This is a genomic window from Vibrio hepatarius, assembly GCF_001274785.1.
In the GTDB taxonomy this organism is placed as follows: Bacteria; Pseudomonadota; Gammaproteobacteria; order Enterobacterales; family Vibrionaceae; genus Vibrio; species Vibrio hepatarius.
This window is the reverse complement of sequence record NZ_LHPI01000001.1, coordinates 461,372-576,714: the sequence shown is the minus strand read 5'-3', so window position 1 is coordinate 576,714 and position 115,343 is coordinate 461,372. Positions and strand designations below refer to the sequence as shown.

Genomic DNA, 115,343 nt, shown 5'->3' with positions numbered 1-115,343 from the left:
AGTTACACTCCAGATACAACATTCTGATGAATACCACTACTCGAGTTTGGCTCTCAACCTTCCTTATCTTACCCCTGAGAACCAGCCAACCCGGTAGAGATAACAACAATAAATGCTGCAAATACAACGGACATGAACTTCGGTTCTTTCACATTTGATATGCGGAGAATAAAGATGAAAACTTGGTCTGTAACTTTTTTAGCCAGCGCAGTGGCTGTTGCGCTAAGCGGAAACGCACTCGCTTGTACCGGAATCATCGTCGGTAAAGGCGCGTCAACCGACGGCAGTATTATGATTGCCCGCAACGAAGACTTTGGTATCAATAACTGGAACAAGTATCTAGAGTATCGCTCAGCGCAAGATAATGAAGAAGGAGAATGGAAGCTAGGTAACGGACTTGTTGTCCCTATGCCTAAACACTTCTTCGCCTACTCAGCCATACCAGATTGGGATGCCAAAACTGTCGATAGTGACGGTAAGTTTTACGAAGAGCGCGGCATCAATGAACACAACGTTGCTATTTCGGCGACAACCAGCGCAGAGATCAACGAGAAAGTCGCAAAAGTCGATCCTCTAGTAGAGAACGGTGTGATTGAAGCAATCATTCCTACTCTACTTCTCCCTCAAGCCACCAGCGCTAAGCAAGCGGTTGAACTACTTGGCAACTACATTGAAACCTATGGCGCTGGTGAAGGAAACAGCTTGTACATTGCCGATATTAATGAAGCTTGGCTGTTTGAGATCGGTTCAGGCCATCATTGGATTGCGGTAAAAGTGCCTGATGATAGCTACGCAATGATTGCCAACGGTTTACGAGTTCATGGCGTGGATTTATCAAGCAAAGACGTTCTGCACTCAAAAGGCATGTTCGAGTTTGTTACTGATAACAAGTTACTCGACAAAGCTGACAACAAGTCATTTAACTTCGCAAAGGCGTTTGGTGTCATTGGCGATGAGTACAATATCGACCGAGAATGGTTAGGACAAAAGATGCTTACGCCTTCAAAACATCAGCAAAGTCGTATGGCTCAATACCCACTGTTTATGAAGCCGGACGAAAAAATCTCAGTTGAGGATGTCGCAGAGTTGTTAAGCGCAACCTACGAAGGCACCGCTTTGGAAGGAAAGAGCAAGCGCCCAATCCGTGTAGAACGTCAGTTAGAATCGCATATTATCCAGCTAAGAGAGCAAATGCCAAAAGAGCTTCAAGGCGTTATCTGGCAAAGCTTTGGCGTACTCCCTGAGTCAGTACTCGTACCGCTTTACTCTACGTTGACCGACTATCCAAAAGCGTATCAAATTGGCGATGACACCTACAGCGATGACTCTGCATACTGGCAGTTCCGAAGCTTAACCGCATTGGCAGCGTCGAATCCAGACAAGTATCTACCTCTACTTAAAGAAACTTGGGATAAGGAAGAAACTCGCTTGTATAAGCAAGTCGCGAATTTAGATAAGACACTAGCGACGATGTACAATGAGGACAAACAAGCCGCACTAGATATGGCCGCTGACTATTCTTACGGACAGCTTAAACGCACGTTAAACATAGCAACGGACATCCGTTACAAAATGATGACAGACTTAACTAAGAGCACTGAGAAAAAGTACTCTGCAGAAGAGTTCAAAAAGATCATGAGTTTGTGAGCGTAAGATTCTAGCAAATACATTTTAGATGAAATCCGCCTGTCTAGGGCGGATTTCTACTTAAAAAATAATGTATCGCGACTTAGTTTGCACTTAACTCAACATTATCCGTTTGCTTAACACTTTGACCTGTATAAGATTTAAAAAAGCGTTGACCTTCCTGAAGTTCATATACGTTTTGCTTTATATCAACGAACATAAATTCTTTCTGTCCCCCTTTGCTCAACATATTAATTATGTTTGCATGAGCTTGATCTTTAGCAGAAAAATCCATATTGAAAAAGTGATTTGCACTCACGATCACGCCAGAAATATTGGTATCACTTCCTATTAATTCACCTGCTATATCTGAAAGGAACCTCAATCCTCCCTTTGCGTTTGATACATTATTTTTTATAAAATGGATATCATCCCAATCTATAGGTTCATTTACGCTAGTAAGACTATTAGGATACGCATTTAATACTAACCCATTTAAATTTGAAAAGCTGTTCCCTTTAATATAAACCTTGGAATAATAATTTAACTCTATAGCCGCATTACCGTGCATATCAGAAAATATATTATTCTGTATTAATGCCTTTGATACTGGTTTTCTAGAAGACAGTTTTAGAGAACCTTTTATATTTTTGAACAAGTTTCTCGTAAACGTGATGTTTTCAGTACCGCCAAAATCAGAGCTCCAAACATGCGTAGTGGTAACTTGTGTTACGTTGTAGAAGACATTACTATCCGCGATAAAATTCTTCGAGTTAATTGGCAGTTGAGACGGGTGCGAGCGAGAAGAAGTAACACGAAGTGCGGCATCACCAAAATTAAAAAACTTACTATTTAATACCGAAGAATTTGAAGTACCAGCAAACAATACACCTTGTTCGCCCCACGCATAATGATGGTTGCCTGGTTCATATTGTTGAGTAGTCAACCCATAAAACTCAATACTATCAATCACAAAATTATCAGAGTTGTATATATACATCAAATACTCATCTGAATAGGATGGGCACTTTCTAAAAACAACCTTTCCATTACCCTTTAAAGTAACGTTATTAATCTCTCTAACATAAATAGATGAACATATATCATATACCCCTTCACCTAATAAAACTTCACCTCCCCCTAAATTGGATTTATCAACAATTAACTGTTTAATATCTGGTGCATCATTTAGTCCATCATCGGGAACAGGAGCCGAAAAAGATTTAAATGGCAGTACTGTTGCGAATATAAGTATAAATTTGGTAATTTGTTCTTTCATAAAATCGTCCATACAATGTAAAAGTTATTCCTACTTTACTTAAGCACGTAAGTAGTAACATGCACCAATACACATATAAAGACTCGTTATTGAGATTAGCCTAATAACACCAAACTCTCCACTTTGCTTAAACAGCCACTAAACCCAAAAGCCCCAACACTAGGTGCTGGGGCTTTATTTAGTATATGTAATCAAACAACAGCTACTGCGCTTTACTCTTACAGAACTCAATCGCTGTATTAAGTAGCTCTAGTGCGGTTTGTTCACACTCTGGAAGTTCAGCGTCACTTTTTGCGATAGGCGTGACACGTTCCCCCCATTTGATGTGACCTGCGCCCCACGTTAAACCTGCACCGAATGCGGCAAGTAATAAGTTGTCACCTGGTTTTACAAAACCTTGTTCCAATGACTCGCACAAAGCAATTGGTACTGTCGCGGCAGAGGTATTACCGTAGTTCTGAATATTGACGAACGCTTTCTCTTGCTCAATGCCAGACAAGTCACACAGAGTTTGAATAATGCGGATATTCGCTTGGTGTGGGATAACCACATCTACTTTATCAGTCGTTAGCTCACTGCGTGCCAATACATTTTGAGCTGCAGCACCCATGCCTTTCACCGCACGTTTGAAAATTTCTTTACCGACAAAATCAAAATCCCAGTAGCCGTTATCCGCAGCAAAACGGTCCATGGACGTACCGAACTTCGGCACGGCTAGAATATCGCGACCCGCAGAATCACAACCAAGTTGCGCATTTTGCAGACCAACAGGTTGCTCAGTACGGCTTAGTACAACTGCACCTGAGCCATCACCAAATAACACAGCGGTGTCACGTTTTGTCCAGTCGATGAAGAAAGACAGACGTTCTGCACCGATCACAATCGCGTTACGGTAGTTGCCTGATTGAATCAAACGAGTCGCCGTTTCTAAACCGTAAACAAAACCCGTACAGGCAGCATTTAAATCAAACGCTGCAGCGGCTTTAATACCGAGGTTTTGCGACACTTTAGACGCCGTATTAGGAATCAAGGAGTCTGGCGAACACGTTGCAACGATTAACACATCAACATCATCTGCAGTAATGCCAGCGCACGCCATTGCGTGTTTTGCCGCTACCGTTGCCATATCGGAGGTATTTACATGACTGATACGACGGTTCTGGATACCCGTACGCGATTGAATCCATTCATCTGAAGTATCGAGAAAAGTACTTAAATCATCATTGGAGAGCGTGGCTGGTGGTAGGCATTTACCCCAACCGGTAATTTCTGCATAAAAAGTGGACATTCTGAGCCTTTTACTTCTAATTTGTTATTTGAGTCACTCGACCTAACAGAGTATAACTACCCTTTATCCGTGGTGTCATCTAAATGAAAATATCGACATCACACTTGAATACAAAAAGCAGAGAAAAAGTCATGTCTACATTCAACACTCGCTGTCCATCTTGCTCAGGTGTCAATCGCGTCCCTGCTGAACGTGTCTCAGAAAGCCCAAAATGCGGCAAATGCCAATCCCCACTTTTGGACGGTGCGCCTGTAGAAGGAACCGAGTTAAACCTCGACACTATTTTGCAAAGCGAACAACCAGTCGTAGTTGATTTTTGGGCACCTTGGTGCAACCCATGTGTCGGTTTTGCTCCCGTGTTTTCTGATGTTTCCAATGAGCGTTCAGGAAACGTGCGATTTGTAAAAGTTGATACCGAAGCCCAGCAAAACATAGCGGCTAAGTATCAAATTAGAAGCATTCCAACCATTATGGTATTCAAGCAAGGGAAAAGAGTGGATGTTATTAATGGTGCATTACCAAAAGGTCAGTTTGATCAATGGTTAAATCAGGCTTTGACCAAATAATACGTCATTTTTAAGTTGCAATTTAATAAGCCGAAGTAGCCTAATTCTTCGGCTTTTTTATGCTCTTTTAGCACATAAACAACGATAAACAATTTTAATCGTCAAGAAAAAAACATTTCGTTTTACCTCACCTCTTTTTCACCCCATATTCGCCGCGATAACCTAGACATATTTAGCATTAAATTCAGTACACAGTTGTTTTAAGGTAAGCAGGAAATCGCTTAAACAGGCACGGAGAAACGCCAAGATATTTCGCAACAAAACGCAGCAATTCATACCTCATATTGTTACGTTCGTTGTTGTTTGCGATTAGCCATAAAACAACCCCGTCCAACTGAGTTTAGTGTATTTCAACCTATCGAGGCGAAGACGTTGGACAACACACTAGCTCCTGCACCTAAAGCGCGTATTTCTGTGCCTGTTATAGCGCTAGCTTTATATGCTGTGGCTTCAGGCTACTTAATGAGCCTAATCCCATTGATGCTGCCGCACTACGGTTTGGACAACTCTCTTGCAAGTTGGCTAGCAAGTGCTTTTTACGCTGGCTTATTGGTCGGTGCCATTGGCATTGAGCCGCTAGTGACTAGAGTCGGTCATAAGAATGCGTTCGCCCTATGCCTAGCAGGCTTCATTGCAACCATTATGGTGTTGCCAGCGTTTAGTGTGTCTAGCGTTTGGTTAGCAGCTCGCTTTGTGGCTGGTATTGCTGTTGCAGGTGTGTTTGTGATTGTCGAATCTTGGTTGCTACACGGTGATGAATCTGCGCGCGCAAAACGCTTGGGTTTATACATGGGGGCGCTTTATGGCGGTACCTCAATCGGTCAACTTGGTATCGGCATTTTAGGCGTTTCTGGTGGTGTGCCATTCATCGCAATTTCAACCGTGCTGTTAATTGCGATTGCTGTGTTGCTATTTGGTGAATCTGACCAACCTGAAAGCGCGCAAAGTACACCGCTATCTCTAAAACAGATCACTAAGCTTAACCATGCGGCGATCATTGGTTGCGTTGTATCTGGTCTGACTCTAGGTGCGATTTATGGTCTGATGCCATTAGAGCTATCTGAGCGCGGTATCTCAAACGACAACCTAGGCAGCTTAATGGCTTTGATCATTCTAGGGGGTATGGCAGTGCAACCTTTAGTACCTATCATGTCAAAGTACTTTGGCCGCATTTTCTTAATGGCGATTTATTGTTTGCTTGGCGTTGCAGCGATTGCAATTACAACCACCAGCAATGACATGAACGTACTTGGCGCTGGCTTATTTGTTTTGGGTATGGCGGTGTTTGCCCTTTACCCTGTCGCGATCAACCTTGGTTGCGACAAGCTAGACGCAAGCTACATTGTCTCTGCGACACAGGTGATGCTATTTAGCTACAGTGTCGGTTCAGTTGCGGGTCCTGTCTTGGCTGACTGGTTTATGCTAGGTTCACAAGGCTTGATGGGTTACCTATTCGCGACCTTACTTGCGACATGCATTTACATGTTACTCGCGAGTGTAAAGACGAAACGTCAAGCAGTGGCTGGCGAGTAACACCCATCACTAAGTTCAATAAAGGAGAGCTTTGGCTCTCCTTTTTGTTATCTATTGCTCACTTTCTCCAATCTCTTAGCGCGATTGGTTGCATTCTTTGGCGGCATCTCAGGCGCGGGCTTACGCTCAAGGAACAAATGTCTTATTGAAAGAATTGGATGCGGTAACAGCATTCTGGGTCCAGAAAATCGCATCACTGCTTTCATGTTTTGCTTAGGCTCTGGTTTGTAGCAGTGAATCGGACACTTATTGCATGTGGGCTTCTCTTGTCCATACGGACAACGGTCAAGGCGAGTCTCCGCATAAGCCAACAGCTCTTGGCACTCGTTGCACAACTTCCCCTTAGTATCATGGTGACTACGGCAATAGATATACATCATTGCACACACGGTTTTGTGCTCTGTCAGCAACTTGCCTTCTAAAATTTCAGTATGGATGTGTTTCATTTCTTAACAGTAATCGATAGTTCAGCAATAGAACTCCGAGTGTAACAACTTTCCTAGTGACAACTTTGACGTAAGTAAAGTCCGTTTCGATTAGCAGACCTTGAGGCAGAATCCTATCAATACTGATCGAAACACCTACACTTAACTATAAAGGTTAAAAACAAACTCGCTAAGGATTTGGAGGCAAACAATGCGTTACTTTCTTGGCATGATGCTTCTAGTCATCAGCACACATTACTCGTTGGCTTACCCTGTTCATTCGGGACAGTGGACACATCGTAGTGTTATATATTTCGCACCAAGTAATGACGAACACGTTAAACAGTTCTTACTGGAATCCATTATCAACGACTGCAACCTGGAAGAACGTGACATTGTCACTCTAGTTATTACTGAAGACGGCTACACTGCTCCAAGCTGGATCAAAGAGATATTTGACCTGCGACAAATGTTTCTGATTTATGGCGTAACACCCGGAAAACACACTGCGATTTTAATTGGCAAAGATGGGGCTGAGAAACTTCGCTGGGGAAAAGAAACCAACTGGGAAAGCGTAATGAAGACTGTTGACCTAATGCCAATGAGGCAGAAAGAGATGGAAAAGAGAACGAGTCCGTGTTTGGCTTAACCTGAAAATGGAGGCGCGTCCCGGAGTCGAACCGAGGTCCACGGATTTGCAATCCGCTGCATAGCCACTCTGCCAACGCGCCCCTTAAACATGTTTTGATGGTGCCCCGGGCCGGACTTGAACCGGCATAACGCGAACGTCGAGAGATTTTAAATCTCTTGTGTCTACCAATTCCACCACCAGGGCAACGCAATACTGCGATGGCAACACCATCTCGATACCTATAGGGGGAAGTATCGAGCTCTCACGACTTACGCCGTAAAAGCGATGCCTACTTTATCGAATCAGGATGATAGATCAATAAAAAATCCATATTTATCAATCAACTGGATAATAAACATACCGTACTGTTGAAAAGACAAACATAAAGATTAAAAGCTATACACCTGCATGCTTATAAGATTGGAATAAATTATCGAACAGTAGAGGTTTAGCCAGCCACATAAGCGATAAGTTGGTTACTCAAATTACGCAACACACCCGGTTCAGGGTTAGTATGAGACATTGTCCTCATGCCATAGATGCCCATAACCAAAAACTCTGCCAGTTGGCGTGCGTCTCTGTTTGGCGCAATTTCATTCTTGTCTAACATCAGTTGGATCTTTTCAGTCAGCATGTGGTGCCAGTTGTTGAGCATGTCACTGATCATGCTCTCGACTTCATCATCTTGTCGAGACAACTCGTTCATCGCTTTTTGTAATAAGCAGTCTTGGATTTCTTCGCGCTCACACTCTTCAAGCACGTGTTCCATATAGTCTTTAAGACCTTCAAACACTGTCTCATGCTTATCAAATACTTGGTGAAACCAGTCGGTTTGATCCAGTTGATATTGCTCTAGCGCTGCAATCAACAAACCACGTTTGTTCTCAAATGCACAGTAAATGGAACCCGGATGCAGACCTGTCGCGCGCTTAAGATCTTGCATACTGGTTTTGCCATAACCTTTTTCAACAAACATTGTCATCGCTGACCTCAGTACATACTGACGATCAAATTCCGCACTTCGCATAGTTTCACTCACATAACTAACAACAGCAGGATTTTACACAATTTTGAATGATTGTTCAAAAAACAACTTGAATGAACATTCAAAAAAGTCTAACTTGAATAGGAATTCAAGAATAACTTATCGAGAGAGAATTATGGAAAATCTATTTCAGCCTTTTAAACTCAACGATACCATCACGCTTAATAACCGCGTTGCAATGGCGCCACTGACACGCTGTATGGCGGATGAAAACCTTGTACCAACTGATGCGATGGTCGAATATTACGGACGTCGTGCCGATGCAGGTTTGATCATTACTGAAGCGACACAAATCAGCGCTGATGCACAAGGCTATCCAAACACACCAGGGCTGTATACCGCTGAACAAATCCAAGGATGGCGTAAAGTCACCGAGCGCGTTCATCAAAATGGTGGCAAAATCTTTGCTCAGATCTGGCATACAGGTCGCGTAGCCCACCCTTCTTTCTTTGGTGGTGACTCTGTACTTGCTCCTTCTGCCTTAGGCGTAGAAGGTACTGTGCCACGTATGCGTCATCTCAACTACATTACGCCGACCCCTGCGACAAAATCAGACATCAAACGCTTGGTTGCTGACTTTCAACAAGCAGCGATTAACGCAATTGAAGCAGGATTTGATGGCATTGAGATTCATGGCGCGAACGGCTATTTAGTAGACCAGTTCCTTCACTACAGCAGTAACCAACGTGATGACGAATATGGCCAAACTCCAGAAAACATGTCTCGTTTTGCACTAGAAGTGGTTGATGCGATTTCAGAGGTGATTGGTGCTGACCGCACTGGTTTACGTCTATCTCCGGGTGGCTATTTTAATATTGAGCCAGACGCTCGTGACCGCCAAGTGTTTGATTATCTGTTAGCAGAATTAGAAACACGTGATTTAGCTTATCTGCACGTAGGCATTTTTGATGACGCACAAGTGTTTGAACACCTTGATGGCACGGCGTCACAGTACATGCGTAATCACTATGGTAAAACTCTCATGGGTGTTGGCGGCTTTAGTGCAGAGACTGGCGCGCAGGCAATCCAAGACGGTAAGTTTGATTTGCTTGCAATCGGTAGACCATTCATCGCAAACCCTGATTACATCCAGAAAGTGAAGGATCAACAGCCATTAGTTGAGTACAGCGAAGAGATGCTAACCACGCTTGTTTAAGCTTTGGATATAACAAACTAAACCTAAAATGCCTCGACAAATAAGTTGGGGCATTTTGTTAGCTCTATCTCACAACCATTTGATTATTCAATAATCTTGACCTAGTACATTCACAGCGTTTTTCTCACCATCTATACTAGCGTTAAATCTATCTTGTCTGGAAAAACGCAGCTATGGCGAGCACCACCGAAACTTCCCTCAAGAGAACAACCGTTGTTCTCGTTAGCCTAATTGTCTTTGCACTTCTCTTTCATATCATTGGCGACAGAAAAATTCCGTCCACTGAGCTAAGTCGTGTCCGTAGCTACGTTGTACCGATTACACCTCAAGTCAGCGGTTCAATTAAGCAAGTGATCATCCAACCGAACCAAGAAGTGCAACCTGGGGATGTGTTGTTGCAGATTGACCCAACGGATTACCAACTTCAACTAGAGAAAGCGCAGTACAACTTGCAATTGGCGGGTCAAGAAGTCGGTGCCCAAACCGCCACAATAGACGCTGCTCAAGCACGTTTGAGCGAAGCACAAGCGAATTTAGATAACGTACGTCAGCAGACAAATCGCGTACTTGCTTTGGTAGAGAGAAACCTACTCCCAGTCGCGGAGAAAGATCAAGCTCAGAGCCAACTTTCCAGCGCACAAGCCAACGTCAGACGAGCAACAGCCGATTTAAACCAAGCTAAACAAGCGTTAGGTAAAGCGGGACAAGAAAACGCCAAAGTGCAAGCCGCGCTTAGAGCCTTGCAGATTGCTCAACTCAACCTTGAACGCACGACTCTGCGCGCACCGGCTCACGGAGGCGTATCAAATTTCCGCTTAGAAGAAGGGTTTTACGCCAACGCCGGTCAGCCGATTATGTCTTTTCTCTCTATCGACGACATCTGGGTTGAAGCCTACTTTAGAGAAAACAGCCTCGAACATATCCACCCTGGAGACAAAGTTGAAATGACCCTCGATTTTGCACCAGGCCGAGTGTTTAAAGGCGAAGTGGTCTCAACCGATTACGGCGTAAACTGGGGACAAAGCGAACAACTTGGGCAACTGGCGAATATCAATCCTCAGGTTGGTTGGCTTCGCGACGTTCAGTATTTCCCTGTGACGATAAAGTTCGCTGATGATGAAGCATTTGGCTTACGCCGAGTGGGTGGACAAGCTGATGTAATCGTTTATTCAGACAACAGCAACTTCTTGTTTGATTTGCTTGGCAAAGCATGGATTAGAATTGTTAGCGTGATGTCGTATGTTCGATAAATTCAGTAGCTCAGGAAGAGCAACGCTGCGCTTTACCCTCGCAATGACATTTGCCATTGCACTGACAGCAATGTTCGACTGGACACTTGACTACATAATGCCCGTACTGCTGGCGAAATTTTTAGTCGGCAAACAAGCGCCAACTTGGCACACAGTCTATGAACTGATGCTTGGGATGCTATGCTTAGTCGCAATTGCTGGCGTAGCGTCGCTAGGGCTAAATCAATATCCATTTCCGATGCTGCTCACCATTGCGCTTGTGATGTTTTGGAGTTACTACGCGTTTATCGACCCGAAATGGAACTTCCTCGCCACTTTAACGCTATTTGGCATCGTGGTGATTCCATTTTTCGGCGAAGGTTACTCCAACCAATCCCTATTGGTCGCTTTGAGCATTGCAGCATCAGGAGCCATTGCAATCTTATTGTTTGTTCTGATTAATATCTTGATACCCCACCAAAGCAAACATTCCGAGGAAAAAGCGGAACTGCTACCCACTCAGGAGAGAATTAAAGAAAGTGCTCGAGCATTAGTGATTGCATTTCCGATTGTATGCATCATCTATTGGTTTGGAACCAAAGATCATTTGCTCTTCATGATTTTTGTCACGCTTTTATCTTTACAAGCTACCGTCGAAAAAAGTACCAAAGTTAGTATTTATCTTATATTTACCAATAGCTTAGGAGGATTATTTGCTTTAGCTGCGCTGACGCTGGTAAGTTTAAATCCGAGTATCGAGTTCTATGTGCTACTGACCGGCACTTTGTGCTTTATCGCCGCCCAAAAGATTTTTTCTCCTAGCGCTAAAGTGGCAATTTATACTGGTGTATTCGACGCCTTTCTCGTCATCCTTTTATCTGTCGCTCAATCACCAGAAGGTGATTTTGCCGCCAGCTTCTATCAGCGCATCATACAGATTTTTGTCGTCAGCATTTATATGATCGTTGCGGCGGCTGTAATGGATTTATACATGGCAAAGAAATCACTGACAGAAGGCAAACCACTCACTTTTGAGAATAATTAGAATCCGCGCAGATTTTGTAAAAAGCCATTGAGTGGCTCACAAACTCTGCGCAACAATTTCAAAAGGATTTTGTCTTTTTCACTTCATTTTCCATACTTATAAGTGTCTACACTTCGCCATAATCGACTGATTCACTGAAAATTTTCCCTCTCGATGCCGCGACAAGACGATTTTCATGCATAGATTGAAATGGAGTTACTTCAATGCTTGAGCAAATCATCGCCGTTCTTGAAATGACGTTGTTTACCTTTAATGAACGCCCTATCACCGTGTGGGCTGTATTAATGATACCAACATGGATAATCCTCAGCCTTTGGTTATCTAGAGTGGTGATCAAAACCATCTCTTCACGCCTTTCAAAAGCAGGTAAAGACCCGAACCTGATCCATTTAGTAGAGCGAATTTTGTTCGTGCTATCGCTAGCGGTTATTTTTCTTACCTCACTATCCATGATCAACATACCTATTACCGCCTTTGCTTTTCTCTCGGGTGCAATCGCGATTGGTTTTGGTTTTGGCGCACAGAACATCATCAACAATTTTATTAGTGGTTGGATTCTTATTGGGGAGAAACCCATTCGTCTGGGCGATTTTCTGGAAATTGACGGTGCAAAAGGCACAGTTGAGCAAATTAATACGCGCTCAACCCGAATCCGGCGCGTTGACGGCGTTCATATGCTGATACCAAACAGCAAACTACTCGAAAACACTGTCGTCAACTGGACACTAAGAGATAAGTTAGTCAGAGGCTCAGTCAGCGTTGGCGTCGCTTATGGCAGTGACGTAAAGCTAGTTGCTAAACTGATGCAAGAGATAACCGCTAAGCAAGAGCAAGTGCTCCCTAGCCCGGCGGCTGAAGTGTTCTTTCAAGACTTCGGTGACAATGCGTTGGTGTTCGAGTCCTATTTTTGGATTAACTCAAAGGCAGATGGTGGAATACGTAAAGTAAGCAGTCTAATCCGATTTGAGATTGACGAAGTATTCAAACAACACGGCATCGAAATCGCCTTTCCACAGCGTGATGTGCATTTGGATGGCGCGATTCATATCGTTCGCAGCAAGTCCTAAATTACTCTATGCAAAAACACAGGAACCGCGAGTGATCACGGCTCCTGTGCTTTAACTTTAACAGCTTCAGCAGTTGTTATTTGCTCGCAATCTTGCTGTCTAGAGAGAACTTACCAGCACCAGAGATAGCCAGTGACACACTCGCAGCTAGCAAGGCTAAACCAAACTCATAACCGTTGTTTGCCATGAACAAACCGTTAGCAAAATGCACCGAGAAAATCGCCACTAACATAGTGAATGACAACGCAACTGCGGCTGGACGAGTCAGTAAACCAAGAAGAATAAACAAACCACCAAAGAACTCAGCACTGCCCGCTAAGAATGCCATCACAACACCAGGACCTAAGCCGATTGACGCCATCCATTGACCTGTACCTTCCAAGCCATAGCCGCCAAACCAACCAAACAACTTCTGTGCACCGTGCGCCATAAAAATAATGCCAATTGGAAAACGTAGTGCAAGTGTTTCGTATCCTGCTTTTGATTCTGCTAATTTCTTGATTAATGCGTTCATGTCTATATCCTCAAAATTTTCAAACAAGCAATGAAAAGTCTAATTTGTTGCCTCTCATGCGTTGAAATAAAGTTTAGGTGGTTTGGCCAAGATTAAAAATCGACAAAACCCGATATAGACATTCAAAATTTTCGAACAAGATAACATCCGCCGTTAAGATCAAAAACTAGTGATAATGAAAAGCCATCATCTCGCCCTAAAATTAACCAAGAGAAACAAATGCTTGTTGTAAAGTCACTTCACTCTGCTCTTCTTCTCCTTGGTTATTAAAGCGCACTACTTTGTGACAGTAAGCCTGAAGTTCATCTTCGTTATGACTAATCAAAACCAGAGCACAGCCTACGGATTTTGCGCTATTGATGATCAGATTTAGAGTGTCTCTCGCGATGTGTGGGTCCAAGCGCGTGGTTGGCTCATCCGCAACTAACAGCTTTGGCTTTAATAACAACACTCGCAAAATCGCAACGCGTTGCAACTCACCGCCAGATACGTGTTCCGCTGAACGCTCTAAGACCTCAGGCGAGATTTTTAGCTCATCTGCCAAGCGGTCAATTTGCCAAGGTTCAATACTATGAAGCTGACATACATCATTAAGCTGCTTTCTTAACGACACACTCGACGCAAACGACTGTGGAGGGTCTTGGTATAGCTTAAGTCGCTCTGCAGAACCAAATGCCACATAAGAACGTACTTCGCCACTTTGAGGACGTTTTAGACCGAGCAACACGTCAGCGAGCGTAGATTTTCCACAACCACTTGGCCCAGCAAAGCCGACGACTTCACCTTGCCGGATTGAGAATGAAAGCGGTTTAAATAGCGATTTACCACCATAACCAACTTCAAGCTTGTTTAGCTCCAACAGCACTTCTGAATCACAATTGGCAACGGATCGTTCCCAGTAACGACTTGAACGAATCAATGATTGCGAATAGTCATCACTGTGATCATTTTCCCATTCATCGAACGTTTTATTGCATGCCACCCAGCGACCTTTCAACAACACGTACACTTTGCCGCCTAATGCACGGGCAACATCCAGATCGTGTGTAATTGTAATTAGCGCGTGCCGCTGTTTATGTTCCTGCAGCGCGTCAATAACTTGTTGCTTGCTCTGTTTGTCCAATCCTTTCGTCGGCTCATCCGCGATTAATAACTCTCCACCCGCAGCTTGCGCGCACGCAAACGCGCTACGCTGCGCCATACCGCCAGATATCTCAACTGGATATTTGACTGCAGCTTGCTCAAGTGAAAGATTGGCAAGTGTTTTATGAGTATTGTTTAACGCCGTCTGTTTGTTTAGTCCGACAACCCAGCGAAACACTTCATTGACCTGTTCACCTACTTTCATTAACGGACTCAACGCCAGCATTGGTTCTTGTGGCAATACCGCAATGTGCTTGCCCCATAAACTTTGTCGTTGATTGCAATTTAAGTTATCGATGCGTCGCCCGTTCAGCAGGATAGCGCCTTCCGAACGAAACCCTGCCGGTAGATCGCCGAGTATCGCTTTAGCAAACAAGCTTTTGCCTGACCCAGTCTCACCAAGAATTGTGATCGACTCACCTTTATCTAATGACAGCGAAAGTGGCTCGACAACGCACTGCGTACCTTTGTTTACCTGCAATGCACCAAGGTTTAATACCGTCATTTTAATTCCCTTCCTTTGGCTAACGAGTAAAAGCTAAATATCAGCAACATCAGGGTAATAACGGGCTGGACTAAAACCCAAGGAGCCACTTGGTAATACCTGAACAGCTCCACCATCATCATTCCGAGCTCCGCTTGCGGTGGACGCAACCCAACATAAAGGAAACCCAATGAAGCCAGAGCTAGGATGGCGTTTCCTGCGCCAAAACAAGCCAAGGTAAACACATCAGCTTTTAGGTATGGCCACAAATGCATGCGAAAGCGATAAATGCGCCCAAAACCAAGCAGACGTGAATTTTCAAACTCAGGCGATTTGCATAGCTTTTGCGTTCTGCTGCGAATCACGCGAAACAACTCAGCCCACATGGTTAAAGCGATGCCGAGTAACAAAAACGAAAACGAACCGGGAATCAGCGCACCAAACAACAGCACCAGCACCAAACCCGGTAATGCCATCACCATATTGACGAGTACCGAACAGATGCGATCAAACCAACCACCAAACCAGCCCGCGTAGACACCACTGACCAATGCGACCGACACCGCGATCACAACGCTGGAAACGGCGATTAGTAGCGAGTTGCTAATCGCATCGGCCAAACGAGCGGCATTGCTGCGACCGTATTGATCGGTACCAAGTGGCTCAATGAAAGATGGTGTTGCAAAAGCGTTGTCTAAATTCTGTGTCGCGGGATCAGCATTCAATCCCAATTTCACAAACAACGAGAAGCAGACTAATAAAGCGATAATCGAGGTGCTAACAAAATAGCGTTTGGAAAAGCTCATAAAACCACCCTCTCTTGTCTGACTCTTGGGTCAAACACGTAATGGCACACATCCACTGCGGTATTGATAAAAACAAACATCAATCCCATCATGAGCGCCGCACCTTGAATCACAGGTATATCGCGGGCAAATATCGCGTGCGTGAGTGCGTGACCAATTCCAGGCCAAGAGAACAGTGACTCTATCATCACAATCCCTTCAATCAGCCCGACGGTTTGTACGCCTAAAAAGGCAATGATCGGCAAAGCGATGTTTAAACGTGCATGTCTTTCATACGCACGCGACTCACTCAGTCCTTTATAGCGAGCGAAACGATAATAAGTCGAACGAAATACGCCGTAAGCTTCGTTTTTAATCATCCGATTAGAAAGTGCAGCTAAGGTCAATGCGAGTGCGATACTTGGCAACACAATATGTTCTGGTCGGCCAAATCCCGAAACTGGAAACCAGCCTAGATGCAGCGCAAACAAAATGATCAGTACCAGACCAACCACAAATACGGGCGCCGAACGCAGAAATACAGATAGCGACACAGACAATCGGTCAAGCCAACCACCGGGGTACTTACCACAATGAACGCCAACCGGAAACGCAATGAGTAACGAAATCGCTATCGCGCACAGTGCCAAAGCGACGGAGTAACCTAAATGGTGTACCACCGATTCAACTACGGGTTCGCCACTCACCAGAGAGTTGCCCAAGTTGAGATGCAGTAAGTCCCACATCCACGCGATATATTGTTCAAACGGCGAGCGATCAAACCCTAACTCTGATGAAACTAACTGAGCTGCGTCTAAATCGACAAAATCGTAACCATAGCGACCTGCAGCGATACGATAAGCGATATCGCCGGGGAGTAGTCTCATCATCAAAAAGGTAAGACTGCCCACCGCCCAAGCCACAAAGCCGGCTTGCAATAATCGCTTGAGGAGCATGTTAATCATTGAAAGAGAGCTCCGACAATCGGTAATCAATTTCAAACGGGTCGACAACCAAACCTGTTAGTGATTTGTTGTACGCAACATGCTGACTGCTATAAACAATCGGAATAACTGGCAGCTCTTGAGCAAGCACCGTAGCGATACTCTGAGTTAATTGATGCTGCTGCGCAGGATCTGATACTGACACTAACTTGGTTAGGTCGTTCTGCAGTTGTTCAGAGTGCCAGTTCATATGGCCCCAATCGCTACCTTTCTTATTGGTAAAGTCTTTGTATAACACTGGAAGCGGACTGCCTGTCATACCAAAATTTCGCGCGATTAAAGCAAGCTCTAGTGTATTGTCGTGATGGCCCGCAGGAATCACACTTGAATTATCGATACTCACCTCGATCTGAACGCCGATATCCAACAATTGATTTTGCAGTGCTGTCGCGATCATCGGTAATTCTGGTCGGTCAGAGTAGGTTACCAAAGTGAGTTTGAACGGCTTACCTTCACGTTGCAATATACCATTATCGCCTTTTCTCCAGCCCAGTTCGGTAAGTAGCTGGCGAGATAACTCAAGATTTCGTTTCGGCTTATGTTGGTCAACATGCCATTCGTTCTGAGACGAACTAAACAACTGATACGCTTCACTACCCGGCGCATACAACACATTGCTTGCGATCCCTTCACGGTTTATCGCTAAACTAATGGCTTGCCTTGCTTTCGAATCAGAAAGATAAGGGTGGTGATTATTGACTTTCAGCAGCACCGTTCTCGGTAGGTTGACGCTTTGCACTGCAACGTTGTCGGTATTCTCAAGATTCTGCTTACTGATCGCATCAATGGTATAAGCAATGTCGGTTTGGCCACTTTGCACTTGCAACGCTCGGCTTTCAGAGCGGTGTCCCGCTAAGTATTCCACTTTCTCAATGCTGGCTTTATTGCCCCAGTAATCATTGAATCGCGTCAAAGAGACTTTGTGCGGTGCGACTAGCTCTACGACTTGATACGGGCCAGTAGCATTAAATTGGACAATATTACCTTCGCTATCAAAAGAGTCTGCAGAAAGCACACCCAAGCTAAAGTGAGCGAGCGTGTTAAGCAGCGGCAAGTAAGGTGTCTCAAGTACAATCTCCAAATTTTGCCCTTGGGCATTGATTGCTTTTACTGGCACTTTGGCAAACACGCCCGGCATGATCTTAGCGCGCAGTAACGACGCGGCCACATCTTTCGCGCTCAACGATTGTCCATCATGGAATTTGACACCTTGACGGATCTCGAACTGCCAACGCGTGCCGTTTTCGTCGACACTCCAACGCTCTGCCAGCAGCGGGACGACTTCGCCAGTTGTTTTAAGTTGCGTAAGAGACTGAGTGACCCCTAATCGACTGTAGATATGACCATCTTTAGCCATGTCCGTACCGTGAAACTCAAACGGGCCAGAAATAGTAAGCGTGTTATTTGTTGGTTTGGCGGAGTTAATACTCCAAACAAGATAAACGGCGATCATCGCGATCGCCGCAAAAATGATTTTCTTCATGAAATGTAGTAGTCCTGACTTGAATAACGGTTATGTTATAACATAACAATTACTCCAGTCACAACCAAAGTTAAACAAGAATTGTTATTGTTTATTGATCGTGTTTGTCTTTATGTTGTTCGTGCCTCTCTACGGTTTTAAACAGCCCTTCCATCATTGACGTTGGCATTGGGAATAGTATCGTCGAGCTTTTTTCTGCCGCAATTTCCGTTAACGTTTGTAGATAGCGCAGCATGATTGCGTTTGGTTCTTCGGCTAATCGATTTGCCGCCTCGACCAGTTTTTCTGATGCTTCCATCTCACCCGAAGCGTGAATCACTTTCGCTCGACGTGACCTTTCCGCTTCCGCTTGGCGTGCGATCGCTCGTACCATCGATTCATTTAGGTCGACATGTTTAATCTCGACATTCGACACCTTTATTCCCCAACCGTCGGTTCTGGAATCCAAAATTTCTTGGATATCGGTGTTAAGCATTTCTCGGTTTGCGAGCATTTCGTCAAGTTCATGCTGACCAAGAACCGAACGCAATGTCGTCTGGGCGAGCTGTGACGTCGCTTGTAAATAGTTTTCCACGTTAATGATTGCCTTTTGAGCATCAATAACACGAAAGTAAATCACTGCGTTGACTCTGACAGATACGTTGTCACGGCTTATCACATCTTGGCTTGGTACATCCATCACTACGGTACGTAAATCAACACGCACCATTTGTTGAATCAGCGGGATAACGATGATCAGACCCGGACCTTTTACCTTTTGAAATCGACCCAAGAAGAAAATCACGCCGCGTTCATACTCACGTAAAATGCGAAACAAACGAACAGCGACGACCACCACCAACACCACGATTAATATCGGTGTTAGCAGTTCTGTGTTTACTGGAATTTCAGGCATTGTCTTCACTCCTTGGTGCTTTTTTTACCTTTAGTGTTAGCCCATCAATCTCTTCAATACTGACTTTTTCACCTTTACTTACCGGAGCATCACATCTCGCTTCCCAGCGTTCTCCGTCAACATGAACAAAACCGCGATGATTGAAATCATTCAACACCACAGCTTCAGTGCCAATTAGGGCTTCTTCGCCACTTACCACTTGTTTGTGACGCAACTTCATCAGCGTTTTGAGTACAAACAGAATTAACGCAGCCGATGCAAAGGCAATGGCGTAAATCAGCGACATTGAAACTCTCAACTCAGGGAGTTCACTATCAATTAAAAACACCGAGCCGAGCACAAAGGCAACGATCCCACCCGCGCCAAGAATGCCGAAGCTGGGGATCAAGGATTCAGCGATAAACAGTGCGATTCCGAGCAACATCAAACCGAGCCCAACGTAATTAACAGGTAATAACTGGAACGCATATAAAGCGATCAGTAGAGAAATCGCCCCAGTGACGCCCGCAACACCAAAACTTGGGCTGTAGAACTCAAGCAACAGTCCGTACACGCCAATCATCATTAGGATGTAGGCCACATTGGGATCCGTAATGGTCGCGAGAAACTTATTGCGCAGGTCTGGCTCGCGTGGCTCTAACTGAGCGCTGGCGAGATTCAATACCACATCTTGGTTTTCAACTTTGGTAACAAAACCATCGAGTTGATTCAGCAAATCTTGGGGAGATTCCGCCATTACGTTGATCACATTGAGCGCCAAGGCTTCGTTGGCTGACAACGTAGCCGCTTCACGAACCGCTTCTTCTGCCCATTCAACATTGCGCCCACGTAATTGCGCCAAAGAGCGAATATAGGCAATGGAATCGTTGAGGATTTTCTTTTCCATTGCACTAGGCTCACTTGGTTTATCCTCTTTCTCACTACTGGGTGCCACACCACCGCCACCAATCTGAACAGGTGTTGCTGCTCCTAATGTAGTCGCGGTCGACATTGCAGCGACATGACAGGCATAAAGAATGTATGTCCCGGCGCTAGCTGCGCGCGCTCCGGGCGGATAGACCAAACACAAAACGGGAATTTTAGAAACAAGAATGTGTTGATTGATGTCACGCAGGCTTGAACTTAAACCACCTGGGGTATCAATAGAAATAATGAGTGCCGGAGAATGGCCGATGGAGTTGGCACGTTGCAGTTCTTTAATCACATAATCCCCTACAGCAGGACCAATAGCCCCACTGATGGAGATAACTGGAACGGTTGGGGAAGACGCCTTATTTACATCTATCGGCTCAGCCGTCGCCAGTGCAAGATAGCTCAGTAGGCTGAAGATCAGCCCTACCATCACCCGACGATACATAACTTGTTCCGGCTTAGGATCTAGTTATAAGTGTAGTTGAATTTGAGGTTTGCGGATTGAAGTAATAGAAATGAAGTTAGACGCTAGAAACGAAAAAACCAGCCGTAGAGGCTGGTTCTTTGTAAAGAATGGAGGCGCGTCCCGGAGTCGAACCGAGGTCCACGGATTTGCAATCCGCTGCATAGCCACTCTGCCAACGCGCCGTACCAAATTGTTTTCTCGTATGAGATGGTGCCCCGGGCCGGACTTGAACCGGCACAGCGCGAACGCCGAGGGATTTTAAATCCCTTGTGTCTACCAATTCCACCACCAGGGCACACAAATTTCTTTGTGATGCCGTTTAATGCGATAAACACCATCTAAAATTTTGAGGAAAGAATGGAGGCGCGTCCCGGAGTCGAACCGAGGTCCACGGATTTGCAATCCGCTGCATAGCCACTCTGCCAACGCGCCTTTCCTTTCAACGCTTTAGGTTACCCACCGCTGCGTTCGCTGCATACTTTACGGATTGAGCGGTGAGAGTCAAACAAAAAACTTAAATATTTATTCGTTTGCTGAGAATTAGACCAATTAGACGTTTGTTTGATCTAAATTGCCAATTTTTGTACATGCAAAGCGTTATGCAAGCCCCAACGAAACGCGTTCATACTTGGGCAACTTACTCGCCACCAGCTTGTAAGATTGCTCAGAAAGGTCACGAACAAGGCTGTCATCAACATCACCTGGGTAGTACACCGTGATCCAATGACGTTTGTTGGTGTGATAACCAGGAGTGATATCCGCAAATTGAGAAGTCAGCACTTCGCCGTCTTCCGGCTTCACTTTTAACGTCACGTACTCGCGCCCGTCTCTCTGAGCCAAAATGGCGAACATCTTCCCTTTGACCTTAAACACCAACGCTTCTGGTCCAAAAGGAAAGCCAGACTCCGCACCTAAAAATGTCTCTAGATATTCTTCCAGTTCTTTGTTCGTCATTTTGAGCTCCCAGCTTATCGAGATTTTTGGCGATTCACGTACTCTTATTTAACCGCTAATGCCTGACCTTCAAACTTAACTCCGTCCCAGCCAAACTGGATGAAATTACGAATGTTGGCGTGGTCGTCTCCTTGAGGGTTGCCTAACACATCATCACGATAAAAAGCACCGAAGCATGCCAATGTTTCCTGCGGCGTTAGTTCGTTCAGCTTAGCAAACGCGAAGATCTTGCACGAACCGTTATTTTGATTTGCTTCATTGGCGGTTTCACCATTGGTAAAAGCCGTTGGCGTGAAATCGTAGTTAGCGTCGATTGTTGCGATAGTTTGAGCAAATTCGATCGCTTGAGGGTTAGATTTAAGTTGCTGAAGAAAAGTGTTCAATTCCATTTGTCGTGGTCTCTGTTCAAATTAGTGGAATCAGTCTATGACATTGATTCTCTGATCAAAAGACCTACTAACAGAAAAGTACGCTAAAAATGAATCCCACCATCAACTTCAAAGACGCGTGCGGTGATGTAGTCGTTTTCAAAAATGAACTTCGCGGTATCGGCAATTTCAGACGCTTTACCTAATCTTCCTAATGGAATCATCTTCTGTAAGCGTTCGATGGCTTCGGGTTTCATTTGATCGGCCATCGCGGTTTTGATCACTCCCGGCGCAATAGCAGCCGCACGAATACCATAACGGGCGAGCTCTTTGCCCCAAGTCGCCGCTAATGTCGCTACCGCAGCTTTAGACGCTGCGTAATTGGTCTGACCGATATTACCTGCGCGCGCGACACTGGAAATATTGATGATAACCCCTTTACGTTTGGTGTTGATCATTTGGACGGCAGCTTCTCGGCCGCAGAGAAACGTGCCGGTTAGGTTAACGTTAATCACAGCGTTAAACTGCTCAAGCGACATCTTGCTGACTAATCCGCCATCGACTTTAACCAGCAGTCCGTCGCGCAAGATCCCAGCGTTGTTGATTAGTCCATCTAATTGGCCGAAGTCAGCAACGACATCCGCAAAAACTTGCTCCACTTGCTGCTCGTCAGTAACATCGACTGCATAGCAAAGCGCTTTCACCCCCATCATATGGCACTGCTTTTGGGTGTCTTGCAACGCTTGCTCGTTCACGTCGAGCAACGCGAGCTCAGCGCCTTCATGCGCTAAAGTGATCGCCATCATTTGGCCTAAACCCTGAGCCGCGCCAGTTATCGCAATCACGCTTTGTTTTAAGTCCATCGCTTTGCTCCTAGGCTAATTATTTCTTCGATTGATAGAATTCAAACAGACTAGAGAAATCGAGTTCCTCATTCCCGTTCGCGTTATGGAATGCATAAAGATTGCGAGCTAATGCGCCCATCGGTACCGAGGATTGACTTTTCGCCGCGGCATCCAGCCCCAAGCCTAAATCTTTCAGCATTAGTTTACTCATAAAACCCGGCTGAAATTGGTTACTGGCAGGCGCATTGTCCATCACGCCTGGACATGGGTTGTATAACTCCAACGCCCAGTTTCTACCGGAGCTTTGCAACATGATGTTTGAGAGCACTTTCGGATCCAGCCCGTTATCAATACCCAGATTGAGCGCTTCACACGTACCGGACATCAAAATACCCAACATCAGGTTATTGCAGATTTTGCCCATCTGCCCATCGCCTGCTTTTCCCGCGTGGAAAATGTTTTTGCCCATGTGTTTGAGGATCTGCTCTGCTTTGCTGAACGCACTGTCTGTCCCACCCACGATAAAAGTTAACGTCCCGGCTTTCGCACCCGCTACACCGCCTGACACTGGCGAGTCTACAAACTCAAACCCTTTGCTCGCGGCTTGCGCTGCAACAATGCGGGCAGATTCTGGGTCGATAGTTGAAGAATCAATCAGAAACGTATTCTCTTCTATCAGGTTAAGCAGTCCAACGCCGCCACTATGGTCGCCCAGATAAACCGCTCTGACGTGCTCTCCCGCCGGTAGCATGGTAATCACAGTTTGCGCACCCTTGACGGCTTGCTCGATAGAATCGCTTGCAACGGCGCCTTTATCCGCTAACTGGTCGACGGCTTCTTTGACTAAATCAAACACTTGAACACTAAAACCCGCTTTCAAAAGGTTTTCCGCCATTGGCGCGCCCATGTTTCCTAACCCAATAAATGCAATTGTACTCATCGTGATGCTTCCCTTGTCGATCAGTGCTAGTAATGCCCTAGCTGTGATAGCGGATGTTTATCTTCGCTCCAGAACGAAGTAAACAGCTCGTCGATTAACGTTTCATCTACGTCTGCTACCGTGGCAAACTTCCAACGTGCGTTGCCGTCCTTATCGACTAGCTTCGCTCGCACACCTTCTTGAAACTCACCCAATAGCGCACATTTCACCGACAAGGACAGTTCAAGCCTGAAGCAGTCCGCCAGCGAAATATCGTGATAGTCCCTAATCTGGCGATAACAGATATGAGCGGTGATTGGACTGCCTGTTTTGAGATTGTGTTTAGCGCTGTCTAACCATTGGCTCTGCGCTTCGATTGCTAAGATGTTGTCTACGACTTGGATAACACTGTCACCCTCACAAGCTTGCTGGATACGGTCAAATAATGGCAGCAGTTGCGGCTCTGGTTTGGCGCCGCTTTCCACTTCTTCGGCAAAACCTTCCAGAAGCTCGGTGACGACCTCATAAGCGTCTTCAACGCTTTCCCACTCCGCTATTTGTAACTGCTCTAGCAACGTAGGCTTATGTTCCGGCAAAACCATGTGATCAGCGAGATGTGTCGCTATCGCATCACTCGCATTTACGATCACGCCCGTAATACCAAGGAATAGCCCTATGCCTTGGTCAAGTCGGTTCATAAACCAAGTACCGCCGACGTCGGGGTACAATCCGATACCAATTTCGGGCATCGCTAGGCGCGAAGAAGGCGTAACGACTTTGTGGCTAGAACCCATATAAAGTCCCATACCCCCGCCCATAACGATCCCTTCACCCCAGGCAATAATCGGTTTGTAGTAGGTATGGATGAGGTAATCGCACTCGTACTCAACAGCAAAGAAGTGTCTACAGTATTCGACGGTTTCCGACTCAGATTTATCGCGCATTACATCGTGCATGGTTCGAACGTCACCACCCGCGCAAAAGGCTTTTTGCCCTTCCCCTTCCAGCAACACACAAACGATATTGTCATCGTCTTGCCACTGTTCTAGTTTGTCCTTCAGCAGTTGGAGCATGTTGACGGTTAACGCGTTCAATGACGAAGCATTATCTAATCGTGCCACGCCAATTTTGTGTTCGCTGTCGCTACAGGGTAGCTCTGAAAAATGAACGGTCCCCATGATGATCTCTCCTTATGCCTATTGATTCTTCCATTGCGGTTGGCGCTTTTCGAGAAAGGCGTTAACCCCCTCTTTTTGGTCTTCGGTATCAAACAGCTGAACAAACAGTTCACGCTCTTTCACTAACCCGAAGGCAATTGGATGGGTGCGAGCGTTTTGGATCAGCGTCTTACACGCACTCACAGAGCTCGGTGATTGATTGGCGACAGACTCTGCTAATGTGATTGCACTTTGCAATGCGCTACCTTGTTCAACGACCTCTTCAACCAAGCCGATATCCCGCGCTCGCTCTGCACTCATCTGTTCGCCGCATAGGATGATGCGCTTCGCCCAGCCTTCGCCAACTAACGCGGTCAGATTTTGCGTACCGCCAGCACATGGCAATAAACCCACTTTCGCTTCCGGCAGTGCCATTATTGCTTGCTGCTCTGCAATTCGGATATCACACGCCAAAGCGACTTCCAGCCCGCCGCCCATCGCATAGCCATTAATGGCGGCTATCGATACCCCTCTAAAACCGGACAATGCCTCAAAGGCTTCGCCGAAAATACGCGCCATATCGACCGCAACTTGTTTATCGCCTGAAGCAAATAGCTTTAACTCAGCACCAGCGGAGAAAAACTTGTCGCCTTGGCCTGTAATGACCAACGCGTAAACTTCTTTGTTGGCGTTCAACTCGCCGATAAGCTGTTTAAGATACCGTAAGCTTTCTGCTGTCCATGTATTGGCTGGCGGGTTATTCATAGTGAGCGTCGCAACATGGTTTTCTATCACGTAGTCAATGCCACAACTGACAGTTTGATTACTCGACATAGTGCATTCCTTTAGAGTAGTTCTGATCCTTCGGCCAAGAGTCGGCGTGCAATAATTAAACGCATGATTTCATTAGTGCCTTCCAATATTTGATGAACGCGCACATCACGGAAATACCGCTCCAACGGATACTCCTTGATATAACCATAGCCGCCATAAAGCTGGAGCGCTTGGTCACAAACGGCAAAGCCCACATCGGTGGCAAATCGTTTCGCCATCGCGCAATACGCGGTCGCATCCGGTGATTGCTTATCAAGTTTACTGGCAGCTAATCGCACTAACTGCCTTGCTGCAACCAGTTCAGTGGCCATGTCCGCTAACTTAAACTGCAGCGCTTGAAACTGCGCGAGTGGCTGACCAAACTGCTTGCGCTCTTGAACATACTGTGTGGCTTGGTTTAACGCTTGCTGCGCCGTTCCGACTGAGCAAGTCGCGATATTGATTCGCCCACCATCGAGCCCTTTCATCGCAAAGGTAAACCCTTGGCCTTCTACACCAAGTAAATGATTGGCAGGGATTTCGACATTTTCAAAGGTAATTGAGCGGGTTGGTTGGCTGTTCCAGCCCAGCTTGGGTTCTTTGCGCCCATAACTGATACCTTGAGTATCGGCTGGGACAACGAAAGCAGAAATGCCTTTTGCACCGTCGTCTTGGGTACGTGCCATCACTACTAAAACTTGCGTATCACCGGCACCCGAGATGAATGTTTTAGATCCGTTTAAAAGGTACTTATCACCTTGTTTTACCGCTGTGGTCGTCAAAGATGCCGCGTCTGAACCTGCGTTTGGCTCAGTCAAACAATACGAACCTAACCACTCTCCACAAGTCAACTTAGGGCAGTATTGTTGTTTCACATCTTCGGTTGCAAAGCTGGCAATCATCCATGTCACCATATTGTGGATAGTCATAAACGCCGTGGTAGAAGTGCACCCCATCGCCAACTGCTCAAATACGATGGAAGCGTCTAAGCGTCCTAATCCCAGTCCGCCCCGCTCTTGAGGCGTATACAGACTGAGAAAGCCCATCTCTCCCGCTTGTTGAAGCACTTGGGTAGGAAAGATTTGCTTTTCATCCCATTCTGCTGCCATTGGCGCAAGCTGCTCTTTGGCAAACTGGCTAGCAGCTTCCGCAAAGGCGCGTTGGTCTTCGGTCAATTCAAAGTCCATACAACCTCCTATCGCAAATGGATACTCAGGTTTGGTCCGGTTGGAATGTCATCTTCAAACCAGCGAGCGGTGACGGTTTTAGTTTCGGTGTAAAAGCGCACAGCCTGCTTACCATAGGCGTGTAAATCGCCGTAGAAACTGCCTCGCCAACCCGTAAATGAAAAGAATGGTAAAGGCACCGGAATCGGCACATTAATCCCCACTTGCCCTACCTGAATTTCATGTTGATATTTACGCGCTGCTGCCCCATTCGCGGTAAAAATGGAGGTTCCGTTGCCATAAGGATTGTTATTGATAAGCGCGATCGCTTCCTCAAGTGTCTCCACTTCCAAACATACCAAGACAGGGCCAAAGATCTCTTGTTGGTAAATCGACATATCCGTCGTTACCCCGCTAAACAGTGTCGGGCCAACCCAGTTACCATCTGGCAGTCCATCGACCTGACATTGGCTACCATCAAGCTCACATACTGCTCCTTGTGCTTTACCCTCTTCAATCAAGCTAAGCACTCGCTCTTTGGCTTGCTGGCTGATCAGCGGACCATACGCCGCGCCTTCGTCGTTCCACGCTCCAGGCTTCATTTTGGCCATTTCAACTTGGAGATCACTGATCCACTCTTTCGCGCTACCGACAAACACCGCAACAGAAATTGCCATACAGCGTTGGCCTGCAGCACCAACCGATGAGCCAACCAGATTACTTATGACTTGATTTTTGTTGGCATCTGGCATGACAACCATATGATTTTTTGCCCCGGCAAACGCCTGAACTCGCTTGTTGTAACTAGTGCCACGATGATAGATGTACTGCGCGACAGGTACAGAGCCGACAAATGAGACGGCGCGAATCGCAGAATGCTCGAGAAGAAAATCCACCTGCGACTTACCACCATGCACTACCTGTAACACTCCTTTAGGTGCGCCTGCTTGCTCAAATAGCTCCGCTAAACGCATCGAGGTCAGCGGCACTTGCTCCGATGGTTTCAGTACAAAGGTATTGCCCGCGGCAATCGCGAGTGGGAACATCCACAAAGGAATCATCGCAGGAAAGTTAAACGGTGTAATACCACAGCACACACCCAGCGGCTGAATCAGTGAGTAAGTATCGATATCGGATGCGACGTTTTCGACCGTCTCTCCCATCATGTTTGAGGCGATATTGGCCGCTTGTTCTACTACTTCGATTCCACGCCAAACGTCCCCTTTGGCGTCCAAAGTGATTTTACCTGTCTCTTGAGACAGTAACTGCGCCAATTCATCATGGTGCTCTTTGAGTAAATGCTGATACTTGAACATCACACGCGCTCGGTCAGAAACTGCAACCTGCTTCCAACTGACAAATGCCTGCGTTGCACTGTTTATCGCTCGCTCCATTTCCTCGTCCGTTGCACACGGCAATTGAGCAATAGATTGGTTGGTCGCAGGATTGGTCACTTCAATCCATTGGTCGCTTTTCGACTGACAGAACTCGCCATCGATATACAGTGGAACTGACTGCGTCATAGTGATTTCCTTCTTTCTTCTCATACCGGAATTTCAATACCCATTGCGGTTGCCTCACCGCCACCAATACACAGTGAAGCAATGCCTCGCACTCTGCGTTTGTTCTCAGCCACGCCATCCACACCTAACGCCTGCAGTTGCCTTAAACTGTGAATCAATGTGACCAATATTCTCGCGCCACTTGCCCCAATCGGGTGACCTAGCGCACAAGCGCCACCTTTGACGTTGACCTTTTCACTCTCCAGCCCCAGATGTTTCACCGCAATTTGTGCAACAACAGCGAAGGCTTCGTTGATCTCCCAAAGATCAATCTCATCCAGCGTCCAATCTAAGTCCGAAAGCAGCTGCTCCACGGCATAAACCGGGGCGAGCGTAAATTCAGCGGGCGTTCGGGCGTGAGTAGTATGGCCTTTGATGATAGCTAGTGGCTTCAAACCGTGGTGCTGAGCGTATTCTGCAGACATGAGTAACAGCGCAGCCGCACCATCAGCGATAGCACTGGAGTTTGCCGCGGTCACAGAGCCGTCTTTGGCGAATGCGGCTCGTAAGTGGGGAATTTTGTTGATATCGACTGAGCGCGGGATCTCATCGTAATCGAGTGATTCGCCGTTTGATAACTCAAGTGAGGCCAATTCTTCGGCAAATAGATTGCGGTTTTGCGCTTCTAATGCTCGTTGCACCGACATACTCGCCCATTCATCCATTTGCTCACGGGTAAAACCGAGTTTGTCGGCAATCTGCTGACCATAAACGCCCATCAACTCGCCTTCATAAGCGTCTTGCAAGCCATCAAGAAACATATGGTCATACGTCGTTTTATGGCCCATACGCATTCCGCTGCGGGCTTCTTTAAGCAGGTATGGCGCGTTGGTCATACTTTCCATGCCACCAGCAATCGCGCACTGAAAGGTTCCGGCTTGGATTAAATCACTCACCAACATCACCGACTTCATGCCCGAGCCACACACCTTGTTTACCGTTGTACACCCAACAAAGTCGGGTAGCCCTGCACCTAACGAGGCTTGGCGTGCAGGTGCTTGCCCGCACCCTGCTGGCAACACGCAACCCATGTACACTTCGTCGACACATTTTGCAGAAAGGCCGGACGCTTCTAAGGTCGCTTTAATCGCCGCTGAACCCAATTGCGGCGCAGAAAGCTCAGACAATAATCCTTGAAAACGCCCGATTGGCGTACGTTTCGCGGCAACAATCCAGATATCTTTGTCTTGCATGACATAAACCTCATACAGAATGACAACAGCTCTTTTGTTCTGCTCTCCTACTGATGTCAGGCGATGACATCGACCACTACGACTTAGACGCTGCTGTTCACTCCACGGCTAATTTCTTGACGTTTACGTAAGCATAGCACTAACATTTACGTAAACGTAAAGAAACAGATTGTTTACATCCTTTTTATTGAAGCCTTAGCGATAAGTTGGAGAATGTTAGCGAGTGGAAACCTTCAAGATTAGTGACTTAGCCAAAGAGTTTGACATTACGACCCGCAGCATTCGCTTTTACGAGGACGTAGGTCTGATTCAACCCGAGCGCAAAGGCAGCATGCGTATTTATCAACGCCGTGACAAAGTGCGTTTGAAGCTGATCCTACGCGGTAAAAGACTGGGCTTCTCACTGGCAGAAATTAAAGAATTGTTTGCTCTGTACGACACTCACCAAGGTGAAACTCAGCTAATTAAAATGCTTAACATCATTGATGAAAAAGAAGCGGTACTGAAACGTCAACTGGAAGATATCCGCGTTGTGTTGGATGAGCTAGCAGCGGCTCGTGAACGTTGTGAAGAAGCTCTAAAACACGCCAAAGCCAGTTAAACAACACGCTTCGTTTCCCAACGTTAAGCATCACAGAATTTGTTACGCATACCGATTGCAACGACTTAACGACACTGATGTGGTTATGAGGGAAGCACTATGCTGGCTCACTATACTCAACTCAACTTCGGGCTTGGAGAATCGATTGATCTACTAAGAGATCACGTAAACGCGTTTGCTCGTGACACCATTGCGCCCATTGCCGATCAAATCGACCAAGACAACCTTTTCCCCTACCATTTGTGGTCAACGCTCGGCGAAATGGGCATGTTGGGCGTGACCATTGACGAGCAATATGGTGGCGCGGGCATGGGTTATTTGGCCCACGTGATCGCGATGGAAGAGATCAGCCGAGCATCAGCATCGATTGGTCTCAGCTACGGTGCTCACTCTAACTTGTGCGCAAGCCAAATCGCCAGAAATGGCAATGAAGAACAAAAAACCAAGTACTTGCCGAAATTAGTCGATGGTTCTTGGGTAGGCGCACTGGCGATGAGCGAAGCCAACGCGGGCTCAGACGTAATTAGCATGCAATTAAAAGCCACCCAAAACGGCGATCATTACCTGCTCAACGGTTCAAAAATGTGGATTACCAATGGTCCAGACGCGGATGTGGTGGTTGTGTACGCCAAAACAGAGCCAGATGACGGTGCGCACGGCATTACGGCCTTTATCGTCGATAAGTCCGAAGCGTGTTTCTCCTGCGCGCAAAAGCTCGACAAGTTGGGAATGCGTGGCTCAAACACCTGTGAGCTGGTGTTCAAAGACTGCCCCGTCTCCAAAGATAATGTTCTCGGCAAAGTCAACCAAGGCGTCGCGGTGTTAATGAGTGGCCTCGATTATGAGCGCGTTGTGCTTGCTGGTGGACCGCTTGGCATTATGCAGGCGTGCTTAGATCTGGTGGTGCCTTATGTGCATAGCCGCAAACAGTTTGGTCGTGCGATTGGCGAGTTCCAACTAGTTCAAGCAAAAGTCGCCGATATGTACACCAAAAGTAACGCAGCGCGGGCGTATGTCTACGCGGTTGCAGCGGCTTGCGATCGCGGCGAAGCCAACCGTAAAGACGCAGCAGGCGCGATTCTTTATTCGGCTGAGTTAGCAACCCAATTGGCGTTGGATGCCATTCAGCTGCTTGGTGGTAACGGCTATACCAACGAGTACCCAGCCGGACGTTTGCTGCGTGACGCTAAGTTGTACGAGATTGGCGCTGGTACTTCTGAAATTCGCCGTATGCTTATCGGCCGTGAACTGTTTGATGAGTCTCGTTAACGAGGTGTCTATGGCGATCATACAAACAAAAATCAACACCGACTCCCCGCTATACCATAAGAATCATCAACATATGTCTGAGCTGGTCAAAAACCTGCACAGTGACATTGCGACGATCAAGCAAGGCGGCGGTGAAAAAGCGATTGCAAGACAGCGCGCAAAGGGCAAATTGCCCGTCAGGGAACGTATTGCGGCGTTACTGGATAGCGATTCAGATTTCCTTGAAATTGGCCAGTTTGCAGCGTGGCAAGTGTATGACGAATCTATCCCGTGTGCAGGCGTTGTCGCGGGCATAGGCAAAGTCAACGGTATCGACTGTATGGTGCTCGCCAACGATCCTTCGGTCAAAGGTGGAACCTATTACCCGCTTACCGTCAAAAAGCATCTGCGAGCACAGGAAATTGCCCAACGTTGTCACCTGCCATGTATCTATTTGGTTGATTCCGGCGGCGCTAATCTGCCCCACCAATCCGAAGTTTTTCCAGACAAAGACCATTTTGGCCGCATCTTTTTTAATCAGGCACGCATGTCTGCGCAAGGTATTCCACAAATTGCGGTGGTACTTGGTTTGTGTACCGCTGGCGGAGCGTATATCCCCGCTATGGCTGACGTATCAATCATCGTAAAACAGCAAGGCACTATCTTTCTCGCCGGTCCACCATTGGTAAAAGCCGCTACTGGTGAAGTCGTGACCGAAGAAGAGTTAGGCGGCGCAGATGTTCACTGCAAAAAGTCAGGCGTTGCAGATTACTATGCTCAGGATGAACGCCACGCGCTGGAACTGGCAAGACAAGCCATCACCAATACTAACACTGCAAATATTGGTGAGACGCCCGCAAAGTTCGACAAACCGCAATATGACGCCGACGAGTTATACGGCATCGTCAACGCCGATCTTCGGCTCTCATTTGATGTGCGTGAGATTATCGCAAGGTTGGTCGATGGTTCAGATTTTGATGAATTTAAGGCCTTGTATGGGTCCACTTTAGTCTGCGGTTTTGCACGATTGGAAGGACAATTGATCGGTATTGTCGCCAACAACGGCATCTTGTTTTCGGAATCTGCACAAAAAGGCGCGCACTTTATTGAGTTATGCGCGAAACGAAAAATCCCACTACTCTTTCTACAAAACATCACCGGATTTATGGTCGGTAAAAAGTACGAAGAAGGCGGGATTGCAAAACACGGCGCGAAGCTTGTTATGGCAGTTGCGTGTGCGGATGTGCCAAAGTTCACCATCATCATTGGTGGCTCGTATGGTGCAGGAAACTACGGCATGTGTGGTCGGGCTTACGACCCAACCATGATGTGGATGTGGCCAAACGCGCGGATATCGGTCATGGGTGGCGAACAAGCCGCGGGGGTACTCACTCAAGTTAAAGGCGAGGTATTGCAACGCAGTGGGAACCGTTGGAATGACGAAGAGCAGCAAGCATTTAAGCAATCTATCGTTGAACTGTATAACCGACAAGGCCACCCTTATTACGCTAGCGCTCGGCTATGGGATGACGGCATCCTCGACCCGAAAGACACGAGAAAGGTGCTTTCACAAGCGTTGAAGGCCGCACTCAACGCACCGATCCAAACCAGCGAATTCGGCATCTTCCGAATGTGAGGAGTAAAGCAATGGAAGGACAAATTCACCACGGAGATTTGCTCAGTTCAGTCGATAAGAACGGGGTGGCAACATTGACGCTCAATCGAAGCGATAAGCATAATGCGTTCGACGCCGACTTAATTCAGCAGTTGATTTCTGAGTTGGAAAGGCTGTCAAACGCAGCGAACGTGCGTTGTTTATTGTTACGTGGTAACGGAAAGCATTTCTCCGCTGGCGCTGATCTCAACTGGATGCGCTCCATGGCGCAGCAAGATCAACAGCACAACGTTGATGATGCTGCACAGCTCGCGCATTTAATGAAACTCCTCGATACCTTCCCTCACCCAACCATCGTTTATGTCCACGGCTGCGCGTTTGGTGGCGCACTTGGGTTAATTTGTTGTTGTGACATTGCCCTTGCCGATATCGAAGCCAGTTTTTGTTTGAGTGAAGTCAAACTAGGCTTGGTCCCTGCTACTATTGCGCCTTATGTCTGTCGAACGATGGGGGCTCGTTTAGCGCGGCGCTATATGTTGACCGCAGAATCTTTTGATGCCGAACAAGCTCAGCAAATGGGCATTGTTCATCACCTTACCACTACCAACACCGCAGAGGCAACGCTGTCCAAATTCGTTGGTTTGGTGTTGGCCAATAGTCCTGCGGCGATGAGCAGCGCCAAAGAGCTGATTCACCACTGTAGCGAGCAACCCATCAACGCCAAACTCATTGACTACACCAGCGAGCTTATTGCCCAAGTCCGTGTTTCGGAACAAGGGCAAGAAGGCTTAAACGCGTTCTTGGAAAAACGTACGCCTGTGTGGCAGAAAGGACATCCAGACAATGGCTAATCAAGCATTGCCTGACTCGGTCACCATTGTTGAAGTCGGTGCTCGCGATGGTCTCCAAAATGAAAACTCCGTCTCGACGCAGGCAAAAGTTGAGTTGATAAACAACTTGTCCGCATCGGGTTTAAAACACATCGAAGCGGGTTCGTTTGTCTCTGCCAAGTGGGTGCCTCAAATGGCGGATTCGTATGAAGTAATGTCGGCAATCAACCGTGAACCCAATGTCATCTATTCTGCTCTGACCCCGAATCTCGTTGGATTTGAGAAAGCTCTGAAAGCGAATGCGAACCAAGTCGCCGTGTTTACGTCCGCCTCGCAAGGGTTTTGCCACCACAATATTAATTGCTCGATTGAAGAAAGCATCGAGCGGTTTGCTCCTGTGATTGAACAAGCTAAAGCAAAGAATATCCCAGTGCGTGGCTATCTCTCTTGTGTGATTGACTGCCCTTATGAAGGCCCCACTCATCCTGACAATGTCGCCAAAGTAGCAAGAGCATTGCTCGACTTAGGCTGCTATGAAATTTCGCTCGGCGACACCATAGGCACAGGCACACCAGTTAAAGTCGCGCGCATGCTAGAAGCATTGATGACTCAAGTGCCAGCAAGTCAGCTCGCGGTGCACTTTCATGATACCTGGGGACAGGCTCTTGCTAACATTTATCAAGCGCTACAGATGGGGATCAGCGTGGTGGATAGCAGTGTCGCTGGCCTAGGTGGCTGCCCTTACGCTCACGGTTCATCGGGAAACGTAGCCACCGAAGATGTGCTCTACTTGTGTCAAGGGTTAAATATCCATACTGGTGTCGATTTACAACAAGTGGCTCGTTCGGGTTGGCAGATCAGCGATGAACTCAAGCGCCAACCAACCTCTAAAGTCTCGCTGGCGCTACGCGCACTTAACAAGTAACCTCATTGGCCTCTGATTTATTGGGAGCTGGTTTATATGCTTGAAGAAACAAGCACCCCATGATCAGCAACACACCTACCCAGCCAGAAACCGCAATATGCTCACCGACCACAATCACCGCAAACACTGCTGCTACCGCTGGTTCAAACAAAGTCAGCAAGCTCGCCTTACTGGCAGCAACCACTCTTAAACCGTAACCAAAACACACGTAACCAATAAACATCGGGATCAGTGCCATATAGAGCACCACTGCAGTATTGGTGGCGGTTGCAAATAAGTTCTCACCCGTAAATAACAATGTCGGCAGCAATAACATCGCACCGCAGCCAAAAATACTGCCCATCGCAGAGGTTGAGCTGACGCCATGAGTAATCAACTCCTTCGCTGCCCAAGCATAAAGCGCGTATGACAACCCAGCAATCAAACCAAGAGCAATGCCTAGATAGTGATAATTCGTCTCTTCAGCGACTTGGCTCACTGGCTCGGCGAACGTGAGTAAAGCTATACCAACCGTACCTAATAACAAGCTATAAACCCAGCGTCGGTCAATTTGATTATTTTTGCTAAAAAGGTGCTCTAGAGCAGCGACAAAAAATGGTGCACTTGCGATGGAAACGACCGTACCAATCGCTACACCAGATAACCGCATCGAGCTATAAAATGCCATTGGATAAACCGCTAATGCCAGTGCTCCAAACAGTAGAATTTTAAAGTTTGCGGCTATCAGCCTGCGTTCTCTTGCAAGGTTTCGAAAAGCAACGACAGCCAGCAACAGCCCGCCGACTCCCATTGAAAAAGCACCGACAGCGAGTGGACTAATTGACGGAGCAAACGAAGCTGCCGTCCCTGTTGTTCCCCACAACAAAGACGCAAACAAAATTGCACTGATTCCATAAGCTTCTGCTTTGTGATTGGTTATTTGATGCTTCATTTTGATCCCTGAGCTCGTCAATTTCTAACGTCAAGGTTAATCAAATTTCAACTTAAATACTTTGCAGATAAGACGCCATGTTTGTTTAAGCAGACTCAATTAACTGCGAATTTGACGAGGAGAGCGACCAAAAAAGGCGGAAAAACGTCGGCTAAACGCAGACATATCGTTGTAGCCAACCTGCTCCGCAATTAACTGAACAGGCATATCAGTGTGTGTTAACAGCGCTTTGGCTTTTTCCATTCTCTGCTTGGTCACATACTGGAGTACACTTGTTCCGCAAGCTTGGCGAAATAGCTTTTTAAACTGGGTCGGACTCAAACACGCCAATTTGGCTAAGTCTTCAATCACAAAATGAAGAGAAAGGTCATTTTGAATATGCTGGATAGCGGCACGAATACGCGGGTCAAGTTGTTCGTCTGCTTGCTGCTGTGCCAACAACATGGAAAACATCACCACCATCGCATTCTCTATAGAGCGGTCAACTCGGTGTTCCAATTGTTGTTCAATAAAAGAAAGGTAACTTCTCAGTGGGCTAGAAATCGGAAAAACCAAAGACTCCATGCTCAATAGGTTTTCAGGCAAAGTGTTTAAGTCGGAGACAATAAATCGCGCCGCTTCATTCGCTCTGAAATGATGAAACTGACCAGACTGAATCACCACGCACTCACCTACCGACACTTTGCCTTGATAGCCTTCAAGCTCGATATTGATTGAACCAAGAATTGGCAATACCAATTGATGATGTGAATGCGCATGCCCACGACGCTGTTTGCTGTAGGCTCTGATGGTTAAACTGTCTTCCATGACGATGATTCGATTCAGTGACTGAGTTAGCCCGTTATACAATATTTCCGCGTCACCGTCATTGAGCGCTGGTTAACACTTCTCAGCAGTAAAAGTTTCTACTAACTCAATAAATATCTTTTGCTGGCAAACGTGTTGCATAAGAACTAGAATCAAAACTTTGGTTTGTATGACACAAATTTGTCATGCAATTTATACATTGATACAGATATGAAGCCGTCCCATTTTATGAGGCGGCCTTTTATTTGGGAGTTTCAAAATGTCTGATAACAACTCGATCTACATTTCTAGTCTAGACATGAACAGAATTACCGCGTTGCTAGATAAGATGCCTAACCTAGCAAGCGATCTTGTCCAACTGGATGCGGAGCTGGATCGTGCTACGGTGCTTGAGCCGAATGAAATGCCACCAAACGTGGTCACCATGAATTCAACGGTAGTGTTTAAGTTTACCGACAGCGACAAGACCATGACAAAAACATTGGTCTATCCTTCAGAGCTAAAAAGCAGTGATGATGTGTCTATCTTTGCTCCTGTTGGTAGTGCGCTTATTGGGCTATCTGTTGGTCAACAGCTCGCTTGGCCGATGCCGAACAAACAAACTAAAACGATCGAAATTGTCGATGTCGTTTATCAGCCTGAGCGTTGTGGTGCTCTAAACCGCTAACCCTCAGTGTTCCAGGTGCAAAGGCAGAGCACTTTGCACCAGGAGAGCCCCTTAAATCCCAGTCTATTCCTCTACTTCTTCCCCGTTTTTCAAGACAAAACATACTCATTGCACCACTGTAGCACGAATAATTTTGAAATTGCTATTGATTCGTAGATACTGATACGACATACATATCAACGACTCGTATAAACGAGCTCAATATTCAATTCGCTTCAAATACTAGGACACTACATGCAAAGTAATGCAGCAAATGGAGGAGCTGAATTAGACCAGCTTCATCTGTTTACTCGAAAAGACGTCTGGCAAGGCTTCACGCAATTGGTACCTCTTTCATTTTTCGTCGTCATTTTTGGTATCGCCTTTGGTGTCGCGGCCGTACAAACAGGCTTAGAACCTTTCCCTATCATGTTGATGAGTACGCTGGTGTTTGCTGGTGCATCTCAGTTTGCAACACTAGAAATGTGGGGCGAACAGGTTCCGCTCGTCCCCGTTTTGATTACTGTATTTGCCATTAATGCGCGCCACTTATTGATGGGCGCCACGCTCTACCCTTGGCTGCGTCACCTATCGCCAGCAAAACGATACGGCGTGATGTTGTTTGCGTCTGACGCCAATTGGGCGTTGTCGATGAACGCATTTGGACGCAAAGAACCTGGGCTAGGTTTACTGCTGGGTGGGGGGATCGCGCTATGGTCTTTTTGGATAGTCGGAACCTGGCTCGGTTTCTATTTTGGTAACGCAATCAAAGACCCTGTCAGTCTTGGCTTAGACATGGTCATGGGTTGTTTCCTACTCTCTATGATTGCAGTCGGGCCTAAGAACTTACGTATTTTCGTCATTTGGGCGGTCGCCGCGGGATCTTCTCTCATGGCGTATTGGTACTTACCTGAAAATACTCACGTGGTTGTCGGCGCTCTAGCAGGCGGGACCCTTGGCGCGTTCTGGACGGAGAAGAAAAAATGAATATTGAAACCACAGACGGCGGCACGATCTTAATCATTCTCGCCATGGCGTTAGTGACATTAATCACGCGCTGGGGCGGCGTCTTTGTGATGTCATTTATCCCGATTGGATACCGCGTTCAGCAATTTATCACCGCGATGTCTGGCTCTGTGTTAGTCGCTCTCCTTGCCCCCTTAGCGGTTGAAGGTGACGCTGGCGCTAGAATGGCATTGCTTTCCACAGCAGTAGTCATGCTGGTTTGGAAAAAACCACTACCAGCCATTTCAGCTGGTCTGATCGCGGCAGCGTTAGTTAGGGCAATGTAACGTCCTAACCACATAAAACCATTTAACTCCCATCTTGATGTGGCTTTGCGTAACCGTTGAGCCACTCTCTTCTCAGAGTGTATCTACCACTATCTTTAGTTATCTTCGCACCATAGGATGCTCTGGAACGTATTGTATGAGATCCCATAAATTTCCATATAAATCTTCGAATACCGCGACAGTGCCATATTCTTGAACTTTAGGTTCGCGAATAAAATGAATCCCGATTGACGTCATAAATTCATAGTCGCGCCAAAAATCATCGGTACTAAGAAACAAAAACACGCGACCACCGGCTTGATTACCAATAAAATCATGTTGTTCAGGTTTAGAGGCTTTAGCCAACAACAAGGTCACACCGTGCGAGTTAGGCGGCGCCACCACTACCCAGCGCTTGTCTTGTTCGGGCTGATATGTATCGTCGATTAACTCAAATTTAAGTTTGTTCACGTAAAAGTCTATCGCTTCGTCATAATCGTTAACGACCAATGCGATATGGACAATATTCTGTTTCATAACTGGCCTATTTTTGTGGCTGAACATGATTAGATGTGAAGGTAATTGTCGCAACTGTACCCACATCTTCTTGGCTTTGTATTGTAAATTGCCAACAAAAGCGCTGGCATAAGTCTTCAATCAAAATCAGCCCTAAGCCGTGGCCATCTTCGAACGGCTGATCGATAAAACCAATGCCTTCATCCATGACTGAAATTGAATCTTGGCTCATTTTGACTGTGATTTTGCCACTCTCACAGGCAGACACCGCATTACGGATCAAGTTGCCAATCACCATATTGAGTACAGCATGACTCGCATTGATTGATGGTTGCCCACTCACTTCAAGCTCGATACTGACTTCGTCTAACGGCCCCTTACGGAAATTGCTGCTAACAATCTTTTCTAACTCTTCCTCTGTCACGAGCCTGAATTCAGCGGATTCTTTGTCTCGTTCATAGCGGACAAGGCTGAGTAAGGCATCCACTATCGACATCATTTGGTTTGCAGATTCATCGATCAAAGTCAGCTGTTTGATTTGGAATGGGCTGTTTTCTTGGCGCTGCAACAAGCTGCTAGCGCCTTTAATGACGGTCAACGGCGTTCTAAGTTCGTGGCTGGTATAGCGGGAAAACGCTCGTTCACGGCGGATTAGCGAAACTAACTCTTGGTTGTGGCGATTGAGTTGTTCGGTCAATTGAGTGAATTCCAACGCCGCATGCGGACTAACAGAGAAGCGACGATTTTTGTCTTCACCATTTTGTCTAAGCTGCTTGGTTAAGCTATTAAATGGCGAGATGAGGCTATTTGATAAAAGAATAAGCAGGATGGTAAAGATGGTCATCAAACAGGCAAACACACCCACCGCAATTTTAAGGATAAAGTCGAACTCAGAGTCGCTCAATTCGATATCGTCTATTTTGCTGAGCAAGATAATTGGCTTAGCGACGCCGTTGTCTTGGTATTCACCGATATATAACATTCTTGACGCTTCACCTTCTCCACCCACTTCACCGTGAAACGAACGTTTGCCTTGCGCGTACTGCAAATAATGCGGTGGGACGAGGTCAAAGTCATTGTAGGCATCGGTTAAAAAGTCGATGGTCAACTTCCCTTCCTCACCATTTAAATAACGTTCAATAGCGACTTTGGAGTCTAACGCGATTCTTTTCACGCCAACTTCATCTTCCGCCCAATAAATGGTGAAGACGAACATAAAGTAAAACGCCAGCCCAATAAATAAAGACACGCCGACAAAGAACAATGCCAGGCGTGTCGTAAGACTTTTCGTCGTATTGCTGATGATGTTAATAGCGTTATACCTCTAGTTTGAATCCTTGCTTTGGCACCGTTTTAAGCATCTGGGAAGAAAAAGGTTTATCGAGTTGATTGCGCAGATGATAGATATGGACTCTGAGCGCTTCCGTGTTGATCTCCTCGTCTTCCCACAGCAAGCTAGCGATTTCTTGTTTTGACACCACTTGCGGCGCTTTTCGGCACAATAACTCGAGAATCGAATAACTGGTTGGGTTGAGCTTTAGAGGGATCCCTTCACGAAACGCTTCTTTCTCTTTGCGGTTAATGCACAATTCACCAAATGAGAGTGTACTTGATGCCACCTGCCCTTTATAGCGTCTAATTAGTGCACGCAGTCGTGCTTCTAGCACCTCAAGGTCGAATGGCTTGGTTAAGTAGTCATCGGCACCTAACTCATACCCTTTGAGCAAGTCTTCACGACTGTCCATGGCCGTTAACATCAGAACGGGCGTATCCACGCCTTGACTTCTTAACGCCTTACACAGATCTAAGCCGTTCATTCTCGGTAGCATTAAATCGAGCACAATCGCGTCAAAGTGTCCTTCGGCTGCCAGTTGAAAGCCGAGCTTACCGTTCGATGCGTAGTCAAACTCCACCTGCAAAGACTCAAAAAAATCACACAGTACGCTGGCGACATTCTTATCGTCTTCGATGATGAGTATCTTCTTCATTGTGCTCGTTTCCCTACTTTCTAATACTGGTCTTTCTGCGCGTATAAACCATTTTTATAAGCGAAACTTCCCCACAACGCGTAAGCGTTTGCTGTTGAAAGCTTATCAGAGTTTACCTTAATTGGAGTCAACTCTTGAGTCGCTTTTTCGTATTGATAAGATTTTGGCTCATCTTGTGGTTCAAAGACAATCACCTCACGGTTTGCATCCATCCAAGCAAAGGTTTTTCCGCGTTGCATCAATGCGCGTTGCTTGTTGACCGGAACTTCTTTTGTCAGGTCAAAGCCGACCATCGGGTGCTCTGCACTGATGCCTGCTAATGACAGCAATGTTGGCGGAATATCTAACTGGCTAACCAGTCGCTCATCCTGCTTTTGTTCAACGCCACCGCCAAAAATGACCGCGGGAATATGGAAGTTTTCAACTGGCACTGCTTGAGTTCCATACACGCGTGCGTCGTGGTCGGCAATCGCAACGAAGACTGTATTATCCCAGTAATCCGATTTCTTAGCCTTTTCGATAAACTCACCCAACGCGAAGTCAGCGTATTTCACGGCGTTTTCTACGGTTTGCTTAGGCTCGTTGTACTGCTCAATCACATTGTCAGGGTACTCAAACGGCGTGTGATTCGACGAGCTAAACACTAAGCTAAAGAATGGTTTACCTTGCTTGTTCATTTCGGTAAAACCTTTGTGCGCATGGTCATACAAGTCTTGGTCTGAAGCGCCCCAAGAACCGATAAACTTCGGCTGGTCAAAGGTTGGTAAATCTTGGATATCGTTAAATCCATTTCCCAAAAAGAACGACTTCATATTATCGAAGTGACTTTCTCCGCCGTAAACAAATTGTGTAATGTAACCACGTGATTGCAACAGATCCGCGATAGTGAAAAAGTTCTGCTGACTCTTTGCGAGTTTGACGGTTGAGCGTGACGGTGTAGGAACAAAACCGGTCGTTACCGCTTCAATCCCGCGCACCGAACGCGTGCCCGTTGCATAAAGATTGGTGAATCCCCAGCCCTCTTTGTAAAGTTTATCTAAGGTTGGCGACAGATTCTTACCACCTAACTCACTGACGTAGCGCGCTCCGTGGCTCTCTAGCAATAGGATCACAATGTTTTTTGGCTGTTGCTTGAAGCTTGACTCATGGTAAGCATACGTTGGCAACGTGCTATCAAACTTGGCACTCTTCTCCGCTTCAATGCTTGCTTGAACTCGTTTCACAATTTCATCCGCAGTCAGTTTAGGGTAGTAATCAAACGCATCGTTTTCAGACGCCATCTGTTTGGCTGCAAATAGTACTGAATATACAGAGTTCAGCGTCAAATCGTTCACTAATGGGTCCGTCGAGTAAGCCACCATCGCCGGATTGAGTGGTCGGTGTCCCAATGTCGAACGCGCGCCCATCACACCAACAGCGAGAACAAGCAGCGCAATCACTGGTCGCCAATACCATTTTGGGTATCGTAGATTGCTGACCATATACTTACTCGCCTTCCAACCGAAGATCAAAGCGATTGCGCTCACCACTAAGCCGACGAAAAGTTCTAACTTGTATCCATTCCACAGCATGCTGGAAACCTCTTTTGGATACACAAGATACTCAATGAACAAACGATTCGGTCTAAGATCGTATTCTTGAATGAATGGAAACGTGGCAACTTCCAGATAAATAAGTAGCCAAATTCCAGCCGTAATCCACACTCTAAATAGCGTTTTAAATCCTCGGCCTAACTTGTTCTCCGAAAGGAAAAAGCACGCGAGAAATGAAGGTAAAATCAACAAGTAGCTGACCGTCGCTAAATCGATTCGTAATCCACCAAGCAATGTTGAGCCCATATCGCCAAACTCAGCGAATCGCCCCCATTGCCAACCGATTAAGGCCAAGCGAGAGAGTAAAAAGATTGCTACGCAACACACTGCACTCGCGGCAATCGGAAATAGAATCCCGAGCCTGAATTTGATTCGATCTAACATGACTAACCCACCCAACACTTACAAAAATAAAATCGTTACCCACACACCAAAGGTGAGGCATAAACTTAGAAATACTGCTGCCGAGCCCATGTCTTTCGCTCTACCACTGAGCTCGTGATGCTCCATACCGACGCGGTCTACTACAGCCTCAATAGCCGAGTTCAACAGCTCGACAACCATGACGAATACAACGCAAGCGATCAGCGCGACTTTTTCTGTACTGGAAATGGGTAAAATTAACGCAACGAAAGTTAAGAGCACCGCGAGCACGGCTTCCTGGCGAAATGCAGCTTCGTACTTCCAAGCCGCTGTTAAACCTTTAAATGAATACCCTGTTGCGTTAATGACACGCTTCATCCCTTTAACTTGAGTCTTTTCTACACCTGCAGTCATCACTGTTAACTCTTTGATTGATTTGAAAATGGTTTATGACCAAACAATGAGAACACGAGCAACGTAAAAAAAGCGTGAAAGATAAACTAACGAATTAGGGCTTTTGGGAATGGCGCCTTAGCGGAAGCGATTTGACGAATGTGAACGAAACACAAGGAAGTAACAGCCAAGCCGTTTAGCTTAGCAACAAAAAATCCTGACAGAAAATTTACATTGGAGAATAAATTAAACGTTGGATGCTAACTTTACGTCAGTCAGATGCGATAGTTTTTACCCTCCGGTTCATTAAGGGCTTAATAAGGAGACAACGATGACGGAATACCGCGAAATGGCAGATGCGGCAGCAAGAATGGAACGAGAAAAAAACTACAGTGGAGCTAGGGTAATGTGGCAAGAAGCGGCAGAGTGCGCAAAAAGTCGCGATAATTCAAAATGGGCGCAATCAAGATTTGCTTTCTGCTGTGCTCGCTTGAGTGAGACCAGACGATACCTATATCGATAAGTTTCTAGAAGCTATCTAAGCAGTAACTTCTTCTTTCATTCATTGTTAGCAACAACACCTTTCCCCCTGACAGAAGAAGTTACTCTCAATATCAGAACGGATAACAAACTCGTGAAAAATAGCACTGTGACATCTGCAGTCTTTTCTGCGTTGGTGTGTTTGGCGTCGCCGTATACAGCCAGGGCAAGCTCCACAATAGAAAATGCTGTGGATTTATGGGCATTGAATGGGCAGAACTTCACCAGCTTAAAAACGTGCTCTATGCAAAATGAATTAAAAAGAGAGCAATTGTTTGTTTACGCCGACTCTTCATGTGTGATCAGCGATTTAGCCACCTATACGCTTTTAAAAGAGTGCGTTAGCGCCTCTAGCAGAAAGCAGGTGAATATTTTGAACGCTGTCAGTGAAAAACCGTATTTGAGCTTTGATGTTAATCCCACGACGTGCGAATACTTAACAGCGCAACTGGATGGCGCGCAGCCAAAACTGGAAGCCACTTATACATCAGCAAAGAAGCACTACGTAATCCAGTTTTACGCGGGGAATAGAGAACCCGCGTCCAAACTTGGAAGGTGTGCGGACATTCCCTTGTACCGGCACATTGAAGACAACACGTTCTATTTGATGAGCGAAGCCTATGAAAGATATTCAGAGGCGAAACAGCTCATGAACTCAATAAATGAAAAATGTCAGAATATCGATCTTTGGATTCGACCTGTTTCTATCATTCAATATTGATTTTTTGCGTGTTGCTTTCTCTAAGTTCGATTTCTTTTAGATTGCACAACTGACAATTCTTAGGATCGCATGTCGCAAGACAATTTAATTTCTTCTGCACTTTTGTCAAAAGAGTAGGATTGGCAATCGACTTAATGATATTGAATTTAAGTAGATAAACCCCCATCTTGTCTTTGTCATCTAACGGCGGGTAATATTTCATTTCTTCCGCGTTAAAGATGAACTTACAAAACTCGACTAATGGTCTGCAATCGACAATATAGAAATAAACAAAGTCTTTTGTTTTAGAATAAGCCATTAAATACAAACAAATAGCTTGAACAATCAACTCAAAATAATGCTCTGAGTTAACGTAATAGCCCAAAGAGACTAAACAGCTTCTATCCACTTCATTTTGAGGAATGGTGATAAATGATGGGATGCCGTTCAGCTTTTCTATATCGATAATCCCCGACCAATGGCCGATGATCTCACCGTCTTCATTTTTAAGCACAATGCTTTTGTAATCGATGCTGCTTTTCATCTCATACAGAGCACGCTTAAAGTTCTTTAACGGCGAGACATTACCGTAAAACTCACCAAAACGCTCTAGATGTTCGTTGTAAGTGTCACGAGAAATCTCTGATTTGACATACTTAGGCACATAACGATAAGAGAGTACTGAAATTGAAAAATCAAGTGCCTTGGTTAAATTGTAAAGAATTGCGTCATACTTCGTAGGATATTTAATTTTGGACAAATCCAAAGAGCTAATATGCTCCTTTAAATTAACATCCAGACACTTCGCAATATAAAACTGCTTGTATAAAGGTGGTGTGCTTTTTCCATTTAACCAACGGCTTAATGTAATTGCATCTAACCCTTTGAATTCTTCGTAGTATTTATTTTGAAGAAGAGCAATCAGTTCTTTTCTTGAGACCCCTTTGGTTTCTATCCAGAGGGACAAGCTATCTTTAAATTCTAGAGTCACGACTAAACTCCTATAATACTTAATATTTATTATTATGATTTCATATAGTACCTTTGTATGATAAATCCATCAATTCAGATCAAAACAATCGGATTGTTCTTACAAAGCCCCAATAAAAAGAGCCCATCAATTGATGGGCTCTTTATTATATTAACCACAGTAGGTATTAATTATTGAGCCCACCACTGCGCCACATATCCTTCGCCATTATTTACGGATGAGTGGTATGTTTTCGCTCCGGCACTATCACCGTTACATCCATAAGCGGCTACGCCACCCAAAGACATCAAAGTAGGATTAGTGCAGACACCGAACAGGTCGAGCTGGTGATCGTTTTCCCCCCAGAATCCCCAGAAGTTGTTCAGGTATTGACCATAGATGACTTCGTCAACGGTGTAGTGGAAACCATATCCACCACCGTAGATGGTCATATCTCCGAGACTTGCACCTTTATCATCTGATAAATCAACCACACGAGAGGTCCTGTACTTACCTGAGAAGTGGCTTCCGTTAAGTTTTCCATAAACACCAGACTGAACACTTCCACTCGCAAAGCTGATATCACCCTTGTAGAAAGTCACCGGATGGGTAGTTTGCATGTACCAGTTTTGTACTGTGTTATCTGGGTCTTTGTTAATCGTCTTGATTGATGTATCTGAGGTATAAGAGACCCGCGAATACGACAGACCGTATTTATTACTCATCTCAGAGTTCGTTACGCGGAAATCGTTATAGTTGACTGTTCCACCCTCTGATATCACCAGTCCTCGACCGTTAGTAAACAAAGATCCGTTAAACGCCACATTCTTACCACGTTGAGAGAACACGTTGGTATTGCCACCAAAACGCTGTAAGTTCGTTTTCTCGGAGTAAGACCACACTAGCGTGTAGCCACCCACAGTTTTGTCAGATGCGTCAGCTTCTGCTTGAGAAACCATGTCACACTGGGTTTTGTAGGTATAAGTATTGTCAGCACTTCTTAACCAATATTCTCCGTCGTTAGCTCTTAGAGCATATGGAGAGTTATAGGTTGAGAAGATGTCCTGACAATCTTTCGCTGGTTGGTCGAACGAACCGACAACAATCTTAAAGAAATCAAATGAACCTAGCTCGTAGGTCACCTGGCCGAAGACGTCGTAACCAATCACCAAAAGCGTCACATTGTAGATACGTTGCTCAGGCGTAATGGTAAATGACTTCTCTCTTGAGACTGTTTCACCATTGATCACCCATTCGTATTCATATTTGCTCACGTCACAATATTCACAAGTGACTGACGCCGTAATAAGGTCATTTTGCCCTTCTGTTGCGTCAATCGCTGCAATCGCCAATGCAGGCGGATTACCGACATGAACGATCACATTGCCAGCAATTTCAGCCCCTGAGTTCGTCTTAACTTCAAATATAAAGTCATCCACGCCTATCGCGTTGCTATTAGGCGTATAGATAACTTTGGACTTACTCGTATCAGAGACTTTAACCGTACCCAACAACGCACCTGATGTATTTGTGACTTCAACAGATGCCTGCTCCCCAGTACGATATCCTTCAATTAAAGAAGAAATATCGATCGTGATTGGCGTGTTTACATTCACACTGAATGTTCTTTCCAACTCGCTTTTCAACGATAAATGCGTATTTGAGTTAACAATGACGACCCAATGTTGAGTGACATCGGCTTTACCGTCAGTCAGCACGACATCGAAGAAGTGAGTGCCTTCTGAGTCAACTTGAGCATCGACCTGTATCTTTGACTTATCGGTTGAGATTTCAGCTTTTACTTTTCCTGAAGTCGGCTGAGTCACTGATTTGAACGTAACCGTGTCACCATCAATGTCAGTTGCAAGAGCAGAAGCATTGATTGACATGCCGCTATATTCACTTGCGTACCAAATATATGGATTGTTTTGTAATATTGGGGCACTGTTTTCTTTTACATACACACGAACAATACCTGTCGCAAAACCGCCATAGTGGTCGCTGACTTGGTAGGAAATATCGTGCAAGCCAGTGCGGCTAAACGTCACATCGAACTTAGTATTATCCAACTGGGTTAAGCTTGTTGGCGCAACGGTGGCGTCATACGCATAAACACCGACAATTTGTAATGAGTCGCTATCTGCATCATAAATACAGCTACCTTTTGTATCTTGTGGTTCTCGTCCATAAGTACATTCGGCACTGATATCACTCGCAACATCAATCGTGTATTTCTGGCCAACTTTGATATCCGAACCATTATTGGTCCACTGAAAATACTTAGTTTCAGGGTTACTGTTACTTCCTGAAGAGCTTACGCTGATATCTATCGCACCAACTTTAAAGTCCCCTACGCCGTCACCGTCAAAATCGTCAGATAATGAGTATATTAAACGCGTAATACCGCCTAGGTCGTAGGCGTCACTGGTGTATTCTACGATGCTCTTTTTTAGGTCATCCGTTGTCGCTTTCGCGCTGCCTGAACCAAGCACCAATACCGTGCTAGATAAAACGTAGTTGTTACCTTCACTGTCCTTTGGATATAAGCTCGCTAGCTGAGCATTCAAATCGATATTTGCGACACTTCCAGGCACAGAAATAGAGGCCTGAATAGGTGGAAGTGTTGTAGACGGCAAAGAGCGTAGACTAGAACGGCTATTTGGCATGATCGTTGTCCGCTTTTCAACCAGTACGTTTGTCACCATTCTTGGATTCGAAAAGGTGGCTCCAGACTCAACGCTACGCAGTGAATATTGGTACTGACACATCGTCGGATTTTCAAAAGCCTCCAACTCAAATGTCATACCTGATACCGCAACAGGGTCACACTGGCTGCTACCGGTGATATTAGTGATGTCATCGATCGATAAGACTTCGCTATTTGAGATAGAGTTTCGCTCGCTCAAATCTACCGACAGCTTTTGTTCGGTATAAGTACGCACAATACCATCTTGGGTATAAACCACTGGCTCTTGCTCTACAGAACTGTTATTACTCGATGTTGAACTTCCCGATCCTTCTCCACCGCAACCCAATAGTGCAAAAGGCACTGTTATTAAGGCTAAATATAATTTCTTCATTATTATTCTCACATATTCAGTAACTGAATCAATACGAAGGCTCAATTATTAAAACCACCAATAACTTGCCTTGTGAGTATTCTTATTTATTTGGATTTTTTACTTTTACAACTTCACCTGGATAAACATAATCCAAGTCTCGACCGGCAAAATATGCTTTGTTCATGTTTACAAATTCATCTAAAGACATATTAAACTTGCGGCATATTTGATAAATGTAATCACCTTCTTTAAGAACGTAATTAAGCGTAGGTTTTACTTCTTGTTTAATAACCGGCTTTGGTTCCGGTGCCTGCTCAATAATAGGTTCAACTACTTTTGGTTCTTCCGGAACAGGCTGTAAGACTTCTTCTACTTTCTTTTCAGTGAAAATACAGTCACAAACCGGCTGTGGTTCAACGGTTGGTTTCTCTTTATAGAATTTATATTTCACACCCAGGCTGTATGCGTATTGATCTAAGTAATCCGAGCTGAAAGACTGGTTAAAACCTAAAACAACCGCCCAGTTATTATTGATGTTGTAATCCACGTCCAATTTAACGTAAGGGTTCACTTCTTTGTCTCTAGCTTCGTTCCCTACATCGAGGTCTGCCAAGAAACCACCTGAAAGTGCAAAATTGGTTTTCTCAGTGAATGGGTAGTTCAGCTTCAACAAAGTGCCATATTGGAGAAAGTTGCTTTCAAACTGATCTGAGTTCCAATCGATGTACCTAATGGTGTTCTCGATAGAAACAAACTTATATACAGGCACACCAATATCTAGAACGTAACCTAAACCAAAATCAGAGCTATCTTCTGAATCCAGTTGATTCACAAAATCTAACTTCGGCGTAATGTAAAACGATTCATCGTATTCCGTTGCGTGACCAGCGATAGAGTAGATGACAGTCGCCACTGCAATGAGTTTTTTAAACATATTAAAAGTCCAATCCAAATATCACGACAAAGGAGTCTGAGTAACCGCCAGTAACGACTTCATTGACCGTTTTATCGCTGTAACCAACCGTTAGGTTGTAGTTAATTCTCGTTTTATCGCTTCCAACAGGCGCCAATACCACGCCAGCATTATTCAATACAGACGTGGTGACCTTGCCGTTATCGCCGACAATAACTTTGTCTTCACAGGTATCACAGTGAACGTAATACGGGATTTTTTTCTCAGTTTGAGAGTCATGGGTTAAGGAATAATCTTTTGAAGTATCAAACTTCATTTTGATTCCGGTATTAAAGTAACCAAGCGTTTCGATATTGAAGCGTGTCTCGCCTTTCACAGTCCCGGAGCCATATTGAGGAGGCATTACGCCGCCGTTTTCGGGAGTCACCACCAATGAAGTAAACGCCTCTGGGAGGTAGTTGACTTGAAAGGTCAAGTTAAGCGACAGATTCCGATAGGTAAAAATCGACATACTGTTGTAGAAGTAATAACGAACCGGAACTTTTAAGCTGCCGACATAGACCCCTTCTGGTTTTCCTTTTAACGCTGTCAATAGATCTGGCAGTCGGAACATCGGCCTAACAAAGTAAAAAGGAATATTCTCTTTTGAGTTCACTACCGGATAATTGGATATACACGTGTAGTTATGCGCGTTATTAACTAGCAAAACACCTGACGAAGTTTGTTCTGGGCTGCATCGTCCTTTTTCTAAACCTGATCCATGTGAAGAGTCGCTCGTATCGATGGAAGAATTAAGCCCGCCCCAGTCGAACTCAAGTCCATAAATCGCGACGTTAACCTCAGCTTGGCTCGTTCCATTGGTAAACGTCACCAACTTGGTTCCCTTTTCGACAGCCGGAATCCATTTCTTTGTTGGCTCCAAACCCGAGTAGATTTCTGAGACTGTAGTTAAATAAAACGAACCTACATACGGTCGCGCATTCTCGTATCGAATGTCTTCACCTTTAACCGTCACGTTCACCGTCAGCGCATAGCTTGATGCACTGAATATCAAAGAGAGAGCGAATAGAATTAAATGTCTCATAAGCGACCCATACACCCGTTAGCGCCCTTTAGCAGGGACGACGATCTTCTTTCGATAACTTTCGTCATGGTTTAACACCGTGACGTTGAGGTCTTTGTTGACTAAACCTTTTGGTAAATCAAAGCTCTTTTTTCGACCTTTGATCAGGGTGTAGAAAACGCGACACGAGCTTTCTTTCACGCCTTGGCAGTTGTCCACCAACACTCGAATCATGGTGTTGCCTTTGTTGTGAATAGAAAGGCTCTTGCCCGCAACATCAATGTTGTAATCAACCTTTGGCTCTTTAGCCGGAACAATTAATACCGGCGCGTAACCAACGAAAATGTTGACCGATTGTTCGCCTGATTCTGTGTCGTTAGCGTACGGCTTTGGCACAAAGACGATTTCGTAAGTACGGTCTTCATTCCAAGAGCAGCTGTCCCCACAGATGGCTCGGATACCAAGACTTTTTGTTCGACCTGGCTCGATAATGAATCTCGGGTTACTAACCGCGACCGTCCATTCTGCCAAGTTTTCTCGTGTATAAGGTTTGCGAATTAATCCGCCTTCTTCCGTGGTCGCAATTTCATTGATTTTCGTTTCAACGAAATAAACCATCTCTTTATCGTTGGTAACAATGAACGATGCATTGCCGTTTTCATCGGAAACCTGCAGCATTTTGTCGAGATACACAGCGCTGGATAATGTCGAGAAAAGACACAAAAACGCTCCAACTATTAATCTCATTTTCATATTACTTTCTTACCTCACCAATATTGATTGGAGTATTTGTTCTAGCAAATTTAAGTAGCATATCCATCTCTTCTAACTGTTTATTTGAGAGAAGGAGTTCATCTTCATAAGAAACATAGACAGCAACTCGCTCGCGCTTATCTAGCATGTAAACTTGCATATCCTTGTTTTCAATATTGGATATGAAATCGAATATATTGGAATCCTTGTAATACTCACCCAAGTATTTAACCAACTTATCGTTCTCAGGATGGCCGGATATTAGAATCGATTCACCTAGCCTTAATTCAGGGAAGCAATAGTTTGTGCCGTAGTTGGTTTTGTCTTGATAAATTTCCAATTCACACACCAAGCCATCCGCTTTTAATGTGAACGGCAGTTCATCAAATACCGTAATATCGAAAACACCGTCGTAAAGCTCATAAATATCTAAACAGCCCGCGCCATCACACGTTAGGTTCGCAATCGGTGTATCAAAAATATCTTTAAAGCCTGAGATAACTTTTTTGGTGATACCGACACTGGTAGTTAACTGAATCACACCCGATGGGTACGAATACCCCGAGGTATAATCTCGACCACTGTTTTGTAGGTCACCGACATCGGTATTCAGCTCAATCGCGTACTGTCGATAGTCATTCATTGGAATAACCGTCTGGTAGTTATAGACCGAGACTTTCTTCAATTGACCGTCGTTATCTTTAACGGTTAAGTACGCTTTCAGCTTGTTGCCGTCATCAGAGCGCTGTCGACCACCGTTGCGTTGCAGGTCAACAATGCCATAACTGCTGCTTTTGTTTGCGGTCACGTAGCCTTTACCGTTAGCAAAGATCTGTGATGAATCAAAGCCCAGCGAAGCCCCTCTCTTACCTTCTGTATCAGCAGTGACTAGCCCGTTAGCACGCAAGTAGTCGTTTCTATAGTTGCCCGAGTAAGAAGCATCGACTCTGGTCGAAGACTCAGAAACATTGTTATAGACGTGACTGACTTCGCCGTAATCACTGTAGTTTTCTCCATCGATGATCGACGACGCTGACAAGGTATTTCTGATCGATGATACCTGTCGGTTGTAACCATGAACCGTTGAACGATAAGAGATAGAATCTTGCGGATTCAAATTGATCGTTACCGACAACGTTCCATCAAGATTGTCTAGCTCAAAGTCTTCTTCCAAAGAATTGGTTGTGTAACCCAGATTGACGTCCATGCGAACATAGTTGTTAATCTGACGCCCTAAGCCGAATGAGAAGTTGTAGTTTTCATAGTCAATCGACGTCACATCACTTTGGTTAAAGTTATACGCACCACTTAGTCTTGCCTGGCCTAAGTTAAACAACTTAAATGAGCTGCCTATGTAAGCGCGCTTAAAATGGCCGTAACCGTACAGCGTAGACGCCAAATTACTGTTGCTACCACCTTTATATTCTTGGAAAGAAGTGGTTAAAAAGCCCAAGTTCAACGTCGTATTAAAATAGGTTTCGCCGCTGTTGGCGTAGTTATACGTTGACTGGAGCGACAGATCCCAAGGTAAATCAAACGCCAAACCAGCGGTTGCGATCGCACCTAAGTCACTGCCTGTAACACCTAGCCCTAAAAGTGTTGAGTTGTGTACTTTCAAGCTCGTCAGTCCGCGCGCAAACATCAAGTCATCTTCTTGCTCTTTATCGACGATGTTTTTGCCTTCAAGCTGCCCGACAGAAAGTAAAAAGTCGTAATCGTTCAGCGCCAAGTTGTCAGAACGTTTGTTATAAATAGTGTGCGCTTCTTGTAACAGCAGGTTGTCGTTATTACGGATTTCTAGAATGACATCGTAAATACCGTATGGCAGCTCAGAGTAAGATACAAACTGCTGACCAGGCGCGGTGTTTCGGTTTAATAATATCCGGCCATTGTCGGCATCTTTAACGATCAAACGTCCCACTGATGGGGAGAAGAAATAGAGTTGTTTGTTTTCGTTCTTCTTACCCAATAACAGATTGTCTGATGAACCGAAATCTATGGTTCGCTCGGTAACGCCATTCAGCGTTGAGCCTTCACGTAAAAAATCTGTACTGTTCATTGATTCATGACCAATGAACTGCCCGACTCGTAAACTGTATCGGTCAAAATCGAGATGGTACGCAAGCTTGTACACGTCGAACTCGTCGCTGTAACTCTGGTACTGCACCTCACTTTGGATGTAGCCGTAATTCAACCCAACCATCAACTCATCGTTGATGCTGTAGTTGAAATCCGAGTCATCATATTTGTCGAAATCAATCGAAAAATGGTTAATAGTCGCTGGGTTATCTTTCTTGGTTTGTTGGTACTTCCCATCGACTTTAGATTCGACTTGATTGACTAAGTTAGGGCTAACAAAAAGCAGTAAGCGTTTATTGTCATAGTCCAACACCAACGCATAATCTTCACCCGTAGGAACGAGCACGCAGTTGGACAGTTCTTTCTCTTTACACTCGTTATTTCTAACCTTGACGCTACTTTTTAGTTCAACCAGAATTTTTTCTACGTACTGAGGCTTCACATTGTTGTCCAACAACATGCGGCTTAGTTTTGCGTTTTCGTTGGAATCGCTGGTTAGCTTTACGCTATCGTAGGCAACCTGCAGAACCACATCACGATAGTCACCATTTAGTTGCTTTAACTTAAGGGTTTGCTTTTGGTATGCAAAAAAGTCTTCAAAACCTTCGGGAACATTCACTCCCATTGAAAAAGCACTAGATGAGGTGATCAAAGAAATGCAGATTAATAAGTTGTATACACCTTTCATAAATCATACCTAAAGCCCACCACAAACGAGCCATTACAACTTCTAACGCTCTCATTCCTTATGGCCTTGAACTTAAGCATCAGATCATGGGTAAGAACGCTACTTGCCGAATCAAATTTTGTATCTGAATACGTAATTGCTTCACCAATCTTCATTGGCTCTACTTTGTTATCGATATGGACGTTGGCGATACTGTCATAACCATCCAGTTTATTTTCAGTCTCTGGTCGTAGTGACGAGTAGCAACTCGAGACGTTATTTATCAGGAATAACTGGTAGCCTGTTACTTCTAGTTTTGAATCGAATGCATAGACATCAGATTCAATCGTGAGCTTGACGGGCTTATCTGCAAACGTGCTGATAGCCGGGTCATAAGCCAACGTGATTGAACTAGGATCGAGTTTTAAACTGACCGTATCCGTCAACATGTTTGAACGGTCAATATTGGTCGACACCTGAAACGTATGACTTTTGTAATCCGCTGCGGCACTCGGGACCATCAGAGCCGCCAGCAATGCAGTGCTACAGACAATAACTCTCACGTGATACTTCCTAACTCAGTAATGAGGGGCAACCTTGATAGCATTGCCCCAGATCGACTTCTAAATTAAAGCTCTGAAGCCACTACCGTTACTGATAGTGCTGCATCTTGACCAGCGTATGCATCAATCGCACTTGTGTCAGAAGTAGAAACTGCATTTAGACGCAGGATATCGCCATTGTGAGACGCAACTTGAGTCACACCCGTTGAAGTTACTGTTGCTAGTTGAGTGCCGTCGTTCTGTACTGACCACTCGATACCAGTAACTGGAGTACCGTCTGCGTAGAAAGCAACGTCAGCCACTGTCCATTGAATAGCACGCGCTTCTGTACCACCAGCGCCGTCATCGCGTTCAGTCGTAGAAACCAGTTCACCAACAACTGGAGCTGCGGCTGTACCAGTGTTGTCACGCGCTTCAAGCTGAATAACTGGAGCTACAATTGCGCCATCTCGAGAACGCATTAACTGACCGATTGGGGTCTCAAGTGAACCACCCTCTCGAGTAATTACAAAACCGTTAGCCTGGATAACACCAGGGATTTGACCTTGCCAGTTTGCAGTCGCAGTCGCTGTTTCACCTTTTGCTGCGTATGCGCCTTGAGCTACTAGTGCGATTGCACAAGCTGAGAAAATCTTGCTTAATTTCATAAACTTACCTTATGTATTTTGATTTATTATAAATAAGAACATTTATTTTCATGTCCTATCGAGGCTTAATGTTAGTTATCTTGTGCAGTCATTTGTTAGCAAACTGATTTAAATATAAATAAGAATGCTATTTCCACATCGACACTCATTTGCCCTAAAAATACAAAACAAGGTAAGTAAATAGAATATATCAAAGGTGGGTTCGGACTATTCCTACAAGCATATTAAACCTTTCCGTCACGATCTAAAAAACTAGTTTTCTAGTACATTAGAACGCTATACCCAAAAGGTATTAGAAGAATAAAACTGTCTTTTAAAAATAGCGCTATTTTAGTGTAAGTGTATTCTTAAAGGGCGAGACAATGTCACACTGGAGACCGACTCGTTTTCAGTCAGAGAAGACGTCATCTCATAGCTGACAACGGATGCGTTGTACAAGCAGTAAACCAAATCAATCTTAATACTGCTTAGTTCCAGCTCTATTCCGCTACCTAGCTTCTCGTATTCTGAAACATTTATTAACGAAAAAGATTTGTGTAAAGAAACGACTAAAAGTCGGCATTCTGAATCATAGGTAAATAACTTAATTACGAAATCATCCAATGAGATGTCGTAGTTATTATTATCATCAGTTTCAAAGAACATGCCTTTTATATATTTATTAAACTTTATTGATACTTTACCATCGAGAGTAAATGGATATTTAACCTTTTGCATAACATGTACCCAGTAATAATAGACATGCATTTTATACAAAATATCAATGGTGATTATTTAGCATGCAGATTTACATTATGCTTTAGACGCCAATAACCAACGCAATCACGGAAAAAATCAATCGTACCATTAGCATTCGTCGTTATTTTTTTATTTACCTGCCTACAATAGCCTTGGGAGTTTATTCAAAATAATTATGAGTTGTTCGTTATAGCAACTTAAATCGTGTAACTATGGCAATAGTTTTCTCCTAAGAGTAGCGGCCTCCCCTTTCAGTCATTGCTCTTAGGAGTTTTTTTATAGAGGACGTGTATTACCTCAACCAGAAAGGAATCCAAACATGTGTTTTCTGTTAGACAAATATTTATCAGATCGCAACATGGCGAGCAAACATAACCTGAGCTACAAGATACAAGAAATCAATGACTTAAAAGGAGAAAACATTGGTTACGAAGTACTCATCAATGCTGAAGGGTTATCTGTTAGACAGGCCGATGAAATATACAACAAAAGCCTGATGTTCCCCCACGCCACACAAAGACTAATAAGACGTTTGGAACACTACGTCGAAGAAAACAGCCAGGAACTGACAGGAAAAAATCTATTTATTAATTTAGAGAGAAGCCATCTATGCGACAAATTTCTTCTCTGTGACATTGTTATTCTTTCTCGCAAAGCTACGCATAAGAATGTGAATGTGATCATCGAGATAACAGAGCGGGACACTTGCGGAAAGTGCTCAGAAATTGGAAGCGGGATCGAATTTTTAAATAAGAACAATGTGCTTCTTGCTTTAGATGATTACGAAGTGAATAAAAAAGACTTCAGATGCAGAGAACTAGACGCCAATGTTTACAGTTTTATTAAAGTTGACTTTATTTCGTTATCTAATCATCAAGAACAGCTTGAAGAGTTACTAGAAAAGTACAATTTAAAATTAATTGTGGAGTACATTGAAAGCGAGAGCGATAGAGACTGGGTGTCTCAACACGTTCCTGAAACTTGGGCTCTACAAGGCTATCTCTACAACACATTTCCGGTGAAAATCTAACCCTGTACTTGTGTTCTCATACGCTGGCCGCAGTGGCTTCGACCGGTACATAGAAGTTAGCAGCCAACTCGAAATTTTCGACAGAATGCATACTTTGACAACGTTATTGAAGGCTATGATGTGACTGTATTGGGTGTCTACACCAGCCAATACTCTAAGATCATCTATGTTGTAATATTTACTCTCACCTTCCCCTAAAGGTGAGAGTTTTTTTCTTTCATAGCCCTCCCCCGCGTTGGCAGGGCTACACCGCACAGCAACGAACACAAATTGGCTTAACCCATTAGCATTATACAAAAAACTAAACTCCAGATGCTCTCTCTAAAAATGAACAGATAGTTATATTGGCTATGAACTTTAAGCCCTCCAACAATCTCCAACTCCTGTTTAAAGTTCTCATGGATGATAAGTAAATGTGTTGTTGTAACTCCCTCTCATCGGCCCATAGCGATGAGAGGGCTTTTTGATCACACACGCCTCTAACCAGTCTTTGGCTTACTATTTATCTCTTGCGGCTTAACGCCACTCTTTGTGAACTCGCCAACTCTGCTCACTCGCTGCTTATAAAACACTTAGTACGTTAAATAGGCATCTAAGTAAAAATTAAAGTTTAGGTGCTGCCAATATTGAGTTTTATATCGTTAATCTACATTCCTTTTAATACATAAGGGAACTCAACTATGAAAGTCAGGCCTTCTATAAGGGCAATATTAGTCTCATTGGTAGCCTTAATTGGACTGAGTGGCTGTAACCACAAAGTTCAAGAGCTTGTGGTTACACCAAAACAAAGTACGGTGCCAATTGGTTTCCAGCAGCAGCTCAAAGCAGAAAAAGTTTATAAGAAAGGCAAAGTGATTGACGCCACTCGCACTGGCGAAGTGAAATGGAGTAGTTCTGATGAGTCAATTGCAACCGTAGACGCTAAAGGGCTCGTATCCACTTATGACAAAGCAGGTATCGTAGAAATTACTGCTGTCGGCAACTTTAAAAAACGCGAGTTCACAGACACCGTTACGTTAGAAGTCACTGGCGCAGTTCTGACATCACTTACTGTTACGCCGAAAGATGAGTCAACGCCTGTTGGTTTAACAAAACCATATACCGCCACAGTATTCTTCTCTAACGGGCAAGCAATTGATATAACTAACGATCGTTCTACCCAATGGAGTAGCAGTGATACTGACGTAGCAACGATCTCAAACACGAATGGAAGTAAGGGTGTCGCAACAGGAAAATCGGTCGGCTCATCAACAATCACCGCTTCTTTTGAGTTTAATGGAAACGTATTGAGTGACACCGCTACTCTCAATGTCACTGAAGCGATTGTCACAGACTTTAGCGTTACGCCAACAAAACAAAGCGTGCCAGTCGGTTTAAACAAGCAGTTTTCTGCCATTGCCCAACTGTCTGACGGCAAAGCAGTCGATGTGACGGGTTATGACTCAATCAACTGGTCTAGCAGTAATGAAGACATCGCGGAAGTCTCAAATGACCAAGGTTCTAAGGGACTCGCCACGGGTATTGATGTGGGTTCGGCTAACGTTTCTGTCTCTGGTTTGGTGAACGGTCAGTTTGTCTACGGGACGGCAAAAATCAAAGTAACCGAGGCGGTGGTAGAATCTTTAGAAGTCACCCCAGAAACCGAGTCAGTTCCTGTCGGGTTAACGAAATCATTCAAAGTGTTCGCTAACATGTCTGATGGGCAAAAGATTGATGTCACCAACGACAAAGCGATCAGTTGGAGCAGTAGTAACTCTGATATTGCCTCTATATCCAACTCAAACAGTGACAAAGGCACAGCAACTGGTGTGTCGATTGGCAACGTGACTATCACTGCGTTTGTCGAAGCTAATGGCCGCGAGATTAAAAGTAGCGCGACTCTAAACGTCACTCCAGCGATTGCAATGAGTTTGAACGTCTCTCCAAAACCACAGCAGAGCCTAGATACACCTCAAATTCCGACCGGTTGGGATAAGCAGTTTAAAGCCGAAGTAACCATGTCAGATGGTTCTATCATTGATGTTTCTAAAGCTAGCAATCTATATTGGAGCAGCGAAGACCCTAACATCGCAACCGTATCCAACAATGCAGAAGATAAAGGGTTGTCAACTGGTGTAGCCGTTGGAGAAGTGCTTATCACAGCGAAGCTTTTAGCGAATGATACTGCGCTTGAAGACAGCGTAACGTTAACCATTACTCCTCCACATACATTGTCTGTTTCTGTGTTTACAGAGAAATACACAAACGTAGTTCATGGAACGACGATCTATTACTTAGGTTACTTTAGAAGCTTGATGGGACGCTACACTACGCTATCAGGAGACGAGTACTTGGATAGCCCGATGCATTCTGCTTACATTGGCGGAACAGAAGGCAGAACCATGGAAGAGAGCAATTTCATTTTCGGCCAAACCAGCGATACGCCCATTTCTGGTGCACTAAAGTACAAAGCGACGTTTGATTGGCCTGACGGTACAAGCTCAAAAGGCATCTTAGAGTGGCAATTTGATAAAAAACACTACATTTTGACCAACATTGAGCCAGTTAAAAACTTGTTCGACAACCATTGGGACTTCACGGTCACCGTCTCGAACGAAGAAAAGTTCTAGGCACTTTTGAGCTTGTTACTTAGCCGTTTACAGCCCTCTCGTCACGCATGATGAGAGGGCTTTTTTACAACCGTTTCACTTCACCAGATTTAATACGCTCGCGTAGTACGGATAAATGGCACGCCGTGTTCGTCTTCAATTACTTGAGCCTGAACGTCATAAATGCTCTGCACAAGGTCAGACGTTAAGATCGCTTTCGGATGACCACTTGCCACCAGGTGCCCATTTTTTAGAACTAACAAGTTATCTGCATATTGCGCAGCCAAGTTGAGGTCGTGCAACACCATGATCGTTACATACTCACGCTCTCGAGTCTGGGTTACTAAATGTTCAAGCAGTACGTGTTGATAGTGAAGATCGAGCGCACTTACTGGTTCATCCAACATCATGATTTTTGGCTCACGCATTAGTGCTTGTGCGAAGAGAATCATTTGTCGTTGGCCACCACTGAGCTTACTCACATCTTTGTTTGCTAAATGCGAAAGTCCAATCTGGTCTAATATTCCCAGCGCTTTGTGCAGCGTTTCGTTGCCCACTCTCAAGCTCAGCGCGTCTAACTGCCCAAGCAACACAACTTCAATCGCTGTTAGATTCACGTCTAGATTGATGTCTTGCGGCATATAACCAAACTGGCTTCGCCACTGTGAAAGCGAATTATGCGTTAGTGAATTATCACCGTAGCTAAACTCACCGGACTCTAACTTGATGTCACCGAACAACGCTTTAAGCAGCGTACTTTTTCCCGTTCCGTTTGGTCCTAGAATTGCCGTTACTTGACCGGGTTTCAGTTCAAAGTCGATATTTTTAGCTAGGCTCAATGAGCCAATTTGGATGTTGATTTGGTTAGCTGTCAGCATCGTTACCCTCGCTTAGCGATAATCAGCCAAAAGAAGAACGGTACGCCAATAATCGCGGTCACTATCCCAATTGGGAACAGCGCGCCGGGCACGATCACTTTTGAAAGAACAGACGCAGTCGAAAGAAGAAACGCGCCGATTAAGAATGAAAGAGGTAAGAAGAATCGCTGGTCTTCACCAACCAACATTTTGGCAATGTTAGGCGCGACAATACCAACAAACCCAATGATGCCAACAAAGCTGGTCACCGTTGCAGTCATCAAAGCAACGATAAATAACGTCTTCAAGCGTAACTTAGCAACATTAACACCGACACTTTTTGCTCGCTCCTCACCTAAACGCAGAGCGGTTAATTTCCAAGAGTCTTTGAGTAACAAGGCAACGCCAACAACCACAACCAATGAGGTAACAAACAAGTTACCCCAAGTCGCCTTCGACAAGCTACCGAACAACCAGAACAGAATTTGCTGACTTAATTCTGGAGACGAGACAAACTGCACTAACGACAATAATGACTGGAACAGAAACAGTAACGCGATGCCCGCCAATATTAACTGACCCGAGCTGATATGGCGCATTGAGGCCAAAGCAAACAGGAAACACGCAGAAAGCATGCAGCAAATGAATGCACCGAGCGGGACAGCGTAATTGCTATCTAAGCCCAATGAACCGAAATAGAGCGTAATTGCAGCGCCAAAGCCCGCAGCGGCAGCCATACCCAGAGTGTAAGGGCTGGCCATCGAGTTGTTTAACAAAGTCTGCATCTCTGCCCCACCAACCCCGAGCGAACCGCCGACAATAATCGCCATAAGTGCAATCGGCAAACGTAAGTTAGTCACAATGACTTGTGTGGAGGCGTCAACTTGAAACGGTAAGCCGATAAACTCAAAAATTGCATACAGAACTCGGCTCGCATCCAACATTGATGGTCCTGTCATGATGTCGAGCACAAAAGAGATGACTAAAATGAGACAAAAAACACTCAGTACAACAAAGCGTTTCCGCTCATACTTTCTCTGATTTTCAATGGCTTGTAACACTGCTTCGGATTGCATCTAACGCTACCTGATTTCCTAAAGGGTTGATTTTCTTTTCTAACGCGCCGCCGCTTGTTCAATACAAACTGTGACACGCATTAAATCGAGCCAGCATACTAACAAAAATGATAATAGTTTGCATAACGATTAACAAACAGATTATTATCGACAACCAAGCTAAGGGATCCAGTGAACACTGGCATATAGAAAAGAGTCTAAGTCACCATGTATAAAACACTACTCAGTTTTGCTGCGCTTACTGTCAGCACTTCGGCATTTGCAGAAATCACCACCGTAACCGACGTACTAGGTCGAGAAGTCACCTTTGACGCACCAGCTAAGCGCGCGATTGTCGGTTTCTATCCAGAAGACTATATGGCCATTGGTACAGAAGCTGCGTATGACAACGTAGTTGGTATGTCTAAGTACATATGGCAGGCACGCTCTGCAAACTGGGATCTTTACGTTAAACACCGCCCTTCTCTCGACAAAATTCCTGAAATTGGTCGCGTCGATACCAATACGTTTTCTGCGGAAAAAGTCATTAGCCTAAACCCAGACATCCTGATGCTCGCTGACTGGCAATACAAAGGCCTTGGCTCAGAAATCGAACGTATCCAAGATGCGGGGATTTCTGTGGTTGTTGTCGATTACAACGCACAAACTTTGGAACGTCATATTAAAAGTACACAGCTGATTGGCGTGATCACAGGCCAAGAAGAGCGTGCAGAAAAAATCGCCAATGAATACAAACAAAACCTAGAGATGATCAGTCAGCGACTTGAGTCTGCCAACCTAGAAAAGCCGAAAGTCTATACCGAATATGGCGCTGCTGGCGTGAATGAAGTCGGGTATACCTTTGGCAAAAACATGTGGGGCGCGATTGCTACCATGGCGGGTGGCGACAATATTTCAGCGCCGTTTGTTGAATGGTGGGGGAAACTCAATCCAGAACAAATTATCGTTGCTAACCCTGATGTGATTGTCATGACAGGTTATGAATCAGGCAGCTCTGATGATGCAATGGTGATGGGACAAGGCGTCGATGAGGAACTTGCAAAGCAGCGTTTAGCCGGGTTTAAACAGCGCATTGGCTGGTCATCTATTGCAGCAGTTAAGAACAATCGCATGTATGCGGCTTACCACGGCGCTTGTCGTACTATTCTCGATGGCGCAATGCTGCAGTTCTACGCTAAAGCCATGTACCCAGAACAGTTTAAAGACTTAGACCCAAAGCAAGCCTACTTAGACTTCTACGCGAAATACTTGCCTGTCACACCGAGTGGCTCGTTTGTCACGCAGTTGTAGTCTGTTTTGAGATATGTCAGGTTGAACTCATATCAACCTGACATACATATCGAGCTTTCAAACTCAATCAGCGATAGCTTACGCTTCTATACGCTCGACAGACTCTGGCCAGCCTTCGTAATAAATGTGGTCCGCTTGCCAAAGAATATGGTCGGGGTCATCCGTACGAAGAGTTTGAGCAACCGTAAGTGCGAAATCAAAGCTCACGCCCAACCCTTTGCCAGTAATAAAGTTACCGTCCACCACCACTTTACGGTCTAAATACTCCCCTTTCTCGACAAGCGTTTCCAAACCACTACCGGTAGTGAAGTGTTTCCCTTCAAGTAAGCCGTGTTTACCCAATACTTTCGCTGGCGATGAACAAAGCGCGCAAATGTACTTTCCAGCGTCAATGTGACGTTTTAGAAACTCAATCACCATTGGATTGCTAGTTAGGTTGTCGGTCCCTTCTGGTCCACCTGGCATCATGACTGCGTCGTAATCCTGTTCGAATTTATCTGCCAGAGTAAAGTCCGTGCTGATCCGAGTGCCGAAGTAGGTTTTCATTACCACATCGTCTTTACAAGCCAATACATCAACCTGCATGCCACTACGGCGAACCACGTCGATAAACACCACCGCTTCACCTTCTTCAAAGCCATCTGCTAGCAACACAGCCACTGTTTTTTGCATGGGAATCCCTCTTCAATTCAATAAAGTAAAGTTTGGCTTTATATTAGCACAAAAATAAAACATCATTTCAATTTTAATTTATCAAGTTGAAATCTATAGCACGTAGACTTCACACTTCCTTTAAGTCCGGGCTGGCGAGACAAAGAAAGCCCCAAACTGTTAGAGTCTGGGGCTTGAGTTTCACCAAGAAAACTATGCCGTTGTTTAACGGTAACCAGCGGCTGCTTATAGCGTGCTGAGGAACGTTAGGATTTTATCCTCATGGCGCTTAATGGTTTCTTGGCTTGGTGTGACAGCATCTTTATGCGTGAAGTAAACCAGAATCGCCATTTGTGCGGTCAAACGGTTTTCTGCTTCATCAGATCTAGCTATTGACTGATCGCGAGCTACATCAGTTTTGCCTATCAACCAAAATCGGATTTACCTATCAATAGGATAGCTACAAGCGATTTTATTTAGCCTACGCTAGATGACAATATACTTTCCGACAGCAAGATTTGCTCATCCAAAACAACTGAAAGGAAAGTAAAGAAATGATCAACACCAAAATCAAACCATTTAGCGCAACTGCATTCAAACAAGGCGAATTCGTTGAAGTAACAGAACAAGACGTTCTAGGTAAATGGGCTGTATTCTTCTTCTACCCAGCTGACTTCACATTCGTATGTCCTACAGAGCTTGGTGACCTAGCAGACCACTACGAAGAGCTACAAAAGCGCGGTGTTGAAGTGTACTCAGTATCAACTGACACTCATTTCACTCACAAAGCATGGCACGATAGCTCTGAGACTATCGGCAAAATCAACTACTACATGCTTGGTGACCAAACTGGCAACATCACAAACAACTTCGGTGTAATGCGTGAAGGTCAAGGTCTTGCAGACCGTGCAACTTTCCTAATCGACCCAGAAGGTACTATTCAAGCAATGGAAATCACTGCTGAAGGTATCGGTCGTGACGCAGAAGACCTACTACGCAAAGTGAAAGCAGCTCAGTACGTTGCCGCTCACCCAGGCGAAGTTTGCCCAGCTAAATGGAAAGAAGGCGAAGAGACGCTAGCTCCTTCTCTAGACCTAGTAGGCAAAATCTAATCCAAGATTAGCCAACACGGTTCACTGATAGAACCATAACCTAATTAAGAGAGCATTCTAGGTCTGATACCTTGACGACCTTCAGCCTAGTTTGCTCTCTACTCAATTGTTTTTATCCAGCATAATCATTAAAAGGTATGGAACACATGCTAGACCAAGCTATTCAACAACAACTAAAACAATATCTAGCCAACGTAAAAGAAGATGTTCGTCTAGTGGTTAGCCTAGATGAAAGCAAAGCGTCAAATGACATCCTATCGCTTGCCAATCAAATTGCGGAGCTGAGTGACTTTATTACCGTGGTTCGTGATGACTCAGCGAGTGAGCGCAAACCAGTAATGACGGTGTCTAACCCAAGTAAGAGCACAGCGCTTAGATTTGCTGGCTTGCCAATGGGACACGAGTTTACTTCGTTGGTTCTTGCACTCCTCCACTCAGGCGGTCACCCAATCAAGCTTGAGCCAGAAGTTATTGAGCAAATCGCAGCACTAGACAAAGAACTAGACGTCGAGATCTTTATTTCTCTGTCATGTCAAAACTGTCCTGACGTTGTACAAGCGTTCAATATGATGGCAGCGATCAACCCGAAAATTAAAGCGACCATGATCGACGGCGCACTGTTCCAAGACGAAGTGAAACAGCGCGATATTATGGCGGTACCAAGCGTGTTTGTTAATGGTGAATTATTCGGCCAAGGCCGTGTGTCGTTAACCGAAATCCTTAACAAAGTCGACGACAGCGCAAGCGAGAAAGCAGCGAAAGCACTGGACGAAAAAGACCCATACGACGTACTTGTTGTGGGTGGTGGTCCCGGTGGTAGCGCAGCGGCTCTATATGCAGCACGTAAAGGCATTCGCACAGGTGTGGTGGCAAAGCGCTTTGGTGGTCAAGTGATGGACACTATGGCTATCGAAAACTTTATTTCAGTCAAACGCACCGAAGGTCCTAAGCTAGCAGCAGACCTAGGCGAGCACCTGAAAGAGTACGACGTTGACGTTGTCACAGAGCAGCAAGCAGAAAAAATCATGGGCGCAGCGCACACTGAAGATGGACTAATCCACGTTCAACTTGCAAGCGGCGCAACATTGAAGAGCCAAAGCGTTATCTTGAGCCCAGGTGCTCGCTGGCGTGAAATGAACGTCCCAGGTGAACAGGAATATCGCAACAAAGGCGTGGCGTACTGCCCTCACTGTGACGGTCCATTGTTTAAAGGCAAGAAAACCGCGGTGATCGGTGGTGGTAACTCAGGTATCGAAGCAGCCATCGACCTAGCCGGTATTGTTGAGCACGTAACGGTACTGGAGTTTGCAGACGTATTGCGCGCAGACCAAGTGCTGATCAACAAAGCAAACTCGTTACCAAACATCGACATCATTACCATGGCGCAAACCACAGAAGTTGTGGGCGATGGCAAACGTGTAACCGGTCTGAAATACAAAGACCGCAATACCGATGAAATCAAACAGCTTGAACTGTCAGGTATCTTTGTTCAGATTGGTTTGGTACCAAACACTGAGTGGTTAAAAGATTCAGAAGTGAACTTATCACCACGTGGCGAGATTGAAGTAGGTAGCCACGGTGAAACTAGCCTTGAAGGTGTATTTGCAGCAGGTGACGCGACAACCGTTCCTTACAAACAGATCATCATCGCAATGGGTGAAGGTGCAAAAGCAAGCTTAGGCGCGTTTGATTACCTCATCCGTAAGCAAGGATAACGGTGCATTCATCTGGTACACGAAGCAAACGGCGTAACCGCGACAGTAAGCGGTTATCGGGACGCCGCAATAGAACTTCGTGACTAGAGAGGCACTTACACTAGAAGCCCAAGAGAGCAAGCCAGCAGCATCAAACCTGCTGGCTTTTTTTATAACTCATTCGCAATCGTACTCAGCCCTTAACTCGAAAATGACGCACAGATCCCGCAACACTAAGAGGTAGTGATCAATACCGAGACTCACTACGTAATAGCACAACAAAACGTCAATTTATCGATTGAAGCACATTTTCAACATCTTAATAGGATGATAATGAGAACCATTGGATCAGACTGGTCCAGTAAGCCCAAAACATAAAATGGAGAAAGTGATATGTCTTTACGTTTATTAGCAGCAACGTTTGCTCTGGTTGGAGTGAGTTTCGGCGCGCAAGCAAATGCAGAGTGTGAAGTGTCGATTGATGCCAACGACATGATGCAGTTTTCTAAACAAACGTTAAGCGTGCCAGCAACCTGTAAAGAAGTGACTCTGACGCTTAACCACACAGGTAAGTTGCCTGCACAATCAATGGGTCACAACGTTGTCATCGCAGATACCGCAAACCTGCAAGCTGTCGGCACTGAAGGTATGTCTGCTGGTGTAGAAAACAACTACGTAAAACCGGGTGACGAGCGAGTTTACGCGCACACTAAAGTGATCGGCGGTGGCGAGAGTACCAGCGTGACTTTCAGCACTGAAAACATGACGGCTGGCGGTGATTACTCATTCTTCTGTTCATTCCCAGGCCACTGGGCGGTGATGAAAGGCAAATTTGAGTTCATGTAAATGAGCTGACTTAGATTGACGAAAAAGAGCCGCACTAGCGGCTCTTTTTATACTTGAATATATTCTGCTACCCGCTCAATGAATCTTCTTTGAATGCAGTAGCGCAGCGGCGTTAAACATCGCGTCTTTAGTGCTCACGTCGAGTACTTTGATCTTTCTAAAACGTTCTGGCTCTTTAATCGCGACATCGTGAGCGAAAATAACAAATCGCGCTTTTTCGATGTCCTTGTCTGTGATTCGGTTGATCACTCCGTTCGCTCCTTGCGTTTCAACCTTAATCTTAATACCGAGAGCGCACGCGGCTTTCTCTAACGACTTCGCCGCCAAGAAGGTGTGCGCGACACCCGATGGACATGAGGTGACTGCCAATATGTCTGCCTCTCCTTCCCCGACTACAGAGCCGTAGCCTTGAGAGTGACGAGGATAGTTGTCGTCTTCGGTGACGGTTTTCTTTAGCGCGATAGCAATGAGTGCCGTGGTGAGAGAGCCGGCAATCGTACCGACGATATAACCGATTTTGCCATCGACCACAGGTAGCACAATCCAACCGCCCCAAGGCGCATGGTTCATTACGTGGAACATAAACCCAATCACATTTCCGACAATGCCGCCTGCGACAATAGCAGGTAATACCCGAGCAGGGTCTCCGGTTGCAAAAGGGATTGCCCCTTCGCTGATTCCTATCATTCCCATAATGCCCGCTGCTTTACCCGCTTCACGTTCATCTCGTTTAAATTTGCTCGGCGCTAAGAACGTCGCCAACGCCATACCCAACGGCGGCGTACATATTGCGATTCCGACACCGCCCATTAACCACGGCTGAGTATTGACTTGCGTTTGTGCAAACAAAGTCGCCACTTTGTTGATTGGACCGCCCATATCGAAAGCTGTCATCGCGCCAAGCACGGTACCAAGCATCACTTTACCCGAGCCCGCCATGCCTGTTAGCACCTCGTTCATGGTTGTCATTGCACTGGCAATTGGCGCGCCAATCACCCACATTACCGCTCCGCAAGTCACAAACGTACCCACTAGCGGGTAAATGAAGATTGAGCCAAGTGAACTCATGCTGTCTGGCAATTGAATCTTCTTTAAAAGCCACACCACAAAACCCGCAAAGAAGCCCACCACAATCGCCCCGAGGAAGCCGGTATTGTAATGGCTGACCGCAATCCAAGAACCTATCATGCCAGGTGCAAGCCCAGGTTTGTCTGCGATCGAATAAGCAATATAGCCACCAAGAACCGCCGTAAATAGCGTCAGCCCCGCGATACCCATTTGTGCGATATCTGCAAGTACCCCATCTTGTGGAACACCACCATGGCCAGAAATCATCACCGACAACGACAGCAACACGCCACCCGCGACGATAAAGGGAATCATATGGGAGGTGCCAAACAACAGGTGTTCTTTGATTCTACTAAGCTTTTGTGCCCAAGGGCTTAATGGCTCAGCGGAGAATTCTAACGAGGTGGATAGAAACTCATCTGGCTGGGACTGAATATCGGTTAGCATTTCAAGCGCATCTTCGCGTGATTGCGCTGCTTTTAGCTTTTCAACAAAGCCGTCTTCGATGATTTTAGTGGAGATTTGTGCCAAGACTTCAATGTGCTGGTTGTCGTCCCCATCGGGTGATGCCAACATAAAGAAGACATCAGACAACTCACCGTCCTCAGCGCCATAATCGATCCCGTTACGGCTAATCCCGACCGCGACAGCAGGTTTGGCAACTGCATCACTTTTGGCATGTGGAATGGCAATACCATCATCAAAACCGGTGTTACCTATCTCTTCACGTTTCCAGATATCGACCAAGAACTGGCTGGGATTGTTGAGCTTACCCGCCGCGTCTAACATTTGGGTCAGTTCTTCGAGCGCTTCTTGTTTGGTTTGAGCTTTCAAATCTAGGCAGATCGTATCTAACTCAATCAGGTTTGTGATGTCCATTGTTTTACCTTCCAATATTCACGCTCGAATATATACCCAAGTGAGTTTGAGATACAGAATCCCCTGACTCGAATGCGTTCCTGCTCATTCTAAGTGGACATAGATTAACCAGTGGTCACTCTACGAGATATAGGACTAAAAGTGCATTAACTGGATTAATGTAACATGAGATTTAAACTGTGATAGAGCTCTTGCGTTAATTCGAGCTCGGTTAGATTCAATTGGCGAGCGCTGTGCTAATATCCACAAAAAAACAATGTGGATAGAAGATGAGAATCGTAGCGGTGACAGCGTGCCCTACAGGCATCGCGCATACTTATATGGCTGCAGATGCGTTAATTAAAGCTGCACCAAAATATAACGTACAAATCAAAGTGGAAACACAAGGTGCAATGGGGATTGAAAATCAACTCACGCCCCACGATATTGCCCAAGCTGACCGTGTGTTAATTGTATCGGATATTGAGATCGAACAACCTGCCCGATTCGAAGGCACGGCTAAAATTCAAATCTCAATTGAAGACGTGTTGCTGAATGTCGACAAAGTGTTTATCGTCCACTGCCGCAACTAACATTGCCGTCACTGAACTCGCTGATGAACGAATACCAAATCACCTTTTTTGTCGAAGATGCTAACGCGAGCGCGCATATTGCTCAGCCGTTGAATCGCGTCGCCAAAAAGTTCAAAAGCACGTTGCATATCATAAACGTCACGCAAAATCGTATTGCGGAACTGACGAAGTCCGTAGCGATTTTTCAGGCCGGGCTACGCCAAGGCGACCTATGCCAGATTACTGCGATTGGTATCGACGCAGAACTGGCGTGTTTTGTGATTAAAGACATTATCGCCGAGCACTTTACTGTGGTTGGTTCTCATATCAACTACGAGTTTTCGAGCCAATTAGCAGAGCGTTTGCCACAAATCTGCCCGCCTTGTGAGATCAAATGGCATTACGCCAAAGCCCATACCGAACTGACCAAATTTGAATGTTTAAAAGGGCTCGCTCAACTCATCCATCCAATTTACCCCGACGAACTCATCTTGGCTTTCATCAAAAGAGAGGAACGTTCCTCTACCTGCGTGGCTCCGGGCATTGCCCTACCTCACGTGATGTTTGCGGGAGTGGACCACATTTCTGTTGCCGTCATTGCTAACGAACAGCCCGTCGATTGGGCGTCAAAGATGGGAGACGTTCACCTGGCAATAGCACTGGTGATGCCAGATAAACCAACACGTGAACAAATCATCGCGGCAACTAACCTGACTAGAAATCTACTTACGGATCAAATGGCCGAGCGATTACTGCTAACAAAAAGCAGCGTCGACTTACAAGCACTGCTGATGTACGCCATGTCAAGACTGCTCGCCTAACAACTCCCTCGTAGCAATCTACTTAGATTGAACCACGGTACTCTGTTGGCGTTCTGCCAGTGCGACTTTTAAATACGCGACAGAAGTAGTTCACATCCTTAAAACCGCATCGTACTGACACGTCATTGAGTTTGAAGTTGTACTTCTTCAACATAAACTTGGCGCGGTCGACTCTTACCCAAGTGATGTAGTCCGCCAACGTCATATGCCCTTGCTGGCGGAAAAGGCGTGACAAATGATTAGACGAAATGCTAAACCGTGACGCGATGCTGTCGCGGGTAATTGGTCGGTGAAAGTTCTCTTGAATATAAATACAAATCCCCTGATACAGGTCTTGAACGCGGTTCTGTGATTGCTGCTCGACAGGCGCATCCAACATGGTTTTTGCGTACTGCAACAAGGCTTGTAGTAGCAACTCATCCATCGGCTTTTTGGTATTTTCGCGCGCTAACGAGCTGAGCGCTTCCAAAATGTTATCAATAGCAAAACCTGAACGAGTCTGAATGCTGTGCTTTTGGATGTCGTAGAAGTTTGCTTCACCTTTGCGTTTGCTGACAAAGCTCAAACCAAGCTGACGACGCCCAAACAGAATGCTTAACACAGAGCAGTCGCTATCCCAGTCTGGTTTATTCCAACAGTTTGGTGGAATAAATATCGCATCCCCTTTTTTAGCGACAATATTCGTGACTTTTCGGTCATGACTTTCCATCTCATTAATATATTCCCCATAAAGCACCAACTCTAAACGAGGGAAATTAACCTGATAACTAAATTCAGGCGGTGTATGAAAATCTCCAGCAAACCAAATATTATGAAATGGTTCGCGTTCATTTAATACTGCGGAAATTAAATCATGGAAAATCATTCTCTCACACTCTATATATGCATCAATGATGCTATTGACTATAGATATACACCCGAAAGCCGCATATCGCTATTGAGCAAAATCACACTTCCATTTTAAGGTTACAAAAATCCAGTTAACGCATCAATTATCCAGTTCTCACTTTAACGAACAAAAGCCCATAAACACCCGTATATCTAGTGACTAGCGCAGAGGATCTATGAATGACAAGGTTCATCATAATGCATCAGATATGCAGTTAGTTTTACCCAGCAGACGATCTAAATCACATTGCGATTAGGCAGTTACAATCCTCCAGTAAATGCATTTTTTCTTCACTACAGTCTGCTTCTGATTAATTCAAGAATATCCCTGAAATAAAAATTATATTTATAGGGGTTCGACAATGATCACCAAACTAATAAACGAAGAATTAATTAAGCTTGATCTTCAAGCGACTTCGAAAGAAGAGGTTTTTCAAGAACTGGTTTCTGTTCTTCATGCGCAAGGTCGTATTTCTGACCAAACACAATTTCTGACCGATATTAAAGCGCGCGAAGAATTAGGTAATACGGGCTTTGAAGATGGTGTTGCTATTCCGCACGCGAAAAGTGCCGCCGTTCTTGAGCCAGCGGTTGTTATCGGCGTGAGCCAATCAGGTATCGACTACGGCGCAGAAGACGGTTTGCCATCAAAACTGTTCTTTATGATCGCCTCTCCAGATGGTGGTGATAACCACCACATTGAAGTGCTAGCCGAGCTTTCTTCAAAACTGATTGAAGAAGGCTTTATCGACGCTTTCCTAAACGCTTCAAACACTGAAGAAGCGCTAGCGCTGCTGCTGGCGAAACAAGAGCCACAGCCTGTGGTAAACGCTGAAGAGAGTAAAGGCTTCATCATCGGCGTGACGGGGTGTCCTGCTGGTGTTGCACACACCTACCTTGCAGCTGAAGCGTTAGAAAAAGGCGCGGCGGCGATGGGTTACGAAGTTAAGGTTGAAACCAATGGCTCGATTGGTGTGAAAAATAGCCCGACAGAAGAAGAAATCGAGCGTGCTGATGCAATCATTGTCGCGTGTGACAAACAAGTCGACATGAATCGCTTTGCGGGTAAGCGCGTAGTGAAAACCAATGTAAAAGCGCCGATTCGTGATGCACAAGCACTGATTAACGAGGCGTTAAACGCGCCAACATACCAAGCAGATGCCAATGCTAACAGCCAGTCTTCGGTGGCTGACAAAGCTTCTCAAGCTCGTTCTGATCTATACCGTTACTTGATGAATGGCGTATCACACATGATCCCATTTGTGGTCACAGGCGGTCTTTTGATTGCTCTCGCGCTAGCGATTGGTGGTCAACCTAGTGAAGCAGGCATGGCAATCCCAGAAGGCAGTATGTGGAACCAAATCCTAAACGTAGGTGTGGTTGCCTTTACATTGATGATTCCAATCCTTGCAGGCTACATTGCTTACGCGATTGCTGATCGCCCTGCATTAACACCTGGCCTAATCGGCGGTTGGATTGCTAACAACGGTTCTTTCTACGGCGCAGATGCAGGCACAGGCTTTATCGGCGCGATTATCGCTGGTCTGCTTGTGGGTTACTTCGTGAAGTGGATTACCTCGATCAACTACCACAAGTTCATCCAACCTTTGGTGCCAATCATGATCGCGCCAATCACCGGTTCACTGTTCATTGCAGGTCTGTTCATTTTCGTTATTGGTGCGCCAATCGCAAGCTTAATGGATGGACTAACTGCGCTACTTACCAGCATGAGCACAGGTAACGTTGTTCTTCTCGGTATCGTGCTTGGTGGTATGGCTGGCTTCGATATGGGTGGCCCTTTCAACAAAGTCGCCTTCCTATTCTCTGTCGGCATGATTGCCAGCGGTCAAACGCAATTTATGGGCGCGATGGCGTGTGCAATCCCAGTTGCTCCACTAGGCATGGCATTAGCAACCGTATTGGGCCGTAAGTTTGACCTGTTTGAAGAGTCAGAAACCGAAGCTGGTAAGGCAGCAGGCGCGATGGGTCTGGTCGGTATCTCTGAAGGTGCTATCCCATTCGCAGCGCAAGATCCAATGTCAGTAATTCCGGCAAACGTACTTGGTTCAATGGTTGCGGCAGTCATGGCGTTCTCGTTCGGCATCACCAACAGCGTAGCGCACGGCGGTCCTGTTGTAGCCCTACTTGGCGCGATGAACTACCCACTGCTGGCGCTAATTTGTATGGCAGCAGGCGCAGTAGTTACCGCAGTTACGTGTGTAACGCTGAAGAAAGTTCGCAAAGCAAAAATGATTGAAGCGATCGCTTAACCCCTCCCATTATCGACTCCAATGGCTTGGACAATATCCAAGCCATGATTACCTCCTATGGTGACACTCTATGTCTGACTTAACGATGTTCGAGACACAAACGCCCCACACCACAACGGCTCATCCGATGTTCTTTGTGATGAACAATACGATTCAAAACTACGCTTGGGGCAGCACAACTTCTATCAATCAACTGTTTGGTATTGATAACCCAACAGGCGAACCTCAAGCTGAACTTTGGATGGGCGCACACCCAAATGGTTGCTCAACGGTCTTGTCTAACGGCGAGGAAACTAAGCTTTCCACCTTGATTGCCAACGATATGAATGCTTTTTTAAGTAAAGAAGTCGCCACTCGCTTTGGCGAACTTCCATACCTTTTCAAAGTGTTAGCAGCGGAAAAAGCGCTTTCGATTCAGGTTCACCCCAACAAGCAACAGGCAGAACTGGGTTTCGTGGCGGAAGAACAACAAGGTATCCCATTATCGGCTGCAAATCGTAACTATAAAGATCCCAACCACAAGCCAGAGCTCGTTTACGCCTTAACGGAATACAAAGCGATGAATGGCTTTCGTCCAATCAGCGAAATCATTAACTTCTTCTCAGAGCTTGCGATTCTAGAACTGCAAGACTTGGTCGACGATCTTATCGCCGAGCAAACACCAACTGGTTTAGCGAGCTTCTTCTCTGGATTACTTTCACTAGAAGGTGAACAAAAAGAGATGGCGTTGACCTTGCTATTGGCGCAGGCTCGCATTATCGATATGCCGTTGTTCGACCTGATCTTAGAACTTGAGACGCAGTACCCAGGAGACATTGGTTTGTTTGCGCCATTAATCCTCAACGTAATCACCCTTCAGCCAGGGCAAGCGATGTTTTTGGATGCAGAAACACCACACGCCTACTTAAAAGGGACCGGACTTGAGATCATGGCAAACTCAGACAACGTTCTGCGCGCTGGTCTGACGCCAAAATACATTGACGTTAAAGAGCTTGTTGCGTGTACTCGTTTCAGTGAGAAACCGTTTGATCATCTATTGTTAGCGCCTATTGAAAATAACGGCGTGCTCGAGTACCCAATCCCGGTCGACGATTTCAAGTTTGCCATAATTCCGAGCGCTAACGATCTCTCTTTAGATGCACACAGTGCTGAAATATTGTTGCCATTAGATTCTGCGTTAGTGGTGACACACGCAAACGGTGAAATCTGCGTAATAGAGAAAGGACAATCTGTTTTCATCCCTGCTTACACGCAACAATACACGATTCGCAGTCAAGGCAGAGTCGCTCGCGCCTACTGCTAACAGCACACCGCAAACTTCCAGCACATTTTGCGTCTTACTATTCAGCCAATAACCAAGGTTATTGGCTTTTTTATATTCATCTCCCTAATTTTATTGTTATATCTTGGAGAGCTAAATCACACTTAACTATTGGTGATACAAAAGTATAGTTATTGTATTTTTTTTACTATTTCGCCAAGTCACTTCATTAATTACATTGGGTTTATTACTTCATAGATAATAAACCTAAACATGATTAATGAATTAATAACTACCAAACTAATCAATAACAATATTCAAGCTACCAGTAAGAAAGAACTCTTCGAAGAATTGGCACAAATGTTATTCGATAACAACCGAATCAACAGCAAAGAAGCTTTCTTAACCGACATTGAAACGCGTGAAGCTTTGAGTGTCACTTCCATGGATGGCATCGCTTACCCACACTCGAAAAGCCAAGCGGTTACGGAGCCGGCAATCGCAGTAGGAGTAAAGCGTGAAGGCATCGATTACGGCGACGAAGACGGCATCAAACCAACTCTGTTTTTTATGATTGCTTCACCCGATAACGGGGCTGATCACCATATTTATGTTCTTCAAGAACTATTCGGAAAATTTAATGAAGAGTTTATTGAAGATATCCATAACGCAAAAGACGAAAACCAAATACTTAATATTCTAATTAATTCATAAGGCGTGAAATTATGAGTACCCTAACAGCTCAAACTACTAATAACGGTAGTGATTTCAAAAAACTACTCAGTACCATGAAAGGTCACCTTTTATTTGGTACTTCACACATGTTGCCATTTATTGTTGCTGGTGGCGTATTACTGGCATTGGCGGTGATGGCATCAGGTAAAGGTGCGGTCCCTGCAGATGGCATATTGGCTGATATTTCAAACATCGGTATCAAAGGTTTGGTGTTGTTCCCAATTATTCTGGGCGGCTTTATCGGCTACTCGATTGCGGACAAACCAGCACTCGCACCTGCGATGATCTCTTCTGGCATCATGGCAGATATGGGCGGTGGTTTCCTCGGCTGTATCGTAGCGGGCTTCATCGCTGGTGGTGTGGTATTCCAACTTAAGAAGATCCCTCTTTCTGCCAACATGACTGCGCTGGGCGCCTACTTTATCTACCCTCTTGTCGGTACGATTATCTCTGCCGGCATTGTGTTGTGGGGTATCGGTGAGCCAATCAAGATCTTCATGGCATCAATGAACGAATTCCTTGCTTCGATGGCTGGTGCTTCTAAAGTGGTGCTAGGTACGATTCTTGGTGGTATGACTGCGTTCGATATGGGCGGTCCAATCAACAAAGTCGCTACGTTGTTCGCTCAAACTCAGGTTGATACTCAGCCATGGCTAATGGGTGGTGTGGGTATCGCTATCTGTACGCCGCCTTTGGGTATGGCACTTGCAACTTTCCTATTCAAGAAGAAGTTCACTAAACAAGAGCAAGAAGCAGGTAAAGCAGCCGCAATCATGGGCTCTATCGGTATCTCTGAAGGCGCAATCCCATTTGCCGCAAACGATCCTGTACGCGTTTTACCTTCAATCGTTGCTGGCGGTATCGTTGGCTGTGTGTTCGGCTTCCTAACCAACGTTCTGCTGCACGCACCTTGGGGCGGTTTAATTACAGCGCCAGTATCGAGCAACATCCCAATGTACGTCGTTGGTATCGCATTAGGCTCTTTAACAACCGCACTGATTGTCGGCTTCTGGAAACCAGTTGTAGAAGAGGATCCTGAAGCAGAAATGGAACAAGCGGAACCTGCACAAGCTCAAGCGGCTCCAGTTGCTGGCGAAGGCGAATACGACATCGTCGCTGTCACTTGTTGCCCATCTGGCGTAGCGCACACCTTTATGGCGGCAAAAGCGCTAGAGAAAGCAGGCGCAGCAGCTGGCATCAAAATCAAAGTAGAAACTCAAGGACAAAACGGCATCCAGAATCGCATCACAGACCTAGATGTCGCCAACGCCAAGCTGGTTATCTTGGCTCACGACATCCAAGTGAAAGATGCCCACCGCTTTACCAACGCCAACATTGTCGAGTGTTCAACCAAAGAAGCGATGCGCAACGCCACAACTCTGATTCAAGCTTAAACCTTAAACTCCTACCCCAAAGAGCCCTCCCCCAGGGCTCTTTTTTTTCGATGCTTTAACGCTTAGTTAAGGTGTTTTAATTTCCTTTGCGACATTACCTTAGATGCAAAAAAAGCCGCTAAATCGCGGCTCTTTATAAATCGAGTTTTCCGAATAATCGTCAGATTACTCTCTACCAAACACGTTGTTCTCTTGCTCTTGTACACGGATGAAAGTCGTACGTTTAGTTAACTCTTTAAGCTTTGCTGCGCCTACATAGGTACAGGTTGAGCGTACACCACCAAGGATGTCAGAAATAGTGCCGTGAACGGAGCCGCGAAATGGCAATAGTACGGTTTTACCCTCTGCTGCGCGGTACTTAGCCACACCACCTGAGTGCTTGTCCATGGCTGACTGTGAAGACATACCGTAGAACTTCATGTACGTTTTGCCGTCTTTCTCGACTTGCTCACCGCCCGATTCTTCGTGACCTGCTAACATACCGCCGAGCATGACGAAATCAGCGCCACCGCCGAAGGCTTTAGACACGTCACCAGCACAAGTACAGCCGCCGTCACCGATGATCATACCGCCAAGTCCATGTGCTGCGTCGCCACATTCGATGATTGCAGACAGTTGCGGATAACCAACGCCAGTTTTAACGCGTGTGGTGCATACTGAGCCTGGGCCAATACCTACTTTGACTATGTCTGCACCCGCTAGGATGAGCTCTTCACACATATCACCTGTGACAACGTTACCGGCAGAGATCACTTTGTCTGGGAATGCTGCTCGCACGCGCTCAACGTACTCAACCAAATGCTCAGAGTAACCATTGGCGATGTCTATACAGATGAAAATCAGCTCATCTGACATCGCCATAATGTCTTGAGTTTTCTTGAAGTCGGCATCCGATGTGCCAGTAGAAACCATGACATTGTTTAGAACAGACGCATCCGCGCCTTTTACAAACTCTGCCCAGTCTTCAACAGTGTAGTGTTTGTGAACCGCTGTCATGACACCATGTTCAGACAGCGCTTTTGCCATTTCGAAACTACCCACTGAGTCCATATTCGCAGCAATAACAGGCGTTCCAGACCATTGACGACCACTATGCTTGAAGGTAAACTCGCGGGTTAATTCAACTTGAGAGCGGCTTTTAAGCGTTGATCGCTTTGGGCGAAATAGTACATCTTTAAAACCTAACTTAAGTTCTTGTTCGATACGCATTGATTACAGTTCCTTTCTCTTAAAGTCGGAGTGTCGGTGCGTTTTCGGTAAGCGTTGGCAGACGCTTTACTGAGTTTCGGACACAAAAAAACCGGAGCGTTGGCAGACGCTCCGGTTTTCAGCATTATAGGTCGCGATTTATTTCTAGCAAGACTGATAATTTCAAAATTATTGTGATACAGTTCGGTTAAGTTGCATACCTAAGTCCCTATCCTCGCAGCGTTTATTTCACTTTCTCACACAAAAACAGTCACTTAAACCACCTTAAGAAAAACGGTTGCGCAAACCTTTTCGTTTCTCTCTTGGTCACTATTGATACTTTCTATCGCGGAACAGCAGCTTTCGCTCACAAAACCAAGACTTTTCGTCAGTTTTCGCATTGTAAAAAATACATTTATTTTTGATTTTGTGCGAAAAAAAGCAGCCATTGAGGCTGCTTAATGAATATCGGTGCGTTTAGAACTAAAGCGAGAAGAACGCGAGCTGCGCTTTTTGCTTCTCGGCTAGCTTAGATAGCTCTTCACTTGCGCTTGCACTTTGACAGATACCCGCCACATTTTGGTTCACCAACTCAGACATATTGACCACGTTGCGGTTGATGTCTTGAGTCACTTGCGATTGCTGCTCCGCCGCGGTGGCGACTTGAGTGTTGGCGTCATTGATGTTGACGACGGACTCAGTGATTCCGGTTAATGCATCGTTAGCCTGAGCAGTCAGCTCGTTGGTTTTAGACAACATATCCAAGCTGATTTGCATGCTGTCATTCGCCAAACCAGATTGCTTTTGCAGCTCTTCAATGATGGTTTGAATCTCAACCGTAGACTCTTGTGTGCGTGCCGCCAGTAGACGAACTTCGTCCGCAACGACCGCAAAACCACGACCAGATTCACCTGCACGCGCCGCTTCAATCGCCGCGTTAAGCGCTAACAAGTTAGTTTGCTCAGATACACCGCGAATCACTTCTACAACGTCGCTGATCTGCTCAGATTGAACTTTCAACGTTTGTACCACGTGTGCCGCATCATTTAGCGCTTGGCTCATCTGTAAGCTTGCTTGATTGCTCTCGCTGAATACATCCAAGCCCGATTTGGCTAGCTGGTCCGCTTCACGAGCCGTGGAGTCAGCCAGCTGCGCGTTATCACTTACATTATCAGCAGTACTAGACAGCTCATTCACAGCAGACGCAACCTGTTCGATTTCCGCCAACTCTTGTTGAGCGTTTGCTTGCGCTTGGTTCATCACAGCCGCCAGCTCAGTAGATGCCGATGCCACTTCTTCACTGATACCAATCAGGTGGTGAACGGTTGTACGTAGTTGCTGAGCGGTTTGATTAACATCTTGACCTAACTGAGCAATCTCGTTTTTACCATCAATGTTCGCTGTAGCAGACAAGTCGCCTCGCGCCAGTTTACGCATTACGTCTTGCAGGCTCGCAATTGGGCTCACAATGACGTTGGCAAGAACCCAAGCCACAACCAGAGAGAACACCAATACTGCGGCCACCAGCACTTTCGCCATGTTTAGTACATTTCGGTTCTGCTCTGCGCTTAGATCCATTTGATAAGCCGCGAATTCGTTTGCAGCTACAGAAAGTTGGTTAATCGACTCAACCATTTCTTCACCGTAGGTTTTGTATTCGCTGATAAAGCGGTTGTACTCCGCAGCAGAGATACTGCCCTCATCCTTGCGCGTAAACACATCGACCGATTGGCGAGAGTAGTTGATGTAGTTATCGATCGCGACGCGTGCCGCTTTGGCTTCATTACGAAACGCTTTTTGTTGCTGCATCACATCAAGATCTTTGTTGATCTGAACTGCGCTCTTCTCCAGTTCGTTAAGCAGCGTATCACGACGATTCGCATCATAGATTGCGTATACCGCACTAATGCGTAGTGGATAAACCTGATCGTCTATCTTTGCCAATGTGTCTTTGTAGGTAACAAACGCATTGGTATGTTCAGTGACTTGCTGCTGCTCATGCTCGAGCTGATTATTGGTAAACCAGAGGGCGATAGCGAGGGCGAAAGCAATGAAAAATACAGGTAGAAGCACCTGCGTCTTTATCGATAAGTTCTTTAAAGAAAATTGCATATAACTAGCTCAAAAATTCTGAATGGCATTGAAATTATTATCGCACGCAGAATAGCGTGCTTTTAAAGCAGCAGATTTTAACGGTACCAAATCGGTAACTGCTTTGACCGCGGACAATAATACGTGATCTAAGTCACGTATAAAGCGGAATTTGACTTTTCTTACAACAATATACAACCATGCGCGTTCATTGATGACTTATTGCACGGACATCGATGAACAATTCATCAACTGTTATCAAGTTGTTTAACGGGAACAAAAAAGGCAGCTCTGATTTGAGCTGCCTTCGTGCCAATTATTAACTAGGGGTTAGAGTTTAAAAAACGCCAACTGTTCTTTCTGCTTTTCTGCCAATTCAGAGAGTTCTTCACTGGCACTGGCACTCTGGCAAATGCCCGTTACGTTTTGGTTGACCAACTCCGACATATTTACCACGTTGCGGTTAATGTCTTGCGTTACTTGCGACTGCTGCTCTGCGGCCGTCGCGACTTGAGTATTGGCGTCATTGATATTGACTACTGACTCGGTAATACCTTTTAACGCATCATTCGCACGAGCACTCAGTTCATTGGTTTTTGTCAGCATCTCTAAGCTAACTTGCATGCTGTCGTTCGCCAATCCAGATTGCTTTTGTAGCTCTTCGATGATGGTTTGGATTTCACCAGTCGATTCTTGAGTACGCGCCGCGAGCAAACGTACTTCGTCCGCGACGACCGCAAAACCACGTCCAGATTCCCCTGCTCGCGCGGCTTCAATTGCTGCGTTAAGCGCTAACAAGTTAGTTTGCTCAGATACACCGCGAATCACTTCGATAACATCGTTGATCTGCTCTGATTGTGTTTTCAGCGTCAGAACCACTTCCGCCGCATCATTTAATGCTTGGTTCATTTGTTCGCTAGCTTGAGAGCTTTCAGCAAATACCGCCAAACCAGACTGCGCCAATTGGTCAGCGTCACGCGCCGTGGTATCTGCCACTTGAGCATTGCCACTGACGTTTTCTGCCGTGCTCGACAGCTCATTAACGGCCGAGGCGACCTGTTCGATCTCTGCCAGTTCTTGCTGCGAGTTTGCTTGGGCTTGCGTCATCACTGCGGCTAGTTCGGTTGAGGCTGACGCGACTTCTTCGCTGATACCAATCAATTGCTGTACCGTAGCGCGAAGCTGTGCGGCAGTTTGGTTGACATCTTGTCCTAACTGGGCAATCTCATTTTTGCCTTCGATGTTTGCAGAAGCGGATAAATCACCCTGCGCCAATTTACGCATTACCTGTTGCAGCGCGGTAATTGGGTTGACGATCACTCTCGAAAGCGCAATCGCAACGATCAAAGAGATGGCAAAAACAGAGGCCACAGTAATCGCAGCAATTTCCAACGCGTAATCGCTTTGTTCTTCACTGCTCTTAGTCGATTGCATCACGTATCGGTTAACAGAGTTAGACAACAGGTTAATAGACTCAACCATTTCTTCACCAAGTTGTCTGTATTTCTCAGAGAACAGTTCATATTCAGAGTTAGTAATCAACCCTTGTTCTCTGCGCGAGAAAACCTCTACAGCCTGACGTGAGAAAGCGATGTAGTTTGCAGTTGCTTTCGCAGCAACATCCGCTTCTTGCTTAAAAGCTTGTTCACGTTGCATGATTTCTAGATATTGCTCGATTTGAGCTTTACTGCTGTCGAGTTCCTCAAGCAGCGCACCTCGGCGATCTGCATCGTAAATCGCGTACACCGCACTTATGCGCAATGGATAAATTCTGTCATCAATACCTGCAACGGCATCTTGAAAAGTAATGTAAGCATCTGTGTGTTCTGCAGCTCTCTCTTGTTCATGTTGAAGCTGGTCATAAGTAAACCAGAGAGCAATCGCAAGGGAAACCGCCATAAAGAAGACAGGTAAAAGTACCTGAACCTTCACCGATAAGTTATTTAAGAATAAACGCATAATATGGCTCACAATATAATTATTAGATATCAAAGGACTACATAGCCGTAACTAATTACGCATTAAACTTTAACAGCATCCTCCCACTGCCCACTTTGACACCGGTAGTAAGCTGGGCTGAAAGTGAACCTTCTCTCAACAACACGAGAAAGTTCCTACATACTCAGCGTTTTATCGTTCATCTTTCGGCGAATCCATCACAACCATGGTGGTGATCGATTGCACGTGGACACATTCTCCTAGCACGTCCGCATGGAATTTTTTGTAGCTCGGTAAGTCTTTGGTTTCGACCCGGAGCAGGTATTCGTTCGCTCCTGTGATGTTGTGGCATTCGACCACTTCATTGACATAACGCACGTGCTCTTCAAACGCTTTCTGTGCTTGCTTGCTGTGGCTCGACAAGCCTATTGAAACGTAAGCAATAAATCCGATTCCCAACTCAACGCTGTTGAGCATCGCACGATAACCTTTGATCACGCCTTTTTTCTCGAGCTCTTGAACCCGTCTTAACGTCGCCGAGGCAGACAGACCAATCCTTTCAGCCAACTCAACATTGGAGATCCTGCCGTCTGTTTTTAGTTCATGCAATATTCTTTCGTCAAACCTATCCATCACGCACCCTTGTTGCAAAAATAACCTTGTTCATTCGAATAAAAGCACATAATTGTGTGTGAATCTACTTATTATGAACATGACCGGTCAGACAAACTTTTTATTATTCGCATTATCGAACTTCAGGAGAGAAGTATGGAATTTCAGCAGCTAAGCGCACTTGCTCTATTTGCGTTTGTCTCGACCTTTACCCCCGGACCAAACAACTTAATGTTGATGACGTCTGGCGCCAACGTCGGATTTAATCGCACACTGCCGCACATGCTCGGCATTACATTTGGTTTTGGATTTATGGTGCTGTTGGTCGGCTTGGGTTTAATCGGGGTGTTCAATAGTTACCCGATGACACACGATATTCTAAAATGGCTAAGCTTGGCGTACCTTGGCTACCTTGCGTTTAAGATAGCGCTGTCTGGCAAAGCCGAGTCGGATGATGACTACAAGCCAATGACGTTTCTTGGCGCAGCTTCGTTTCAGTGGGTGAACCCTAAAGGCTGGTCAATGGCACTCAGCTCTGTCGCTATCTACAGCAGTAACGGCAGCTGGCAAGAACTCTCTTTGATTGCAGCAATGTTTATGCTGACCAACCTACCTTCATGCAGCTTTTGGGTCATTGCGGGCCAACAATTGCAGAAATGGTTAACCTCGCAAACTCGCGTAAGAGCATTCAACATTAGTATGGCAGTACTGCTAATCGCCTCGACTCTACCAATGATCTAATTCGTAAGCATGAAACCGTTAGCGATCACTTAACCACACAAAAACAATGGTTATAATTACTAGATAAATTTGGATTGGCTAAATTTATCTAAGTAAGGCTTAAGCATCATGGATAAGATTATCAGCAGCCCAAGCAAATATGTGCAGGGCGAAAACAGCTTAGACTCACTCGCAGCCTACGCTAAAATCTACGGCAATAACCCTTTAGTGATCGCAGACGAGTTCGTTACCAAACTTGTTGGGAAATCGGTATCTCGAAGCTTTGAAGCAGAAGCGCTTCAATTTACGATGGAGCTATTTAAAGGCGAATGCTCTCAAAATGAGATCGATCGGCTAATAAAAGTTTGCGAATCAAAGCTTAGTAACGTTGTGGTTGGTATTGGTGGCGGGAAAACGCTGGATACTGCGAAAGCCGTTGCCCATTACGCCAAGCTCCCTGTCGTCATTGTTCCAACTATTGCTTCGAGTGACGCGCCATGTAGCGCCTTAGCGGTGATTTATACCCCTACTGGCGAGTTTGAAGCTTACCTACCCTTGCCTAAAAACCCTGACATGGTGCTAATGGACACGGCTATCATCGCCCGAGCCCCAGTAAGGTTACTTGTTGCGGGCATGGGAGATGCACTCGCGACATATTTCGAAGCTCGCGCGAATAGCACATCTGGCAACGCGACTATGGCTGGAGGCGCGCCAACTCGTTCAGCTCAGGCATTGGCTAAGCTTTGTTATGAAACGCTACTATCGGACGGCTTTAAAGCCAAAGTGGCAGTGGAGCAAGGCGTGTGCACAAAAGCAGTAGAGAATATCATTGAAGCCAATACTTACCTGAGTGGTATCGGTTTTGAAAGTAGCGGGCTTGCGGCCGCTCATGCGATACACAATGGCCTGACCAAGTTGGAAGATTGCCACCATTTATACCACGGTGAAAAAGTCGCATTTGGCACTCTAGTACAGTTAGTTCTGGAAAACGCACCACTGGATGAAATTAACACGGTATTGGCATTTTGCGATTCTGTTGGCCTACCTACCAACCTGTTTGCAATGGGTGTAGAGCAAATCGATCACGATAAGCTTCACGAAGTAGCACAAAGTGCTTCTGTTGAAGGGGAAACTATTCACAACATGCCTTTCTCTGTGAGTGCGGACAACGTGTATGCGGCTATCTTGGCAGCCCATCAACTTGGTCTACGATAACCAATCACCAGCTAAGCATTGCCTTAGCTGGTATTCATTACAAACATCAACGCTAAACGTAAATAAAGTTAAAGACGCTTTTTCATCTGGATTGTAGCTGATAATCTAAGTTGTAAATACGAATAATTATCGAGTGCAATAATAATGAAAAAACCAGCGCCTAAACAAGTCACCGTCGCCTCAACACAAACAGTTACTCCAAATATGCAACGCATCGTTTTAGAAGGCGACGAACTTGCTGCTTTCCCACCTGAGTGCGAAGGCAGCTACATCAAACTGCTTTTCAGCCCATCGGGTGACACCGAACTTTCTGAGCTATCAGAGCAAGACCGTCCTGTGATGCGCACTTACACCATTCGCCGTTTTTCACCGCAAAAACGCCAGATTGAAGTGGATTTTGTCCGTCATACGACCAACGATTTAAGCTGTGGATTTGCTGCGCGTTGGGCAATGTCTGCACAAGTCGGCGATATCATTAATATCGTTGGCCCTGGCACAATTCAAGACATGAACGTAGAAGCAGATTGGTTCTTGCTGATTGCTGATATGACCGCCCTACCAGCACTTTCAGCAAAGATTCAAAAGTTACCTGAAAACGCGACCGGTTACGCCGTTATCAAAGTGGCAAGTGAAGCCGACATACAGCCGCTTAACGCCCCGAAAGGCGTCACGGTACACTGGATTTTTGCAAACGCTGACTTAGCTGAGACGGTCAAAACACTACCTTGGCTAGCGGGCGAAGCCAGTGTTTGGTGCGCGTGCGAATTTGATGCGATGCGTACACTGCGCCAGTACTTACGCAATAACAAACAAGTAGAGCGCGAAAACATCTACATCAGCAGTTATTGGAAACAAGGCGTCACTGAAGATGGTCACAAAGTCATCAAGCAGCAGGATGCCAAGCAACACACCGCTTAATCTAAATTCTCGGCTAAAAAGTCGATAAGCAAACGCACTTTGGGCGACATATTTCTGTTCTGCGGATACAACGCCCAAATACCTTCGCGTTCATCGCGATAATCGCTTAACACCTCCATCAACTCTCCGCTATCGAGTGACTCTTGCACATAGTAGTCCGGCAATTGGGCAAGCCCAAGACCTCGCTTGGCCGCATCTAACAATGCTAAGCCAGAGTTACAATGAATACGGCCATGAACGCGCAGCGATTTTTCGCGCTTACCCACGTTGAAACGCCAATAATCGACAGAGCCCACCAAGCACTGATGGCTCGCGAGTTCAGATAAGGTATGTGGTTCACCGTAGTGTTCTAAGTATTTAGGGCTGGCGCAAACATAGAGCTGACGGCTCGAGAGCTTTTTCGCCACTAGGCTTGAGTCTTTCAATCGCCCGAGACGAATCGCCACATCCACACCCAGCTCGATCAAATCCAATTTTTGGTTGGTGAGCATCAAATCAAGATCTAGCTGCGGATGACGTTCCAAAAACTGGTGCAATAAAGGGGCGATACGCTGCTCTCCGTAAGTCACTGGAGCGGTCACACGCAATAACCCTTTGGGTGTTGATTGCATTTGCGTGACAGCCAGTTCAGCCAGCTCAAGCCCTTCTACCAAGTGTTTACACTGCGTGAAATAGAGCTGTCCGGCTTCGGTTAACGTGACTTTTCGTGTGGTGCGATTAAACAGCTTTACTGCCAAACGCTCTTCTAGCATCGCCACCCTGCGACTGATTTGAGCAACCGATGTGTCTAGTTTCTTTGCCGCAGCAGTAAATGAATGCAGCTCCGCCACAGCAACAAATTCACTGACCCCTTCCCAATTTGCCATTACCCAATCTCTAATAATGCTGGTTGTTAACCGAGGTATTTTTGCATATTCGTAATAACAAAAGGAGCGATTTCACCAACAAAACTGGCTTTCTGCGCAGTGAATCATGGTAAAATCTCGGCTCAATTTGTTAGCTCGCTTGATCCTTATGTCTAAAATAAAAACTACTTTAATCCTGCTGTTAGTGTTGGTCGCTGCACTGCTGGCGTATGTTTTCATCCCTACTCACGTTCGTCTTGGCAGTGAAATCATCAATCAGCCGCTCAATGACCAATACACTTTGGTCGGCTATAAAGCGATATCCACTGAACCTAAAGACGGTAAGTTGAATCACTACTTTATTGTCGCAACAAATCAGAGCGTAGAAGGTACAGAGCCGTTTTTGATTAGCTCCGACCCATTTATCAAAGTCACTAACGTTGAAGACAACAAACTGACACTGAGCATTCAAGGCCGCGTAAAACACTTTGATAACGATCTATGGGTCGAAAAGCCGAACGGTAGCGTTGAGCACTGGTTGATCAGCGCAAACATCGGTTACATCCGCTAACCTCTAGCATTCCCAACACAAACAGGTAAAATCACGCCCCTGTGACTTTACCTGTAGTGAAAAACCATGCACCAACCTGAAAACTTGTTCACCCGCTTTAACTCGGATATCAGTCATTATTCACTACCTGATAAGTTCACCTATCCGTTTTATTACCAACCGCACCCTTTATGTGTGGTGGCCGCTGAGCAGTTACAACAGCATTTAGAGACACAAACCGAATGGAAGCACGATTTCGGTGTCGACGGTAACCCACAAGGCACTGGCAAAATGTTTGGTGTACTACTGGTGCAATCCCCAGGTGGAGAGCTGGGTTACTTTAGTGCGTTTTCTGGCAAGATTGCCGATCAAAACTTACTGGCAGGCTTTGTTCCGCCGGTATTCGACATGCTTGCGGAAGAGAGTTTCTTTCGTAGCGATCTTGCGCAGATCACCGCTATCAACGAGCAAGTCACGCAACGTAAAGCCAATCCAAAACTACTGCAGCTTAAACAGACGTTAAACCAGTACCAAACTGACTATGATCATGCAGAACAAACGCAGCGTAAGGTGATGATTCAAGGCCGTGCGGCGCGCAAAGCAAAGCGTAAGCAAGCAGAGCAACAACTGTCAGAAGCAGAGTTGCACTCCCTGCTCGATCAGCTTGGCAAAGAAAGCGTGGCAGAAAAGAACGTACTCAAGTACTTAAAACTTGAATGGGACGCCAAAATTGCTGAGGTACAAGCAGAGTTAAATCAGTTAACCAGTGAACTGGACGCACTTAAAGAACAGCGCAAGCAACTATCTAACGCCCTGCAAAACAAACTGTTTGAACAATACCGTTTTCTTAACATCAACGGCGAGCAGAAGTCGCTGAAAACCATTTTCTCAGACACCACCAATCCTGTTCCACCAGCCGGAGCGGGTGAATGTGCGGCACCAAAGCTGCTTCATTTCGCTTTTAAACATGGCTATACCCCGTTGGCGCTGGCTGAGTTCTGGTGGGGCGTGTCACCTAAGTCTGAAGTTCGCCAACATAAGCAGTTCTATCCATCGTGTAACAGCAAGTGCCAGCCGATTCTTAGCCACATGCTTGATGGCATGCGAGTGGATGACAATCCGCTAGCGGAGAGTTGGGCGTTAGACAAAGAACTGGAGATCTTGTTCGAAGATGAAGCGATGGTCATCGTCAACAAGCCTTCAGGACTGCTTTCGGTTCCCGGTAAAACCATCAAAGACTCTGCCTACACTCGGTTACAAGAAAGATACCCAGATGTAGAAGGACCATTTGTCATACATCGCCTCGATATGGCGACATCGGGTTTATTGGTGTTTGCCCTGACAAAACGCGCCAATAAGAGCCTGCAAAAGCAATTTATCTCTCGCAGCGTACAAAAGCGTTACGTCGCCTTGATTGAAGGCACATTGGATGCACAATGCGGTGACATCACCTTACCGATGCGCGGCGATCCAGACGATCGCCCACGCCAGTTGGTTTGCTTTGAACACGGTAAACCAGCAGAGACACACTGGGAGTTGATCGAAGTAAAAGACGGTCGTTCAAAGCTCTATCTCTACCCGAAAACCGGACGCACCCACCAGCTTCGTGTTCATTGCGCACACCATTTAGGGCTGAACATGCCAATGGTGGGCGATGGTCTGTATGGTGATAAAGCCAACCGCTTGCACTTACATGCGGAAAGACTTGAACTTGAACACCCATACAGCAAAGAGCCGATGCAGTTTCAGGTCGAGGCGGATTTTTAAACCAATCTTTATTGATACTGAGATCTTCAGTCAATCACCTGCTAGCACATCTCAATTTTTCCGCTCTCAGCGAGTAGACTGAGAGCGGAGCTTTGACTTGTTTGTCAGTCACACCCAAGACTTATAATAAATAACTCAATAACAATTATATTTAGGAGAAATCATGAACAAGCTACTAACTACTTCGCTTATCTGCACACTGGGCGCACTTGCAACTTACGCAAACGCGAATGAAGAAAAACAACTTGAAGCAGCTAAGTTTGTTGATGGCATTCAACAAGCGGAAGCAAAGAACAAAGATGAACTGGCTCAAGAGTTCAAAAAGCAACAAGCCGAACTTGGACGTGAAATGAAGAAAGACGACCAACAATGGCTGCTTGAACAACAGAAAGAGCAAGAAGAGACTTTCCGTGAAGCGAGCAAAGAAGCTCGTAAGAATCAAAAAGACGCAGAAAAAGCTGCACGTAAGCACCAAGAAAAGGCGAAGAAACACGCTGAAGACAAACGCGATAAAGGCATGAAAAAAGCGGAAGAAGCAAAGGGCAAAGCAAAAGGCAATAAAGAGCAAGCGATGCAACTAAAAGAGTGTCTGAAGTCTGGCAAGTCTCAGCAAGAGTGTTCTTCTAACTAACAGTCCAAATCGATTGGGTTGCCTTACTCTGGGCAACCCAACCGTAGCTTTCCTACCCCACCGTTTTAGACTGTCGATAACCTTTCCAACACAACTTTGTTCTCGAATTAACTTAATGCACCGCGCCGCTTTTATCTGCTTATCCTTTCCGAGTTTGTGCTACACTCTGCGCCAGCAAACTAGGCTTAGAGCCTACCCATATTAGAGATTCAGAGTGCCACCATGCCTTTTTCAAAACTTGGTTTAAGCCAGCCAATTACAGATGCGATTCACGAACTTGGATACGACAAGCCAACGACCATCCAATCCAAAGCCATTCCCGCGATTTTAAAAGGTGAAGACCTGCTAGCCGCCGCTCAAACAGGTACGGGTAAAACCGCAAGTTTTGTGCTGCCGATTCTGGAAAAGCTTGCACAAGGTGAAACCCAGCGTAAAAAGCGCATTCGCGCGCTGATCCTAACGCCAACACGTGAGCTGGCCGAGCAAGTAGAGCAAAAGGTTCGTGACTACAGTAAGCACTTAAACCTGACTTCTCTTGCGATGTATGGTGGTGTCGATGAGCAACCACAAAAGCAAGCGCTGATTGAAGGTGTTGATATTTTGGTTGCAACGCCGGGTCGTCTGCTCGACATGTACGGCAAGCGCGCGGTTTACTTTGAAGAAGTGGAAATGCTGGTGCTTGATGAAGCAGACCGCATGTTGGATATGGGCTTTATCGAAGACATCAATAAGATTCTCGACCGCTTGCCAACCGACATTCAACACCTACTATTCTCGGCGACCTTGTCTAACAAGGTACGTGACTTGGCGAAAACCGCGGTACATGACCCGTTTGAAATCTCAATCGCAGCGAACCAAGCTTCGAAGAAGAACATCGAGCAGTGGCTAATCACCGTCGATAAAGACAAAAAATCCGCCCTACTTAGCCACTTAATCAAAGAGAATGATTGGAACCAAGCATTGATCTTCATCGAGACCAAACACGGCGCGGCTAAGTTGGCTCAACAGCTAGAAAAACGCGGTATCGAGGCAGAAGCGTTCCACAGCGGTCGCAGCCAGGCGATTCGTCAGCGCTTACTGGAAGATTTCAAAGCGGGCAAAATCAAATACATGATTGCAACGGGCGTGGGTGCACGTGGTATCGATATTGAAGGACTAGAGCGAGTGATTAACTACGACTTGCCTTTCCCAGCAGATGAATACGTTCACCGCATCGGTCGAACCGGCCGTGCAGACGCGCAAGGCGAAGCGATTTCGTTTGTCTCCAAAGACAACTTCAAAAACCTATGTATGATCGAAAGCCGTTTAGGTCATTTGATTGAGCGCCGCGAAGTGGAAGGTTTTGAGCCACGTAAGCCAGTGCCTATTTCAATCTTAAATTACGTACCTAAACATAAGCGTCAACAGAAGGAAGGTTAATGTCTAGCGCACCTACTAAGATCACCTTTTTTGAGTTTCTGACACCACTGGTCGCGTCGGGCAATAAGACGATTACCATCCGTGATGAGTCAGAATCGCATTACGTGCCGGGCAGCATTGTCGAAGTGTTTACCCTTGAGACAGACAAAAAGGTGTGCGAGGTTAAAATCCTCTCGGTAGAGCCGCTGCACTTTGATGATATCAACGAATTCCACGCCGAGCAGGAATACATTGAGCTACCAAAGCTCAAGCAGTTGATTCGCGAAATCTATCCGGATACTGACACCTTATTTGTCATCAGTTACGAACTCGTCTAATTGAAAAGCCGCCTTACCTTAAGGCGGCTTTTTATCACGTTTGACGGAGGTTATTCTACCTTTGACGCGCGCTCAGCAAAAAATTGATTTCTCTTGCCGATGAACTCCGCGTAACTTTCACCAGTAATTCGATGTTTACACCATGATAGGAAACTTTGTAAATACCCGACGACTCCGTAAAAAATAACAATGTATCCCAACATTTCTAAGCTTTCTTCTGCCGTTAGCTTAACGATACGTATATATTCAGGCCCCATAATTCCCTTCCAGAATTCCCCCATACCGAACAGACGGGAAAAGACCAACAATAAAGCCATACCTAAGCATAACGAAACAAAGTGACGACTCTGGGTAAAATGAGCAAACGTATGAATGGTTTGTTTTAAGTTACGGGAAGAAAACGCGATGCAACTCACCGCAACAAATAGCGCCGGATAAACCCAGAAGCCGTGTACGATAACATCTAAATACTCATCAAATTCTCGAATGAGCATGCAGGTAAAGAATCCAGCGACCAAAACACAGAAGTGACGAGTAGACGGCTCTTTGTAAGCAATAAAATAAAACGAAGAGGCACTTAGAAATAGGACTGAAGCTTGAAGAATCTCAGTCATCGAAGACTCAGACAAACCATTGTCTAAGTAAATCAAATCATAACCAATCGTAAGAACTGGCAACGTTACAAGTAAAGCCAAGAAGAAAAATTGACCAAAACCACTGAGGATAAGACGTATATCTGTATACATGATAACTCCGAGAGCAGAATAGAACGAAGCCTTTGCACGACACGTTAAGATTCCATTCTTTTTCACCGAGGTTTTCAATGACCACATAGCATATGTGCTTCAACGCCATTTTCAGGTGTTGCAAAGGCTGATGTCTGTATTCTAAGTCCACTCTCTGTCTGAAAAGTACGACATACAGATGAAACACTTAGTTAGAGCAATGTCTTTTGTAAGTTCCAATATTTGATACAGTTTTCTACAAGTAGCTTGTTTCTCATCGTAAACAGATTGCGTGTTACGAGTCTTTCTTTGGTCCCGATATCTGATAGAGCTTTTTCTCTGAGCATGACGTTTCACAGTTGCACACTTTGTCAACACCAACCTTACCCAGTCCGCCACAACTGCCCTGAATACGTTTGTTGTGAAAGATCACACCCAAAGCCATTAGCAATATCACCAATAGAAAGCCTAAAAAGGTCAATAACCACGTCATTTTCGCCTCCTTACTTTGCTATAAGCTTAGCAGTTGTTACCCGCAGGAAGGCGCTTGGCTTGGTAATCGAAGACATTACCTGACGTTGCTGTTTGTCACCGCAGCAAGCCCCTTCACAAGCGGCCTTATTCCGGTTGTTGATAGAAGCCTTTCCCTGCTCACTGGAAGTCAGTTCGGTTCGTTCAACTTGAAGGATCTGCTCTAAGTCCGCACGTTTGGCAGCGCGAAATACTCGTACTTGCTGTTTAAGCAGTTTGGCCAGTGAACGTTCGCCAATATTGCGGGTGATCACCGCATCTATGCCTTGAGCGACCAGCGCCTTCAATAGCTGGGATTTGTTTTGGCAACCGCCGCCACACGCGGGGTTTTTAATATTTTCCACCATACCTTGCTGGTTATAAATCGCGATGTATGGCGCTTTCATAAAGTGATTGGTGATGTGATGACCGTCATTTGGGATAGCGTACAACATAAATTCACTCCTCTGTTGGGAACAACAATGCCTGACCTTCAACTAAGCTTTTGGCGATCTTCCAACGCGCTTTTTTGACCGTGTTGCCAAAGGTTTGGCGAGACACACCCATTTGTTCGGCAGCTTGCAACTGGCTTAACCCTTCTAAATCAGCCAGACGAATCGCTTCGAGTTCTTCAGGTAATATCTCTATCTTGTCTAACTGACTGAGAGGTATTCCGTTGGGCTTAAAACACGAATGTGCTGCTCTTCCACACACACGGCGATGAATTTTAGGTCTTGGCATCGTTTGAATCCTCTCACAGCATTCTGACTGAACGACTTAAGCATAGTCCTTGTTATGTTTTTGGCATATGCTAAAAAAATAAGATTGCAGAATTGCACACTAACCCACTCTATTTAGAGTTACGCACTTAAAATTTAGGCACAAAAAAGGCGCTGTTGCGCCTCTTGGAATGGTTGAGTTTGTTAGCGAAACATTCTGAACTAGCGCTGCTTCGCCACCGATTTAAACAATACCGATGTATCCATGCGCCCTAGTCCTTCTTTTTGTAGCTGCGCGTATTGTTCATCGACGTTCTTGGTTAACGGCAGTTCGATACCAACGCGCTCCGCTTCTTTTAGGCAGAAACCTAAGTCTTTGCGCATCCAATCAATCGCAAAGCCAAAATCGAACTTATCTTGTGACATTGTCACGGCGCGATTCTCCATCTGCCATGAACCAGCGGCGCCGTGCTTGAGGGTATCGACCACTTGTTCGATATCTAAGCCAGACTTTTGTGCCAGTAATAGTGCTTCACTCAAGCCTTGCAAGATGCCACCGATACAGATTTGGTTGACCATTTTGCAACGTTGACCCTGACCATTTTCTCCCAACAACGTAATCTGCTTGGCGTAAGCGTCCATCACTTCAACAACGGAATCAAAAATTGCCTGATCGCCGCCACACATGATCGTCAATACGCCATTTTCTGCGCCGGCTTGGCCACCAGACACAGGAGCATCAATAAAGCTGTTGCCGTATTCTTTAGCGGCTTGCGCCAGCTCGACAGCCAGTTCAGCGGACGTTGTCGTGTGGTCGACTAACACAGCACCCGGTTTAAGCCCAACCAGAATACCTTCCTCGCCGTAAACAACGCTGCGTACATCGTCGTCATTGCCGACACAAACGAACACAATATCTGCGCCTTCAGCCGCTTGCTTTGGCGTATCACAAGCCTGACCTTGATACTCACTCGCCCATGCATCTGCTTTGGCTTTTGTGCGGTTGTACACCTTGGTCTCGTGGCCAGCTTTACTCAAGTATCCAGCCATTGGGTAACCCATGACACCTAAACCGATAAACGCAACTTTCTTGTTACTCATCACTCTCTCCGCTGATAGATAATTATGAAAATCAGTGTACTAAACAATCCCCTTACAATTCACTAACCAATTCGAACTTTATTGAAATTGCATTGTTTACTTGCTGCTCTTTTACTCGCGGCATTAACTATGACAGAATGAATTCCTGTCGTCATGTTGTATGAATTAGTTGTTCCATGAAATTTCAAGCTGCCATCTTTGATATGGATGGTCTACTCCTCGACACCGAACGTGTCTGCATGCAAGTGTTTAAGCAAGCTTGCGAAACAGTTAACCAACCTTTCTACGAAGATATCTATCTGTCCATCATTGGCCGTAATGCGGCGGGGATAGATGCCGTATTCCGCGAAGTATACGGAGAACACCTCGACGAACTCCACGACGAGTGGCGTAAAAGCTACGATGCAATCGTCAAACACCAAGCGATCCCAGTTAAACAAGGCGTGGTTGAGTTGCTCGAGTGGCTGAACGAAAACAATGTGCCAACGGCGGTAGCGACGTCGACACACAAAGAAGTAGCGACAATAAAACTCAAACTTGCGGGTTTGGATAAGTACTTTGACGGTTTAACGTGCGGTTGCGAAGTTTCTCACGGTAAACCAGACCCAGAAATTTACTTGCTTGCAGCGAGCCGTTTGAATGTCGATGGCAGTCAATGTATTGCGTTTGAAGATTCAAACAATGGTGTGCGCGCCGCTGTCGCAGCAAACATGATGACCTTCCAGATCCCAGATCTGGTTGAGCCATGTGACGAAGTTAAAGAACTGAAACCCATCATCCTACCATCTCTGCACGACGCGTTGAGTTACCTCAAGCAGCAGTAAAGACTGACTCACCGAGCCTACCGCTGTAGGCTCGGTTATGCTTTTCTCTGCTATTTCATTGTTATCCGTTCTAAATCTATTTTCCTTGAGGGGTTTGTATTTATCGATTGCATCCCAATGATCCATAAAGGCAGCCACTAAATTGGATAAGGAACAGCAATGACAAACCAATATGTACCACCAAAAGTTTGGACGATGGACGAAGAGAGCGGCGGACAATGGGCTAGCATTAACCGTCCTGATTCAGGCGCTCGCCACGAACAAGCCCTACCGGTTGGCAAGAACCCACTTCAACTCTACTCAATGGCGACACCAAACGGCCAGAAAGTTACCATCATGCTGGAAGAACTGCTTGCGCTTGGGGTGAAAGAAGCCGAATACGACGCTTACTTGATCAAGATTGGTGATGGAGACCAGTTTGGTTCTGGTTTTGTTGAAGTAAACCCAAACTCAAAAATCCCAGCGATGGTAGACCGCTCCGGCGATACGCCAATCAATGTTTTTGAATCAGGCAACATCCTGTTCTACTTAGCTGAGAAGTTTGGTCATTTCTTACCAACAGACACCGCAGCACGTACTCAGGTAATGAACTGGTTGTTCTGGCTACAAGGCTCTGCGCCGTATCTAGGTGGTGGATTTGGCCATTTCTATGCTTACGCACCAGAGAAGTTTGAATACCCAATCAACCGTTTCACGATGGAAGCCAAACGCCAACTGGACGTGCTAGACAAGCAGCTTGCGAAACACACTTACCTTGCGGGTGAAGAGTACAGCATTGCTGATATTGCGACGTGGGCATGGTATGGCAACTTGGTTCTTGGCCGCGCGTATGATGCCGCTGAGTTTCTCGATGTCGATAGCTATACACACGTAAAACGCTGGGCAGAAATGATAGATGCTCGTGAAGCGGTGCAACGCGGACGTATCGTTAACCGCGCGTGGGGTGAAGAATGGGAACAAGTGCCAGAACGCCACAGCGCCGAAGATATCGATGCGGTATTAAAGCTCAAACCTTAACGGCTTACCCATAAAATAAAAAAAAAGCGACTCTGCTAAAAGAATCGCTTTTTTGTTGTCACTCGAACTACAAATGGCGAGTCATAAACTTGCTGTGTGGGTCTTCTCGGTAATTGCCAAAAGGCCCACAGTAACTAAAACCAAACTTTTCATACAAGCGGCGCGCTGGCGTGAAGAACGCCTGAGAGCCGGTTTCCAGATTCACGCAACGATAGCCTCGCTCACTGGCAATCTTCAGCACATGTTGCAGCAAGCTAGATGCAACGCCCAAGTTACGCGCATCCGACGCTGTGCGCATCGACTTGAGCTCTACCTGTTCGCTATCCAACTCTTTAAGCGCAACACAGCCAAGTAACTTGCCGTGTTTCCAACCACTAAAGAAAGTGATCTCCGGAGCTTTGAGCGCCTCAACATCTAAAGCATGCACACTCTCTGCTGGCGAGGTCGCGTACATGTCCTGTAAATGTTCTTCGAGAAGCTGGATCACTTCCCCACCTTGTAAATCGTCTATTCTTATTTCCATCTAAATTCACTATCCATGTCGGCTCGCGCTGATGGTACTTTTGTAGCGAGAGTCGATTACTTGGCATCACTTAAGGCAATTTTGCCCGCAAGACCAATCAGTAGTACGCCTGAAACCCCTTCCAAACTTCTGGAAAAACGCTGGGACTTTGCACCACTCAGTAACCAACTACCCGCCACGGCGTAGACCAGATTACACAGCGTCGCTAAGACACTGAAGATCACACCGTAAGCCAACAATTGAGCGCTCACCGAACCTTGAGTCAGGTCGATAAACTGCGGAAGAAACGACAAGAAAAACAGCGCAACTTTTGGATTCAGTACGCTCACCACCACACCTTGCATAAACACATTGTTGGTCGTAGGTGCCGTTTCATCCACGACTAACTGACTACTTCCTTTCCACATCGAGATCAGAGCCTTAATCCCAAGATAAACTAAGTAAGCCGCACCTAACCATTTGATAATACTAAACGCTAACGCAGAGCTAAGGATGACCGCAGAAAGCCCTAAACACGCGGCTAAGGTATGGAGGAAGTAGCCCGCACCCAACCCAAAAGCAGCTTTCATGCCACTCGCCATTTTACCTTTCATGGTATTAGAAACGATGTAAATCACATCAGGGCCAGGGATTAAATTTATCGATAGACAAGCAACGACAAACAACAATAGTGAGTTCACATCCATGCAGGCTTTCTCCTTTATTTATGAGTTTTTTATGAGTTATTAATGACTTTACCAAACTACTTGGCGAGTTCGATCCACTCACCATTTGTTAGGGCTGGCAAGTCTTGTGCGTGTAGCTTAAACACTGTATTTGGTGTACCCGCCGCCGCCCAAATTGCATCATATTGCTGTAGGTCGACGTCTAGAATTGTTGTGACATTTTGATTGTGCGCCACAGGAGGCACGCCGCCAATCGCGTAACCTATGCGTTCACGGACAAAGTCAGCATCGGCTTTTTTTAAATTTAATCCTGTCGCTGCCTTAACCTTTTTGGTGCAAACCATGTTCGTTCCTGATGCAACGACCAAAATTGGGTCGCCCGTTTCTCCGTCTTTAAAAATCAGAGACTTTGCAATTTGCGATACGCTGCAACCTATCGCGTCTGCCGCCTCAACCGCCGTACGCGTTGAAGCTGGCATTTGCTGAACCAAGAAATCTTGACCATGTTGAGACAAAAACGCTTGAACTCGGGCTGATGAGCCTTTTAGTTCCGTGGACATACCTTAATCTCCTCACTTACACATAAGGCGCAACAACTGTCAGGCATTGATCGACCCATCGCTCTTTTTCACCTACAGGTGCCACATAATGAATCGCAGAAGCGGCGTGTTCTTTATCGCCAAGCTTACTGATCACCCAAGTTGCAAGGTATTGAGACGACAAACAGCCACCAGCGCTAGCGATATTACCACTGGCGAAAAAAGGTTGGTCGAGCACTTTCACACCTGCATCTAGCAGCCAAGGCGTGGTGGTTAAATCGGTGCACGCAGGCACGCTATCGAGTAAACCAAGTTGGGCCAAAATCAACGCACCGGAACATTGACTGCCAATCAGTTGTTTCTCTGGATTGAGGGAAAAGCGCGATAGAATCTTTGTGTCTTTAGCAATATCACGAGTCAACACTCCGCTACCAAATAATACCGCATCTGCACGGTTGGCAAATTCGAGGGCTTGCTGCGCTTTGATCGTTACGCCATTCATCGACGTTACCTGTTCTGTCGGTGAGGTAATTTGAGCATTCCAGCCTAGGTGGCGCATACGGTTGATGATTCCCGATGCAACAAATGAGTCCAATTCGTTAAAGCCTTCAAAGGTAACGATCGCTATATCCATATCAAATCCTTTTGGTTATGTGCTAAGCGTATATTCTCGCGAGTGCTTATTTTCTGACCCAGCTTATGCCACTATCGCGTATAAAAGCAAATGCCGAAGTAAGGAGATTCCCCCACTTCGGCATTTGCTCGACACTTTATTGGTTAGACATTCAGATTAACGAGGACGGGCAAAAACCTGTGTCCAGTAAGTTCCGTAACGGGTATCAGGGTTAACGACCGCAGAAGCGCCCATTTGAGTAATGTCTGCACTCATGATGTTTTTGCAGTGTCCTTCGCTCACCATCCACGATGCCATCACTGTTTCGATGCTGCGGTGGCCCACGGCTACGTTCTCAGCCCACGCGCTAAACTCGTAACCGGTTGCTGAAATGCGGTCACCCGGTGAGCTGCCGTCCGAACCGGTGTGGTCCATAAAGTCAACGTTCGCCATGTCGCTAGAGTGAACGAATGCTGCGTGCTCTAAGTCATAGTCCCACGTTAGGGCTGGCACAGGTGGCATGGTGGTATCGCCACATTGTTGAACTTCAGAACGCACTTGGTTGACGGCATTGAGCATCATTTCGGCGAATTCGTTTGAACCTGGAAGCGTGTAAGTATTGCTGTTGTTGGTTGAGTCAGCGGTTTGGTTGACTTCGTCTACCTCTCCGATCGGGTTGCTGAACTCGTTGTTTGTTGTCGTTGCTGTAGGACTTGAAGAATCTCCGTCTGACCCACCACAACCAACTAAAAATAGCGCAGATAAAGCAAATATTGGAATAATTTTCATAATAAACAAAACCATAAGAATAAGGAGTTTTAAAAGCCAAGGAGGTTTGGCTTAAAATTTGGCAAAGGCTTGCCAAATAAGGCGTGGCGAGTAATTCGCCTGACCAATAAAGCGGTTGCCACTATACTGATTTGTGCGGCGTAGCCTCAATATGCAACGTTTATTTTTTGAGCATATTAACCATCAATTCACAGAGACTGGCATAAAACAAAGCTGTGCAAAAAATTGTCACTTTTGCGTAAGAATCTTCTTACTTGGCTTTACTTGAAATTATGCTTAGGGCAATAGTTGGGCGCAGTTCATAGACAGAAATACGCGATGAATTTCACTAGGAAGACGTTATGATCAGATTAAAGCCTTTAGCTATCATTGGCTTGCTTTGGGCGACGATAACACATGTTGCAGCCATTGAGCCTTCATTTGATTGCCGCAATAACAAGCTCAATGCCATCGAAACCTTGATCTGCCAAGATCCAAACCTTAGTCAGTTGGATAACCAGTTAGCTGAGGTTTACAAACAAGCCGTCGAATTTGATCAGGAGAATCACGCGACTCATAACCTCAGAAGTGAACAACGCGGATGGATTAAAGGTCGCGATGAATGCTAGAAAGATGGAGATCCGAATCAGTGCGTGAAGAAGCAATACATACATCGAGTTGCGAATTTGCAGGCACGTTATCGGTTGGTTGAACATTCACAGCCTAGCTTCTACTCGTGTGATGGTGTCAGAGCGAAAGAAGTAGTGGTGACAAGATTTGATACTAACCCACCTTCTTTGATTGCTGAGTTTGGTGACCGAGTCGCTTTTATGCTGCAGCAACCAAAGCAAGAGAATGTCTATCATGGACGCAACGAATCCGTGCGCTACTTAGAAGACAGTTCAGCGGAGATCACTTGGGGTTATCAATCACCCCTGATGCTTTGCCGTGTTGAGCAATAATCAACACCTGAAGATACAAAAAGCCCGCGAGATTCGCGGGCTTTGTTGTGTTATTCAACCAGTAATAACCGCCCAGTCAGCGCCGAAACCGGAATACTGGTGGTAGGTTGAAGACTCAGTTGCTCACCTGTCATCAAATCGACTAAACGAGTGCCCGCTTTCAGACTTGAAGCACCCAGCGACAGAGTCTGTTCATTGGTGGTGGTATTGAGCACATAAACAATCTGTTCGTCTTCGTGTACCTTGAGATCAGCATAGAGCTGGTCATCAATCCACAAATTACGTCGTTCACCTGCATACAATGCTGGGTGCTGGCTGCGAACTTGCATCAACTGCGCAAGATACGTTTTGAGTTGCTGCTGCTCTGACGTGAGCGTCGTCGTGACACCTTCAACTTTACCGCTAGAACGCGAAACATGGTCATCACACAAACCTTGCGTAACACAATCAGACGTCACCTTATCAGCAAAGTTTGCTACTTCGTCACCAATTTCTTCACCGTAGTAAAGCGTGATGGGACCTGAGTACGCTGCAAGGAAACTGAACGCCGCTTGATGGCGTAAGTTGTAATCACCTAACCCACCGCGCTGGATAAGGTCACCAAAGCGAACCAAATCATGGTTGCCGAGCATGAGGTTTGGCATCGCGTGATAAGGCGATTTGCTGCGACTGTTCCACTCTGCATCTAAAACGCGTGCGCTGCCGCTCGCGCCAGATTCTTCAACCGCCAACGCTTGCACTAGCCCGTAACGAAGTGGGAAGTTGAACGCCGAAGAGAGCGCAGGTTCATCATCGCTACCATACGCAGTGCGCGTGATGTCATCTGCACCCTGCCATACTTCACCTACCATGTAACCCAAGGTTCCCCAATCGCGTCCAGCCAGTTTGTTTTCCTCTGCTGCTTGCTCGACCGCCGATCGGATACGTCGCCAGCTATCCAATGGCAGTTGATACGCTTGGTCTAAACGCCAACCATCGATAGCAAACTCAGTTACCCAGTAAGTCGCGACTTCCGTAAAGAAGTCTTCACTCGCTTGATCCGGGTAGCTGACGTACATCCCCGGATAACCGCTTTCACTATATAGTGTCGGTAGTTTGCCCGTTGGTGACGGTTTCACGCCATTAACATGTGTGTGACCAAACACACCATCAAGAAACACATACAAACCCTTGCTGTGCGCAGCATCGATGAATTCTTTAAGCTTCTCATTACTGCCAAAATTTGGGTCTACATTGAAGAAATCACAAGCGAAATAGCCTGTTGCATCAAGCTTGTCATCAACGCCTTGGCCTGCACATGAATCAAAGACTGGTGTTAGCCAAATCGCATTGACGTTCAAGCTAACGATGTAATCCAGACTGTCGATCACGCCTTGCAAGTCCCCATTATGATGCGATGTCCCATAGCCAACGCCATAGTTAGCCGTTGGGTCACCATCAACGAACGATTCCATCATCACTTGGTAGATACGCAAGTCGCAGGCTGGATCATCATCTTGATAACAGGCGTAATCGAGATTTTGATCCGCGACAGACACCACCAATGAAGATTGGTCAGACGCATTTAAACGGAACTGATAAACACCTTGTGTTGAAATAGTCACTTTGATGTTGCCGTTACCCGCATCTTCCAACGTGACAGAACCTTCCCCAGACGTGAACGAGCCGTAGCCTAGATTTACGCTGCTCCAGTCGCTTGATGCCAGTTTAAACTCGTACACGCCCGGTGTGAGATAGCCGTCAAACGCATAGACGCCATCGCCTTGATAGGTCATTGGGTTATTTGTGCTCCAGCCGTTCATCGAACCACGTAGGTAAACGTCGGTTGAACCATAAGGCGGCACATCGACGGGTGTTGTCTCTGTTATTAAGCCTTCGCCCTGCTCTCCATCTTGTGGCAGAACAAACACCGCCGCCGTTAGCGCAGGGATAGAGAAGGTTTCATCAGCAAAGCGGGACTGCTTCACTACTGAGTCTGAAGAAGCAGACAACGCCGGATGCAACTCAAAGCCCTGAGCTCCACTAACTTGGATGCTTTGTGCTGACGTGTTGGCGTTGATCAGCACGATAATCGCGTCATAGTTGCTGTCTAAATCCGCACCTGCGGACACCCCATCGTTCACCGACATCGCAATCAGCCCAGGTAACGCAGTTGAACCTGTGTTATGGAAACGAACGCGTTCAACGACCTCTTGCTCGGAAATCAGCTTCAACAGCGGCGTTGATGAGCGAACCGAGAGTAGAGCTTTGAACGCTTCATCCGTCCAGTTGATGTCTTCTGGCGTTGCCACCGCGTTAGGGTTGCTGATCACCGATTGAATCGCGCTCCAGTTCGGCTGGTCTTTATCCGCTCTTGGCAGCCCCACATTCCAGTTATTGGTCTGTTTACTGAAATCGACCTTGTTGTACCAATCGCCACTGTCGTAGCTATCACGAGCCATCGATTTAGAACGCAACAGTTCTGAGCCCATATGTAGGAACGGAACGCCTTGACCAAGCATGACGGTAGAGAGACCGACGATCTGCATCCGAGCGCGGTCAGCAGGAGAGATATCCGCTTGCGCTTTGTACTGATTGAAGTCCCATAATGTTTGGTTGTCGTGTTTCGATACGTAGTTGATCGACTCTTGTGGATCGAGCGTGTACGCCGCACCTTGCTCACCATAGAGGTAATCACGACCATAAACGGTTGCGCCGCTGAAGGTTTGCAGTGGGTAGTTTTGCAAGTTGCCCGCCATACCATAACGGATCAGGTCCATGCGTGATTTGAGCGCATCGTCAAAACGGTCTCCCGCATTGGCAAAGCCCGGGGTTTGCAGCAGAGCATCACCACTATCAAAAGGACCACCGCCACGCACACCATCACGAAGACGGTCGTTATAAGTACCGATTCCAGTACCCGCCATTGGCCATTGGGTGGCGTTTTCACCACGCTGGCCGTTCGCCACTTCACCAAAGTTCCAACCTTCACCGTAGAACCAAGTATCTTGGTCGACCTTCTGTGTCTCTTGGTAAATATGCAGCATGCTCGACTTCATTAGGTGGCCCATTAAGTCAAAACGGAAACCATCAATCTTGTAGTCTTGCGCCCACATCACCACGCTGTCGGCCACCAACTTCTCAAACATACGGTTCTCAGAAGCGGTGTTATCACAACAAGTTGAGTTCTCAACCGCACCAGTAATTGGGTTTAGACGGTGGTAGTAACCCGGTACCGATTTATCCAGTACCGACTTGTCGTACAGACCCGACGAGTAAGTATGGTTGTACACCACGTCCTGAACGACTCTAAAGCCCATCGCGTGGAGTTTCTGAACCATTTGACGGTATTCGCGGATACGTGACACACCATCACTCTCTACCGCGTAGCTACCTTCAGGAGCACTGTAATGGAATGGGTCATAACCCCAGTTGAAACCGTCCAATGGACGAATATCCGCCATCAGCGCTTGCGCTTCTCCCGTCGCCGGATCCGCTTGCTCTAATAGAGATAGGATCGTTGCACTGCGCGAAGTACCATCGCTGCATAGACTTGCGTCTGGGTTCACTTCACATAACTTGGCCACGGTATCGTTGAGGTCAATGCGTTTGGCTGGATTCTCTTCAATTGATGCTAAGTCGTAACTTGGCAACAAGTGAATGGTTGTCAGCCCAGCATTCTTCAACGATTCGAGTTGAGCAACGCTGTCACGTTCGTCTTCCAAAAATGCTAAGTATTTACCATCACGCTCTGGTGAGCCATGATTATCACTGATGCTGAAATCACGAATGTGCAGCTCGTAAATAATGTTGTCTTCTGGATTGTTGAGTTCTGGGACAACTTGCGAGTCCCAACCATCTGGTTTGGTGTGTGGCGACGTGAGATCCACCAGCTGTGAGTGCAGGCTCGATGTACTCAATGAGAGTGAGTATGGGTCGGTCGTCATCATCCATTCAAGCTGCTGGGTCTTAGGATGATACGCCTTGACGCGATAACGGTAGAAGACGTTTTCTAGCTCAGCGCCGCCTTGATAACGCCAAACCCCTGTTTGAGGATCGAGCGTCATAGCCAGCGGCGACGCTTGGATCAACGATTTATCTTGGTCGTACAAATACAGTTCTACGTCCTGAGCGGTTGGCGCCCAGAGTGCGAAATGTGCCACTCCGCCATCCATCCAACTGCCGAGCTTCGCTTCGTCGGCATCATTATCGCCCGATGTGTAGAGCGCATCGGTGACACCTGGAATTTGGACTTGAGTTGCAACTAACGGCAGACCATCAACGTCGAGTGCGACTGCGATAAGTTGAGTTTTCAATAGCGACTTCGCCAGCGCTGCATCGGCATCTAAGAAGAACTCAGTGCGACCGTTAAGGTGCGGAAAGTCAGGATTACTCGTAACTCCAGCTAAGGCTAAAGGGTATTTTTCAAACTGTTCAGGTTGGTTGATGTCGCCATTGCCCGCCGCACGGCTCCACAACTGGTAGCTGGCTGCTTCACTGTGGTCAAACCAAGCAATGGAATTGATGCCTAGCCAGTGTGCTGCGGCGCCCGATAACTCAACCGTAGTTTGCTCATCTGGTGAGTATTTAAGCGTACTGCTGCCGTGAGTTGTGTAGAGTGTGTTGCCTTTGGCAAAATCAAGTTGTAAGTCGTCGCCGCCGAGTGCTTTGTCATCGCCATTGTGAACAATGAAGTTCATGCACGCACCGTGCTCCGCTTTAAGCAAGACAGTAAACTTGGCACCATATTCAGGGTCAAGTTCACTCCAGCTCAACGGGTTACCCCAATCAAGACCACTCAACGTGTCGTCACTCACCGCGTCGCAGGTCGCGTTATTCCATAAATGCAGCCCCCAACCATCGTAATTGCCGTCGTCACGTTTATAGTAGATGACTGCTTGTTGATACGTCGGCGTCGGTTCTGTGGTGCTGTTATCTGGACTCTTTGGATTCGGGTCAATGCTGTCAGGGATACCATCACCATCGTCATCACTTGAGGCAAAATCACCTAAGCCGTCTCCATTGGTATCTAGACTTTCAAAGCGATCTTTCGGGAACGCATCGACCTCGTTTGCTGCGCCATCACCGTCAATGTCTGTATCCTCGATATCCGCGATCATGTCTCCATCGTAGTCTGCAGGCTGACTTTGGACGTTGTATGCGTCACTACCTAAGCGTTCTTCGTCGGTATTACTCCAACCGTCGCCGTCAATATCATCGTCGAGTTGGTCAGGAATCTTATCCCCATCAAGGTCAGCGGGTTGGCTATCGGCATCGTAAGGGTTTGTGCCAACTTGCAACTCGTCTTGGTCGGTGAAACCGTCATTATCATCATCGAGATCCGCGTGGTCACCAATACCGTCTAGGTCAGAATCCGCGGACTCAAGTTTGTCGTTCGGGAATAAATCCAACGCATCGGCAACGCCGTCACCATCGCTATCACTTGCAACGACTGGCTTACCCTCTTGGTTAAGCATCAGAGTTTTGAACTGCAGGTCATCGCCTTTTTTCAGCGCTTTGCCAAGCTCTTTAGCCCCTTTCTCTAGCGTCTTTGCTAACGGTTTGAGCTCATCGTTTGAAAGCGTATCGGGAAGTAACTGCACCATCGCTTTTGCTGCTCGGGCAATAATCAGCGATTCATTGGCAATGTAGTCACTGTCCGCGATTAGGTCAGGTTGACGCAGCTGCTTACGAAGCTTTTTCAGCGCCTTTTCTTCGCTCACGCCTTGAGCCATCTGCAGGCTAATGTAAGTCGTCAGCGGGCTCACATGTGAATAGTCTGCGGGTGCCAACAACAGATATTCTCGCGTTGCCGTTACATCAGCAATATCTTGGTCGATGGTTACGCCGCGCTTAACCTGAGCGATGATCATGCTGCTGCGCTGATCTTGCGACAGTCCAGCAATGTCCAAACTCGCCTGACCGTGTTCATTCGTTACAGCGTGAGGCTCATCTTGAGCTTGTTTAAAATTGCCGTCTACGTCCAACCAGACGGCGGCATTATTAAGATAGCCATCCATCACCCGGACATCTAACTGGTCATTACAACCTGCCAGCATGCCGAGTGACGCGAGAGCCAATGTCATTCTCGTTAACTTGATGTTCATTGTTCTATCCATTTTTGTTCTCGCAATCGAAAGCCCTTACCTGGCTTTCCCGTATGTGGAAGCGATAAGCAAACATCACCACAAGCTAACCTTATCTTTGCCATGCATTTCATTACCTCCCCCTATCAGTCACCGTTAAAGGGCGTAGAGAAATAGGAGGAGAAATTAGAGTTAGAATCCAAATCACGAATTGGAGTGTGAGGCGCGTAGTAATTTTTCGCACACGTTGAGAAACAGTGAGAGAGATGACGGTTTGTAGATTGAGACGAAAAAAAACTGTATGAAAATTACATTTCATACAGTTTGAATAAATTTGACCTTAAGCCCAAAGATTATGCGCGCACGCTCAACTGGGCGGAAATTGACGGCTAGAGCGTATCAGCAATCTTTGTCGTGAGTTGGTCAACACCTTGCGATAACGCTTCCACCAGCGAGGCATACCCCTCTTCTTGAAGCGGAACGGTAAGGTTAAAAGGCTGGCTGTACACAACTTGCCCTTGACCATCAATCATACTCCAAACGCCTGACAACTCGGCGTTACCCGTGTACGAGCCGTTAAAACGCTGTAAGTTAAGCTGCAACTTCGCCTGCTCGGTTTGCTTAACGACCGAGCTCATTTTCACCGGCCAGTACTTGGTTTGTTTATGACGTAGGTCATTCACTATACGCTGGTTCAGTTGCTCACTGAGGCTTTCGGCCCAACGATTGTATTTTGCTTTAACTACTTGCGTATCGGAGGTGCGGTACACCAAGCTCGATTCATTGAGGTAGTCTGCAATGTCGATATTGCGCACTACCAACAATGGCTTGCTCGGTTGAGCCACCTCATTTTGTACCGTTTCAGCTTGCGGCAATAGATACAGCTGTGTACTTTGCTCGGTACTGCTGCAACCCGCTAATGCCGCAAAAACTATCAGTGCCCATTTTTTCATTATTATTGTCCTTTTACTGGAATTGGGTCGCTTGTCTGGTCTTCACCAAACACTAACGAATTTGGCTTTTCGTTCAACTGACGCAGCACTGGCTGGAATTCAGACATCATTTGCTCGATCTCTTTCAGAGTGCTTTGCATCTCTTGATACATGGTCGAGTCTGGACCGTAACCATCCAAGGTTTTCTGCATCTGCTGCAAGCTTTGGCGAATATCCGCTGGCAGCGCTTGCGTATCTTTGTTCTTCAACAACGCGTCGATACTTTTCGCGACTTTTTCCGCTGACGCCAAGGTACGCTCAGACGTTTTCAATGTTGAGTTCAACGACGAGAAGGTATCTTCCAGTGGTAAGTTGTTTAGCTTCACTAATAGTTCATTGACCTGTCTTTCGACTTGGGCAAAGCCGCCTTTCACCGTCGGGAAGACTTGATAGCCTTGGAACTCTTTTGCTTCAAACTCATTCTGACCCGGGAAGAAATCCATATCGATATAAAGAGCGCCTGTCAGCAAGCTACCGGTTTTGAGTGTCGCTCGTAGACCTTTAGAGAAATCCTCTTTCATTTTGCGTTTCAGCGCTTCTAGCGAGCTAGACTGGAAGTTGTCGTAGATACGCCCCATCTCGATACGCACTAGCACCGGAACAACTTTGCTAGCAAAACCTTCTTCTTCAGGGGTAGGAAGGCGCATCGGAACTTGTAATACCGTACCAATTCTCAAACCACGATATTCAACCGGCGCTTTAGGTTTCAGCCCGCGTACTGACTCGTCAAACAACATCGCAAAGTCAATATAATCGTTGTACATGCCCTCTCGCGCTTGTTTCACATCATCAAACAAACGGAATTGCGTCATCTGCTCGGTGACTTGGGGACCTGTATCTTCACCCGGAGCTGTATCAAACGTCACCCCGCCGGAAAGGAGTGTTTCCAAAGAGCTGATTTTCACTTCAAAACCCTCAGTGTTCAGACGCAGATCCATACCCGAGCTAATCCAGAAGTTCGTTTTAGTGCGAACTAGACTGTCATACGGTTCAAAGATAAACAGCTGGTAACGCGCACGTTGCTTATTGATATCTAGGCTGGTGCTCTCCACACGACCTACCGTAAAGCCTTTGTAGATCACAGGGTCGCCTACACCCAGTTTGCCTGCTTCTTGGTGAGTTAACACGATGCGCAGACCTTTCGCATCTGGCGGTGCGACTGGCGGAATATCGAGAACGGTGAAATCTCTTTCACTTTTCTCAGAATGGCCCGGCTGAAGTTGGATGTATGAACCAGACAACAAAGTCTCAAGGCCCGATATGCCTTCTTTACCGATACGCGGTTTGACTACCCAGAACAAGGTATCTTCACGTAGCATACGTTCCGCATCCTTGTTCATACTCGCTTTTGCGGTAATGTAGTCGTAATTATCACTGAGCGTCACTTCGGTGATCACACCGACTTTCACATTCAGTGACTTGATCTCTGTTTTACCGACTTCGATACCTTCTGCGGTTGGCAGCCTTAAGGTAATCTCAGGTCCGGTATTGTTAACATATTCGAACAACATCCACGCGCCCATCACCAATGCAAGAAGTGGCACGATCCAGATCGTCGATACTTGTTTTTGAGATTTAACGTGAGCAGTTGCCTTATTTTTATCACTCATATTTTGGCTTTCTCAGTAGAGTTAGTTATTGGCTCTTGCGCATCATTTTGCGGTTTATTCCACAAAATACGCGAATCAAACACCATGGCAGAGAGCATAGTAAAGATCACCACAGCGGCAAAAAACAGCGCTGCAGGACCAGGATAAATCGCCATCAGATTTTGCAGTTGCACCAAAGCAACCAAAATCGCGACCACAAAGATATCAATCATCGACCAGCGGCCAATAAATTCGGTTAAGCGATACACTTTCAAACGAGCCGCGCTCTCTTCTGCGGGTAAATCGATTGGCTTACCTGCATTGTAATAGAGCCAAGCGAGCGCCAGCATTTTCGCTATCGGGATAAAGATACTGGCAAAGAAAATTACCGCCGCGATTGGGTATGAGCCTAGGCTCCATAACAGCACGACCCCTTCCATAATCGTTGAGCCTTCTGCATGGCCTAAGCTGACGGTATACATCATTGGATACAGGTTGGCCGGAATGTAAAACACCACCGATGCGATCAACCATGCCCACGCTTTTTGTAGGTTTTCATGTGGGTCGTACTCATGCACTAAACTACCACAACGGATGCAACGTTGATGCTTGGTTTGCTCAATCGGGTTGATTTGGTGGCAGGTATGACAGCCAATATGGTTGTGATTGAGGTGTGTATCACCTTCCTTTACTCCCTCAACTTCAATGGCAGGAATAAAGTGTTGCCACAGCCAATGACGGTCAACCATCGAGATACATTTCACCACCAAAACGGTATAAATACAGAACGCCCAGAACGAGTTGCCCATACCGACATCCGCCAAGGAAGCAATCTTGACCAAGCTGACTAAAATGCCGATAAGAAACACATCGACCATCAACCACGGCTCGACACGAAACAGAATACGACACAACGCAGCATAAAAACGGCGCTGTTTATCAGACAACGGATGAGTCAATGACTTGGCGGCTTTGATCTGCAGATAGAGAATAAAGCTTATATAGACGGCAGGCAGCACCAAAACCGTGGCCAACAGTAAAGCTGCGAGTAACACGTTTTGAAACTGAGCCAGCATTTTAGCGGCGTGAAGCAGGGTAATCTCTTGTGACAGACCTTGGACGCTGAATGACATGAATGGAAATGAAACGCTAAGCACCAGCATCACCAGGCACGCGATCGCCACAGCAATCACACCTTGATACGGCTTGCTATTCACTTTTGTTAACGAGTGTGCACAACGAGGACAATGAGCCTGGTGTCCAGGTTCAAGTCGAGGGATTTGCACAACCAGTCCACATTCTTCACATGATATGAGCTGTTTTGGATTCGGCTGAGTTGTCATTCGTCACATTACGTAATGTTTTAATAACAATAATAATACTGATTTCTTGTGATATCAGAACGACGGATTAGTAATATTTATAAATCTTTATAAATCCCACTATTAAAAGACTTTTTTGCCTATTTTTTCTCGTTTTTGAGAAAAAACCTAAAAGCCATCAATGAATTTAGCACAAGAAACATCCAAGTGATGAATGATGCTGACATGAAAAAACCGCCCCGAAAGGCGGTTTTTGATTGGTTTTATTTAACTTATGGACAAGTCACTTCTTCCCAGAACCAGTTTGTCTGAGTCGGCGTTTCCCAAGCACCAGGATTATTCTTCGCTAGGAAGCATTTTCCATTGTAAGACACGGTAGTACCCGCGGTTACCTGAGTGCTACCCGGTACCCACTCAACAACATCGCCCGGAGTTGTCGTGCCACCTGTATCACCACCGCCTGTAGAGCCACCATCTGAACCGCCACCAGTTTGAGCCGATAGATCTGCCAGTGGTAGATCTGGTTGTTCAAACTTAAATGCGTAGTCCACACCATTGATGTTCACGCTGTAGTTCGCAGGGCCAGAAATTGGTAAGTAGTAAACCATATCTAGCTCGAATACATCACCTGCTGGTAGCGTCTTCCACGCTGGTAGTGAGAACGCAACGCGGTGCATTGTGCCGTCCAGACCACCGATGTTGTCAGCACGTGTGTGACCTGAAGCGATCACGCTAAGTCCTGCGCCCGATTGGTCTTTCGCGTTGTCAGGTGCTGATACTGGGATATCGAACTGGAACTCTGTACCACCTGGGATATCAGTACCTGTGTTGTTGGTAAACGTAATCTTAGGGTTGATTGGGTAGTTTTGGTCGCCCACTTTGAAGCCGCCGATTGATACTGAGATATCAACGGTTTCAGTCGGAATCGCACCTGTTGCTACTGTGTTACCGTAAGGCGTGGCCGCTTTAAACTTGTCGTAGATTGCCGACGTCATAGTGTTACCCATGTGGTACTCACCATTGCCCGACGCACACGCCTGCTCTGTCGTATCGATGCTGGTACGTTGGCCATTTGCATCTAGCACGTAACAGTTATAGTCGCCTGCCAACTCCCAGAACATGATACCGCCGATTTCTTTGTCGATAACGTAATCAGCTTTGATATCGATAGACTGTTTGTCTTCTGTCGATAGGAACACACTCTTTTCGCTGTTCCACAACCAAGGCGCTACCGCTACGCTATCGAAGTGACGAACGTAACTGCCTACCATAGGTGCAGTTGCAGGGTCTAGACCGTAAGCCGCTAGGTACGAACCCCAGATGCCTTTTTCTAGGTTCTTCGCATGCCACATTGGGTTAGAGCCTGCGCCCATTTCGTTACCTGCTGCGTCCAAGTCATGCCACATGTTATCAAGACCTGTTGCGCCGTAACCACAGTTGTTCTTCTCGCCTTCACCAGTACCCGCTGGACATTCAGCTTGGTTTGGTAATGCCGCTCGGCCCCATAGACCGTTTTCACCACCAGTCACACCTTGCCAACCGCGAGTATAGTAAGGCACACCGATGTTAATACGACCTGCTGGCATCGAACCACGGAAGTAGTGGAATGCCCAGTCAGTGTTTAAGTAACCAATACCGTTGTATTGCGATGTGGTGTATACGCTCCACTGTGCAAGTTCAGAGTCTTTACCTGTATCGTACAGCGCCGCGTTGTGACCAACGTGATCATTCCATGCACCGTGCAAGTCGTACGACATGATGTTGACGTAATCAAGGTATTTACCCACTTCCATGGTTTCCATACCACGTAGTAGATACGCTGATGAAGGCGCGGCGATAGTCAGCATGTAATGCACGCCATCTTGCGCACTTGCCACATCTAGTTTTTCACGCAGTACACGCATCAACTCATGGTAAGACTTCATTAGATGAGGACGACGAGATTCAGAGAATGCTTTGTCATCTGGGTTACCCGCACCAGACATAGACGTTGGGTACTCGTAGTCGATATCTAAACCGTCAAACTTGTATTTGCGCATCATTTCCACAGCAGACGCCGCGAACGTTTCGATGCCTTGGTGGTTGATAGAACCGTCCGCGTTAGTCGTCATGGTGTAGAAACCGCCATCTGCGACGCGATCACCGTTTGTATCGAAGTGACCACCGGTTTCCGCCCAGCCACCAATCGAAATCAGCGTCTTAACGTCAAACTTCTTCTTGTATGTCGCTAGCGCACCGAAGTGACCTTTAAAGCCAAGCGTTGGATCGATTTCAACACCGTTCCACTCTTTACCGACTGCAGCGTTGTTTGGATCGTTAACGTCACCGACATTGACTTTACCATCTGAGCCAATGCTAACAAACGCATAGTTGATGTGAGTTAGCTGCTCCCAAGGGATGTCGTTCACTAGGTACGAGGTTTGCTCATCGTCACCCGCGCGCCAGCTCGTAAAGTAACCGATCACACGGCGTGGATGGTCTGCACCCATCTTTTGACGGCCGTCTTCATCATAGATTGAACAGTAAGGGACATCGACACCTTCAGTCTGGTACAGACCGTCCGGGCGACACGTGCTGACAACATGTGCTCCTGCAACAGCGAGTGTCGCAATGGCTGAGTCAGTCGTTGCGCCCAAATTATCCGTCGCGCGCGCGTAAACGGCAAGATTGCCCGACTTGGTTGCGGTGTAATCTAACGTGTATGGAGCGGTTGCTGCCGTACCAACTAGAGCGCCTGCAACATAGAAGTCCACTTTATCAACCGTGCCATCGCTGTCAGCGGCTGTTGCGGTCAACGTCACAACTCCACCGACATCTACACTATTGGCCGATAGTGCAACAGAAACGGTTGGTGCTTCGTTACCAGGAACAGTGGTATCAGCAACAGTGACTGCCACTGAACTTGCATCGCTCGCCAGTCCTTTATCATCATAAGCGACCGCACTGATTTGGTGGTTACCAGCAACGGCTGTCCAAGTTACGCTAAATGGCGCGCTGGTCGCTTGACCAACCACAACACCATCAACTAAAAAGTCAACGCTAGCCACACTGCCGTCACTGTCGACGGCATCTGCTGCAAGCGTGACTGCATTACCAACTTCGAGGTTGTCTGTCGCAGTTGGCGAGGTGAGGCTCACTGTTGGCGCCACATTTTCACCGCCACCAGGTGTAGTACAGCTATCTAGCAGTCGCCATTGTGCGTATTCGCCTTCAAAAGATTCCGGATCTTGATTTTCTGTCCAGTAGTTTGCTTGGTAGGCTTTACCATTGTACTGAACCTGATCACCACCGGTATAAATGACATTCGTTTGCCATTCATCCAATGTAGAACAATCAACCGCCGCATAGCTGTTAAATGCCATAAGGCACGAAGCGGTTAAAGTGCTAAGAGTGAAGACACTCTTCGTCACTTTTGCTCGATGTAATCCCATAAGTCTTTCCTTAAGTTACTGTTTCATGTAAATAAAGCTTCCAGTCCTTACTCTGAAAGCTCTAATTTCTTTCACAAAACAACTTTAGGGAAGATGGCGAAATTCACACCGAATAAAGTGAAGAACTTCAAAATAACTCGCAAACAGAACGCACGATCACGCAAACAGAACAGCGTTATTTTGCATCAATAACTAATTATTGGGATTTTCTTGCGCGACAAACAGCCTGTTCATCATTTTGACAACAAACTGAAAACCCGTTGTCACAAAACAAAAAAGCGCATGCTAAAAATGTCGTGCGTTAATTCTCTTCGAAATTCAGTTTTTCTGACTGTTTGTTTTGTCAAACGAAAGCTCACAACATAGCCTCCACTGAGGAAAACTCGACCTGTTTACGTTGTTATGACTATATTATTTTATGATTAGTGAATTTTTGTTGGTTGGTGGCACAGTTCCTGAGACAATAAAGACGATTTCCTAAACCGAGACTGGTTCAATATGAAACTTTTAGTTCGCAACTTGGCACGCTCAATCACTGAGCAAGAGCTCCGAGTCCTTTTTTCTAAACATGGTTCAGTGACTCTGTGTAATCTTGTATTGGATCAGGAGACTGGCCAATCAAAAGGATTTGCTTTTGTTGAGATGCCAGATGACGCTGAAGCAAACAAAGCGATGCGAGAGCTGAACATGACGACGATCGATAAGAGCAAGATTCGAGTGCGAGTGGCGGATAAGTAACTCGCTCAATGTATCGCGTTGAAAATAACTAAGGGCTACCAAACGGTAGCCCTTTTTGATTCAAGAAACTTAAAGTAGGAATTATGCGGCGGTTTCGTTCAACTCTGATTTCAGCTCACGCTTAAGGATTTTACCAGTCGCGCTCATTGGTAGTTGCTGACGAATTTCGACAAATCGTGGGTACTTAAACGCTGCAAATTGCTCTTTACCCCAAGCTTGTAGCTCATCCGCTTCTATGTATTGGCCTTCTTTGAGCACCACATACGCTTTGATCTCTTCGCCGTACTCTTCATTCGGGATACCCAACACCGCAACCATAGCTACCGCTGGATGGGTCATAAACACTTCTTCGATTTCACGCGGATAGACGTTGAAACCACCGCGAATGATCATATCTTTGACGCGATCGACAATAAACATATTGCCCGCTTCGTCGAAACGGCCAATATCACCGGTGTAGAACCAACCATTCTTGATTGCGGCTTCTGTGGCTTCTGGACGGTCTAGGTAACCTTTCATCACATTATGACCGCGAACAATGACCTCCCCCTCTTCACCAACTGGCAGCACTTTGCCTTCTACATCGACCACTTTTACTTCAACGCCCTGAACAGGCTGGCCAACAGAGCCAGGAATACGTTCACAATCTAGGTGATTGAAACACGCAATTGGACTGGTTTCCGAGAGGCCATATCCTTCAAGAATCGGTACGTTAAAACGCCCCTCAAAGGTACGAATCACTTCTTTAGGCAATGAAGCGCCACCACTAATCGCAAGGCGAAGAGACGAAACATCACAATCGACATCTGCGTGAATCAAACCGATGTACATCGTTGGCACACCGGCAAAGATATTGACCTTATGCTTTTCGATAAGCTGAAGTACGAGCTTAGCTTCAAAACGAGGCACGAGTACCAACTTTGAGCCACTTAATACGCCTGCGTTAAGGTGCACCGTTTGACCAAAAGTATGGAATAGCGGCAACGTGATTAGGTGAACTTCACGTCCTTTGCTCTGCATGATGTTTTGCGCGACCATCGCATT

At 46.0% G+C, this 115,343-nt stretch carries 104 protein-coding genes, 5 tRNA genes and 1 pseudogene (1 of these 110 cut by a window edge); 43 read left to right on the top strand and 67 right to left on the bottom strand.

Annotated elements, in window-relative coordinates:
- Positions 1 to 174 precede the first annotated feature (174 nt).
- A complete protein-coding gene (locus AKJ31_RS02615) occupies positions 175 to 1,647 on the top strand; it encodes a C69 family dipeptidase (protein ID WP_053407526.1) in 1,473 nt (490 codons plus the stop codon).
- Positions 1,648 to 1,729: 82 nt separating this feature from the next.
- Here AKJ31_RS02615 and AKJ31_RS02610 read toward each other — a convergent pair whose 3' ends face one another.
- Entirely contained in the window at positions 1,730 to 2,905 is a 1,176-nt protein-coding gene (locus AKJ31_RS02610) for a right-handed parallel beta-helix repeat-containing protein (protein ID WP_072161227.1), read from the bottom strand.
- A gap of 202 nt (positions 2,906 to 3,107) precedes the next feature.
- A complete protein-coding gene (locus AKJ31_RS02605; RefSeq protein ID WP_053407525.1) occupies positions 3,108 to 4,193 on the bottom strand; it encodes a ketoacyl-ACP synthase III in 1,086 nt (361 codons plus the stop codon).
- Between the two features lie 131 nt (positions 4,194 to 4,324).
- Here AKJ31_RS02605 and trxC point away from each other — a divergent pair, with 131 nt between their 5' ends.
- Both trxC and AKJ31_RS02595 read left to right on the top strand, forming a co-directional pair.
- Positions 4,325 to 4,759, top strand: coding sequence for a thioredoxin TrxC (gene trxC / locus AKJ31_RS02600; RefSeq protein WP_053407524.1), 435 nt, complete (start codon positions 4,325 to 4,327; stop codon positions 4,757 to 4,759).
- A 372-nt stretch (positions 4,760 to 5,131) separates the two neighbouring features.
- Positions 5,132 to 6,292, top strand: a complete 1,161-nt coding sequence (locus tag AKJ31_RS02595) for an MFS transporter (protein ID WP_053407523.1) — start codon at positions 5,132 to 5,134, stop codon at positions 6,290 to 6,292.
- A gap of 47 nt (positions 6,293 to 6,339) precedes the next feature.
- Here AKJ31_RS02595 and AKJ31_RS02590 read toward each other — a convergent pair whose 3' ends face one another.
- Complete coding sequence (locus AKJ31_RS02590; RefSeq protein WP_053407522.1) at positions 6,340 to 6,738, bottom strand: nitrous oxide-stimulated promoter family protein; 399 nt, start codon at positions 6,736 to 6,738, stop codon at positions 6,340 to 6,342.
- Positions 6,739 to 6,928: 190 nt separating this feature from the next.
- On the opposite strand from AKJ31_RS02590, the gene AKJ31_RS02585 reads away from it, so the two are divergent.
- Positions 6,929 to 7,366, top strand: a complete 438-nt coding sequence (locus tag AKJ31_RS02585) for a DUF4174 domain-containing protein (protein ID WP_053407521.1) — start codon at positions 6,929 to 6,931, stop codon at positions 7,364 to 7,366.
- An 8-nt stretch (positions 7,367 to 7,374) separates the two neighbouring features.
- On the opposite strand, the gene AKJ31_RS02580 is transcribed toward AKJ31_RS02585, so the two are convergent.
- The 3 genes from AKJ31_RS02580 to AKJ31_RS02570 form a co-directional block, all read right to left on the bottom strand.
- Positions 7,375 to 7,448 (bottom strand) — tRNA-Cys (locus AKJ31_RS02580).
- Between the two features lie 17 nt (positions 7,449 to 7,465).
- Positions 7,466 to 7,552, bottom strand: a tRNA-Leu gene (locus AKJ31_RS02575).
- 244 nt (positions 7,553 to 7,796) lie between these two features.
- Entirely contained in the window at positions 7,797 to 8,375 is a 579-nt protein-coding gene (locus tag AKJ31_RS02570; RefSeq protein ID WP_053407520.1) for a TetR/AcrR family transcriptional regulator, read from the bottom strand.
- A gap of 130 nt (positions 8,376 to 8,505) precedes the next feature.
- Between AKJ31_RS02570 and AKJ31_RS02565 the strand changes: the two genes are divergently transcribed.
- The 4 genes from AKJ31_RS02565 (at position 8,506) to AKJ31_RS02550 (ending at position 12,890) form a co-directional block, all read left to right on the top strand.
- Positions 8,506 to 9,549: an alkene reductase gene (locus tag AKJ31_RS02565; protein ID WP_211263038.1), complete on the top strand. Its 1,044-nt coding sequence runs from the start codon at positions 8,506 to 8,508 to the stop codon at positions 9,547 to 9,549.
- A 173-nt stretch (positions 9,550 to 9,722) separates the two neighbouring features.
- Positions 9,723 to 10,799: an HlyD family secretion protein gene (locus tag AKJ31_RS02560; protein WP_053407518.1), complete on the top strand. Its 1,077-nt coding sequence runs from the start codon at positions 9,723 to 9,725 to the stop codon at positions 10,797 to 10,799.
- Positions 10,789 to 11,823 carry a DUF2955 domain-containing protein gene (locus AKJ31_RS02555; RefSeq protein WP_053407517.1) on the top strand — a complete coding sequence of 345 codons (1,035 nt, stop codon included), beginning with the start codon at positions 10,789 to 10,791 and terminating at the stop codon, positions 11,821 to 11,823. The genes AKJ31_RS02560 and AKJ31_RS02555 overlap by 11 nt, the downstream gene beginning before the upstream one ends.
- A 203-nt stretch (positions 11,824 to 12,026) precedes the next feature.
- Positions 12,027 to 12,890: a mechanosensitive ion channel family protein gene (locus AKJ31_RS02550; protein ID WP_053407516.1), complete on the top strand. Its 864-nt coding sequence runs from the start codon at positions 12,027 to 12,029 to the stop codon at positions 12,888 to 12,890.
- 76 nt (positions 12,891 to 12,966) lie between these two features.
- Here AKJ31_RS02550 and AKJ31_RS02545 read toward each other — a convergent pair whose 3' ends face one another.
- The 19 genes from AKJ31_RS02545 to AKJ31_RS02455 form a co-directional block, all read right to left on the bottom strand.
- Positions 12,967 to 13,404 carry a DoxX family protein gene (locus AKJ31_RS02545; RefSeq protein WP_053407515.1) on the bottom strand — a complete coding sequence of 146 codons (438 nt, stop codon included), beginning with the start codon at positions 13,402 to 13,404 and terminating at the stop codon, positions 12,967 to 12,969.
- Between the two features lie 202 nt (positions 13,405 to 13,606).
- Positions 13,607 to 15,052, bottom strand: coding sequence for an ABC transporter ATP-binding protein (locus AKJ31_RS02540; protein WP_053407514.1), 1,446 nt, complete (start codon positions 15,050 to 15,052; stop codon positions 13,607 to 13,609).
- Entirely contained in the window at positions 15,049 to 15,837 is a 789-nt protein-coding gene (locus AKJ31_RS02535; protein ID WP_053407513.1) for an ABC transporter permease, read from the bottom strand. The genes AKJ31_RS02540 and AKJ31_RS02535 overlap by 4 nt, the downstream gene beginning before the upstream one ends.
- Entirely contained in the window at positions 15,834 to 16,781 is a 948-nt protein-coding gene (locus AKJ31_RS02530; protein ID WP_053407512.1) for an ABC transporter permease, read from the bottom strand. The genes AKJ31_RS02535 and AKJ31_RS02530 overlap by 4 nt, the downstream gene beginning before the upstream one ends.
- A complete protein-coding gene (locus AKJ31_RS02525) occupies positions 16,774 to 18,303 on the bottom strand; it encodes an ABC transporter substrate-binding protein (RefSeq protein ID WP_053407511.1) in 1,530 nt (509 codons plus the stop codon). The genes AKJ31_RS02530 and AKJ31_RS02525 overlap by 8 nt, the downstream gene beginning before the upstream one ends.
- Positions 18,304 to 18,394: 91 nt before the next feature.
- Positions 18,395 to 19,198 carry a slipin family protein gene (locus AKJ31_RS02520; RefSeq protein ID WP_053407510.1) on the bottom strand — a complete coding sequence of 268 codons (804 nt, stop codon included), beginning with the start codon at positions 19,196 to 19,198 and terminating at the stop codon, positions 18,395 to 18,397.
- Positions 19,191 to 20,555, bottom strand: coding sequence for an NfeD family protein (locus tag AKJ31_RS02515; RefSeq protein ID WP_053407509.1), 1,365 nt, complete (start codon positions 20,553 to 20,555; stop codon positions 19,191 to 19,193). Before AKJ31_RS02515 ends, AKJ31_RS02520 begins: the two co-directional genes overlap by 8 nt.
- 129 nt (positions 20,556 to 20,684) lie before the next feature.
- Positions 20,685 to 20,758, bottom strand: a tRNA-Cys gene (locus AKJ31_RS02510).
- Between the two features lie 26 nt (positions 20,759 to 20,784).
- Positions 20,785 to 20,871 (bottom strand) — tRNA-Leu (locus AKJ31_RS02505).
- Positions 20,872 to 20,934: 63 nt separating this feature from the next.
- A tRNA-Cys gene (locus AKJ31_RS02500) sits at positions 20,935 to 21,008 on the bottom strand.
- Between the two features lie 165 nt (positions 21,009 to 21,173).
- Positions 21,174 to 21,530: an MmcQ/YjbR family DNA-binding protein gene (locus tag AKJ31_RS02495; protein ID WP_053407508.1), complete on the bottom strand. Its 357-nt coding sequence runs from the start codon at positions 21,528 to 21,530 to the stop codon at positions 21,174 to 21,176.
- A 44-nt stretch (positions 21,531 to 21,574) separates the two neighbouring features.
- Complete coding sequence (locus AKJ31_RS02490; protein WP_053407507.1) at positions 21,575 to 21,919, bottom strand: HopJ type III effector protein; 345 nt, start codon at positions 21,917 to 21,919, stop codon at positions 21,575 to 21,577.
- Positions 21,920 to 22,002: 83 nt separating this feature from the next.
- Positions 22,003 to 22,761, bottom strand: coding sequence for an SDR family oxidoreductase (locus AKJ31_RS02485; RefSeq protein ID WP_053407506.1), 759 nt, complete (start codon positions 22,759 to 22,761; stop codon positions 22,003 to 22,005).
- A gap of 19 nt (positions 22,762 to 22,780) precedes the next feature.
- Complete coding sequence (gene mmsB / locus AKJ31_RS02480) at positions 22,781 to 23,683, bottom strand: 3-hydroxyisobutyrate dehydrogenase (RefSeq protein WP_053407505.1); 903 nt, start codon at positions 23,681 to 23,683, stop codon at positions 22,781 to 22,783.
- 26 nt (positions 23,684 to 23,709) lie between these two features.
- On the bottom strand, positions 23,710 to 24,843 hold the full coding sequence (locus tag AKJ31_RS02475) for an enoyl-CoA hydratase/isomerase family protein (protein WP_157052298.1): 1,134 nt from the start codon (positions 24,841 to 24,843) through the stop codon (positions 23,710 to 23,712).
- Positions 24,844 to 24,858: 15 nt separating this feature from the next.
- Positions 24,859 to 25,653 (bottom strand): enoyl-CoA hydratase, encoded by a 795-nt coding sequence (locus AKJ31_RS02470; protein ID WP_053407503.1) that lies wholly within the window; start codon positions 25,651 to 25,653, stop codon positions 24,859 to 24,861.
- An 11-nt stretch (positions 25,654 to 25,664) separates the two neighbouring features.
- Positions 25,665 to 26,819, bottom strand: a complete 1,155-nt coding sequence (locus AKJ31_RS02465; protein WP_053407502.1) for an acyl-CoA dehydrogenase family protein — start codon at positions 26,817 to 26,819, stop codon at positions 25,665 to 25,667.
- Between the two features lie 8 nt (positions 26,820 to 26,827).
- A complete protein-coding gene (locus AKJ31_RS02460; protein WP_053407501.1) occupies positions 26,828 to 28,321 on the bottom strand; it encodes a CoA-acylating methylmalonate-semialdehyde dehydrogenase in 1,494 nt (497 codons plus the stop codon).
- A 20-nt stretch (positions 28,322 to 28,341) separates the two neighbouring features.
- On the bottom strand, positions 28,342 to 29,553 hold the full coding sequence (locus tag AKJ31_RS02455; RefSeq protein WP_053407500.1) for a thiolase family protein: 1,212 nt from the start codon (positions 29,551 to 29,553) through the stop codon (positions 28,342 to 28,344).
- Positions 29,554 to 29,776: 223 nt separating this feature from the next.
- Between AKJ31_RS02455 and AKJ31_RS02450 the strand changes: the two genes are divergently transcribed.
- From AKJ31_RS02450 to AKJ31_RS02430, 5 genes are all read left to right on the top strand, one after another.
- Positions 29,777 to 30,154: a MerR family transcriptional regulator gene (locus AKJ31_RS02450; RefSeq protein WP_053407499.1), complete on the top strand. Its 378-nt coding sequence runs from the start codon at positions 29,777 to 29,779 to the stop codon at positions 30,152 to 30,154.
- A gap of 99 nt (positions 30,155 to 30,253) precedes the next feature.
- Positions 30,254 to 31,423 (top strand): isovaleryl-CoA dehydrogenase, encoded by a 1,170-nt coding sequence (locus AKJ31_RS02445; RefSeq protein WP_053407498.1) that lies wholly within the window; start codon positions 30,254 to 30,256, stop codon positions 31,421 to 31,423.
- A gap of 10 nt (positions 31,424 to 31,433) precedes the next feature.
- Positions 31,434 to 33,038, top strand: coding sequence for a carboxyl transferase domain-containing protein (locus AKJ31_RS02440; protein ID WP_053407497.1), 1,605 nt, complete (start codon positions 31,434 to 31,436; stop codon positions 33,036 to 33,038).
- Positions 33,039 to 33,049: 11 nt separating this feature from the next.
- Complete coding sequence (locus AKJ31_RS02435; RefSeq protein WP_053407496.1) at positions 33,050 to 33,868, top strand: enoyl-CoA hydratase-related protein; 819 nt, start codon at positions 33,050 to 33,052, stop codon at positions 33,866 to 33,868.
- Positions 33,861 to 34,772, top strand: coding sequence for a hydroxymethylglutaryl-CoA lyase (locus tag AKJ31_RS02430; RefSeq protein ID WP_053407495.1), 912 nt, complete (start codon positions 33,861 to 33,863; stop codon positions 34,770 to 34,772). Before AKJ31_RS02435 ends, AKJ31_RS02430 begins: the two co-directional genes overlap by 8 nt.
- On the opposite strand, the gene AKJ31_RS02425 is transcribed toward AKJ31_RS02430, so the two are convergent.
- Complete coding sequence (locus tag AKJ31_RS02425) at positions 34,762 to 35,703, bottom strand: DMT family transporter (protein ID WP_053407494.1); 942 nt, start codon at positions 35,701 to 35,703, stop codon at positions 34,762 to 34,764. The genes AKJ31_RS02430 and AKJ31_RS02425 overlap by 11 nt on opposite strands.
- A 99-nt stretch (positions 35,704 to 35,802) precedes the next feature.
- Positions 35,803 to 36,510, bottom strand: coding sequence for a helix-turn-helix domain-containing protein (locus tag AKJ31_RS02420; protein ID WP_053407493.1), 708 nt, complete (start codon positions 36,508 to 36,510; stop codon positions 35,803 to 35,805).
- A 259-nt stretch (positions 36,511 to 36,769) separates the two neighbouring features.
- Between AKJ31_RS02420 and rnk the strand changes: the two genes are divergently transcribed.
- The 3 genes from rnk (at position 36,770) to AKJ31_RS02405 (ending at position 38,448) form a co-directional block, all read left to right on the top strand.
- Positions 36,770 to 37,177 (top strand): nucleoside diphosphate kinase regulator, encoded by a 408-nt coding sequence (gene rnk / locus AKJ31_RS02415; RefSeq protein WP_053407492.1) that lies wholly within the window; start codon positions 36,770 to 36,772, stop codon positions 37,175 to 37,177.
- Positions 37,178 to 37,411: 234 nt separating this feature from the next.
- Positions 37,412 to 38,143 carry an AzlC family ABC transporter permease gene (locus AKJ31_RS02410; protein ID WP_053407491.1) on the top strand — a complete coding sequence of 244 codons (732 nt, stop codon included), beginning with the start codon at positions 37,412 to 37,414 and terminating at the stop codon, positions 38,141 to 38,143.
- A complete protein-coding gene (locus AKJ31_RS02405) occupies positions 38,140 to 38,448 on the top strand; it encodes an AzlD family protein (protein WP_053407490.1) in 309 nt (102 codons plus the stop codon). The genes AKJ31_RS02410 and AKJ31_RS02405 overlap by 4 nt, the downstream gene beginning before the upstream one ends.
- Before the next feature lie 99 nt (positions 38,449 to 38,547).
- Here AKJ31_RS02405 and AKJ31_RS02400 read toward each other — a convergent pair whose 3' ends face one another.
- From AKJ31_RS02400 to AKJ31_RS02380, 5 genes are all read right to left on the bottom strand, one after another.
- A complete protein-coding gene (locus tag AKJ31_RS02400) occupies positions 38,548 to 38,964 on the bottom strand; it encodes a VOC family protein (RefSeq protein ID WP_053407489.1) in 417 nt (138 codons plus the stop codon).
- A gap of 7 nt (positions 38,965 to 38,971) precedes the next feature.
- Positions 38,972 to 40,159, bottom strand: coding sequence for a sensor histidine kinase (locus tag AKJ31_RS02395; protein ID WP_083439941.1), 1,188 nt, complete (start codon positions 40,157 to 40,159; stop codon positions 38,972 to 38,974).
- Between the two features lie 100 nt (positions 40,160 to 40,259).
- Positions 40,260 to 40,931, bottom strand: a complete 672-nt coding sequence (locus AKJ31_RS02390) for a response regulator transcription factor (protein ID WP_053407487.1) — start codon at positions 40,929 to 40,931, stop codon at positions 40,260 to 40,262.
- 20 nt (positions 40,932 to 40,951) lie between these two features.
- On the bottom strand, positions 40,952 to 42,907 hold the full coding sequence (locus tag AKJ31_RS02385; protein WP_053407486.1) for an LTA synthase family protein: 1,956 nt from the start codon (positions 42,905 to 42,907) through the stop codon (positions 40,952 to 40,954).
- Between the two features lie 18 nt (positions 42,908 to 42,925).
- A complete protein-coding gene (locus tag AKJ31_RS02380; RefSeq protein ID WP_053407485.1) occupies positions 42,926 to 43,300 on the bottom strand; it encodes a diacylglycerol kinase in 375 nt (124 codons plus the stop codon).
- A gap of 310 nt (positions 43,301 to 43,610) precedes the next feature.
- On the opposite strand from AKJ31_RS02380, the gene AKJ31_RS02375 reads away from it, so the two are divergent.
- Positions 43,611 to 43,802 (top strand): ANR family transcriptional regulator, encoded by a 192-nt coding sequence (locus AKJ31_RS02375; protein WP_053407484.1) that lies wholly within the window; start codon positions 43,611 to 43,613, stop codon positions 43,800 to 43,802.
- Between the two features lie 111 nt (positions 43,803 to 43,913).
- Entirely contained in the window at positions 43,914 to 44,540 is a 627-nt protein-coding gene (locus tag AKJ31_RS02370) for a hypothetical protein (protein WP_157052297.1), read from the top strand.
- On the opposite strand, the gene AKJ31_RS02365 is transcribed toward AKJ31_RS02370, so the two are convergent.
- The 8 genes from AKJ31_RS02365 to AKJ31_RS02330 all read right to left on the bottom strand — a co-directional run bounded on the left by AKJ31_RS02365 (position 44,527) and on the right by AKJ31_RS02330 (position 55,236).
- Complete coding sequence (locus AKJ31_RS02365) at positions 44,527 to 45,510, bottom strand: helix-turn-helix domain-containing protein (RefSeq protein ID WP_053407482.1); 984 nt, start codon at positions 45,508 to 45,510, stop codon at positions 44,527 to 44,529. The two genes, AKJ31_RS02370 and AKJ31_RS02365, sit on opposite strands and share 14 nt — an antisense overlap.
- Before the next feature lie 170 nt (positions 45,511 to 45,680).
- On the bottom strand, positions 45,681 to 48,569 hold the full coding sequence (locus tag AKJ31_RS02360) for an Ig-like domain-containing protein (RefSeq protein ID WP_053407481.1): 2,889 nt from the start codon (positions 48,567 to 48,569) through the stop codon (positions 45,681 to 45,683).
- Positions 48,570 to 48,651: 82 nt separating this feature from the next.
- Positions 48,652 to 49,485, bottom strand: a complete 834-nt coding sequence (locus AKJ31_RS02355) for an outer membrane beta-barrel protein (RefSeq protein WP_053407480.1) — start codon at positions 49,483 to 49,485, stop codon at positions 48,652 to 48,654.
- Between the two features lies 1 nt (position 49,486).
- Positions 49,487 to 50,548 (bottom strand): hypothetical protein, encoded by a 1,062-nt coding sequence (locus AKJ31_RS02350; protein WP_053407479.1) that lies wholly within the window; start codon positions 50,546 to 50,548, stop codon positions 49,487 to 49,489.
- An 18-nt stretch (positions 50,549 to 50,566) separates the two neighbouring features.
- Positions 50,567 to 51,280, bottom strand: coding sequence for a hypothetical protein (locus AKJ31_RS02345; protein ID WP_053407478.1), 714 nt, complete (start codon positions 51,278 to 51,280; stop codon positions 50,567 to 50,569).
- A gap of 1 nt (position 51,281) precedes the next feature.
- Positions 51,282 to 54,047: a CS1-pili formation C-terminal domain-containing protein gene (locus AKJ31_RS02340; protein WP_053407477.1), complete on the bottom strand. Its 2,766-nt coding sequence runs from the start codon at positions 54,045 to 54,047 to the stop codon at positions 51,282 to 51,284.
- Complete coding sequence (locus AKJ31_RS02335) at positions 54,044 to 54,589, bottom strand: hypothetical protein (protein ID WP_053407476.1); 546 nt, start codon at positions 54,587 to 54,589, stop codon at positions 54,044 to 54,046. The genes AKJ31_RS02340 and AKJ31_RS02335 overlap by 4 nt, the downstream gene beginning before the upstream one ends.
- A 65-nt stretch (positions 54,590 to 54,654) precedes the next feature.
- Positions 54,655 to 55,236, bottom strand: coding sequence for a hypothetical protein (locus AKJ31_RS02330; protein ID WP_053407475.1), 582 nt, complete (start codon positions 55,234 to 55,236; stop codon positions 54,655 to 54,657).
- Between the two features lie 1,096 nt (positions 55,237 to 56,332).
- Here AKJ31_RS02330 and AKJ31_RS02320 point away from each other — a divergent pair.
- Both AKJ31_RS02320 and AKJ31_RS02315 read left to right on the top strand, forming a co-directional pair.
- Positions 56,333 to 57,004 carry an EAL domain-containing protein gene (locus tag AKJ31_RS02320; protein ID WP_169780621.1) on the top strand — a complete coding sequence of 224 codons (672 nt, stop codon included), beginning with the start codon at positions 56,333 to 56,335 and terminating at the stop codon, positions 57,002 to 57,004.
- Between the two features lie 680 nt (positions 57,005 to 57,684).
- On the top strand, positions 57,685 to 59,613 hold the full coding sequence (locus AKJ31_RS02315; RefSeq protein ID WP_053407472.1) for an Ig-like domain-containing protein: 1,929 nt from the start codon (positions 57,685 to 57,687) through the stop codon (positions 59,611 to 59,613).
- A gap of 89 nt (positions 59,614 to 59,702) precedes the next feature.
- Here AKJ31_RS02315 and AKJ31_RS02310 read toward each other — a convergent pair whose 3' ends face one another.
- Together AKJ31_RS02310 and AKJ31_RS02305 are read right to left on the bottom strand one after the other, a co-directional pair.
- Positions 59,703 to 60,470 carry an ABC transporter ATP-binding protein gene (locus AKJ31_RS02310; protein ID WP_053407471.1) on the bottom strand — a complete coding sequence of 256 codons (768 nt, stop codon included), beginning with the start codon at positions 60,468 to 60,470 and terminating at the stop codon, positions 59,703 to 59,705.
- Between the two features lie 2 nt (positions 60,471 to 60,472).
- Positions 60,473 to 61,525, bottom strand: a complete 1,053-nt coding sequence (locus AKJ31_RS02305; protein ID WP_053407470.1) for a FecCD family ABC transporter permease — start codon at positions 61,523 to 61,525, stop codon at positions 60,473 to 60,475.
- Between the two features lie 207 nt (positions 61,526 to 61,732).
- On the opposite strand from AKJ31_RS02305, the gene AKJ31_RS02300 reads away from it, so the two are divergent.
- Positions 61,733 to 62,815, top strand: coding sequence for an ABC transporter substrate-binding protein (locus AKJ31_RS02300; RefSeq protein ID WP_053407469.1), 1,083 nt, complete (start codon positions 61,733 to 61,735; stop codon positions 62,813 to 62,815).
- A 78-nt stretch (positions 62,816 to 62,893) separates the two neighbouring features.
- On the opposite strand, the gene AKJ31_RS02295 is transcribed toward AKJ31_RS02300, so the two are convergent.
- Both AKJ31_RS02295 and AKJ31_RS02290 read right to left on the bottom strand, forming a co-directional pair.
- Positions 62,894 to 63,487 carry a DJ-1/PfpI family protein gene (locus tag AKJ31_RS02295; protein ID WP_053407468.1) on the bottom strand — a complete coding sequence of 198 codons (594 nt, stop codon included), beginning with the start codon at positions 63,485 to 63,487 and terminating at the stop codon, positions 62,894 to 62,896.
- A 225-nt stretch (positions 63,488 to 63,712) separates the two neighbouring features.
- Positions 63,713 to 63,847 (bottom strand): annotated as a pseudogene (locus AKJ31_RS02290) (putrescine carbamoyltransferase); the annotation flags it as partial.
- A gap of 173 nt (positions 63,848 to 64,020) precedes the next feature.
- On the opposite strand from AKJ31_RS02290, the gene ahpC reads away from it, so the two are divergent.
- The 3 genes from ahpC (at position 64,021) to azu (ending at position 67,118) form a co-directional block, all read left to right on the top strand.
- A complete protein-coding gene (ahpC, locus tag AKJ31_RS02285; protein WP_053407466.1) occupies positions 64,021 to 64,578 on the top strand; it encodes an alkyl hydroperoxide reductase subunit C in 558 nt (185 codons plus the stop codon).
- 146 nt (positions 64,579 to 64,724) lie between these two features.
- On the top strand, positions 64,725 to 66,293 hold the full coding sequence (ahpF, locus tag AKJ31_RS02280) for an alkyl hydroperoxide reductase subunit F (protein WP_053407465.1): 1,569 nt from the start codon (positions 64,725 to 64,727) through the stop codon (positions 66,291 to 66,293).
- Positions 66,294 to 66,665: 372 nt separating this feature from the next.
- Positions 66,666 to 67,118, top strand: a complete 453-nt coding sequence (azu, locus tag AKJ31_RS02275; protein ID WP_053407464.1) for an azurin — start codon at positions 66,666 to 66,668, stop codon at positions 67,116 to 67,118.
- A 75-nt stretch (positions 67,119 to 67,193) separates the two neighbouring features.
- Here azu and AKJ31_RS02270 read toward each other — a convergent pair whose 3' ends face one another.
- On the bottom strand, positions 67,194 to 69,065 hold the full coding sequence (locus tag AKJ31_RS02270; RefSeq protein WP_053407463.1) for a fructose-specific PTS transporter subunit EIIC: 1,872 nt from the start codon (positions 69,063 to 69,065) through the stop codon (positions 67,194 to 67,196).
- A 269-nt stretch (positions 69,066 to 69,334) separates the two neighbouring features.
- On the opposite strand from AKJ31_RS02270, the gene AKJ31_RS02265 reads away from it, so the two are divergent.
- Positions 69,335 to 69,637, top strand: a complete 303-nt coding sequence (locus AKJ31_RS02265; RefSeq protein ID WP_053407462.1) for a PTS fructose transporter subunit IIB — start codon at positions 69,335 to 69,337, stop codon at positions 69,635 to 69,637.
- Positions 69,638 to 69,660: 23 nt separating this feature from the next.
- Positions 69,661 to 70,437, top strand: a complete 777-nt coding sequence (locus AKJ31_RS02260; protein ID WP_053407461.1) for a PTS sugar transporter subunit IIA — start codon at positions 69,661 to 69,663, stop codon at positions 70,435 to 70,437.
- A gap of 22 nt (positions 70,438 to 70,459) precedes the next feature.
- Here AKJ31_RS02260 and AKJ31_RS02255 read toward each other — a convergent pair whose 3' ends face one another.
- Positions 70,460 to 71,302, bottom strand: coding sequence for a helix-turn-helix transcriptional regulator (locus tag AKJ31_RS02255; RefSeq protein WP_053407460.1), 843 nt, complete (start codon positions 71,300 to 71,302; stop codon positions 70,460 to 70,462).
- A 385-nt stretch (positions 71,303 to 71,687) separates the two neighbouring features.
- Here AKJ31_RS02255 and AKJ31_RS02250 point away from each other — a divergent pair, with 385 nt between their 5' ends.
- From AKJ31_RS02250 to AKJ31_RS02235, 4 genes are all read left to right on the top strand, one after another.
- Positions 71,688 to 73,595 carry a PTS fructose transporter subunit IIABC gene (locus tag AKJ31_RS02250; RefSeq protein WP_053407459.1) on the top strand — a complete coding sequence of 636 codons (1,908 nt, stop codon included), beginning with the start codon at positions 71,688 to 71,690 and terminating at the stop codon, positions 73,593 to 73,595.
- A gap of 85 nt (positions 73,596 to 73,680) precedes the next feature.
- Entirely contained in the window at positions 73,681 to 74,898 is a 1,218-nt protein-coding gene (manA, locus tag AKJ31_RS02245; RefSeq protein WP_425425071.1) for a mannose-6-phosphate isomerase, class I, read from the top strand.
- 231 nt (positions 74,899 to 75,129) lie between these two features.
- Entirely contained in the window at positions 75,130 to 75,570 is a 441-nt protein-coding gene (locus AKJ31_RS02240; protein ID WP_053407457.1) for a PTS sugar transporter subunit IIA, read from the top strand.
- A gap of 11 nt (positions 75,571 to 75,581) precedes the next feature.
- Entirely contained in the window at positions 75,582 to 76,985 is a 1,404-nt protein-coding gene (locus AKJ31_RS02235) for a PTS fructose transporter subunit IIBC (RefSeq protein WP_053407456.1), read from the top strand.
- A gap of 165 nt (positions 76,986 to 77,150) precedes the next feature.
- Here AKJ31_RS02235 and AKJ31_RS02230 read toward each other — a convergent pair whose 3' ends face one another.
- The 4 genes from AKJ31_RS02230 to AKJ31_RS02215 form a co-directional block, all read right to left on the bottom strand.
- On the bottom strand, positions 77,151 to 78,194 hold the full coding sequence (locus AKJ31_RS02230; RefSeq protein WP_053407455.1) for a GMP reductase: 1,044 nt from the start codon (positions 78,192 to 78,194) through the stop codon (positions 77,151 to 77,153).
- A 462-nt stretch (positions 78,195 to 78,656) separates the two neighbouring features.
- Positions 78,657 to 80,285 carry a methyl-accepting chemotaxis protein gene (locus tag AKJ31_RS02225; RefSeq protein ID WP_053407454.1) on the bottom strand — a complete coding sequence of 543 codons (1,629 nt, stop codon included), beginning with the start codon at positions 80,283 to 80,285 and terminating at the stop codon, positions 78,657 to 78,659.
- 309 nt (positions 80,286 to 80,594) lie between these two features.
- Positions 80,595 to 82,223 carry a methyl-accepting chemotaxis protein gene (locus tag AKJ31_RS02220; RefSeq protein ID WP_053407453.1) on the bottom strand — a complete coding sequence of 543 codons (1,629 nt, stop codon included), beginning with the start codon at positions 82,221 to 82,223 and terminating at the stop codon, positions 80,595 to 80,597.
- A 171-nt stretch (positions 82,224 to 82,394) separates the two neighbouring features.
- Entirely contained in the window at positions 82,395 to 82,835 is a 441-nt protein-coding gene (locus AKJ31_RS02215) for an Lrp/AsnC family transcriptional regulator (protein WP_053407452.1), read from the bottom strand.
- A 135-nt stretch (positions 82,836 to 82,970) separates the two neighbouring features.
- Between AKJ31_RS02215 and AKJ31_RS02210 the strand changes: the two genes are divergently transcribed.
- The 3 genes from AKJ31_RS02210 to AKJ31_RS02200 all read left to right on the top strand — a co-directional run bounded on the left by AKJ31_RS02210 (position 82,971) and on the right by AKJ31_RS02200 (position 85,667).
- On the top strand, positions 82,971 to 83,555 hold the full coding sequence (locus AKJ31_RS02210; RefSeq protein ID WP_053407451.1) for a LysE family translocator: 585 nt from the start codon (positions 82,971 to 82,973) through the stop codon (positions 83,553 to 83,555).
- 108 nt (positions 83,556 to 83,663) lie between these two features.
- The gene (locus tag AKJ31_RS02205; protein ID WP_053407450.1) at positions 83,664 to 84,749 is read left to right on the top strand and encodes a glycerol dehydrogenase; all 1,086 of its coding nucleotides are present in this window, start codon (positions 83,664 to 83,666) and stop codon (positions 84,747 to 84,749) included.
- A gap of 141 nt (positions 84,750 to 84,890) precedes the next feature.
- On the top strand, positions 84,891 to 85,667 hold the full coding sequence (locus AKJ31_RS02200; protein WP_211263034.1) for a siderophore-interacting protein: 777 nt from the start codon (positions 84,891 to 84,893) through the stop codon (positions 85,665 to 85,667).
- Here the strand turns inward: AKJ31_RS02200 and AKJ31_RS02195 are convergent.
- Positions 85,664 to 86,533, bottom strand: coding sequence for a LysR family transcriptional regulator (locus AKJ31_RS02195; protein ID WP_053407448.1), 870 nt, complete (start codon positions 86,531 to 86,533; stop codon positions 85,664 to 85,666). The two genes, AKJ31_RS02200 and AKJ31_RS02195, sit on opposite strands and share 4 nt — an antisense overlap.
- A 148-nt stretch (positions 86,534 to 86,681) precedes the next feature.
- Between AKJ31_RS02195 and AKJ31_RS02190 the strand changes: the two genes are divergently transcribed.
- From AKJ31_RS02190 to yqfB, 5 genes are all read left to right on the top strand, one after another.
- Entirely contained in the window at positions 86,682 to 87,083 is a 402-nt protein-coding gene (locus AKJ31_RS02190; protein WP_053407975.1) for a hypothetical protein, read from the top strand.
- 66 nt (positions 87,084 to 87,149) lie between these two features.
- On the top strand, positions 87,150 to 88,829 hold the full coding sequence (locus tag AKJ31_RS02185) for an RluA family pseudouridine synthase (RefSeq protein WP_053407447.1): 1,680 nt from the start codon (positions 87,150 to 87,152) through the stop codon (positions 88,827 to 88,829).
- Between the two features lie 163 nt (positions 88,830 to 88,992).
- A complete protein-coding gene (locus tag AKJ31_RS02180; RefSeq protein ID WP_053407446.1) occupies positions 88,993 to 89,460 on the top strand; it encodes a hypothetical protein in 468 nt (155 codons plus the stop codon).
- Between the two features lie 222 nt (positions 89,461 to 89,682).
- The gene (locus AKJ31_RS02175; protein ID WP_053407445.1) at positions 89,683 to 90,879 is read left to right on the top strand and encodes a DEAD/DEAH box helicase; all 1,197 of its coding nucleotides are present in this window, start codon (positions 89,683 to 89,685) and stop codon (positions 90,877 to 90,879) included.
- The gene (gene yqfB, locus AKJ31_RS02170; protein ID WP_053407444.1) at positions 90,879 to 91,196 is read left to right on the top strand and encodes a N(4)-acetylcytidine aminohydrolase; all 318 of its coding nucleotides are present in this window, start codon (positions 90,879 to 90,881) and stop codon (positions 91,194 to 91,196) included. The genes AKJ31_RS02175 and yqfB overlap by 1 nt, the downstream gene beginning before the upstream one ends.
- A gap of 50 nt (positions 91,197 to 91,246) precedes the next feature.
- Here yqfB and AKJ31_RS02165 read toward each other — a convergent pair whose 3' ends face one another.
- The 5 genes from AKJ31_RS02165 to AKJ31_RS02145 all read right to left on the bottom strand — a co-directional run bounded on the left by AKJ31_RS02165 (position 91,247) and on the right by AKJ31_RS02145 (position 94,251).
- Complete coding sequence (locus tag AKJ31_RS02165) at positions 91,247 to 91,942, bottom strand: hypothetical protein (RefSeq protein WP_053407443.1); 696 nt, start codon at positions 91,940 to 91,942, stop codon at positions 91,247 to 91,249.
- A 274-nt stretch (positions 91,943 to 92,216) separates the two neighbouring features.
- On the bottom strand, positions 92,217 to 92,414 hold the full coding sequence (gene nqrM, locus AKJ31_RS02160) for a (Na+)-NQR maturation NqrM (RefSeq protein ID WP_053407442.1): 198 nt from the start codon (positions 92,412 to 92,414) through the stop codon (positions 92,217 to 92,219).
- Between the two features lie 10 nt (positions 92,415 to 92,424).
- Positions 92,425 to 92,886 (bottom strand): NifB/NifX family molybdenum-iron cluster-binding protein, encoded by a 462-nt coding sequence (locus tag AKJ31_RS02155; protein WP_053407441.1) that lies wholly within the window; start codon positions 92,884 to 92,886, stop codon positions 92,425 to 92,427.
- Between the two features lie 4 nt (positions 92,887 to 92,890).
- Positions 92,891 to 93,172 (bottom strand): DUF134 domain-containing protein, encoded by a 282-nt coding sequence (locus tag AKJ31_RS02150; RefSeq protein WP_053407440.1) that lies wholly within the window; start codon positions 93,170 to 93,172, stop codon positions 92,891 to 92,893.
- Positions 93,173 to 93,372: 200 nt separating this feature from the next.
- Positions 93,373 to 94,251 carry an NAD(P)-dependent oxidoreductase gene (locus AKJ31_RS02145; protein ID WP_053407439.1) on the bottom strand — a complete coding sequence of 293 codons (879 nt, stop codon included), beginning with the start codon at positions 94,249 to 94,251 and terminating at the stop codon, positions 93,373 to 93,375.
- Between the two features lie 176 nt (positions 94,252 to 94,427).
- Between AKJ31_RS02145 and AKJ31_RS02140 the strand changes: the two genes are divergently transcribed.
- Both AKJ31_RS02140 and yghU read left to right on the top strand, forming a co-directional pair.
- Positions 94,428 to 95,075, top strand: a complete 648-nt coding sequence (locus AKJ31_RS02140; RefSeq protein WP_053407438.1) for an HAD family hydrolase — start codon at positions 94,428 to 94,430, stop codon at positions 95,073 to 95,075.
- A gap of 159 nt (positions 95,076 to 95,234) precedes the next feature.
- Positions 95,235 to 96,092 (top strand): glutathione-dependent disulfide-bond oxidoreductase, encoded by an 858-nt coding sequence (yghU, locus tag AKJ31_RS02135; protein WP_053407437.1) that lies wholly within the window; start codon positions 95,235 to 95,237, stop codon positions 96,090 to 96,092.
- A gap of 67 nt (positions 96,093 to 96,159) precedes the next feature.
- Here yghU and AKJ31_RS02130 read toward each other — a convergent pair whose 3' ends face one another.
- From AKJ31_RS02130 to AKJ31_RS02110, 5 genes are all read right to left on the bottom strand, one after another.
- The gene (locus AKJ31_RS02130; RefSeq protein WP_053407436.1) at positions 96,160 to 96,615 is read right to left on the bottom strand and encodes a GNAT family N-acetyltransferase; all 456 of its coding nucleotides are present in this window, start codon (positions 96,613 to 96,615) and stop codon (positions 96,160 to 96,162) included.
- Between the two features lie 56 nt (positions 96,616 to 96,671).
- On the bottom strand, positions 96,672 to 97,301 hold the full coding sequence (locus AKJ31_RS02125; RefSeq protein ID WP_053407435.1) for a LysE family translocator: 630 nt from the start codon (positions 97,299 to 97,301) through the stop codon (positions 96,672 to 96,674).
- Between the two features lie 56 nt (positions 97,302 to 97,357).
- Entirely contained in the window at positions 97,358 to 97,840 is a 483-nt protein-coding gene (locus AKJ31_RS02120) for a YbaK/EbsC family protein (RefSeq protein WP_053407434.1), read from the bottom strand.
- A 16-nt stretch (positions 97,841 to 97,856) separates the two neighbouring features.
- Positions 97,857 to 98,453 (bottom strand): DJ-1/PfpI family protein, encoded by a 597-nt coding sequence (locus AKJ31_RS02115; RefSeq protein WP_053407433.1) that lies wholly within the window; start codon positions 98,451 to 98,453, stop codon positions 97,857 to 97,859.
- A 156-nt stretch (positions 98,454 to 98,609) separates the two neighbouring features.
- Positions 98,610 to 99,221 (bottom strand): CAP domain-containing protein, encoded by a 612-nt coding sequence (locus AKJ31_RS02110; RefSeq protein WP_053407432.1) that lies wholly within the window; start codon positions 99,219 to 99,221, stop codon positions 98,610 to 98,612.
- A gap of 341 nt (positions 99,222 to 99,562) precedes the next feature.
- Between AKJ31_RS02110 and AKJ31_RS22880 the strand changes: the two genes are divergently transcribed.
- Positions 99,563 to 99,829, top strand: a complete 267-nt coding sequence (locus tag AKJ31_RS22880; RefSeq protein WP_053407431.1) for a lysozyme inhibitor LprI family protein — start codon at positions 99,563 to 99,565, stop codon at positions 99,827 to 99,829.
- A gap of 24 nt (positions 99,830 to 99,853) precedes the next feature.
- Positions 99,854 to 100,162, top strand: coding sequence for a hypothetical protein (locus tag AKJ31_RS22875; protein WP_053407430.1), 309 nt, complete (start codon positions 99,854 to 99,856; stop codon positions 100,160 to 100,162).
- A 50-nt stretch (positions 100,163 to 100,212) separates the two neighbouring features.
- On the opposite strand, the gene pulA is transcribed toward AKJ31_RS22875, so the two are convergent.
- The 5 genes from pulA to AKJ31_RS02075 form a co-directional block, all read right to left on the bottom strand.
- The gene (gene pulA, locus AKJ31_RS02095) at positions 100,213 to 106,248 is read right to left on the bottom strand and encodes a pullulanase-type alpha-1,6-glucosidase (protein ID WP_053407429.1); all 6,036 of its coding nucleotides are present in this window, start codon (positions 106,246 to 106,248) and stop codon (positions 100,213 to 100,215) included.
- 368 nt (positions 106,249 to 106,616) lie between these two features.
- The gene (locus tag AKJ31_RS02090; RefSeq protein ID WP_053407428.1) at positions 106,617 to 107,180 is read right to left on the bottom strand and encodes a PqiC family protein; all 564 of its coding nucleotides are present in this window, start codon (positions 107,178 to 107,180) and stop codon (positions 106,617 to 106,619) included.
- A gap of 2 nt (positions 107,181 to 107,182) precedes the next feature.
- A complete protein-coding gene (gene pqiB, locus AKJ31_RS02085) occupies positions 107,183 to 108,829 on the bottom strand; it encodes an intermembrane transport protein PqiB (RefSeq protein ID WP_053407427.1) in 1,647 nt (548 codons plus the stop codon).
- A complete protein-coding gene (locus AKJ31_RS02080; RefSeq protein WP_053407426.1) occupies positions 108,826 to 110,151 on the bottom strand; it encodes a paraquat-inducible protein A in 1,326 nt (441 codons plus the stop codon). The genes pqiB and AKJ31_RS02080 overlap by 4 nt, the downstream gene beginning before the upstream one ends.
- A gap of 251 nt (positions 110,152 to 110,402) precedes the next feature.
- A complete protein-coding gene (locus AKJ31_RS02075) occupies positions 110,403 to 113,561 on the bottom strand; it encodes a chitinase C-terminal domain-containing protein (RefSeq protein ID WP_053407425.1) in 3,159 nt (1,052 codons plus the stop codon).
- Positions 113,562 to 114,059: 498 nt separating this feature from the next.
- Here AKJ31_RS02075 and AKJ31_RS02070 point away from each other — a divergent pair, with 498 nt between their 5' ends.
- A complete protein-coding gene (locus tag AKJ31_RS02070; RefSeq protein WP_053407424.1) occupies positions 114,060 to 114,299 on the top strand; it encodes an RNA recognition motif domain-containing protein in 240 nt (79 codons plus the stop codon).
- A gap of 81 nt (positions 114,300 to 114,380) precedes the next feature.
- Here AKJ31_RS02070 and AKJ31_RS02065 read toward each other — a convergent pair whose 3' ends face one another.
- Positions 114,381 to 115,343: the 3' portion of a long-chain-fatty-acid--CoA ligase gene (locus tag AKJ31_RS02065; RefSeq protein ID WP_053407423.1), read on the bottom strand. The gene runs 585 nt beyond the window's last position; the window shows 963 of its 1,548 coding nt (coding positions 586-1,548); its start codon lies beyond the right edge, outside the window; the stop codon is at positions 114,381 to 114,383.

Excerpts from the sequence above, each read along its gene's own strand:
- AKJ31_RS02545 (WP_053407515.1), bottom strand. The coding sequence starts at position 13,404 with ATGAACGCATTAATCAAGAAATTAGCAGAATCAAAAGCAGGATACGAA.
- AKJ31_RS02495 (WP_053407508.1), bottom strand. The coding sequence starts at position 21,530 with ATGACGAACAAAGAACTGGAAGAATATCTAGAGACATTTTTAGGTGCG.
- ahpC (WP_053407466.1), top strand. The coding sequence starts at position 64,021 with ATGATCAACACCAAAATCAAACCATTTAGCGCAACTGCATTCAAACAA.
- AKJ31_RS02340 (WP_053407477.1), bottom strand. The coding sequence starts at position 54,047 with ATGAAAGGTGTATACAACTTATTAATCTGCATTTCTTTGATCACCTCA.
- AKJ31_RS02570 (WP_053407520.1), bottom strand. The coding sequence starts at position 8,375 with ATGCGAAGTGCGGAATTTGATCGTCAGTATGTACTGAGGTCAGCGATG.
- AKJ31_RS02560 (WP_053407518.1), top strand. The coding sequence starts at position 9,723 with ATGGCGAGCACCACCGAAACTTCCCTCAAGAGAACAACCGTTGTTCTC.
- AKJ31_RS02520 (WP_053407510.1), bottom strand. The coding sequence starts at position 19,198 with ATGCCTGAAATTCCAGTAAACACAGAACTGCTAACACCGATATTAATC.
- trxC (WP_053407524.1), top strand. The coding sequence starts at position 4,325 with ATGTCTACATTCAACACTCGCTGTCCATCTTGCTCAGGTGTCAATCGC.
- AKJ31_RS02090 (WP_053407428.1), bottom strand. The coding sequence starts at position 107,180 with ATGAAAAAATGGGCACTGATAGTTTTTGCGGCATTAGCGGGTTGCAGC.
- AKJ31_RS02140 (WP_053407438.1), top strand. The coding sequence starts at position 94,428 with ATGAAATTTCAAGCTGCCATCTTTGATATGGATGGTCTACTCCTCGAC.
- AKJ31_RS02375 (WP_053407484.1), top strand. The coding sequence starts at position 43,611 with ATGACGGAATACCGCGAAATGGCAGATGCGGCAGCAAGAATGGAACGA.
- AKJ31_RS02305 (WP_053407470.1), bottom strand. The coding sequence starts at position 61,525 with ATGCAATCCGAAGCAGTGTTACAAGCCATTGAAAATCAGAGAAAGTAT.
- AKJ31_RS02265 (WP_053407462.1), top strand. The coding sequence starts at position 69,335 with ATGAGAATCGTAGCGGTGACAGCGTGCCCTACAGGCATCGCGCATACT.
- AKJ31_RS02540 (WP_053407514.1), bottom strand. The coding sequence starts at position 15,052 with ATGACGGTATTAAACCTTGGTGCATTGCAGGTAAACAAAGGTACGCAG.
- AKJ31_RS02615 (WP_053407526.1), top strand. The coding sequence starts at position 175 with ATGAAAACTTGGTCTGTAACTTTTTTAGCCAGCGCAGTGGCTGTTGCG.
- AKJ31_RS02295 (WP_053407468.1), bottom strand. The coding sequence starts at position 63,487 with ATGCAAAAAACAGTGGCTGTGTTGCTAGCAGATGGCTTTGAAGAAGGT.
- AKJ31_RS02310 (WP_053407471.1), bottom strand. The coding sequence starts at position 60,470 with ATGCTGACAGCTAACCAAATCAACATCCAAATTGGCTCATTGAGCCTA.
- AKJ31_RS02145 (WP_053407439.1), bottom strand. The coding sequence starts at position 94,251 with ATGAGTAACAAGAAAGTTGCGTTTATCGGTTTAGGTGTCATGGGTTAC.
- AKJ31_RS02395 (WP_083439941.1), bottom strand. The coding sequence starts at position 40,159 with ATGTTCGTCTTCACCATTTATTGGGCGGAAGATGAAGTTGGCGTGAAA.
- manA (WP_425425071.1), top strand. The coding sequence starts at position 73,681 with ATGTTCGAGACACAAACGCCCCACACCACAACGGCTCATCCGATGTTC.
- AKJ31_RS02260 (WP_053407461.1), top strand. The coding sequence starts at position 69,661 with ATGAACGAATACCAAATCACCTTTTTTGTCGAAGATGCTAACGCGAGC.
- AKJ31_RS02175 (WP_053407445.1), top strand. The coding sequence starts at position 89,683 with ATGCCTTTTTCAAAACTTGGTTTAAGCCAGCCAATTACAGATGCGATT.
- AKJ31_RS02410 (WP_053407491.1), top strand. The coding sequence starts at position 37,412 with ATGCAAAGTAATGCAGCAAATGGAGGAGCTGAATTAGACCAGCTTCAT.
- AKJ31_RS02250 (WP_053407459.1), top strand. The coding sequence starts at position 71,688 with ATGATCACCAAACTAATAAACGAAGAATTAATTAAGCTTGATCTTCAA.
- AKJ31_RS02195 (WP_053407448.1), bottom strand. The coding sequence starts at position 86,533 with ATGGCAAATTGGGAAGGGGTCAGTGAATTTGTTGCTGTGGCGGAGCTG.
- AKJ31_RS02070 (WP_053407424.1), top strand. The coding sequence starts at position 114,060 with ATGAAACTTTTAGTTCGCAACTTGGCACGCTCAATCACTGAGCAAGAG.
- AKJ31_RS02400 (WP_053407489.1), bottom strand. The coding sequence starts at position 38,964 with ATGAAACAGAATATTGTCCATATCGCATTGGTCGTTAACGATTATGAC.
- AKJ31_RS02205 (WP_053407450.1), top strand. The coding sequence starts at position 83,664 with ATGGATAAGATTATCAGCAGCCCAAGCAAATATGTGCAGGGCGAAAAC.
- azu (WP_053407464.1), top strand. The coding sequence starts at position 66,666 with ATGTCTTTACGTTTATTAGCAGCAACGTTTGCTCTGGTTGGAGTGAGT.
- AKJ31_RS02385 (WP_053407486.1), bottom strand. The coding sequence starts at position 42,907 with ATGTTAGATCGAATCAAATTCAGGCTCGGGATTCTATTTCCGATTGCC.
- AKJ31_RS02210 (WP_053407451.1), top strand. The coding sequence starts at position 82,971 with ATGGAATTTCAGCAGCTAAGCGCACTTGCTCTATTTGCGTTTGTCTCG.
- AKJ31_RS02550 (WP_053407516.1), top strand. The coding sequence starts at position 12,027 with ATGCTTGAGCAAATCATCGCCGTTCTTGAAATGACGTTGTTTACCTTT.
- AKJ31_RS02115 (WP_053407433.1), bottom strand. The coding sequence starts at position 98,453 with ATGGATATAGCGATCGTTACCTTTGAAGGCTTTAACGAATTGGACTCA.
- AKJ31_RS02455 (WP_053407500.1), bottom strand. The coding sequence starts at position 29,553 with ATGCAAGACAAAGATATCTGGATTGTTGCCGCGAAACGTACGCCAATC.
- yqfB (WP_053407444.1), top strand. The coding sequence starts at position 90,879 with ATGTCTAGCGCACCTACTAAGATCACCTTTTTTGAGTTTCTGACACCA.
- AKJ31_RS02380 (WP_053407485.1), bottom strand. The coding sequence starts at position 43,300 with ATGACTGCAGGTGTAGAAAAGACTCAAGTTAAAGGGATGAAGCGTGTC.
- AKJ31_RS02585 (WP_053407521.1), top strand. The coding sequence starts at position 6,929 with ATGCGTTACTTTCTTGGCATGATGCTTCTAGTCATCAGCACACATTAC.
- AKJ31_RS02330 (WP_053407475.1), bottom strand. The coding sequence starts at position 55,236 with ATGAAATTAAGCAAGATTTTCTCAGCTTGTGCAATCGCACTAGTAGCT.
- AKJ31_RS02225 (WP_053407454.1), bottom strand. The coding sequence starts at position 80,285 with ATGCAATTTTCTTTAAAGAACTTATCGATAAAGACGCAGGTGCTTCTA.
- AKJ31_RS02155 (WP_053407441.1), bottom strand. The coding sequence starts at position 92,886 with ATGTTGTACGCTATCCCAAATGACGGTCATCACATCACCAATCACTTT.
- AKJ31_RS02465 (WP_053407502.1), bottom strand. The coding sequence starts at position 26,819 with ATGGACTTTGAATTGACCGAAGACCAACGCGCCTTTGCGGAAGCTGCT.
- AKJ31_RS02515 (WP_053407509.1), bottom strand. The coding sequence starts at position 20,555 with ATGTATCGTCGGGTGATGGTAGGGCTGATCTTCAGCCTACTGAGCTAT.
- AKJ31_RS02555 (WP_053407517.1), top strand. The coding sequence starts at position 10,789 with ATGTTCGATAAATTCAGTAGCTCAGGAAGAGCAACGCTGCGCTTTACC.
- AKJ31_RS02420 (WP_053407493.1), bottom strand. The coding sequence starts at position 36,510 with ATGGAAGACAGTTTAACCATCAGAGCCTACAGCAAACAGCGTCGTGGG.
- AKJ31_RS02535 (WP_053407513.1), bottom strand. The coding sequence starts at position 15,837 with ATGAGCTTTTCCAAACGCTATTTTGTTAGCACCTCGATTATCGCTTTA.
- AKJ31_RS02430 (WP_053407495.1), top strand. The coding sequence starts at position 33,861 with ATGGCTAATCAAGCATTGCCTGACTCGGTCACCATTGTTGAAGTCGGT.
- mmsB (WP_053407505.1), bottom strand. The coding sequence starts at position 23,683 with ATGAGTACAATTGCATTTATTGGGTTAGGAAACATGGGCGCGCCAATG.
- AKJ31_RS02530 (WP_053407512.1), bottom strand. The coding sequence starts at position 16,781 with ATGATTAACATGCTCCTCAAGCGATTATTGCAAGCCGGCTTTGTGGCT.
- AKJ31_RS02315 (WP_053407472.1), top strand. The coding sequence starts at position 57,685 with ATGAAAGTCAGGCCTTCTATAAGGGCAATATTAGTCTCATTGGTAGCC.
- AKJ31_RS02355 (WP_053407480.1), bottom strand. The coding sequence starts at position 49,485 with ATGTTTAAAAAACTCATTGCAGTGGCGACTGTCATCTACTCTATCGCT.
- AKJ31_RS02440 (WP_053407497.1), top strand. The coding sequence starts at position 31,434 with ATGGCGATCATACAAACAAAAATCAACACCGACTCCCCGCTATACCAT.
- AKJ31_RS02490 (WP_053407507.1), bottom strand. The coding sequence starts at position 21,919 with ATGGAATTGAACACTTTTCTTCAGCAACTTAAATCTAACCCTCAAGCG.
- pulA (WP_053407429.1), bottom strand. The coding sequence starts at position 106,248 with ATGAACATCAAGTTAACGAGAATGACATTGGCTCTCGCGTCACTCGGC.
- AKJ31_RS02120 (WP_053407434.1), bottom strand. The coding sequence starts at position 97,840 with ATGTCCACGGAACTAAAAGGCTCATCAGCCCGAGTTCAAGCGTTTTTG.
- ahpF (WP_053407465.1), top strand. The coding sequence starts at position 64,725 with ATGCTAGACCAAGCTATTCAACAACAACTAAAACAATATCTAGCCAAC.
- AKJ31_RS02460 (WP_053407501.1), bottom strand. The coding sequence starts at position 28,321 with ATGACGCAGTCAGTTCCACTGTATATCGATGGCGAGTTCTGTCAGTCG.
- AKJ31_RS22880 (WP_053407431.1), top strand. The coding sequence starts at position 99,563 with ATGATCAGATTAAAGCCTTTAGCTATCATTGGCTTGCTTTGGGCGACG.
- AKJ31_RS02435 (WP_053407496.1), top strand. The coding sequence starts at position 33,050 with ATGGAAGGACAAATTCACCACGGAGATTTGCTCAGTTCAGTCGATAAG.
- AKJ31_RS02350 (WP_053407479.1), bottom strand. The coding sequence starts at position 50,548 with ATGAGACATTTAATTCTATTCGCTCTCTCTTTGATATTCAGTGCATCA.
- AKJ31_RS02485 (WP_053407506.1), bottom strand. The coding sequence starts at position 22,761 with ATGGACTTAAAACAAAGCGTGATTGCGATAACTGGCGCGGCTCAGGGT.
- AKJ31_RS02445 (WP_053407498.1), top strand. The coding sequence starts at position 30,254 with ATGCTGGCTCACTATACTCAACTCAACTTCGGGCTTGGAGAATCGATT.
- pqiB (WP_053407427.1), bottom strand. The coding sequence starts at position 108,829 with ATGAGTGATAAAAATAAGGCAACTGCTCACGTTAAATCTCAAAAACAA.
- AKJ31_RS02130 (WP_053407436.1), bottom strand. The coding sequence starts at position 96,615 with ATGGAAATAAGAATAGACGATTTACAAGGTGGGGAAGTGATCCAGCTT.
- AKJ31_RS02255 (WP_053407460.1), bottom strand. The coding sequence starts at position 71,302 with ATGATTTTCCATGATTTAATTTCCGCAGTATTAAATGAACGCGAACCA.
- AKJ31_RS02405 (WP_053407490.1), top strand. The coding sequence starts at position 38,140 with ATGAATATTGAAACCACAGACGGCGGCACGATCTTAATCATTCTCGCC.
- yghU (WP_053407437.1), top strand. The coding sequence starts at position 95,235 with ATGACAAACCAATATGTACCACCAAAAGTTTGGACGATGGACGAAGAG.
- AKJ31_RS02220 (WP_053407453.1), bottom strand. The coding sequence starts at position 82,223 with ATGCGTTTATTCTTAAATAACTTATCGGTGAAGGTTCAGGTACTTTTA.
- AKJ31_RS02080 (WP_053407426.1), bottom strand. The coding sequence starts at position 110,151 with ATGACAACTCAGCCGAATCCAAAACAGCTCATATCATGTGAAGAATGT.
- AKJ31_RS02185 (WP_053407447.1), top strand. The coding sequence starts at position 87,150 with ATGCACCAACCTGAAAACTTGTTCACCCGCTTTAACTCGGATATCAGT.
- AKJ31_RS02215 (WP_053407452.1), bottom strand. The coding sequence starts at position 82,835 with ATGGATAGGTTTGACGAAAGAATATTGCATGAACTAAAAACAGACGGC.
- AKJ31_RS02470 (WP_053407503.1), bottom strand. The coding sequence starts at position 25,653 with ATGTCGAGTAATCAAACTGTCAGTTGTGGCATTGACTACGTGATAGAA.
- nqrM (WP_053407442.1), bottom strand. The coding sequence starts at position 92,414 with ATGACGTGGTTATTGACCTTTTTAGGCTTTCTATTGGTGATATTGCTA.
- AKJ31_RS02300 (WP_053407469.1), top strand. The coding sequence starts at position 61,733 with ATGTATAAAACACTACTCAGTTTTGCTGCGCTTACTGTCAGCACTTCG.
- AKJ31_RS02590 (WP_053407522.1), bottom strand. The coding sequence starts at position 6,738 with ATGAAACACATCCATACTGAAATTTTAGAAGGCAAGTTGCTGACAGAG.
- AKJ31_RS02270 (WP_053407463.1), bottom strand. The coding sequence starts at position 69,065 with ATGGACATCACAAACCTGATTGAGTTAGATACGATCTGCCTAGATTTG.
- AKJ31_RS02390 (WP_053407487.1), bottom strand. The coding sequence starts at position 40,931 with ATGAAGAAGATACTCATCATCGAAGACGATAAGAATGTCGCCAGCGTA.
- AKJ31_RS02610 (WP_072161227.1), bottom strand. The coding sequence starts at position 2,905 with ATGAAAGAACAAATTACCAAATTTATACTTATATTCGCAACAGTACTG.
- AKJ31_RS02125 (WP_053407435.1), bottom strand. The coding sequence starts at position 97,301 with ATGGATGTGAACTCACTATTGTTGTTTGTCGTTGCTTGTCTATCGATA.
- AKJ31_RS02150 (WP_053407440.1), bottom strand. The coding sequence starts at position 93,172 with ATGCCAAGACCTAAAATTCATCGCCGTGTGTGTGGAAGAGCAGCACAT.
- AKJ31_RS02075 (WP_053407425.1), bottom strand. The coding sequence starts at position 113,561 with ATGGGATTACATCGAGCAAAAGTGACGAAGAGTGTCTTCACTCTTAGC.
- AKJ31_RS02320 (WP_169780621.1), top strand. The coding sequence starts at position 56,333 with ATGGCGAGCAAACATAACCTGAGCTACAAGATACAAGAAATCAATGAC.
- AKJ31_RS02230 (WP_053407455.1), bottom strand. The coding sequence starts at position 78,194 with ATGCGTATCGAACAAGAACTTAAGTTAGGTTTTAAAGATGTACTATTT.
- AKJ31_RS02190 (WP_053407975.1), top strand. The coding sequence starts at position 86,682 with ATGTCTAAAATAAAAACTACTTTAATCCTGCTGTTAGTGTTGGTCGCT.
- AKJ31_RS02235 (WP_053407456.1), top strand. The coding sequence starts at position 75,582 with ATGAGTACCCTAACAGCTCAAACTACTAATAACGGTAGTGATTTCAAA.
- AKJ31_RS02180 (WP_053407446.1), top strand. The coding sequence starts at position 88,993 with ATGAACAAGCTACTAACTACTTCGCTTATCTGCACACTGGGCGCACTT.
- AKJ31_RS02525 (WP_053407511.1), bottom strand. The coding sequence starts at position 18,303 with ATGAAGAAAATCATTTTTGCGGCGATCGCGATGATCGCCGTTTATCTT.
- AKJ31_RS02360 (WP_053407481.1), bottom strand. The coding sequence starts at position 48,569 with ATGAAGAAATTATATTTAGCCTTAATAACAGTGCCTTTTGCACTATTG.
- AKJ31_RS02345 (WP_053407478.1), bottom strand. The coding sequence starts at position 51,280 with ATGAAAATGAGATTAATAGTTGGAGCGTTTTTGTGTCTTTTCTCGACA.
- AKJ31_RS02425 (WP_053407494.1), bottom strand. The coding sequence starts at position 35,703 with ATGAAGCATCAAATAACCAATCACAAAGCAGAAGCTTATGGAATCAGT.
- AKJ31_RS02110 (WP_053407432.1), bottom strand. The coding sequence starts at position 99,221 with ATGAAAATTATTCCAATATTTGCTTTATCTGCGCTATTTTTAGTTGGT.
- AKJ31_RS02605 (WP_053407525.1), bottom strand. The coding sequence starts at position 4,193 with ATGTCCACTTTTTATGCAGAAATTACCGGTTGGGGTAAATGCCTACCA.
- rnk (WP_053407492.1), top strand. The coding sequence starts at position 36,770 with ATGTCTGATAACAACTCGATCTACATTTCTAGTCTAGACATGAACAGA.
- AKJ31_RS02165 (WP_053407443.1), bottom strand. The coding sequence starts at position 91,942 with ATGTATACAGATATACGTCTTATCCTCAGTGGTTTTGGTCAATTTTTC.
- AKJ31_RS02240 (WP_053407457.1), top strand. The coding sequence starts at position 75,130 with ATGATTAATGAATTAATAACTACCAAACTAATCAATAACAATATTCAA.